Origin of the sequence: Amnibacterium setariae (assembly GCF_003581425.1) — a bacterium.
GTDB classification, from domain to species: Bacteria; Actinomycetota; Actinomycetes; order Actinomycetales; family Microbacteriaceae; genus Amnibacterium; species Amnibacterium setariae.
The window spans coordinates 554621-662582 of the sequence record NZ_QXTG01000001.1 but is presented as its reverse complement, the minus strand read 5'-3'; the positions used below and the strand labels follow the sequence as shown (position 1 = coordinate 662582).

122 protein-coding genes, 1 tRNA gene, 3 pseudogenes and 2 riboswitches (2 of these 128 cut by a window edge) are annotated in these 107962 nt (G+C 74.3%); of the genes and pseudogenes, 56 read left to right on the top strand and 70 right to left on the bottom strand.

Annotation, left to right across the window (positions count from 1 at the left end; all coding sequences use genetic code 11):
* On the top strand, positions 1-25 hold the 3' end of the coding sequence (locus D1781_RS03475) for a hypothetical protein (RefSeq protein WP_119480859.1). Its footprint begins 587 nt before the window's first position; the window shows 25 of its 612 coding nt (coding positions 588-612); the start codon falls outside the window, past its left edge; its stop codon occupies positions 23-25.
* 126 nt (positions 26-151) lie between these two features.
* Here the strand turns inward: D1781_RS03475 and D1781_RS03470 are convergent, their stop codons facing one another.
* Entirely contained in the window at positions 152-850 is a 699-nt protein-coding gene (locus D1781_RS03470) for a response regulator transcription factor (protein WP_119480858.1), read from the bottom strand.
* Entirely contained in the window at positions 847-2013 is a 1167-nt protein-coding gene (locus D1781_RS03465; RefSeq protein ID WP_119480857.1) for a sensor histidine kinase, read from the bottom strand. The genes D1781_RS03470 and D1781_RS03465 overlap by 4 nt, the downstream gene beginning before the upstream one ends.
* A gap of 148 nt (positions 2014-2161) precedes the next feature.
* Between D1781_RS03465 and phoU the strand changes: the two genes are divergently transcribed.
* Complete coding sequence (phoU, locus tag D1781_RS03460) at positions 2162-2815, top strand: phosphate signaling complex protein PhoU (RefSeq protein WP_119480856.1); 654 nt, start codon at positions 2162-2164, stop codon at positions 2813-2815.
* 112 nt (positions 2816-2927) lie between these two features.
* On the opposite strand, the gene D1781_RS03455 is transcribed toward phoU, so the two are convergent.
* A complete protein-coding gene (locus D1781_RS03455; protein ID WP_119480855.1) occupies positions 2928-3683 on the bottom strand; it encodes a phosphoglyceromutase in 756 nt (251 codons plus the stop codon).
* A 54-nt stretch (positions 3684-3737) separates the two neighbouring features.
* On the opposite strand from D1781_RS03455, the gene D1781_RS03450 reads away from it, so the two are divergent.
* A complete protein-coding gene (locus D1781_RS03450) occupies positions 3738-4514 on the top strand; it encodes a class I SAM-dependent methyltransferase (protein WP_119480854.1) in 777 nt (258 codons plus the stop codon).
* A 4-nt stretch (positions 4515-4518) separates the two neighbouring features.
* Here the strand turns inward: D1781_RS03450 and D1781_RS03445 are convergent, their stop codons facing one another.
* Both D1781_RS03445 and ygfZ read right to left on the bottom strand, forming a co-directional pair.
* A complete protein-coding gene (locus D1781_RS03445; RefSeq protein WP_147392024.1) occupies positions 4519-5613 on the bottom strand; it encodes an FUSC family protein in 1095 nt (364 codons plus the stop codon).
* Positions 5614-5615: 2 nt separating this feature from the next.
* Entirely contained in the window at positions 5616-6719 is a 1104-nt protein-coding gene (gene ygfZ / locus D1781_RS03440; protein ID WP_119480852.1) for a CAF17-like 4Fe-4S cluster assembly/insertion protein YgfZ, read from the bottom strand.
* Between the two features lie 87 nt (positions 6720-6806).
* Here ygfZ and D1781_RS03435 point away from each other — a divergent pair, with 87 nt between their 5' ends.
* Positions 6807-7289: a VOC family protein gene (locus tag D1781_RS03435; RefSeq protein WP_199706363.1), complete on the top strand. Its 483-nt coding sequence runs from the start codon at positions 6807-6809 to the stop codon at positions 7287-7289.
* Between the two features lies 1 nt (position 7290).
* Here D1781_RS03435 and D1781_RS03430 read toward each other — a convergent pair whose 3' ends face one another.
* Both D1781_RS03430 and D1781_RS17415 read right to left on the bottom strand, forming a co-directional pair.
* Positions 7291-7911 carry an FABP family protein gene (locus tag D1781_RS03430; RefSeq protein ID WP_119480851.1) on the bottom strand — a complete coding sequence of 207 codons (621 nt, stop codon included), beginning with the start codon at positions 7909-7911 and terminating at the stop codon, positions 7291-7293.
* A 285-nt stretch (positions 7912-8196) separates the two neighbouring features.
* Positions 8197-8451, bottom strand: a complete 255-nt coding sequence (locus D1781_RS17415; RefSeq protein ID WP_158589978.1) for a hypothetical protein — start codon at positions 8449-8451, stop codon at positions 8197-8199.
* 121 nt (positions 8452-8572) lie between these two features.
* On the opposite strand from D1781_RS17415, the gene D1781_RS03420 reads away from it, so the two are divergent.
* The 8 genes from D1781_RS03420 to pstB all read left to right on the top strand — a co-directional run bounded on the left by D1781_RS03420 (position 8573) and on the right by pstB (position 17387).
* Entirely contained in the window at positions 8573-9262 is a 690-nt protein-coding gene (locus D1781_RS03420; RefSeq protein ID WP_119480850.1) for a winged helix-turn-helix domain-containing protein, read from the top strand.
* A 109-nt stretch (positions 9263-9371) separates the two neighbouring features.
* The gene (locus D1781_RS03415; RefSeq protein ID WP_119480849.1) at positions 9372-9893 is read left to right on the top strand and encodes a hypothetical protein; all 522 of its coding nucleotides are present in this window, start codon (positions 9372-9374) and stop codon (positions 9891-9893) included.
* Between the two features lie 50 nt (positions 9894-9943).
* Positions 9944-12112 (top strand): RNA degradosome polyphosphate kinase, encoded by a 2169-nt coding sequence (locus tag D1781_RS03410; protein ID WP_119480848.1) that lies wholly within the window; start codon positions 9944-9946, stop codon positions 12110-12112.
* A complete protein-coding gene (locus tag D1781_RS03405) occupies positions 12109-13059 on the top strand; it encodes an NUDIX hydrolase (protein WP_119480847.1) in 951 nt (316 codons plus the stop codon). Before D1781_RS03410 ends, D1781_RS03405 begins: the two co-directional genes overlap by 4 nt.
* 294 nt (positions 13060-13353) lie before the next feature.
* Positions 13354-14466, top strand: coding sequence for a phosphate ABC transporter substrate-binding protein PstS (pstS, locus tag D1781_RS03400; protein WP_233550952.1), 1113 nt, complete (start codon positions 13354-13356; stop codon positions 14464-14466).
* A gap of 88 nt (positions 14467-14554) precedes the next feature.
* Positions 14555-15499, top strand: coding sequence for a phosphate ABC transporter permease subunit PstC (gene pstC, locus D1781_RS03395; protein WP_119480846.1), 945 nt, complete (start codon positions 14555-14557; stop codon positions 15497-15499).
* The gene (gene pstA, locus D1781_RS03390; protein WP_119480845.1) at positions 15499-16575 is read left to right on the top strand and encodes a phosphate ABC transporter permease PstA; all 1077 of its coding nucleotides are present in this window, start codon (positions 15499-15501) and stop codon (positions 16573-16575) included. The genes pstC and pstA overlap by 1 nt, the downstream gene beginning before the upstream one ends.
* 32 nt (positions 16576-16607) lie before the next feature.
* Positions 16608-17387: a phosphate ABC transporter ATP-binding protein PstB gene (gene pstB, locus D1781_RS03385; RefSeq protein ID WP_119480844.1), complete on the top strand. Its 780-nt coding sequence runs from the start codon at positions 16608-16610 to the stop codon at positions 17385-17387.
* A gap of 105 nt (positions 17388-17492) precedes the next feature.
* On the opposite strand, the gene D1781_RS03380 is transcribed toward pstB, so the two are convergent.
* The 3 genes from D1781_RS03380 to D1781_RS03370 all read right to left on the bottom strand — a co-directional run bounded on the left by D1781_RS03380 (position 17493) and on the right by D1781_RS03370 (position 19755).
* Entirely contained in the window at positions 17493-18299 is an 807-nt protein-coding gene (locus D1781_RS03380) for an anti-sigma factor (protein ID WP_119480843.1), read from the bottom strand.
* Positions 18296-18889, bottom strand: coding sequence for an ECF RNA polymerase sigma factor SigK (sigK, locus tag D1781_RS03375; protein ID WP_119480842.1), 594 nt, complete (start codon positions 18887-18889; stop codon positions 18296-18298). The genes D1781_RS03380 and sigK overlap by 4 nt, the downstream gene beginning before the upstream one ends.
* Before the next feature lie 239 nt (positions 18890-19128).
* A complete protein-coding gene (locus D1781_RS03370) occupies positions 19129-19755 on the bottom strand; it encodes a DNA-directed RNA polymerase subunit beta (RefSeq protein ID WP_325048780.1) in 627 nt (208 codons plus the stop codon).
* Between the two features lie 84 nt (positions 19756-19839).
* On the opposite strand from D1781_RS03370, the gene D1781_RS17730 reads away from it, so the two are divergent.
* From D1781_RS17730 to D1781_RS03360, 3 genes are all read left to right on the top strand, one after another.
* Positions 19840-19989: a hypothetical protein gene (locus D1781_RS17730; RefSeq protein WP_199706361.1), complete on the top strand. Its 150-nt coding sequence runs from the start codon at positions 19840-19842 to the stop codon at positions 19987-19989.
* Between the two features lie 36 nt (positions 19990-20025).
* Positions 20026-20098, top strand: a tRNA-Lys gene (locus D1781_RS03365).
* A 117-nt stretch (positions 20099-20215) separates the two neighbouring features.
* Positions 20216-20533, top strand: coding sequence for a hypothetical protein (locus tag D1781_RS03360; protein WP_119480841.1), 318 nt, complete (start codon positions 20216-20218; stop codon positions 20531-20533).
* A 339-nt stretch (positions 20534-20872) separates the two neighbouring features.
* On the opposite strand, the gene D1781_RS03355 is transcribed toward D1781_RS03360, so the two are convergent.
* Positions 20873-21961, bottom strand: a complete 1089-nt coding sequence (locus D1781_RS03355) for a GAF domain-containing protein (RefSeq protein WP_147392023.1) — start codon at positions 21959-21961, stop codon at positions 20873-20875.
* Positions 21962-22106: 145 nt separating this feature from the next.
* On the opposite strand from D1781_RS03355, the gene D1781_RS03350 reads away from it, so the two are divergent.
* The 6 genes from D1781_RS03350 (at position 22107) to D1781_RS03325 (ending at position 27438) form a co-directional block, all read left to right on the top strand.
* Entirely contained in the window at positions 22107-22946 is an 840-nt protein-coding gene (locus tag D1781_RS03350) for a COG4705 family protein (protein WP_233550949.1), read from the top strand.
* 248 nt (positions 22947-23194) lie between these two features.
* The gene (locus D1781_RS03345; RefSeq protein ID WP_147392022.1) at positions 23195-23446 is read left to right on the top strand and encodes a hypothetical protein; all 252 of its coding nucleotides are present in this window, start codon (positions 23195-23197) and stop codon (positions 23444-23446) included.
* A 150-nt stretch (positions 23447-23596) separates the two neighbouring features.
* The gene (locus D1781_RS03340) at positions 23597-24502 is read left to right on the top strand and encodes a LacI family DNA-binding transcriptional regulator (protein ID WP_119480837.1); all 906 of its coding nucleotides are present in this window, start codon (positions 23597-23599) and stop codon (positions 24500-24502) included.
* 111 nt (positions 24503-24613) lie between these two features.
* Entirely contained in the window at positions 24614-25255 is a 642-nt protein-coding gene (locus tag D1781_RS03335) for a TetR family transcriptional regulator C-terminal domain-containing protein (RefSeq protein ID WP_119480836.1), read from the top strand.
* A 123-nt stretch (positions 25256-25378) separates the two neighbouring features.
* Entirely contained in the window at positions 25379-26665 is a 1287-nt protein-coding gene (locus D1781_RS03330; protein WP_158589977.1) for a glycosyltransferase, read from the top strand.
* Positions 26666-26985: 320 nt separating this feature from the next.
* Complete coding sequence (locus tag D1781_RS03325; RefSeq protein WP_119480834.1) at positions 26986-27438, top strand: MarR family winged helix-turn-helix transcriptional regulator; 453 nt, start codon at positions 26986-26988, stop codon at positions 27436-27438.
* 58 nt (positions 27439-27496) lie between these two features.
* Here D1781_RS03325 and D1781_RS03320 read toward each other — a convergent pair whose 3' ends face one another.
* From D1781_RS03320 to D1781_RS03300, 5 genes are all read right to left on the bottom strand, one after another.
* The gene (locus tag D1781_RS03320) at positions 27497-27916 is read right to left on the bottom strand and encodes a hypothetical protein (RefSeq protein ID WP_119480833.1); all 420 of its coding nucleotides are present in this window, start codon (positions 27914-27916) and stop codon (positions 27497-27499) included.
* Positions 27913-28506: a hypothetical protein gene (locus tag D1781_RS03315; protein WP_119480832.1), complete on the bottom strand. Its 594-nt coding sequence runs from the start codon at positions 28504-28506 to the stop codon at positions 27913-27915. Before D1781_RS03315 ends, D1781_RS03320 begins: the two co-directional genes overlap by 4 nt.
* A 52-nt stretch (positions 28507-28558) precedes the next feature.
* On the bottom strand, positions 28559-29347 hold the full coding sequence (locus D1781_RS03310) for an aquaporin (RefSeq protein WP_119480831.1): 789 nt from the start codon (positions 29345-29347) through the stop codon (positions 28559-28561).
* Between the two features lie 32 nt (positions 29348-29379).
* Positions 29380-29565 (bottom strand): hypothetical protein, encoded by a 186-nt coding sequence (locus tag D1781_RS03305; RefSeq protein ID WP_119480830.1) that lies wholly within the window; start codon positions 29563-29565, stop codon positions 29380-29382.
* A gap of 125 nt (positions 29566-29690) precedes the next feature.
* Entirely contained in the window at positions 29691-29993 is a 303-nt protein-coding gene (locus D1781_RS03300) for a hypothetical protein (protein ID WP_119480829.1), read from the bottom strand.
* A 301-nt stretch (positions 29994-30294) separates the two neighbouring features.
* Between D1781_RS03300 and D1781_RS03295 the strand changes: the two genes are divergently transcribed.
* The 5 genes from D1781_RS03295 to D1781_RS03275 all read left to right on the top strand — a co-directional run bounded on the left by D1781_RS03295 (position 30295) and on the right by D1781_RS03275 (position 35354).
* On the top strand, positions 30295-31671 hold the full coding sequence (locus D1781_RS03295) for an HNH endonuclease signature motif containing protein (RefSeq protein ID WP_119480828.1): 1377 nt from the start codon (positions 30295-30297) through the stop codon (positions 31669-31671).
* A gap of 217 nt (positions 31672-31888) precedes the next feature.
* Positions 31889-33109, top strand: a complete 1221-nt coding sequence (chrA, locus tag D1781_RS03290; RefSeq protein ID WP_119480827.1) for a chromate efflux transporter — start codon at positions 31889-31891, stop codon at positions 33107-33109.
* 117 nt (positions 33110-33226) lie between these two features.
* On the top strand, positions 33227-33454 hold the full coding sequence (locus D1781_RS03285) for a hypothetical protein (protein WP_147392021.1): 228 nt from the start codon (positions 33227-33229) through the stop codon (positions 33452-33454).
* A gap of 161 nt (positions 33455-33615) precedes the next feature.
* Positions 33616-34320, top strand: a complete 705-nt coding sequence (locus D1781_RS03280) for a hypothetical protein (protein WP_233550948.1) — start codon at positions 33616-33618, stop codon at positions 34318-34320.
* Complete coding sequence (locus D1781_RS03275; protein WP_119480825.1) at positions 34320-35354, top strand: zinc-dependent alcohol dehydrogenase; 1035 nt, start codon at positions 34320-34322, stop codon at positions 35352-35354. The genes D1781_RS03280 and D1781_RS03275 overlap by 1 nt, the downstream gene beginning before the upstream one ends.
* A gap of 4 nt (positions 35355-35358) precedes the next feature.
* Here D1781_RS03275 and D1781_RS03270 read toward each other — a convergent pair whose 3' ends face one another.
* From D1781_RS03270 to D1781_RS03255, 4 genes are all read right to left on the bottom strand, one after another.
* Positions 35359-36120 carry an ABC transporter permease gene (locus D1781_RS03270; protein WP_119480824.1) on the bottom strand — a complete coding sequence of 254 codons (762 nt, stop codon included), beginning with the start codon at positions 36118-36120 and terminating at the stop codon, positions 35359-35361.
* Positions 36117-36923 (bottom strand): ABC transporter ATP-binding protein, encoded by an 807-nt coding sequence (locus D1781_RS03265; RefSeq protein WP_119480823.1) that lies wholly within the window; start codon positions 36921-36923, stop codon positions 36117-36119. The genes D1781_RS03270 and D1781_RS03265 overlap by 4 nt, the downstream gene beginning before the upstream one ends.
* 14 nt (positions 36924-36937) lie before the next feature.
* Positions 36938-37786, bottom strand: coding sequence for a DUF4097 family beta strand repeat-containing protein (locus D1781_RS03260; protein WP_119480822.1), 849 nt, complete (start codon positions 37784-37786; stop codon positions 36938-36940).
* A gap of 97 nt (positions 37787-37883) precedes the next feature.
* A complete protein-coding gene (locus tag D1781_RS03255) occupies positions 37884-38378 on the bottom strand; it encodes a histidine kinase (RefSeq protein WP_119480821.1) in 495 nt (164 codons plus the stop codon).
* A 151-nt stretch (positions 38379-38529) separates the two neighbouring features.
* Between D1781_RS03255 and D1781_RS03250 the strand changes: the two genes are divergently transcribed.
* Positions 38530-38754 carry a hypothetical protein gene (locus tag D1781_RS03250; RefSeq protein ID WP_147392020.1) on the top strand — a complete coding sequence of 75 codons (225 nt, stop codon included), beginning with the start codon at positions 38530-38532 and terminating at the stop codon, positions 38752-38754.
* A 10-nt stretch (positions 38755-38764) separates the two neighbouring features.
* On the opposite strand, the gene D1781_RS03245 is transcribed toward D1781_RS03250, so the two are convergent.
* Positions 38765-39298 (bottom strand): TetR/AcrR family transcriptional regulator, encoded by a 534-nt coding sequence (locus D1781_RS03245; RefSeq protein ID WP_158589976.1) that lies wholly within the window; start codon positions 39296-39298, stop codon positions 38765-38767.
* A gap of 65 nt (positions 39299-39363) precedes the next feature.
* Between D1781_RS03245 and D1781_RS03240 the strand changes: the two genes are divergently transcribed.
* Positions 39364-40221, top strand: coding sequence for an alpha/beta hydrolase family esterase (locus tag D1781_RS03240; protein WP_119480818.1), 858 nt, complete (start codon positions 39364-39366; stop codon positions 40219-40221).
* A 4-nt stretch (positions 40222-40225) separates the two neighbouring features.
* The gene (locus D1781_RS03235; RefSeq protein ID WP_119480817.1) at positions 40226-41143 is read left to right on the top strand and encodes a transposase; all 918 of its coding nucleotides are present in this window, start codon (positions 40226-40228) and stop codon (positions 41141-41143) included.
* Positions 41144-41159: 16 nt separating this feature from the next.
* Here D1781_RS03235 and D1781_RS03230 read toward each other — a convergent pair whose 3' ends face one another.
* Positions 41160-41582 (bottom strand): hypothetical protein, encoded by a 423-nt coding sequence (locus D1781_RS03230; protein WP_119480816.1) that lies wholly within the window; start codon positions 41580-41582, stop codon positions 41160-41162.
* A 15-nt stretch (positions 41583-41597) separates the two neighbouring features.
* Positions 41598-42077: a MarR family winged helix-turn-helix transcriptional regulator gene (locus tag D1781_RS03225; RefSeq protein ID WP_119480815.1), complete on the bottom strand. Its 480-nt coding sequence runs from the start codon at positions 42075-42077 to the stop codon at positions 41598-41600.
* Positions 42078-42115: 38 nt separating this feature from the next.
* Here D1781_RS03225 and D1781_RS03220 point away from each other — a divergent pair, with 38 nt between their 5' ends.
* From D1781_RS03220 to D1781_RS03210, 3 genes are all read left to right on the top strand, one after another.
* Positions 42116-42331 carry a hypothetical protein gene (locus D1781_RS03220; RefSeq protein ID WP_119480814.1) on the top strand — a complete coding sequence of 72 codons (216 nt, stop codon included), beginning with the start codon at positions 42116-42118 and terminating at the stop codon, positions 42329-42331.
* 82 nt (positions 42332-42413) lie between these two features.
* On the top strand, positions 42414-42917 hold the full coding sequence (locus D1781_RS03215; protein ID WP_119481710.1) for a bifunctional nuclease family protein: 504 nt from the start codon (positions 42414-42416) through the stop codon (positions 42915-42917).
* Between the two features lie 96 nt (positions 42918-43013).
* A complete protein-coding gene (locus D1781_RS03210) occupies positions 43014-44387 on the top strand; it encodes a protein kinase domain-containing protein (protein ID WP_119480813.1) in 1374 nt (457 codons plus the stop codon).
* Between the two features lie 4 nt (positions 44388-44391).
* Here D1781_RS03210 and D1781_RS03205 read toward each other — a convergent pair whose 3' ends face one another.
* Positions 44392-45009 (bottom strand): cation transporter, encoded by a 618-nt coding sequence (locus D1781_RS03205; protein WP_119480812.1) that lies wholly within the window; start codon positions 45007-45009, stop codon positions 44392-44394.
* A gap of 49 nt (positions 45010-45058) precedes the next feature.
* Here D1781_RS03205 and D1781_RS03200 point away from each other — a divergent pair, with 49 nt between their 5' ends.
* Complete coding sequence (locus D1781_RS03200; RefSeq protein WP_119480811.1) at positions 45059-45664, top strand: FMN-binding negative transcriptional regulator; 606 nt, start codon at positions 45059-45061, stop codon at positions 45662-45664.
* 362 nt (positions 45665-46026) lie between these two features.
* Here the strand turns inward: D1781_RS03200 and D1781_RS03195 are convergent, their stop codons facing one another.
* A complete protein-coding gene (locus D1781_RS03195) occupies positions 46027-46326 on the bottom strand; it encodes a Dabb family protein (RefSeq protein ID WP_158589975.1) in 300 nt (99 codons plus the stop codon).
* A gap of 117 nt (positions 46327-46443) precedes the next feature.
* Here D1781_RS03195 and D1781_RS03190 point away from each other — a divergent pair, with 117 nt between their 5' ends.
* The 4 genes from D1781_RS03190 (at position 46444) to D1781_RS03175 (ending at position 50872) form a co-directional block, all read left to right on the top strand.
* Positions 46444-47520, top strand: a complete 1077-nt coding sequence (locus D1781_RS03190; protein WP_147392019.1) for a GAF domain-containing protein — start codon at positions 46444-46446, stop codon at positions 47518-47520.
* Positions 47521-47628: 108 nt separating this feature from the next.
* Positions 47629-48975: an MFS transporter gene (locus tag D1781_RS03185; protein WP_119480808.1), complete on the top strand. Its 1347-nt coding sequence runs from the start codon at positions 47629-47631 to the stop codon at positions 48973-48975.
* 167 nt (positions 48976-49142) lie between these two features.
* Positions 49143-50291 carry a zinc-dependent alcohol dehydrogenase gene (locus tag D1781_RS03180; protein ID WP_119480807.1) on the top strand — a complete coding sequence of 383 codons (1149 nt, stop codon included), beginning with the start codon at positions 49143-49145 and terminating at the stop codon, positions 50289-50291.
* A gap of 11 nt (positions 50292-50302) precedes the next feature.
* On the top strand, positions 50303-50872 hold the full coding sequence (locus D1781_RS03175) for a hypothetical protein (protein ID WP_119480806.1): 570 nt from the start codon (positions 50303-50305) through the stop codon (positions 50870-50872).
* 65 nt (positions 50873-50937) lie between these two features.
* Here D1781_RS03175 and D1781_RS03170 read toward each other — a convergent pair whose 3' ends face one another.
* From D1781_RS03170 to D1781_RS03160, 3 genes are read right to left on the bottom strand one after another with little or no spacing between them, the layout of a single operon-like run.
* Entirely contained in the window at positions 50938-51507 is a 570-nt protein-coding gene (locus tag D1781_RS03170; RefSeq protein WP_119480805.1) for a DUF3618 domain-containing protein, read from the bottom strand.
* A complete protein-coding gene (locus D1781_RS03165; protein ID WP_119480804.1) occupies positions 51504-51911 on the bottom strand; it encodes a phage holin family protein in 408 nt (135 codons plus the stop codon). The genes D1781_RS03170 and D1781_RS03165 overlap by 4 nt, the downstream gene beginning before the upstream one ends.
* Positions 51908-52588, bottom strand: a complete 681-nt coding sequence (locus tag D1781_RS03160) for a hypothetical protein (protein WP_119480803.1) — start codon at positions 52586-52588, stop codon at positions 51908-51910. The genes D1781_RS03165 and D1781_RS03160 overlap by 4 nt, the downstream gene beginning before the upstream one ends.
* A 270-nt stretch (positions 52589-52858) precedes the next feature.
* Here D1781_RS03160 and D1781_RS03155 point away from each other — a divergent pair, with 270 nt between their 5' ends.
* A complete protein-coding gene (locus D1781_RS03155; RefSeq protein ID WP_119481709.1) occupies positions 52859-53209 on the top strand; it encodes a DUF7882 family protein in 351 nt (116 codons plus the stop codon).
* Between the two features lie 39 nt (positions 53210-53248).
* On the opposite strand, the gene D1781_RS03150 is transcribed toward D1781_RS03155, so the two are convergent.
* The 4 genes from D1781_RS03150 to D1781_RS03135 form a co-directional block, all read right to left on the bottom strand.
* Positions 53249-55489 (bottom strand): glycoside hydrolase family 3 N-terminal domain-containing protein, encoded by a 2241-nt coding sequence (locus tag D1781_RS03150; RefSeq protein ID WP_119480802.1) that lies wholly within the window; start codon positions 55487-55489, stop codon positions 53249-53251.
* Positions 55486-56733: an MFS transporter gene (locus D1781_RS03145; RefSeq protein ID WP_119480801.1), complete on the bottom strand. Its 1248-nt coding sequence runs from the start codon at positions 56731-56733 to the stop codon at positions 55486-55488. The genes D1781_RS03150 and D1781_RS03145 overlap by 4 nt, the downstream gene beginning before the upstream one ends.
* 150 nt (positions 56734-56883) lie before the next feature.
* A complete protein-coding gene (locus D1781_RS03140) occupies positions 56884-57477 on the bottom strand; it encodes a TetR/AcrR family transcriptional regulator (RefSeq protein WP_119480800.1) in 594 nt (197 codons plus the stop codon).
* Entirely contained in the window at positions 57477-58205 is a 729-nt protein-coding gene (locus D1781_RS03135; RefSeq protein WP_119480799.1) for an SDR family oxidoreductase, read from the bottom strand. Before D1781_RS03135 ends, D1781_RS03140 begins: the two co-directional genes overlap by 1 nt.
* 59 nt (positions 58206-58264) lie before the next feature.
* On the opposite strand from D1781_RS03135, the gene D1781_RS03130 reads away from it, so the two are divergent.
* On the top strand, positions 58265-59056 hold the full coding sequence (locus D1781_RS03130) for an SDR family NAD(P)-dependent oxidoreductase (RefSeq protein ID WP_119480798.1): 792 nt from the start codon (positions 58265-58267) through the stop codon (positions 59054-59056).
* A gap of 21 nt (positions 59057-59077) precedes the next feature.
* Here the strand turns inward: D1781_RS03130 and D1781_RS03125 are convergent, their stop codons facing one another.
* The 8 genes from D1781_RS03125 to D1781_RS03090 are packed head-to-tail and all read right to left on the bottom strand — an operon-like array spanning position 59078 to position 67069.
* Positions 59078-59872 carry an SDR family NAD(P)-dependent oxidoreductase gene (locus D1781_RS03125; RefSeq protein ID WP_119480797.1) on the bottom strand — a complete coding sequence of 265 codons (795 nt, stop codon included), beginning with the start codon at positions 59870-59872 and terminating at the stop codon, positions 59078-59080.
* A gap of 32 nt (positions 59873-59904) precedes the next feature.
* Complete coding sequence (locus tag D1781_RS03120; RefSeq protein ID WP_119481708.1) at positions 59905-60642, bottom strand: ABC transporter ATP-binding protein; 738 nt, start codon at positions 60640-60642, stop codon at positions 59905-59907.
* A 38-nt stretch (positions 60643-60680) separates the two neighbouring features.
* Positions 60681-61472 (bottom strand): ABC transporter ATP-binding protein, encoded by a 792-nt coding sequence (locus D1781_RS03115; RefSeq protein WP_119480796.1) that lies wholly within the window; start codon positions 61470-61472, stop codon positions 60681-60683.
* Positions 61469-62323, bottom strand: a complete 855-nt coding sequence (locus D1781_RS03110) for an ABC transporter permease (RefSeq protein ID WP_119480795.1) — start codon at positions 62321-62323, stop codon at positions 61469-61471. Before D1781_RS03110 ends, D1781_RS03115 begins: the two co-directional genes overlap by 4 nt.
* Positions 62320-63270, bottom strand: a complete 951-nt coding sequence (locus tag D1781_RS03105) for an ABC transporter permease (protein WP_119480794.1) — start codon at positions 63268-63270, stop codon at positions 62320-62322. Before D1781_RS03105 ends, D1781_RS03110 begins: the two co-directional genes overlap by 4 nt.
* Before the next feature lie 15 nt (positions 63271-63285).
* Complete coding sequence (locus tag D1781_RS03100) at positions 63286-64788, bottom strand: ABC transporter substrate-binding protein (RefSeq protein WP_119480793.1); 1503 nt, start codon at positions 64786-64788, stop codon at positions 63286-63288.
* Positions 64789-64824: 36 nt separating this feature from the next.
* Positions 64825-66132 carry an O-acetylhomoserine aminocarboxypropyltransferase/cysteine synthase family protein gene (locus D1781_RS03095; protein ID WP_119480792.1) on the bottom strand — a complete coding sequence of 436 codons (1308 nt, stop codon included), beginning with the start codon at positions 66130-66132 and terminating at the stop codon, positions 64825-64827.
* A gap of 55 nt (positions 66133-66187) precedes the next feature.
* Positions 66188-67069, bottom strand: coding sequence for an alpha/beta fold hydrolase (locus D1781_RS03090; RefSeq protein ID WP_119480791.1), 882 nt, complete (start codon positions 67067-67069; stop codon positions 66188-66190).
* A 50-nt stretch (positions 67070-67119) separates the two neighbouring features.
* Here D1781_RS03090 and D1781_RS03085 point away from each other — a divergent pair, with 50 nt between their 5' ends.
* Both D1781_RS03085 and D1781_RS03080 read left to right on the top strand, forming a co-directional pair.
* On the top strand, positions 67120-67527 hold the full coding sequence (locus D1781_RS03085) for an SRPBCC family protein (RefSeq protein ID WP_199706359.1): 408 nt from the start codon (positions 67120-67122) through the stop codon (positions 67525-67527).
* 381 nt (positions 67528-67908) lie between these two features.
* The gene (locus D1781_RS03080; protein WP_233550947.1) at positions 67909-68322 is read left to right on the top strand and encodes a hypothetical protein; all 414 of its coding nucleotides are present in this window, start codon (positions 67909-67911) and stop codon (positions 68320-68322) included.
* A 9-nt stretch (positions 68323-68331) separates the two neighbouring features.
* Here D1781_RS03080 and D1781_RS03075 read toward each other — a convergent pair whose 3' ends face one another.
* Genes D1781_RS03075 through D1781_RS03060 form a run of 4 tightly spaced genes read right to left on the bottom strand, consistent with a single transcriptional unit; the run spans position 68332 to position 72650 of the window.
* Entirely contained in the window at positions 68332-69078 is a 747-nt protein-coding gene (locus D1781_RS03075) for an ABC transporter permease (protein ID WP_119480790.1), read from the bottom strand.
* 26 nt (positions 69079-69104) lie between these two features.
* Positions 69105-70226, bottom strand: coding sequence for a bifunctional 2-methylcitrate synthase/citrate synthase (locus tag D1781_RS03070; RefSeq protein ID WP_119480789.1), 1122 nt, complete (start codon positions 70224-70226; stop codon positions 69105-69107).
* A 16-nt stretch (positions 70227-70242) separates the two neighbouring features.
* A complete protein-coding gene (prpB, locus tag D1781_RS03065; RefSeq protein ID WP_119480788.1) occupies positions 70243-71154 on the bottom strand; it encodes a methylisocitrate lyase in 912 nt (303 codons plus the stop codon).
* Positions 71154-72650, bottom strand: coding sequence for an MmgE/PrpD family protein (locus D1781_RS03060; protein WP_119481705.1), 1497 nt, complete (start codon positions 72648-72650; stop codon positions 71154-71156). Before D1781_RS03060 ends, prpB begins: the two co-directional genes overlap by 1 nt.
* A 74-nt stretch (positions 72651-72724) precedes the next feature.
* Between D1781_RS03060 and D1781_RS03055 the strand changes: the two genes are divergently transcribed.
* The gene (locus D1781_RS03055; RefSeq protein WP_147392018.1) at positions 72725-72979 is read left to right on the top strand and encodes a hypothetical protein; all 255 of its coding nucleotides are present in this window, start codon (positions 72725-72727) and stop codon (positions 72977-72979) included.
* A gap of 89 nt (positions 72980-73068) precedes the next feature.
* On the opposite strand, the gene D1781_RS03050 is transcribed toward D1781_RS03055, so the two are convergent.
* The 3 genes from D1781_RS03050 to D1781_RS03040 form a co-directional block, all read right to left on the bottom strand.
* On the bottom strand, positions 73069-73338 hold the full coding sequence (locus tag D1781_RS03050; RefSeq protein WP_147392017.1) for a hypothetical protein: 270 nt from the start codon (positions 73336-73338) through the stop codon (positions 73069-73071).
* Positions 73302-74312, bottom strand: coding sequence for a hypothetical protein (locus tag D1781_RS03045; protein ID WP_119480785.1), 1011 nt, complete (start codon positions 74310-74312; stop codon positions 73302-73304). The genes D1781_RS03050 and D1781_RS03045 overlap by 37 nt, the downstream gene beginning before the upstream one ends.
* A gap of 64 nt (positions 74313-74376) precedes the next feature.
* Entirely contained in the window at positions 74377-75564 is a 1188-nt protein-coding gene (locus D1781_RS03040) for a DUF6716 putative glycosyltransferase (protein ID WP_119480784.1), read from the bottom strand.
* 75 nt (positions 75565-75639) lie between these two features.
* On the opposite strand from D1781_RS03040, the gene D1781_RS03035 reads away from it, so the two are divergent.
* From D1781_RS03035 to D1781_RS03020, 4 genes are read left to right on the top strand one after another with little or no spacing between them, the layout of a single operon-like run.
* Entirely contained in the window at positions 75640-76299 is a 660-nt protein-coding gene (locus D1781_RS03035) for a hypothetical protein (RefSeq protein WP_119480783.1), read from the top strand.
* On the top strand, positions 76296-76703 hold the full coding sequence (locus tag D1781_RS03030) for a hypothetical protein (protein ID WP_119480782.1): 408 nt from the start codon (positions 76296-76298) through the stop codon (positions 76701-76703). Before D1781_RS03035 ends, D1781_RS03030 begins: the two co-directional genes overlap by 4 nt.
* Positions 76700-77881 carry an acylneuraminate cytidylyltransferase gene (locus D1781_RS03025; protein ID WP_233550946.1) on the top strand — a complete coding sequence of 394 codons (1182 nt, stop codon included), beginning with the start codon at positions 76700-76702 and terminating at the stop codon, positions 77879-77881. Before D1781_RS03030 ends, D1781_RS03025 begins: the two co-directional genes overlap by 4 nt.
* Positions 77878-78753, top strand: coding sequence for an N-acetylneuraminate synthase family protein (locus D1781_RS03020; RefSeq protein WP_119480781.1), 876 nt, complete (start codon positions 77878-77880; stop codon positions 78751-78753). The genes D1781_RS03025 and D1781_RS03020 overlap by 4 nt, the downstream gene beginning before the upstream one ends.
* Before the next feature lie 105 nt (positions 78754-78858).
* On the opposite strand, the gene D1781_RS03015 is transcribed toward D1781_RS03020, so the two are convergent.
* Together D1781_RS03015 and D1781_RS03010 are read right to left on the bottom strand one after the other, a co-directional pair.
* Entirely contained in the window at positions 78859-79074 is a 216-nt protein-coding gene (locus D1781_RS03015) for a hypothetical protein (RefSeq protein WP_233550945.1), read from the bottom strand.
* Complete coding sequence (locus D1781_RS03010) at positions 79071-80228, bottom strand: inorganic phosphate transporter (RefSeq protein WP_119480780.1); 1158 nt, start codon at positions 80226-80228, stop codon at positions 79071-79073. Before D1781_RS03010 ends, D1781_RS03015 begins: the two co-directional genes overlap by 4 nt.
* A 96-nt stretch (positions 80229-80324) precedes the next feature.
* On the opposite strand from D1781_RS03010, the gene D1781_RS03005 reads away from it, so the two are divergent.
* A complete protein-coding gene (locus tag D1781_RS03005) occupies positions 80325-80735 on the top strand; it encodes a DUF3054 domain-containing protein (protein ID WP_119480779.1) in 411 nt (136 codons plus the stop codon).
* A 76-nt stretch (positions 80736-80811) separates the two neighbouring features.
* Here the strand turns inward: D1781_RS03005 and D1781_RS03000 are convergent, their stop codons facing one another.
* The gene (locus D1781_RS03000) at positions 80812-81732 is read right to left on the bottom strand and encodes an aldose 1-epimerase family protein (RefSeq protein ID WP_119480778.1); all 921 of its coding nucleotides are present in this window, start codon (positions 81730-81732) and stop codon (positions 80812-80814) included.
* A gap of 77 nt (positions 81733-81809) precedes the next feature.
* A riboswitch (ZMP/ZTP riboswitch) is annotated at positions 81810-81886 on the top strand.
* Positions 81887-81908: 22 nt separating this feature from the next.
* On the opposite strand from D1781_RS03000, the gene D1781_RS02995 reads away from it, so the two are divergent.
* Positions 81909-82745 (top strand): bifunctional 5,10-methylenetetrahydrofolate dehydrogenase/5,10-methenyltetrahydrofolate cyclohydrolase, encoded by an 837-nt coding sequence (locus tag D1781_RS02995; protein WP_119480777.1) that lies wholly within the window; start codon positions 81909-81911, stop codon positions 82743-82745.
* A 182-nt stretch (positions 82746-82927) separates the two neighbouring features.
* On the opposite strand, the gene glyA is transcribed toward D1781_RS02995, so the two are convergent.
* A complete protein-coding gene (glyA, locus tag D1781_RS02990) occupies positions 82928-84223 on the bottom strand; it encodes a serine hydroxymethyltransferase (RefSeq protein WP_119480776.1) in 1296 nt (431 codons plus the stop codon).
* A gap of 52 nt (positions 84224-84275) precedes the next feature.
* Positions 84276-84356: riboswitch (ZMP/ZTP riboswitch) on the bottom strand.
* A 557-nt stretch (positions 84357-84913) separates the two neighbouring features.
* Here glyA and D1781_RS18045 point away from each other — a divergent pair.
* Positions 84914-85048: a hypothetical protein gene (locus D1781_RS18045; RefSeq protein WP_267899783.1), complete on the top strand. Its 135-nt coding sequence runs from the start codon at positions 84914-84916 to the stop codon at positions 85046-85048.
* On the opposite strand, the pseudogene D1781_RS18160 reads toward D1781_RS18045, so the two are convergent.
* Positions 84994-85305, bottom strand: a pseudogene (locus D1781_RS18160) (transglutaminase-like domain-containing protein); the annotation flags it as partial. The gene D1781_RS18045 and the pseudogene D1781_RS18160 overlap by 55 nt on opposite strands.
* Here D1781_RS18160 and D1781_RS18040 point away from each other — a divergent pair.
* Complete coding sequence (locus D1781_RS18040) at positions 85220-85420, top strand: hypothetical protein (RefSeq protein ID WP_267899782.1); 201 nt, start codon at positions 85220-85222, stop codon at positions 85418-85420. The pseudogene D1781_RS18160 and the gene D1781_RS18040 overlap by 86 nt on opposite strands.
* A 29-nt stretch (positions 85421-85449) precedes the next feature.
* On the opposite strand, the pseudogene D1781_RS18155 reads toward D1781_RS18040, so the two are convergent.
* From D1781_RS18155 to D1781_RS02975, 3 genes and pseudogenes are all read right to left on the bottom strand, one after another.
* A pseudogene (locus D1781_RS18155) lies at positions 85450-86493 on the bottom strand (transglutaminaseTgpA domain-containing protein); the annotation flags it as partial.
* Complete coding sequence (locus D1781_RS02980) at positions 86486-87649, bottom strand: DUF58 domain-containing protein (protein WP_119480774.1); 1164 nt, start codon at positions 87647-87649, stop codon at positions 86486-86488. The gene D1781_RS02980 and the pseudogene D1781_RS18155, both read right to left, overlap by 8 nt.
* Positions 87650-88633, bottom strand: a complete 984-nt coding sequence (locus D1781_RS02975; protein ID WP_119480773.1) for an AAA family ATPase — start codon at positions 88631-88633, stop codon at positions 87650-87652.
* A 133-nt stretch (positions 88634-88766) separates the two neighbouring features.
* Between D1781_RS02975 and purU the strand changes: the two genes are divergently transcribed.
* Entirely contained in the window at positions 88767-89627 is an 861-nt protein-coding gene (purU, locus tag D1781_RS02970; protein ID WP_119480772.1) for a formyltetrahydrofolate deformylase, read from the top strand.
* 199 nt (positions 89628-89826) lie between these two features.
* The gene (locus D1781_RS02965; RefSeq protein ID WP_119480771.1) at positions 89827-90252 is read left to right on the top strand and encodes an Hsp20/alpha crystallin family protein; all 426 of its coding nucleotides are present in this window, start codon (positions 89827-89829) and stop codon (positions 90250-90252) included.
* 60 nt (positions 90253-90312) lie between these two features.
* Here D1781_RS02965 and D1781_RS02960 read toward each other — a convergent pair whose 3' ends face one another.
* The 3 genes from D1781_RS02960 to D1781_RS02950 are packed head-to-tail and all read right to left on the bottom strand — an operon-like array spanning position 90313 to position 92181.
* Positions 90313-90648, bottom strand: a complete 336-nt coding sequence (locus D1781_RS02960; protein WP_119480770.1) for a hypothetical protein — start codon at positions 90646-90648, stop codon at positions 90313-90315.
* Between the two features lie 3 nt (positions 90649-90651).
* Positions 90652-90957, bottom strand: coding sequence for a DUF7882 family protein (locus D1781_RS02955; protein ID WP_119480769.1), 306 nt, complete (start codon positions 90955-90957; stop codon positions 90652-90654).
* 6 nt (positions 90958-90963) lie between these two features.
* The gene (locus tag D1781_RS02950; protein WP_119480768.1) at positions 90964-92181 is read right to left on the bottom strand and encodes an NADP-dependent isocitrate dehydrogenase; all 1218 of its coding nucleotides are present in this window, start codon (positions 92179-92181) and stop codon (positions 90964-90966) included.
* Positions 92182-92292: 111 nt separating this feature from the next.
* Between D1781_RS02950 and D1781_RS02945 the strand changes: the two genes are divergently transcribed.
* Together D1781_RS02945 and D1781_RS02940 are read left to right on the top strand one after the other, a co-directional pair.
* On the top strand, positions 92293-92745 hold the full coding sequence (locus D1781_RS02945; protein WP_119480767.1) for a GNAT family N-acetyltransferase: 453 nt from the start codon (positions 92293-92295) through the stop codon (positions 92743-92745).
* A 25-nt stretch (positions 92746-92770) separates the two neighbouring features.
* On the top strand, positions 92771-93145 hold the full coding sequence (locus D1781_RS02940) for an MGMT family protein (RefSeq protein ID WP_233550943.1): 375 nt from the start codon (positions 92771-92773) through the stop codon (positions 93143-93145).
* Between the two features lie 22 nt (positions 93146-93167).
* Here the strand turns inward: D1781_RS02940 and D1781_RS02935 are convergent, their stop codons facing one another.
* Complete coding sequence (locus D1781_RS02935) at positions 93168-93755, bottom strand: TetR/AcrR family transcriptional regulator (protein ID WP_119480766.1); 588 nt, start codon at positions 93753-93755, stop codon at positions 93168-93170.
* Between the two features lie 86 nt (positions 93756-93841).
* On the opposite strand from D1781_RS02935, the gene D1781_RS02930 reads away from it, so the two are divergent.
* Positions 93842-95254, top strand: coding sequence for a DHA2 family efflux MFS transporter permease subunit (locus D1781_RS02930; protein ID WP_119480765.1), 1413 nt, complete (start codon positions 93842-93844; stop codon positions 95252-95254).
* A 113-nt stretch (positions 95255-95367) separates the two neighbouring features.
* Here D1781_RS02930 and D1781_RS02925 read toward each other — a convergent pair whose 3' ends face one another.
* From D1781_RS02925 to sucC, 9 genes and pseudogenes are all read right to left on the bottom strand, one after another.
* Entirely contained in the window at positions 95368-97179 is a 1812-nt protein-coding gene (locus D1781_RS02925; protein WP_119480764.1) for an ABC transporter ATP-binding protein, read from the bottom strand.
* A complete protein-coding gene (locus tag D1781_RS02920) occupies positions 97176-98960 on the bottom strand; it encodes an ABC transporter ATP-binding protein (protein WP_119480763.1) in 1785 nt (594 codons plus the stop codon). Before D1781_RS02920 ends, D1781_RS02925 begins: the two co-directional genes overlap by 4 nt.
* A gap of 400 nt (positions 98961-99360) precedes the next feature.
* Positions 99361-99867: pseudogene (locus tag D1781_RS02915) on the bottom strand (AAA family ATPase); the annotation flags it as partial.
* Positions 99868-99900: 33 nt separating this feature from the next.
* Entirely contained in the window at positions 99901-100464 is a 564-nt protein-coding gene (locus tag D1781_RS02910; RefSeq protein WP_119480761.1) for a dihydrofolate reductase family protein, read from the bottom strand.
* Positions 100465-100596: 132 nt separating this feature from the next.
* A complete protein-coding gene (gene purH / locus D1781_RS02905; RefSeq protein WP_119480760.1) occupies positions 100597-102174 on the bottom strand; it encodes a bifunctional phosphoribosylaminoimidazolecarboxamide formyltransferase/IMP cyclohydrolase in 1578 nt (525 codons plus the stop codon).
* Positions 102171-102758 (bottom strand): phosphoribosylglycinamide formyltransferase, encoded by a 588-nt coding sequence (purN, locus tag D1781_RS02900; RefSeq protein ID WP_119480759.1) that lies wholly within the window; start codon positions 102756-102758, stop codon positions 102171-102173. Before purN ends, purH begins: the two co-directional genes overlap by 4 nt.
* Before the next feature lie 10 nt (positions 102759-102768).
* A complete protein-coding gene (locus D1781_RS02895) occupies positions 102769-103878 on the bottom strand; it encodes a cell division protein PerM (protein ID WP_119480758.1) in 1110 nt (369 codons plus the stop codon).
* A 194-nt stretch (positions 103879-104072) separates the two neighbouring features.
* On the bottom strand, positions 104073-104963 hold the full coding sequence (gene sucD, locus D1781_RS02890; protein ID WP_119480757.1) for a succinate--CoA ligase subunit alpha: 891 nt from the start codon (positions 104961-104963) through the stop codon (positions 104073-104075).
* Positions 104964-104976: 13 nt separating this feature from the next.
* Complete coding sequence (gene sucC / locus D1781_RS02885; protein WP_119480756.1) at positions 104977-106143, bottom strand: ADP-forming succinate--CoA ligase subunit beta; 1167 nt, start codon at positions 106141-106143, stop codon at positions 104977-104979.
* A gap of 127 nt (positions 106144-106270) precedes the next feature.
* Between sucC and D1781_RS02880 the strand changes: the two genes are divergently transcribed.
* The gene (locus tag D1781_RS02880) at positions 106271-106771 is read left to right on the top strand and encodes a MarR family winged helix-turn-helix transcriptional regulator (RefSeq protein WP_119480755.1); all 501 of its coding nucleotides are present in this window, start codon (positions 106271-106273) and stop codon (positions 106769-106771) included.
* Positions 106772-106836: 65 nt separating this feature from the next.
* Here D1781_RS02880 and D1781_RS02875 read toward each other — a convergent pair whose 3' ends face one another.
* Both D1781_RS02875 and D1781_RS02870 read right to left on the bottom strand, forming a co-directional pair.
* The gene (locus tag D1781_RS02875) at positions 106837-107286 is read right to left on the bottom strand and encodes a GNAT family acetyltransferase (protein WP_119480754.1); all 450 of its coding nucleotides are present in this window, start codon (positions 107284-107286) and stop codon (positions 106837-106839) included.
* Positions 107283-107962: the end of an ATP-dependent helicase gene (locus tag D1781_RS02870; protein WP_119480753.1), read on the bottom strand. It continues 1630 nt past the right edge of the window; 680 of the gene's 2310 nt are visible here — the last part of the coding sequence; its start codon lies beyond the right edge, outside the window — the gene reads right to left on this strand; its stop codon occupies positions 107283-107285. Before D1781_RS02870 ends, D1781_RS02875 begins: the two co-directional genes overlap by 4 nt.

The following is a 107962-nucleotide window of genomic DNA, read 5'->3' as shown; positions in this document are numbered from 1 at the left end:
CCCGACGGACACGCTCGCCGGCTGACGCCCCCGCCTGCCTCGGGGCCCGCTGCGCTCGTACCTCGAACAACGAGGAAGGGCGAGCGTCGCGCATCGAGCGTGCGCTCGCGCCTCCGCGAGGAGACGCGAGCGCAGCGCGCGTCCGATCGGGTCAGGCCTCCACGGCGAGGTCCTCGAAGCGGTAGCCGAGGCCGCGCACGGTGAGCAGGAGGCGCGGCTCGGCCGGCTCCTCCTCGATCTTCGCCCGGATGCGCTTGACGTGGACGTCGAGCGTCTTGGTGTCCCCGAAGTAGTCGGAGCCCCAGATGCGGTCGATCAGCTGGCCGCGGGTCAGCACGCGTCCGGCGTTGCGGAGCAGCAGCTCGAGCAGCTCGAACTCCTTCAGCGGCATGGCCGTCTCGCGCCCGTGCACGAAGACCGCGTGCCGGTCGGCGTCGAGGCGGATCGGGCCCGACTCGAGCACGTCGGGGCCGGCCGCGTCCGCGGGCTCCACGCGCCGCCGGAGCACCGCGCGCACGCGAGCGAGCAGCTCGCGGCTCGAGTACGGCTTCGTCACGTAGTCGTCGGCGCCGAGCTCGAGGCCGAGCACGATGTCGATCTCGGCGTCCTTCGCCGTCAGCATGATGATCGGCACGTCGGACACGGCGCGGATGCGCTTCGCGACCTCGGTGCCGGGCAGGACCGGCAGCATCAGGTCGAGCAGCACCAGGTCCACGTCGCCGCGGCCGAAGCGGGCGACGGCCTCGCCGCCGTCCGCGACGGCGGCGACCTCGTAGCCCTCGCGCTGCAGCAGGTAGCCGAGGGGCTCGGCGATCGCCGGTTCGTCCTCGACGAGCAGGATCGTCGTCATGCGCGCTCCTTCTCCCGGCGCGGGGTGCGCGCCGATGCGGGCGCCGGGATCTCCGGCAGCCGGATGGTGAACGTCGAACCGCGGCCGAGCCGGGACCAGACCCGCGCCTCGCCGCCGTGGTTCTCCGCGATGTGCTTCACGATGCTGAGGCCCAGCCCCGTGCCGCCGGTCGAGCGGGACCGCGCCTGGTCCGTGCGGTAGAACCGCTCGAACACGCGGTCGAGGTCGTCCTCGGCGATGCCGATGCCCTGGTCGGACACCGCGATCTCCACGATCCCGTCGCGCGATCGGAGCCCGACGCCGACGTGCCCACCGGCGGACGAGAACGCGATCGCGTTCGCGACGAGGTTCTGCACGGCGGTGGTGAGCATGGCCCGGTCGCCGAGCGTCCAGAGGTGGGACTTCTTGCCGATCACGACGCCGACGCCCTTGGACTCTGCGCCGACCCGCGTGTGCTCGACGGCCGCGCGGACGACCTCGTCGAGCGGCACCGCCTCGGCCTCCTCGAGGGGGTCGGCGCCTTGCACGCGGGAGAACTCGATGATCTGCTGCACGAGCGTCGCGAGGCGGCTCGCCTCGGCGCTCAGCCGGGCTGCGAAGCGCCGCACCTGGTCGGGATCGTCCGCGGCGCTGTCGAGCGCCTCGGCGAGCAGCGACACGGCGCCGATCGGCGTCTTCAGCTCGTGGCTCGTGTTCGCCACGAAGTCGCGGCGGACCGCGTCGAGGCGCACCGCGTCCGACCGGTCGTCGACCACGAGCAGGACCCGCGCCGCGTCGACGGGCGCGGCCCTGGCGGTGAGGACGAGCGTCCTGGCGCCCGCGGCCGAGCGGGGCAGGCTGAGGTCGGCGCTCTGCGGCCGGCACTCGCGCCGCGCCTCGTCGAGCAGGCGCTGCAGCTCGGGGTGGCGGAGGGAGCGGCCGTCCGTGAGGCCGAGCGCCACCGCCTCCGGCGTCGCGAGCAGCACCTCGTTCGACCCGTCGACCACGAGCGCGGGCTCGCGGAGCGCGGAGATGACCGCGGTCGCCCCGTCGGGCAGCGCCGTCGACTGCGCGTCGAGCACCGCGGAGCCCCGGTCGAAGGCCGCTCTGATCAGCACCGCGAACAGCACGCCGACGGCGAGTCCGAAGACGATGCCGAGCACCACGATGGACGCCGCGCTCATGCAGGTTACGATAAGGGACTGTTCAGAGGGGCCTTTCCATCGGAGGCGGTGGGCCGCGGAATTGGCCCGGCGTTCGCCGGGACGGCACCTGCTGTTCACCCGGAGGGCCGATGTTGGCCGTCCCGGGACCGACCGAGAGGGGTGCGCCGTGCGCGAGGTCTTCCAGCAGGAGCTGGCCGAGGTCCAGGAGCGACTGGTCCGCATCAGCGGCCTCGTCGCCACCTCCATCGAGCGCGCGACGACCGCGTTCAACTCGTCCGACGTGACCCTGGCCGAGTCGGTCATCGCCGACGACCACGAGATCGACGAGCTCGCCGCGAGTCTCGACGAGCTCGCGATCGACATCCTCGCCCGGCAGCAGCCGGTCGCCCGCGACCTGCGGATCGTGGTCTCCGCGCTGCGGATCAGCGCCTCCCTCGAGCGGATGGGCGACCTGGCGGAGCACATCGCGCAGCTCGCGCGCACGCGCTTCCCGGAGAAGGTCGTGCCGAAGGACCTGCGGCCGACGTTCAAGGAGCTCGGCCGGCTCGACGTGCTGATCGCGCAGAAGCTGACGCGCCTGCTCGAGAGCGAGTCCACCGAGCTGGCGGCGGAGATCCGCGACGACGACGACCTCGTCGACGACCTGCACCTCAGCGTCTTCGACAAGGTGCTCGGCGAGACCTGGAAGGGCGCGGCGAGCGACATCGTCGACGCGACCCTGGCGAGCCGCTACCACGAGCGCTTCGCGGACCACGCGGTGTCCATCGCGAAGAAGGTCCAGTACCTGCAGACCGGCGACTGGGTGGCCGTCGCGCACTGACGCGGTTGCGCACTGACGCCGTCGCGCACTGACGCGGGCGCGTCCGACGCCGCGCGTCGAACGACGAAGGGGATCCGACCCGTGGGCCGGATCCCCTTCGTCGTGCTCGGGGCTAGGCGCCCGCCTTGCCGCCCTGCGCGGCCACGGCGGCGGCGCCGGCCGCGGCGGCCTCCGGGTCGAGGTACTCGCCGCCCGTGACGATCGGGCGCAGCCGCTCGTCGAGGCGGTAGTGCAGCGGGATGCCGGTCGGGATGTTCAGCTCGGCGATGTCGTCGTCGGAGATGCCGTCGAGGTGCTTCACGAGGGCCCGCAGCGAGTTGCCGTGGGCGACGACGATCACGCGCTCCCCCGCCTGCAGGCGGGGTGCGATGTCGCTCTCGAAGTACGGGACCATCCGCGCGACGACGTCCTTCAGGCACTCGGTGCGCGGCACGTCGATGCCCGCGTAGCGCGGGTCGGACTCCTGCGAGAACTCGCTGCCCGGCTCGATCGGGGGCGGCGGCACGTCGTAGCTGCGGCGCCAGGTCTTGAACTGCTCGGGCCCGTACTCGGCGAGCGTCTGCGCCTTGTCCTTGCCCTGCAGGGCGCCGTAGTGGCGCTCGTTCAGCCGCCAGTCGCGCACGACCGGTAGCCAGGCGCGGTCGGCGGCGAGCAGCGCCTCGTCCGCGGTCTGGATCGCGCGGGTCAGCAGCGACGTGAACACGACGTCGGGGAGCAGGCCGGCCTCGCGCAGGAGCCGGCCCGCGTTGCGCCCCTCCTCGATGCCGCGCGCCGTGAGGCGCACGTCGACCCAGCCGGTGAAGAGGTTCTTCTCGTTCCACTCGCTGTAGCCGTGGCGCAGGAGGACGAGGGAGTGTTCGGTCGGCACGCCACGAGTGTAGGGCGGGCGCTCGGCGCGCTCCCGGGTCGGTAGCGTCGGGGCATGCCCGTCGGTCGCGTCACCCGCGGCACCACGGGCGTGAACCGGCTCCGACGGGTGGACCGGTACCTCGCGGCGCTCCCGCAGCTGCGGGCCGTCGCGTCGCCGCTCGTCGTGGACCTCGGATACGGCGCCCGGCCGTGGACCACGCTCGAGCTCGCGGACCGCCTCCGGTCCGTCGCCCCGCGGGTGCGGGTGCTCGGGCTGGAGATCGACCCGGAGCGGGTGGCGGAGGCGCTGCCCTCGGCCGCTTCGGGCGTCGACTTCGCCCTCGGCGGGTTCGAAGTGCCGACGCCGGGCGGCGAGCGCCCCCTGCTGATCCGGGCCATGAACGTGCTGCGGCAGTACGAGGAGGCGGAGGTGCCGGCGGCGTGGACGCGGACCGCCTCCCGCCTCGCACCGGACGGGCTGCTCGTCGACGGGACGTGCGACGAGCTCGGCCGGATCTGCTCCTGGGTGGACGTGGCGCCGGACGGCTCCCCCGTCCGGTTCACGATCTCCCTCCGCCTCGCGGGCCTCGAGTCGCCCTCGGTGGTCGCGGAGCGACTGCCGAAGGCGCTCATCCACCGCAACGTGCCGGGCGAGCGCGTCCACGACCTGCTCGCGGCCCTCGAGACCGCGTGGGTGCGCGCCGCACCGCTCTCCGTCTACGGCCCGGTGCAGCGGTTCACGGCCGCGGTCGACGCGATCCGCGCGCAGGGCGTGCCGGTGCAGGGCGGCCGCGCGCGCTGGCGGCTCGGCGAGCTGACCGTGCCGTGGTCGGTGGTCGCTCCCGCCTGAGGGCTCAGCCGAGGGCGGGCAGCTCGCCGCGGATCCGCTCGGCCGGCACGCCCGCGGCGACCGCGAGATCGACCACGACGGGTCGGACGAGCACGGTGATCATCGACGCGGTCACGGTCGCCTCCGGGGTGATGAGGCGCGGGTCGAGCCGGCGGGCGATGAGCCGGAGGTCCTCCGCGGCGGGCGCGAGCGCGCCGGGGTCGCGGACCGAGCGGCCGAGCAGCGCCGTCGCCGACCCGACGGCCTGCAGCAGCTCGCCGAGCTCGGGCCGGGGCGTGCCGTCGGCCGTGAGCGCCTCGGCACGCCGCGCGATGGTGCGCATGGACCGCACCGCGAGGTCCACGCCGTCGAGCAGCCGCCGCTGCGCGAGCAGCTCGGGCAGGCGGCGCCGGAGGAACGGGGAGACGCGCGCGATCGCGACCGCCGAGTCGAGCGTCGTCGTCCAGTCGACGAGCAGGGGCTGGAGCTCGCGGAGCGCCGCGAGCGCCGCCGTCGCGGTCGTTCGGTCGGCCGTGCGGAGGGCCCGGGCCGTGTCGTCGACGCCGCGCCGGAGGCCGGCGAACACGCGCTCGGCGTCGCGGACGGCGGCCCGGCGCGGGTCGCGCGGCAGCAGCGCGGTGGCGAGCAGCGCGACGCCGCCGCCGATGAACCCGTCGAGGCTGCGCGCCCACGGCCCGCCCGCGGGCAGCTGGATGAGCAGCACGATCGCGGACTGCGCCGTCGCCGCGACGGCGACCGCGGGTGAGGCGTTCAGCAGCCGCGCGACGAGGAGCGTCACGAACAGCGCGACGAGGATCTGCCAGACGCCGCGGCCGGCGACGAGCAGCATCACCTCGGCGAGCGCGACGCCGATCGCCAGGCCGAGCGCCGTCTCGAGCACCCGCCGCGGGCGGGCGTCCCGGACGAACCCGAGGCTGCTGAGGCACACCGTGATCGCGAGCAGCGGCACGGCGTGGCCGACGACGAAGTGCGCGAAGGCGTAGGACGCGGTCGCCGCGATCGCGAGCTGGGCGGCCGCGGGCACCGCCTCCCCCGCCCGGCGCAGCGCGGCGCGCGGGTGCACCGGCGCGGGGATGCGCCCGCCTCGACGGGCCGGCACGCTCAGCGGCGCTGCACGGCGCCGAGCCGCGGCAGCCGCGGCACGGCGACGGCGGGCCCGGAGCCGGCCGGCACGACCACCCGCTGCGCGGCGGCCACGTCGCCGTCCGGGGTCCGGACCAGGAGCGGCGCGTCCTCGGCCAGCGAGCGCTTGACGACGGCGAGCGCGATCGGCCCGTCCTCGTGGTGGCGCGCGCTGGACGTGACCCGGCCCACCTCGTCGTCGCCGGCGAGCACCGGGGAGCCGGGCGCGGGCAGCACGGCGTCCGACCCGTCGAGGTCGAGCTGCACGAGCCGCCGCGGCGGTCGACCGAGGTTGTGCACCTTCGCGACGGTCTCCTGGCCGCGGTAGCAGCCCTTGTCGAGGTGCACGGCGCTGCGCAGCCAGTCGAGCTCGTGCGGGATCGAGCGGGCGTCGATCTCCTGCGCGGCCCGTGGCCGCCACGCGGCGATGCGGAGGGCCTCCAGCGCGTCGACGCCGGCGAGCTCGACGCGGCCGTCGGCGGCCTCCGCGGCCAGGGTGCGGAGGCGGTCCCGCGGCACGAGCGCGAGACGGAGGGGCAGGTCCTCCCCCGGGTGCGCGGCCGCGGCCGCGCGGGTGACCCCGCCGTCGGCGCCGGTCGCCCAGGGGTCGGTCCAGACGAGCGGGGCGCCGTCCGGCCCCGGCTCGTCGAGCCCGCGCAGCGCCGCGAGCACGGCCGTGTCCGCGGTGCGGTCTGCGAGCTCGACCTGCTTCCAGAACCGCATCCTGGTGAGGAAGGCGAGCAGCGGCTCGGCGCTCGCGGCCTCGACGACCAGCCAGGTCGCCACGCCGTCGTCGACCACGTCCATCGCGTGCTCGATGCGTCCGCTCGGGTCGAGGAGCAGCGACTCCGCCGACTCCCCCGGCTGCAGCCCGACCAGGCGCTGGCTGGTCAGCGAGTCGAGCCAGGGCAGCCGGTCCGGGCCCTCGAGCCGCAGCACGCCGCGCGAGGACAGGTCGACGAGGGCCCGCCCCGCCGCGAGCGCGCGCTGCTCCTGCGCCGGTCGCCCGTAGTGCGCGGCGACCCCGGCGTCGGGGCCGGTGGCCGCGACCGCGCCGGGTACGTCGAGGAGCGGGCTCTGCACGCAGAAAGGCTAGGCGCTCGCCGGAGGGGTCGGTACCGTGGAGCGACCCGGCCGCACGACCCCGGGACGACGGCGAGGGAGCCGCTCATGACCGTGCTGCGCTTCGCGACGCACCTCTGGTTCGACCACGAGGCGGTCGAGGCCGCCGAGTTCTACGCGGACCTCGTCCCCGACTCGCACGTGGACCGCGTCGTCGCCGCTCCGCCCGGCGTGCCGGGCGCGGCGCCGGGCGCCCCCTTCTTCGTCGACCTGACGCTGAACGGTCAGCAGTACACGTTCCTGAACGGCGGCCCCCTCTTCCCCTTCGACTCGCAGGTCTCGCTGCTGCTGCTCGTCGACACCCAGGCGGAGGTCGACCGCTACTGGTCCGCCCTCGTCGCGGACGGCGGGAAGGAGGTGCAGTGCGGCTGGCTGACGGACCGGTTCGGGCTGTCGTGGCAGGTCGTGCCGGAGGCGCTGGAGCGCCTCATGGCCGACGAGGACCCGGCCGTGCGGGAGCGGGTCGCGAAGGAGATGCTCGGCCAGGTGAAGTTCGACGTCGCCGCCCTGGAGCGCGCCGCGCGGGGCTGAGTCAGTCGCGGCGGCGCAGGCGGCCGGAGGCGTGCGTCCGCAGCTCCTGCCCGAGCGCCGCGATGTCCCACGCCCAGAGCAGGTCGCCCTCCACCAGGCCGTACAGCCGCGTCGCCGCCGAGTACTCCTTCGCGCTCTCCGTGCGCATGACCGCGTCGGTCGCGAGGTCGACCCGCGGCCCCTTGACGCGGCCGAGGTAGAGCTCGGTGACCCCGGTCGGGTGCACCAGCGACACCTCGACGTCGAACCCGTCAGACGCGTTGCGCAGCGTCTCGACGCTCGCCGCGGTGCCGAACGGCCGCGGACCGGTGCCGGGCAGCATGCCGGGCCCGGGGTCGCCCTCGGTCGGCGGCCGGCTGAGCCGCCAGTAGCCGGTCTCCGTCACGAGCGGGACCGTCGGCCCCTCGTCGGGCGTGCCCCGGCCCTCCCCGAACAGCCACGTGAACGAGCTGTAGTTGAGGAACGGCAGCCCGTCGTGGCTGAAGCTCACCCGCTGCCCGAACTCGTGACGGCGCACCTCGTCGCCGACCTCGTACTCGACGAGGCCGGTGCCCTCCCACACGCCGATCAGCCAGGAGAGCGGCACGAGCTCGGCGGGCAGGCCGCTCGGGATGTCGATCATCCTCGAATCCTCGCAGGAGGAGTCAGCGCTGACCCTTGAAGAGCTTGGCGACGACGACGACGGAGACGAACGCGATGGCGAGGGACGCGAGGCCGAGCAGCCCCAGGTAGAACAGTTCGATCGCCAGCTGCACGGGCTCGATCCTATGCGCCGGGCGGGCGGGGTGATCTCGAGGCTCGCTGCGCTGGCACCTCGATCAGCGGAGCGGCCGGCTGCGCTCGCACCTCGATCAGCGGAGCGGCCGGCTGCGCTCCCACCTCGATCGACGGAGCGCCGGCGGCTGTGTCAGGAGAGGGCGGCGACCAGCGCGGCGACGCAGACGAGGACGAACGAGCCGCTCGCGGTCGCCGCCAGGCGCAGGACGAAGCCGCGCTGCTCGGCGACCGCCAGCTGGGCCACGATGCCCGCGACGATCGCGAGCGGCAGCGCGAGGGCGAGCCACGACAGGGTGTGCGGATCCGGCACGGACACGTCGATCAGCACGACGCCGACCAGGGTGAGCGCCCACACGGCGACGACGGCGACGCGAGCGGGAGTCACGCCCGGCATCCTCCCATCCCCGCCCGACCGCGCTCAGGCGGTTCGGAGCGGCCCCGGGTAGACGGACCGTTCCGCGCGGGTTCGATACGATGACGCCCACGGACTTGCCGGAAGGACCTCCATGGCACAGCTGTTGATCCTGACTCCTCAGGTCGACGGCGACGTGCTGCCCGCCCTCAGCCTGCTCTCCCACAAGGTCCGATCGATCCCCGCCGAGCCGGCGCAGCTGATCAGCGCGCCGCCGTCCGACGTGATCCTGATCGACGCGCGGTTCGACCTCGCCAGCGCGAAGTCGCTCTGCAAGATCCTCACGACGACCGGCATCACGGTGCCGATGATCCTGATCCTCACGGAGGGCGGCCTCACCGCCGTCTCGGCCGACTGGGGCGCGAACGACGTCGTGCTCGAGACCGCAGGGCCCGCGGAGGTGGACGCCCGCATCCGGCTCGTCATCGGCCGGATGGCCCAGGCGGACAGCGCGTCGAAGATCCAGGCGTCCGGCGTCGTCATCGACGAGGCGAGCTACTCGGCGCGCGTGCACGGCCGCCCGCTCGACCTCACCTTCAAGGAGTTCGAGCTGCTCCGCTTCTTCGCGACGCACCCGTCGCGGGTGTTCACGCGCGAGCAGCTGCTCAGCGAGGTCTGGGGCTACGACTACTTCGGCGGCACCCGCACGGTCGACGTCCACGTGCGGCGCCTGCGCGCGAAGCTCGGCGACCTCGAGAGCCTGATCGGCACGGTGCGCAACGTCGGCTACCGCTTCAACGTGTACGAGGACGAGGGCGAGCGCCTCGCGAGCGTCCGCCGCTAGACCGTCCTGCGCCAGCCCTTTCCTGAGAGTCGGCCGACAGACCTCCGACCGGTGCCTGGAGGTTCACTAGGGTCTCGTCGTCCGTGACCCAGCGGACGGGAAGGCATCCATGTCGACGTTCGACTCCTCCACCACCACCTCCACCGCCGGCAGCACGGCGCCCGCGGCCCCCGGCTCCGTCGCCTGGTCGTACCGGCTCTACCTGATCGGCGCGATCCTCGGCCTGGTCGGCATCGTGCTGAGCCTGGTCCTCCTGCCCGCCACGATCGACGCCGCCGTGCAGCGCGCGACGGGCCAGCTGCAGGGACGGAGCACGCAGGGCCTCGACGTCGAGGCGATCACCCGCGGCTCGGCCATCGCCGGCGCCGTGATCGGCGTCGCGATCGCGGTCGTCTTCAGCGTCCTCACGATCGTCTTCGCCCGCAAGCTGCGCCAGGGCCGCAACTGGGCCCGCATCGTGCTGGTCGTCTTCGCGGCGCTGCAGGTGTTCGGCATCCTCAGCGTCTTCGGCCTCGGCGCGCTGCAGTTCCTCGTGGTCGCCGCCGCGGCCGTGCTCAGCTTCCTGCCGGCCTCGAACGCCTGGTTCCGGGAGCAGAAGGCGCTGCGCACGGGGCCCGCGTCGACCGTCTGATCCGGGGCCCGTTCACCTGCGGGCAACCTGCGCGGTGGGAGGATCGGGAGATGGACGAGGAGAGCACGACCCACGCGGTCGTCGTCACCGAGGACGCCCCCGCCCCCCTCCCGCCGCGGCCGCGCCTGGCGCCGCTGCCGAAGGACCGGTACATCGACCGCGAGCTGTCGTGGCTCGCGTTCAACCGGCGGGTCCTGGACCTGGCGGAGGACGCGTCGCTGCCGATCCTGGAACGCACGAACTTCCTCGCGATCTTCGCGTCGAACCTCGACGAGTTCTTCATGGTCCGCGTCGCCGGCCTCAAGCGGCGGATCCTGACCGGGCTCGCCGTGCCGACGAACATCGGCAGGGCGCCGCGCGCCGTGCTCGCGGACATCAACGCCGCGGCGCACGTGCTGCAGGTGCAGCACGCCGAGGTGTTCCGCGAGCAGGTGCTGCCCGAGCTCGAGCGCGCCGGCATCCGCATCGTCGGGGTGGACGACCTGCCCGAGAGCGAGCGCAACCGGCTCGCCGACGTGTTCTCGAACCAGATCTTCCCCGTGCTCATGCCCCTCGCGGTGGACCCGGCGCACCCGTTCCCCTACATCAGCGGCCTGTCGCTCAACCTCGCGGTCCGCGTGCGGAACCCGCGCACGGACCGGGTCGACTTCGCGCGGCTCAAGGTGCCGACGGGCGTGCTGCCGCGCCTCGTCGCGACCTCCTCGCACGCCGGCGCGACGGCGACCTTCGTGCTGCTCGAGGACCTGATCGCGCACCACCTGGCCGAGCTGTTCCCGGGCATGGAGGTGCTCGAGCACCACGTGTTCCGGCTCACGCGCAACGAGGACCTCGAGGTCGACGAGGACGAGAGCGAGAACCTGCTGCAGGCGCTCGAGAAGGAGCTGCTGCGCCGCCGGTTCGGCCCGCCGATCCGCCTCGAGATCACCGAGGACATGGACGCGACGACGCTCGAGCTGCTCACCTCCGAGCTCGACGTCACCCGTGACGAGGTCTACCGGCTCCCCGGCCCCCTCGACCTGGCCGGGCTGTTCGAGCTGAACAAGCTCGACCGGCCGCAGCTGCACTACCCGACGGCGGTGCCGGCGACGGCGCCCGCGTTCGTGCCGGGCGAGCCGAACGAGAAGCCCGACCTGTTCACGGCGATCGCGAAACGCGACGTCCTCGTGCACCACCCGTACGAGTCGTTCGCGACGAGCGTGCAGGCCTTCCTCGAGCAGGCGGCGGCCGACCCGGACGTGCTCGCGATCAAGCAGACCCTGTACCGCACGAGCGGCGACAGCCCGATCGTCGAGTCGCTGATCGACGCCGCCGAGGCGGGCAAGCAGGTGCTCGCCCTCGTCGAGATCAAGGCGCGGTTCGACGAGCAGAACAACATCGACTGGGCCCGGAAGCTCGAGCGCGCGGGCGTGCACGTCGTCTACGGCCTCGTGGGCCTCAAGACCCACTGCAAGCTCGCGCTCGTCGTCCGCCGCGAGCCCGACGGCAACCTCAAGAACTACTGCCACATCGGCACGGGCAACTACAACCCGAAGACGAGCCGCATCTACGAGGACCTCGGCCTCTTCACCACCGACGACCAGGTGGCGAAGGACCTCACGCGCCTGTTCAACCAGCTCTCCGGCTACGCGATCGAGAAGAAGTTCCACCGCCTGCTCGTCGCGCCCCTGCACCTCCGGAAGGGCCTGCTGAAGCGGATCAACGCGGAGCGGATGCACGCCGAGGCGGGCAAGCCCGCGCGGATCCGGATCAAGGTCAACTCGATGGTCGACGAGGCGATCATCGACGCGCTCTACCGGGCGAGCCAGGCCGGCGTCGAGGTGCAGGTCTGGGTGCGTGGCATCTGCGCCATCAAGCCGGGGATCCCCGGCGTGAGCGAGAACATCGTCGTCCGCTCGATCCTCGGGCGCTACCTCGAGCACTCGCGGATCTTCTCGTTCCTGAACGACGGCGACCCGGTCACCTTCATCGGCAGCGCGGACATGATGCACCGCAACCTCGACCGCCGCGTCGAGGCGCTGGTCCGCCTGAAGCGGCAGGAGCACGTCGACGAGCTCGACCGGCTGTTCGACCTCGCGATGAGCGACGACACGGCGAGCTGGCACCTCGACGAGATCGGCGTGTGGGAGCGGCACGCCGTCAGCGACGAGGGCGAGCCGCACGTCGACCTGCAGGTCGCGACCCAGCAGGCGCTGAGCACGAGGAAGCGCACGAACCGATGACCGACGCCGGGGCGGCGCCCGTGCTCGCGGCGGGCGCCGTCTGCTGGCGACGGCGGGCGAAGAGCGTCGAGGTGCTGCTCGTGCTGCGGGAGCGGCACGGCGACGTGAGCCTCCCGAAGGGGAAGACGGACCCGAAGGAGTCCCTGCCCCAGACGGCGGTGCGGGAGGTCTTCGAGGAGACCGGGTACCACGTGCACCTCGGCATCCCGATCGGCACCACCGCGTACACGCTGCCGAACGGCCGCGACAAGACGGTCGCCTACTGGGCGGCCGAGGTGCCGAAGGGGCAGCTGGAGAAGGGGGTGTTCACCCCGAACGACGAGGTGAACGCGCTGGAGTGGGTGCCGCTCGCGAAGGTCGGCAAGCGCCTCACCTACGAGCGGGACGTCGAGCTGCTCCGGCGCTTCGCGGAGCTCGCGGTGACCGGCGACCTGGAAAGTTTCGCGCTCATCGCCCTCCGGCACGCGAAGGCCGCCTTCGACTCCCCGTCCGGCGCGGACGCGGACCGCCGCCTGACGCCGCGCGGGCAGGCGCAGGCCCGCGCCGTCGTGCCCGCGCTCGCCGCGTGGGGCCCGACCCGGATCGTGAGCAGCACCGCGGCCCGGTGCCTCGCGACCGTCGCCCCGCTCGCGAAGGCGACGGGCATCGAGGTGAAGCGCGCGCCGCAGCTCAGCCAGGACGGCTGGGAGATGCAGCACCACGACCCGGCCGGCGTGCGCGAGGTCGTCGCGCGGCGCATCGACAAGGGCCGCACGACCGTGCTCTGCAGCCACGCGCCCGTGCTGCCCGAGATCCTCGAGCAGATCGCGGAGGCGACGGGCAGCCCGAACGGCGCCCGGATGACCCGGGCCGGCATCCTGGGCACCGCCGAGTTCGCGGTGGTGCACCTCGCGGCGAAGGCGCCGCACAAGATCCTCGCGATCGAGACGCACGCCGCTCCGGAGTAGCGCCGGGGTGGTCTCGAGGCTCGCTGCGCTCGCGCCTCGACCAGCGGGGACCGGCTGCTGCGCTCCCACCTCGATCCGCGGGGACGGGGCGCGCCGTGCAACACGCCGGAAATGCCTGGTCCGCTCGTCGATCCGTGCAGCACCGTGACAGCACCGAGACGTCCGGTTCACCTCCCGTTCACCGTCGGGAGGGGATCGCGCTACCGGACCTCCCTACTTTCGGGGACGCCCGTGCGGGAAGAGGCACGACCTCCGTCACGGGCTCCTGCACCCGGACCCCGAAGGGATCACCTCTTGAAGCACCTGCGCGCGGGCCTCGCCATCGGCACGGCCCTCACCGCCATGATCGCGCTCTCCTCGTGCGCGTCGAACGAAGGCCCCGCGTCCAGCGGCGGCAGCGCCTCGAGCGGCTCCAGCGCCTCCTCGGCCAGCCTCAGCGGCACCCTGAACGGCGTCGGCTCGTCCGCCCAGGCCAACGCGCAGACCGCGTGGACCAAGGGGTTCCAGACGACCAACAGCGGCGTCACCGTGAACTACAACCCGTCGGGCTCCGGCGCCGGCCGCACCGCGTTCGAGAACGGCGGCGCGGACTTCGCGGGCAGCGACGCGGCCCTGCCGGCCGACGAGCTCTCCGGCTCGTTCAAGGACTGCAAGGCGGGCACCAAGGGCATCGACATCCCGGTGTACGTCTCGTCGGTCGCGCTCGTCTACAACCTGGACGGCGTGAAGGACCTGCAGCTCGACGCCCCGACGATCGCGAAGATCTTCAGCGGCAAGATCACGAAGTGGAACGACAGCGCGATCAAGGCGCTGAACTCCGGTGCGAACCTGCCGAGCTCGAACATCACGCCGGTCTACCGCTCCGACAAGTCGGGCACGACCAACAACTTCACCGACTACCTGCACCAGACCGCGGGCTCGATCTGGACGGCCGAGGCCGCCGACGCGTTCCCGTTCAAGACCGGTGAAGGCGCGGCCAAGGGCTCCGGCGTCGTCGCCGCCGTGACCGGCGGCAAGGGCACCATCGGCTACGTCGACTTCTCGTCGGTCGGCACCCTGTCCTACGCCAAGGTCAAGGTCGGCTCCTCCTACGTCGCGCCGTCCACCGACGCCGCGTCGAAGACCGCCGAGACCTCGCCGCTCGACACGAGCCGCGAGAGCAACGACGTCGTCGTCAAGGTGAACCGCACCACGACCGACTCGAGCGAGTACCCGATCACGCTGGTCAGCTACCTCATCGCCTGCCAGTCCTACAACGACAGCGCCAAGGCCGCGCTCGTCAAGGGCTACGCGCAGTACATCACGAGCGACGAGGGCCAGCAGGCCGCCGCGTCCTCCGCGAAGTCGGCGCCGATGACCGGCGCGCTCTCGACGAAGGCCCAGGCCGCCGCCGCGGCCATCGGCTGATCGTCCCCGCTAGCCGCCTCGGGCCGGAAGGTCCGAGGCGGCTAGCATCACGTCGTCCCGACACCCCCACGTCGATGAACAGGACCCGATGACCGCCTCGACGGCCCCCGCTCCCCGCTCGGTCAGACGCCTCGGCGACCGCGTCTTCTCCGGCGCCGCCCTCACCGGCGGACTGATCATCCTGGTCGCGCTCGCGGCCGTCGCGATCTTCCTCGTCGCCCAGAGCATCCCCGCGATCGGCGCCTCGTCGACGGACATCGAGTCCTCCGGCGCCTACCCGAACTTCTGGGCCTACGTCGGGCCCCTCGTGTTCGGCACGATCTGGGCCGCGCTGCTCGCCCTGCTGTTCGCGGTGCCGTTCTCGATCGCGATCGCCCTCTTCATCTCGCACTACGCGCCGCGCCGGATCGCGCGCGCCCTCGGTGCGGTCATCGACCTGCTCGCCGCGATCCCGAGCGTCGTCTACGGCGCCTGGGGCATCTTCGTCTTCGCCCCCTTCGTCCAGCCGTTCTATGCCTTCCTCGGCAGCACGCTCGGGTGGTTCCCCCTCTTCGCCGGCCCCGTCTCGCCGACCGGGCGCACGATCCTCACCGCCGCGCTCGTCCTCGCCGTCATGGTGATCCCGATCGTCACCTCGCTGTCACGCGAGATCTTCCTGCAGACGCCCCGCCTGAACGAGGAGGCGGCGCTCGCCCTCGGCGCGACGCGCTGGGAGATGATCCGCATGGCCGTGCTGCCGTTCGGCCGCTCCGGCATCGTCGCCGCCTCGATGCTCGGCCTCGGGCGGGCGCTGGGCGAAACCTTCGCCGTCGCGCTCGTGCTCTCGCCGAGCGTGATCGTCTCCGCGTTCCTGCTGAAGAGCGAGAACCCGACGACGATCGCGGCGAACATCGCGCTCCAGTTCCCCGACTCCTACGGGCTGAGCGTGAACGTCCTCATCGCGACGGGCCTGATCCTGTTCGTGATCACCTTCGTCGTGAACGCCGCGTCTCGCGCGATCGTCGGCCGCCGCGGCGGCGGGAAGGGCATCTGATGGCCACGACCACCGCCGTCTCCAGCAACATCCGGGCGGGGCAGCTGCCGCGCTACTCCCCCGTCGGCCTGCTGATCCTGAGCCTGATCGTCACGGGCGGGCTGTTCCTCGTCTTCCTGCTCGCGGGCATGACGGCGGCCTACAACGTCACCGGCGCGATCTTCTTCGGCCTGGTGCTCTGGGTCGTCGTCACGTACGTCGCGTCGTTCCTCGTCGAGGGCTCGCGGCGCGCGAAGGACCGCCTCGTCACGGCGCTCGTCTGCACGGCGTTCGGCGTCGCCCTGATCCCGCTCCTCAGCCTCCTCGTCACGGTGATCGCCCGCGGCGCAGAGCGGTTCGACGGCTCCTTCTTCAGCGAGTCGATGCGCAACGTGACCGGTGTCGGCGGCGGCGCGATCCACGCGATCGTCGGCACCGTGGAGATCACCCTCGCGGCCACCGTCATCTCGGTGCCGATCGGCCTGCTCGCCGCGATCTACCTCGTGGAGTACGGCCGCGGCGCGATCGCCCGCGGCATCACCTTCCTCGTCGACGTCATGACGGGCATCCCGTCGATCGTCGCCGGTCTGTTCGCCTACGCGCTGTTCATCCTCCTGACGGGCAACGCGGCGTACCGGTCCGGCTTCGGCGGCGCGGTCGCCCTCAGCCTGCTGATGATCCCGATCGTGGTCCGCTCCAGCGAGGAGATGCTGAAGCTGGTGCCGATGGAGCTGCGCGAGGCGTCCTACGCCCTCGGCGTGCCCCGATGGCTCACCATCGGGAAGGTGGTGCTGCCGACCGCGCTCGCCGGCATCGTCACGGGCATCATGCTCGGCATCGCCCGCATCATCGGCGAGACGGCCCCCCTGCTGCTCATCGCCGGGTTCACCGACAGCATGAACTACAACCTCTTCAACCAGCAGATGATGTCGCTGCCGGTCTACGCCTACACGCAGCTGACGAACCCCGGCACGCCCACCGACCCGTTCTTCGACCGCGCGTGGACCGCAGCCCTCGTGCTGATCGCGATCGTGCTGCTGCTGAACCTGATCGCCCGCCTCGTGGCGCGATTCTTCGCCCCCAAGCTGCCCCGCTGACGCGGCACCCGAACCCCTCAGAAAGGCATCCCGTGTCGAAGCGCATCGCCGTCAACGACCTCAACGTCTACTACGGCAAGTTCCGCGCCGTCGAAGGCGTCTCCCTCACCATCGAGCCCCGCAGCGTGACCGCCTTCATCGGCCCGTCCGGCTGCGGCAAGTCGACCTTCCTCCGCACGCTGAACCGCATGCACGAGGTGATCCCGGGCGCCTACGTCGAGGGCGAGGTCCTCGTCGACGGCAGCAACCTCTACGGTCCGGGCGTCGACCCCGTGCTCGTCCGCCGCCAGGTGGGCATGGTCTTCCAGCGCCCCAACCCGTTCCCGACGATGTCGATCCGCGACAACGTGCTCGCCGGCGTGAAGCTGAACAACAAGCGCATGTCGAAGTCCGACGCCGACGACCTCGTCGAGAAGTCGCTGCAGGGCGCGAACCTCTGGAACGAGGTCAAGGACCGGCTGAACCTGCCGGGCAACGGCCTCTCCGGCGGCCAGCAGCAGCGCCTCTGCATCGCCCGCGCGATCGCGGTCTCGCCCGACGTGCTGCTGATGGACGAGCCCTGCTCGGCGCTCGACCCGATCTCGACCCTCGCCATCGAGGACCTGATCGAGGAGCTGAAGCAGGACTACACGATCGTGATCGTGACCCACAACATGCAGCAGGCGTCGCGCGTCTCGGACAGGACGGCGTTCTTCAACATCGCCGGCACCGGCAAGCCGGGCAAGCTCATCGAGTACGACGACACCCGCGTGATGTTCTCGAACCCGTCGGTCAAGGCGACCGAGGACTACGTCTCCGGCCGCTTCGGCTGATCAACGCGCGGCTCCGCAGCGGCGGGAGGGACCGGACCGGTCCCTCCCGCCGCTGTCGTTCCGGGCCACCGCACTCGCCTTCCGGCCGGAGCAGGACGGAGCGGGTCAGGCGTCGAGGCGGACCTGGACGATCGGCCGAGTGGTCGGCTGGGTCGAGCCGCCGTCGGGCTCCACGGAGACCGCGAGCACCTCGCCGGAGCTCGGCGTGCCGGCGATGAGCGCGTACCGCTGGCCGCCGTCGTAGAGGCCGGCACTGGTGATCGTGTCGCCGCGGACGCTCCACAGCTGCAGGACCTTGCCGGACGGCGGGGTCACCCCGGTCAGCTCGACGGCGGTGCGGTGCTCGCTCGGCGACCACGTCACGGTCGCGACGCCACCGCCGGCTACGGACCCCACGACCTTCTGCCGATCCGAAGCGGTCACGACCGACGTGTACTCGCGCTGCGGCTCGAGCAGGGTCCGCTGGACGAGGAACCCTCCGCTGAACAGCACGACGGCGGCCGCGACGAGCGCGAGCGCCGCCATCGGGCGACGCCGGCGACGGCGACGCGAAGCGAGGTGGTCGCCGGCGGGCACCGCCGCGACGACGGTCTCCGCGGGAGCGACGACGTCGAGGCGCGGCGCATCGACCGACGCGGGCTCGACGGCGTCGAGGGACCCGGCGGGCTCCTCCGCGGGCTGCTGCGGCAGCGCGTCGATTGCGTCGAGCAGGCGGGCCCGCAGCGCGGCGGGCGGGGCGATCGGGGCGATGCCGAGACCGAGCGCGACCGCGGTGTCGGACAGGCCGACGACCTCGCTGCGCAGCTCCTCGGACTGCACCATGGCGGCCTCGACGAGCGCCGCCTCCTCCGCCGTCACCGCGTCGAGGGCGTAGGCGCCGCTCAACAGGTGGACGTCCTCCCGCTTGGTCATGCCGTCACCCCCATCGCATCGCGGAGCCGGATCATGCCGTCCCGGATCCTGGTCTTGATCGTGCCCACCGGCACGTGCAGCTGCGCGGCGATCTCGGTGTGCGTCAGCCCGCCGAAGTAGGCGAGCTCGACCGCCTGCCGCTGCAGCTCGGTCAACCCCTCGAGCGCCCGCTTGACCCGCGCGCCCTCCATCGTGATCTCCACGTGCTCGGCGACCTGGTCGTACTCGCGGTCGTAGTCGCGGATGCCGATCCGGGAGTCCCGGTCGCGGCTCGCCTGCGAGGCGCGCACCCGGTCCACGGCGCGGCGGTGCGCCATCGTGAGCATCCAGGAGACCGCGCTCCCCCGTTCCGGCTTGTACCGCGACGCGGTCTGCCAGATCTCGAGGTACACCTCCTGCGTGACCTCCTCGGCCTGGGCCGGGTCGATCAGGAGGCGCCGGATGAGCCCGTAGAGACGGGCCGACGTCGCGTCGTACAGCTCCGCGAACGCCCGCCGGTCGCCCTCGGCGATCCGGGCCAGGCGATGTTCGGGGGTGTCCCGCATGCCGGAGAGCGCATCACCGACGTCGGGGTCCATGACGACCAGCATGCAGCACCTCCTCCTGCTCCGCGCGTGAAGCGTCCGACTCCCGTTCGGGCCGGCGGCTTCATCCGTCGCATCCAGGGTTCGGACCGGCCGCTCCCTCGGATTGCGCGGAAGATCGCAGAGGCCCGAATGCGAGGGCAGGAGTGCCGGACCGCAGAAACGCCTCTCGGCGCGAGGCCGCTCGGAGCGGCTGAAAATGGAGCCCGGGGTTACTGCGGCCCGGCGTGGCCCGAGGGCCGTGCCTAGTCTAAAGCGCCGTCCCGCTGCAGCCTGGCAGACGCCGACAGGTCGTCGGCGAGCTGCGCCAGCCGCGAAGCGCGGCGCGTCAGCACCTCGGCCCGCGCCGGCTCGGTCGGGTCCGCGTCGTCCGCGAGGTCGAGCGACCCGTCCGCCGTCACCCGGCAGAACGCGGCGGCCCGGTCGAGCGCGAGGGCGAGGTCGCCGGCGAAGACGCCGCGGAGGATCTCGTCGGCGAGCGCGAGCAGCTCCTCGGGGCCGGCGGGCGACGGCGCCCCCGCCACCACGACGCTGATCCCGGCGAGCCGCTCGACGCCGCGCGCGTAGGCGAGGCTGACCTGGTCGGCGTCGCGCCGGACCATCTCGCGGAGCAGGTAGAGCCGCCAGAGCGCTCCCGGCAGGCTGAGCGCGGCGGCTCGCGACCACAGCTCGGCGACCGCGTCGATGCCCTCCCGCTCCGCGAACGCGACGAGGCGGGCGACGACCTCGGGGTCGGGGTCCGCCCGCACGCGGCTGACGAGCGCCTGCGCGGTCTCGTGCGCGGAGCGGACGAGCACGGCGGGGTCCTCGCCGCCCTTCACGAAGTCGAAGTGCTCGGACGGCATCCGCACCGGACGGGGGAAATCGGCCACCGCCCCAGGGTACGAGCGGAGGCCGCATCCGCGCGCCGGCCCGCGTTCGGCCGCCTCTCGGGAAGTGCCGCCTACATTCCCAGCATGCTCGGACTGATCATCACGCTGCTCGTGATCTGGCTGATCCTCGCGATCGTCGGCTTCACCATCAAGGGCCTGATCTGGCTCGCGATCATCGGCCTGATCCTCTTCGTGATCACGGGCGTCGTCGGCTTCATCCGTCGCCGCGTCTGACCGCCCCGCCGACGGCGCGGATATCCTCGACCCCACGGGCCTCTAGCTCAGTCGGTAGAGCATCGGACTTTTAATCCGCGGGTCGTGGGTTCGAGCCCCACGGGGCCCACCTTCGCGAACGTGCCAGGACGAGCCCGCGGGACGTCGCACTCCCCTGGCCGCGAGACGTCTCTCCCCTCCCGGCGGGACGAGCAGCCGGGGTCGGAGCGAGGGGCGTGATTCCCAGGTGATGCTGGTCGCGGAGCTCATCGAGGCGGTGCAGCCCGCACTCCGCGAGATCCTGACACCCGAGGAGCTCGCGGAGACGACGACGACGGTGACATGGGCGCCCGACTTCACAGCCGGCCTCGGGCGCAGGCAGGCGATGAGCGACGACGAGCCGCTCCGCCCCGAGGCGATGCTCGAGGTCCGGACGCTCGGCGAGCACCGGGGCATCTGGGTCGATGGGGACGAGACCTCGTCCGAGGTGTACGCGCGAGTACGGAGCGAGCTTCAGGACTTCGTCGCTGAGAGCGGGTTCGGCTGGGGTCAGCTCCGCCCGTAGCCGTCCCGAGCCCGTGTCCGATGCCCCCTCATGGGACGGCCCTCGGCCCCGGCCCGCATGCGACTCGACGGACCGGCCGATGGAGGACGGCGCGGACGTCCGGTCGACGCGGCCTCCCGGACCGCGTGGCTCGCGCCCGGCGGGACGTGCGTGGTGCGCGACGTGGTGTGCCGGAGAAGCACGGCGACTCTCGCGCGGAAGCACGGCCCGCCGAGGGGACCGACGATCGAGGGGAGGAGGCGAGCGGATGTCGACGACCCTGGTGATCGGATCGATGCAGGTCCGGGTCGACCCCGACGTGGCGACCGCGGTCCGTCTCCCGCAGGCCGGTGGCCGGGTTCACCCCATCAGGAGGCCGAGCTCGGCCTCCGCGAGCTGCGCGAGCTCGCGGAGCGCATCGCCGTCGGCGGCGTCCACCTCGTGCGGCACCAGGTCGAACACGCACAGGGCGCCCACCCGGTACCCGTCGGGCGACTCGATCGGGTGCGCGGCGTAGAAGCGGACCGGCTCGGCGGCGCCCCGCACGTGCGGGTTGCCGTCGAACCGGCGGTCGAGCCAGGTGTCCGCCACGACCAGCGGCCCCGAGCCGCGGATCGCGATCCCGCACAGCGGCTCCGCCACCTCGACGCCGGAGGGGCTCCCCACCGCCGCGAGCACGCGGGCCCGGCCGTGGTCCACGAGGTTGACCTGCGCGAACGGCACGTCGAACGTGTTCCGTGCGAGGAGGACGACCCGCTCGAGATGCCCCGCACCGGACGACGCGATCGCGCGGACCCGGTCGACGGCGTCCTGACGGTCCTGCTCCGGCTGCGGCACGGCTCGACGCTCCTCGGCCGTCCGGGCGAGCCCTTCGACCGCCGCGGCAGCGGACGCGGCCAGGGTCGCCGCGATCGGCGCCGCGATCCGGGGCGCGTGCTCCAGCACCGCCTCCGACAGGCCGCCGTCGGCGGGCACCATCACGGTCGGGAGGTCGAACGCAGTCCGCAGGCGGGCGTCGAGCTCGGCGTCCGGCTCGCCGTCGATCCGGAAGCGGACGAGCAGCAGCCGGCTCGCGGAAGCGAGCTCCGACACCAAGCCGTCGGCCGCCTTCGCGGCTCGTGCGAGCCGGTGCCGCGTCCACGTGCCGAAGTGCTCCGGCAGCAGGGCGGCGACCGCCTCGTACCGCCAGAGCCGCCAGGCGTCCCGCGCGCCGCCGACGGCGCGGACCGCCGGTGCGAGGTCCCAGAGCACGTCGAGGTCGAGACCCCGTCCGGTGCGCAGCACGATCTCGTCCGCGATGCGATCGACCAGACGGTGGCCGACCGCGTGCTCCGGCCCGTCGACGAAGGAGTGGTCGCCGATGACGAGGACGCTCTGCGGGGCGGGACCGCTGCGGTGGATCCGGCTGATGTCGAAGCGCCCGCCGCCGACCCTGCTCGCCTCGTGCATCGGCACCCCCTCCAGGACGGGACGACGATGCCAGGCGACGCTCCGCATCGTCTGCGGGCGCCGCGGATCGCGAGGAGCGACCGAGGGATCCGGCGCTCGCGCCCGTCTTGGCGCTTTCTTGATGCGGCTCCCCGAAGATCCGGGCGTGCGATCGAGAGCGGGGCGTGCCGCGACCGCGCCGACCCGTCGGGTGCCGGAGCCGGACGCGGCGTTCTGGGTCGTGAAGATCCTCACCACCGGGATGGGCGAGACGACGTCGGACTTCCTCGTGCAGCGGTTCGCGCCGGAGCTCGTGGTGCCCGCGGCGTTCGTGGTGCTGGTGGCGGCCCTGCTGCTGCAGCTCCGGATGCAGGCCTACCGGCCGGCGGTCTACTGGACGACCGCCCTCATGGTGAGCGTGTTCGGAACGATGGCCGCCGACGTGCTGCACGTCGGGCTCGGGGTCCCCTACCTGCTCTCCGCGGCCCTGTTCGCGATCGCGCTCGTGATCGTGTTCGCGCTGTGGCGGCGCGAGGGCACGCTGTCGGTGCACGGGATCACGACGGGCCGCCGCGAGCGCTTCTACTGGGCCGCGGCCGTGTGCACGTTCGCGCTCGGCACCGCCGCCGGCGACCTGACGGCGACCTCGTTCGGGCTCGGCTACCTGGGCTCCGGCGTCCTGTTCCTGGTGCTCTTCGCCGCCCCGGGCCTCTTCTTCGTCGTCACCCGGCGCGCGGCCGTGGCGACGTTCTGGACCGCGTACGTGCTCACGCGGCCCTTGGGCGCGTCCTTCGCCGACTGGTTCGCGGTGCCGCGCGACCGCGGCGGCGTGGACCTCGGACCGGGACCGGTCAGCGCGGTCCTCCTGGTCGTGTTCGTCGTGGTCGTGACGGTGCTCGCCGTCCGGGCGCGGAGCGCCAGCGGCCGGACGGCGGCGGCCGTCCCGTCCTCGACGCGGTCTTCAACGGCGCGAGCAGCGCGGCCTTCGCCACCGAGCAGTCGATGACGGCCGGGCCGGGCAGCACCGCGTACACGGTCGCGACCGTCACGAGCAGGTCGACGGCGTACGGGTGCACCGAGCGGCTCGCGGCGAGGCGAGTGCGAGATCCACGACCCGGACGCTAGGAGCGGCCCCGCCCGCGCACGAGGCCGCGCTTCTCCTGGCAGCCGTGGTCCTGACAGCGCCACTACCAGGATCGCGAGGCGCACGGCACCCGGTTGCGGACGAAGGCGACGCGTGGCTTGCTGGACCACGTGAGGCTGGTGATGCTGACCGTCTACGTGCTGATGTCGGTCTGGCTGCTGGTGTCCGCGGCGCTGCGGATCGACATCCAGCTCTCGAGCGGGCTGCCGCTCGACCCGCTGCCCTTCATCAGCGGCGGCATCGGCCTGCTCGCGCTGGTCCTGCTGCTGCCGACGCTCGACGAGTGGCGGAACGCGCGGCAGAACCCGCCCGAGCCGCCGACCGCGCCGGGTGCGCTCCCGGACCGCGAGCGCCGCGGCTAGCACGCGCCTCCGTCCAGGCGCCCGAGCGGGCCGGAGGAGCGACGCGACGCGCGTGCCCCCGCGACGCCTCCGGGTCAGGGCGGCGTCATCGTGCGACGATTCGTCCGCCGCGCAGAGTCGCGCGGGCCGAGCGCATCCGGAGGAGCACTGATGGCGATCGTGAGCGTGCCGGTCCCCTACGCCGGCAAGTGGTACTTCGAGTCCCTGCTGCGCGGCCTCCGAGCCGGTGCCGCCGCCCACGGGCACGAGCTCGAGGTCTGGGTGGAACCGCCCGGGCCGGCGGCGCGGCAGCACGTGGCCGCCCGGCTGGAGGCGCAGCTCGCCCGGCCCGAGTACGTCGGCGCGGTCGCGGTGCACTTCCGGCTGCAGGGCGAGCAGGTGGAGCGCGTGACGCGGCCCGGCAAGCCCGTCGTGCTGATCGGCGGCCGGTCCGACGGGCTGCCGACGGTCCGGCTGGACGACGCCGCCATCGCCCGCGACGCGACGCAGCACCTGATCGACCTGGGCCACCGGCAGATCGCCCACCTCGCCGGGCTCGTCACCGCGCCCGACGACATCACCATCCGCGCCGACCGGGTCCGCGGCTACAGCGAGGCGATGAGCGCGGCCGGGCTGGAGATGCAGGCGGCGGTGCGGGCGAGCTCGTTCGAGCTGGCGGACGCGACGGCCGCGGCCATGAGCCTCCTCTCCGGCGACGACCGGCCCACGGCCGTCTTCGCCGTGGTCGACGAGGTCGCCTACGGCGTGCTCGAGGCGGCGAGACGGCTCGGGCTGGCCGTCCCGCGCGACGTGAGCGTCATCGGCGTCGACGACCACGAGGCGGCCGCGGCGGCCGGGCTCACGACGATGCGGCAGGATCCGGCGGCGGTCGGCCGCGCCGCCGCCGCGCGGCTGCTCGGCGAGACGGCCGACGACGACCAGGTGGTCCCCGCCGAGCTCGTGCTGCGGACCAGCACCGCTCCGCCGCGGAACGGGTCGGGCGGCCGGGATCGCCCCGGGCTGCTGGGGCGGCTCCTCCGCCGCGTCGCGGTCGAGCGGAGCACCGCACGCACGTGAAGCCGTGCAGCGGCGGGAGGAGGCGGTGCATCCCGTCACCCGGTCGGGGCGGAGCGCTCCACCGCCTCCAGCGGTGACAATGGCCCCTCCTCGGCATCGCGGGAGAAGAGCATGGGCTGGCGTCGGCGCACCGCCGCGGGAACGACCACGACGAGCACGGACGCGTCCGTCTCGGACGAGCAGGTCGTCGACGCGATCAAGGAGATCCTCCCGCGGGACGGCGTCTTCGCCGTCACCGCCGAGTCGGTCGCTGCAGCGACGGGGTCGACGCCGCAGACGATCGCGGCGACCGTCGACCTCCCCGCCCGCATCGCCGAGGCCTACCGTTCGCTGGCCACCGCCGAGGTCGCGCAGGTGCGCCGGTCGATCCTCGCGGACCCGTCCGCCGCGGCGCAGATGCGCGCGCTGCTGAACTGGCTCGCGGCGCCGCCGGAGGAGAGCGACGCGCTGCGGCTCGAGGTGTGGGCGCTGACCCGTCGCGACCCCGCGCTGCGCGCCGCGGTGCGCGAGCACGAGGAGGCATGGCACGGACTCGTCAGCTCGGTGATCCGACGCGGGGCGCGCGGCGGCGACTTCCCGCAGGCGGACGCGGACGAGATCGCGGCCCACCTCATCTCCCTCGTCGACGGCGCGAACAACTACGAGCTGATCGGCTACCGGACGCAGACGGACCGGCTGCGGCTGCTGACCCGCGTGGTACGTGCCGAGCTCGGCCTCGTCTGGGGCGCCGACCTCGAGGCCGCGGTCGACTGACCTCCGGCACGGCGCCCGTCCGCGCGCGCCCGAGTGCACTCCGGGGCCCGTTCCCGGTGCACCTCGGGCCCGGCCCGGCGCGGCCCGGGGGCGCTCGGGTGCGCCGACGCGGAGGATCGGCCCGTGTCCGCCGTCCTGCTGTCGACGCTCGCGGGGCTCGGCGCCGCGGAGCACGCCGTCCCGCTCGCCGAGGCGCTGCGCAGCCGCGGCCACCGCGTCGCCGTGGTGTCGTCCGCGGCGGGCGTCGAGGCCTACCGCCGCCACGGGTTCGCGGTGCACGTGGTGCCGGAGCCGCCGATGCCGGCGCAGCTGCCCGCGCTGCCGCCCGTCGCGCGGCGGGCGTGGCAGCTCTACACGCGGGTGCAGCGCAACATCATCGACCCCGTCCCCGAGCAGTGGGCCGTCGTCGAGCGCGTGATCGCCGAGGAGCGGATCGACGCGGTCGTCACGGACGGCCTGTTCGTCGGAGCGGCGATGCTCGCCGCCCGGCCCTCGGGGGAACGTCCGCCCGTGATCATGCTGGGGTTCTCCGCGCCCTGGATCCCCGACCCGCTCGTGCCGCCCTACGGCATGGGCTTCGCACCCGGCGACGACGGGGCGGACCGCCTGCGCGCCGGCACCTTCGAGCTGCTCGCCTCGCGGGCGATGGCGCGGCTGTCGCGGTCGTTCAACGCGCAGATCGAGTCGACGTTCCAGGTGCGGGTGCACGGCGACCTCCGGTCGACGCCGGCGCTCGGCGACGCGTGGGCGCAGCTGACCGTGCCGCGGTTCGAGTACCCGCGGCGCGCGCTGCCGACGAACTTCCGATTCGTCGGCCCGCTGCACCCGCAGGAGGACCCGGTGCTGCCCGAGTGGTGGGACCCGCGCACCGAGCCCCCCGTGATCGCGGTCCGGGCGGGGTCGGGCTCGGAGGTCGGCGGGCTCGTCGACCCGACGATCCGCGCGTTCGGCGACTCGGACAGCACGGTGATCGTGGTCGGGGCCGCCCGTGCCGCCGTGGCGGCGGCGCAGGACGGCCCGCTGCCGGCGAACGTGCACTTCGAGGACCGCATGCCCTGGTCCCGGCTGGTCCCGCGGCGCACGGTCGTCGTCTCGGACGGCGACTACCTGCACACGCAGCACGCGCTGCGCCGCGGCATCCCCCTCGTCGTGGCCGGCACGCTCGAGACCGACGTCGAGACGGCGGCGCGGGTCGCCTGGACCGGGGCCGGGATCGACCTGCGCACGGGCACCCCCTCCGCGGCGGTCCTGCGCACCGCCGTCGACCGGGTCCGGGGGGACGAGGGGTTCCGCGTGGCCGCGGCCCGGATCGCGGCGCAGATCGCGGGCACGGACGCGGAGTCCGCGATCTGCGACCTCGTCGAGCACACCGTCGCCCGGTGGCCGGAGGAGGCGCCGGCGGAGCGCTGACGCCGGCGGGCCGCCGCGCGCGGGTCGCTCGCGCTCAGTCGATCAGGACCCAGGTCGCGTCGCAGACTTCGCAGTGCGCGGTCCAGCGCGCACCGGTCCGCTCGGCCTCGTGGTCCCACGGCCTGCTCGCGTCCCGGACGATCTGCACCCCGGACGAGGCCCCGCACCTCGGGCACCCGACCATCCGCACCCCTCCCGCACGCACCGTGGAAGTTGACCTCGGGCAAGTCTTGCACGGATGCAACACGGCGCACCGGTCCGCGCCGCTCCCTGCGCATCGGTCGCGCCTACGCTCGGAACCCGGCCGAGGGAGGGAGACCATGGACGAGAGCAGTCGGGCCGCCCTCCGGGCGTCGCGCGCGATGCTCGGCATCGTCGCGCGCAGCGTCGCGCCCGCGCTGGAGCAGGTGACCCTGCCGCAGTTCCGCGTGCTCGTGCTGCTCGAGACCGCCGGCCCGATGCGCGTCGGCGCCCTGGCGGAACGGCTCGGCGTCGTGGTGTCCACCTTCAGCCGCTCGCTCGACCGGCTCGAGGCCGGCGGCTGGCTGGAGCGCAGCCCGAGCGAGGACAGCCGACGAGGCGTCCTCATCACGATCACCGACGCCGGGAGCCGGCTCGTCCGCGAGGTGAGCGCGCAGCGCACCCGCGAGCTGGCCGCGGTCCTCGACCGCGTCGCCACCGAGGACCGCGCCGTGCTGACCCGGGCGTTCGAGTCCTTCGCGGACGAGGCGGGCGAGCCGACGCTGCGCGACCTCCTGGTGCTCGGCATCTGACGCCTCCCGCCGCCGGCGCAGCTCGTGCGTCGTCCGCGCGGGGCGTCGGTCTCGCGGCTCAGCGCTGCAGCGCCTGCTGCACGAGCCCGACGATGAACGGCACGACGTCCTGCACCTGGTCGACCCCGGCCAGGGCGACCGCGACGAGCGGCCACACCGACACCAGCAGGGTCGAGACCACCGCGCCGACGCCGAGCACCCACGCGAGCGGCCCGTTGCGCACCGAGATGCAGAGCGCGAGCAGCACCAGCGCGAGCAGGTAGCCGATCGCCACGGCGAGCACGATCCCGACGACGGGCACGCGCAGCGTGCCCGCGGTGAAGCCGACCGCGGCGCCGATCAGGCCGAGGACCGGCAGCAGCACCCCGGCCACGACGACGACCGACACGGCGGCCGAGGTGATGAAGGCGGCCCACACGGCGCGGGGGCGCCGGCGCTCCGCCGTCGAGGGTCGACGGCCGCGGAGGAGCGCGGTCACGGGCGACCGCTCCCCTCCGGCAGCACGTCGTCGGCACCGGTGCCGTCGGCGCGGACCGGGGCGGGCTCGGCCTCCGCGGCGGGCCGGGGGGCGGGTTCGGCCGCGGGCCGGGGCGCCGGCTCGGCCGCCGACTCGAGCTGCCGCGCGGTCTCGGCGGCCGCCGCACCGACGCGGTCGCCCTCGACCGCCGCCGCCTCCGCCGTGCGGTCCGCGGCGTCGCCGACGACCTCGTCCACGCGGTCGTCCCGGTCGTACGGGCCGTGCACGTCGGCGACGACCACGTCGACGCGGGTCCCGGGGTCGAGCTCGGCGGCGACGCGCGAGCGGACCCGGTCGGCGAGCGCCACGACGTCGACCGGGTACTCGGCCACGACCACGACCCGCGCCGCCGGAGCCTGCGGGAACCGCGTGATCCGGACGCCCGACACCGTCTCGGCGCCGGGCGCCGACGCGGCCGACCGGACGCGGTCGACGGCGCGGCCGACCGGGGTGCCGACGCGGTGCACGCCGTCGACGCCGAGTGCGGCGTCGGCCACGCGCTGGGCGGTGGTGCGCTCGGTGGAGGGGCTGGCGGGACTGGTCGTGCTCATGCGGGACTCCTTCTGATGGGTCGCGGCCGGTGGTGGTGGTGGAGCGAGCGGGTCAGCGGAGGCGCTCGGCGCGGAGCACCGCCGCACGGTGGACCGCACCGGCGATCACGGCGCCGACGACCGGGGCGAGCACGAAGGCCCACACCTGGGCGAGCGCGCCCGGGCCGCCGTAGATCGCCGTCGCGACGGATCGCGCCGGGTTCACGGACGTGTTGCTGATCGGGATGCTGACGAGGTGGATCGCCGTGAGGGTGAGCCCGATCGCGAACGGGGCGATCGCCGCGAGCTCCGGCCGGGCGGTGACGGCGAGGATCAGCCCGACGAACACCGCGGTGAGCACCACCTCCGTGAGCAGCACGGCCGGGAGGCCGAACCCGCCGGGCGAGCGCGCGCCCCAGCCGTTCGAGGCGAATCCGGTGCTCCGGGCGGCGGCGAGGAAGCCGGCGGGCCCGCCCGCCGCGACGAGGACGAGCACGCTGGTGCCGAGCGCGCCGCCGACCAGCTGGGCGACGACGTAGCCGGGCACTGCGCGCCACGGCGTGCGGTCCGCGACGGCGAGGCCGACGGTGACCGCGGGGTTGAAGTGGCCGCCGGAGACGCGGCCGACGGTGAGGACGCCCGCGGCGAGCGCGAGCCCGAAGGCCAGCGCGACGCCGAGGTGGCCGACGCCGAGCGCGTTGTCCTGCGCCGACGGGAACGCGGCGGCGAAGACCGCGGTGCCGACGCCGCCGAGGACCAGCAGGAACGTGCCGAACACCTCGGCGGCGAGGACGGCGCCGACGCGAGGGGCCGCGTCGGCGCGGGATCCGACCCGAGCGTCCGGGAGGGTCGAGGAGGCCATGGGAGCAGCGCCTTCTTCTCGCCGGCGGACGCTCAGCGGCCCGCGCGCCGTGCCGTGTGCTTGATGCGGCGACGCGCCTTCACGACGCGGGGGTCGGTCCAGAGCAGCGCCGCACGCTGGTACGGCGTGTAGTGCGTGTCCGACGGCCGCTGCGCGCGCTGTCCGAGGACGTAGGCGGCGCCGCCGACGACGGCGAGCAGGAGCACGGACTTGCGCATGAAGGACCTCGGTTCAGTGCAGTCGGGCGATGTACCCGTTCACTGAATGACGAGTGCGGTCGGCGCGCTGTCGTCACACGCTGCAGCGCTTCCCCAGCATCCGCCCAGGTCGCGCGGCCCGGTCGTCAGCGCGGCTCGATCCTCTCGACGGCCCCCGCCCAGACCCACGCCTCCTGCTGCCGGTCGTACGAGTCGGTCCAGAGCACGCAGACCGCGCGTCGCGTCCAGGCGATGGCGGAGCCGAGCACCTGCGCGGATGCGTTGCCGTAGTCGATCCAGGCCTTCACCGGGACGGGTTCGCCGCGCACGACCGAGTCGGGGCCGCGCTCGATCTCGCTCAGGCTGCGCGGCACGAGCGCATGCGACTCGGCGTCGCGATTGAACCGCTTGCGCTGCAGCCCGTCCGCGTACCGCCGGTTCGCCCCCATCGAGACCGATCGTAGATCGCTTCGTACACATGTTCGAAACCTGTGGACAACGGCGCGTCGCCCGCTCCGCCATCGCCGACCCCTTGGTCGAGCTGCGAGCGCAGCGAGCGTGGAGACCCTCGAAGTTGCTCCGGATTCGTGCCGCTCCGACGTCGGCGAAGCGGCAGGAATCCGGAGCAAGTCGGTCTGTTCCGGCCGCACTTGTCCGTTTTCGCCGCACCAGGACACGCCGTTCCACTGAACGGAAAAGTGCTGGCCGAGATCCGGATGCAGTGTCGGTGCCCCGTGCTCGAATACGGGCATGAACCGGAACGCGGAGGCCCTGCTCGAGCAGGCGTCCGCCTACGCGCACGGCTTCGACCGCGTCTCCGCGAGCGGCAGGTTCGACGACGCGTCGTCGGACGGCCCGGTCCGGCTGCTGACCGACCAGGAGCTGCTCCAGTCGACCGCCGCGGCGAGCCGCGCGATCCGCCTCCTGACGGCGGAGCGGACGAAGCTCGCCGGCGAGATCGCCCGCCGCAGCGAGGTCCGCGACGAGTCGAACCTCGCCCGCACGATGGGTGCCGCGAGCCCCGCCGCACTGCTCGCTCAGGTCGCGGGCGTTCCCCGCGAGGAGGCGGGGACGATCACCGCCCTCGCGACGGCGGTCCGGCCCCGGGAGGCGATCGACGGAACACCGCTCCCGGCCAAGCGCGCGCACGTCGCGGCGGCGCTGAACGAGGGCTGCCTCGACGTCTCCGTCGCAGCGGCGCTCGTCCGGACTTTGAAGAAGGTCGAGAACGGCCGCACCCCGCTCGAGCTGGAGGAGCTCGAACGCCAGCTGGTGGAGCGGTCGCAGGAGGGCTACACCGCCGACGAGCTGCTGGAGCACTTCCGCCTGGTGCCCGCGTACGCGCACCCGGAGGGCAACGGGCCGCGTGACGGCGAGCTGGCAGGCCAGGCGGCCGTGTCGAAGCGGAAGCTCGACAACGGACTCACCCGGTGGGTGCTCGACCTGGACCCGCTGACGGCGGGCTTCTTCGAGACCGCGCTCGACGCCAACACCTCGCAGCGGCGGTTCCAGCTCGTGCTCGACGATGCGCCGAAGCTGGATGACAAGGACCTGCGCCCACTCAACAAGCGGCGCGTGGACGGCGTGCAGCGCATCGCGAAGAAGGTGCTCAAGATCGACGACGGCCACGTCGCCGGCACCGCGGTGACGATGCTCGTGACCATCAGCGAGGAAGCACTGCGCAGCGGGATCGGCCACGCCCTGCTGCCCGGGTGCATGGAGACGATCTCCGCCGCGACCGCGCGCATGCTCGCGGCCGAGGCGGAGATCATCCCCGTCGTGCTCGGTGGCGAGAGCCAGCCCCTGGACCTCGGCACCGGGCGTCGGTTCTTCTCCGAAGCCCAACGGCGAGCGATGGCCGTCCGGGATCAGGGCTGCGCGGGCCCGAACTGCGACGCACCCTTGTCCTGGTGCGATGCCGCGCACATCGACCCCGCCGGGTACGGATCCACCTCGATCGAGAACGGGATCCTCCTCTGCTGGCGATGCCACCGACTCCACGACGAGCACGGATGGCAGGTGCAACGCGAAGACGGCAGGTGGTGGTGGACACCGCCACCCCACGTCGATCCACGAGGCAGGCGCAGGCCCGGCGGCCCCGTGCCGCCGGTGAACCTCTCCGCCTGACCGAGCTCGAAGGTGCGTGCTGGTCTCGAGGCTCGCTGCGCTCGCACCTCGACCAACGGGACACGGTGGTTGAGCCGGGCGCTCCGCGCCCGTGCCGAAACCATCCCGCGTGCGGTGGTCTCGAGGCTCGCTGCGCTCGCACCTCGACCAACGGGGGGCGCTTCGGGATGGACGACGCGCTGCTCCTCCGTTCACCTTCGCCCGGCACCGTTGCGGGGTGGACGTCACCGCGGAGTCGCAGCCGGTCGCCCGGCATCCCGGGAGGCCGCTGTCGGTCCTCCTCGTGTTCCTCCGCCTCGGCCTCACGTCCTTCGGCGGGCCCGTGGCGCACATCGGGTACTTCCACACCGAGTTCGTGCAGCGGCGACGATGGCTCGGCGAGCGCGCCTACGCGGACGTCGTGGCGCTGGCGCAGTTCCTGCCCGGGCCCGCGTCGAGCCAGGTCGGGATGGCGATCGGGCTCCAGCGGGCCGGGTTCCTCGGGCTGCTCGCCGCATGGGCGGCCTTCACGCTGCCGTCCGCGGTGCTGCTCGTCGCGGTCGCGCTCGTGCTCTCCCGCTTCGCCGGGCTCGCGGACGGCGGCTGGGTTCGCGGCCTGCAGGCGGCGGCCGTCGGCGTCGTCGCGCTGGCGGTGCTCACGACGGCGAAGTCGCTCGCACCGGATCGTCGTCGTGCGGCGATCGCGGCGGCGGCCACCGTCGCCGCACTGCTCGTGCCGACCGGAGCCCTGCAGATCGCCGTGATCGCCGCAGCAGGCCTCGCCGTCCTGCTCGCGCTCCGCGGGGAGGCGCCCGTGCCGGACCCCGGCGACGGCTTCACGGTCCACGTGCCCCGCGCGGTCTCGATCGCCTGCCTCGCGGCCTACGGGGTGCTGCTGGCGGGTCTCCCGCTCGCCGTCGCGGCGACGCAGAACGGCGGGCTGCGGCTGTTCGGCGCGTTCTACCGAGCCGGGGCGCTCGTGTTCGGCGGCGGCCACGTCGTGCTGCCGCTGCTGGAACCGCTCACGGTCGACGCCGGGCTCGTCGACCGAGCGGACTTCCTCGCCGGCTACGGCGCCGCGCAGGCGGTACCGGGGCCGCTGTTCACGTTCTCCGCCTTCCTCGGCGCCGTGAGCTCCGGCACTCCCACCGGCTGGACCGGCGCCGCGGTCGCCCTGGTCGGGATCTTCCTGCCCGGCGCGCTCGTGCTCGTCGGCGCGCTGCCCTTCTGGGTCGCCCTTCGCCGGCTCCCCCGCGTGCGGCACGCGATCGACGGCGTCAACGCGGGCGTCGTCGGTCTGCTCGCAGCTGCGCTCTACGACCCCGTGTTCACGAGCGGGATCACGTCGCCGCTGTCGCTCGCGATCGCCGTCGCCGCGTTCGTCGCGCTCGGGCGGCTCGGCGCGCCGCCGTGGGCGGTCGTCGTCGGCGCGGCCCTGCTGGGGGCCGTGCTGCTCTGACCACCGCCATGCCGGCGCGGAACGGCCGTCGACGTGGCGATGACGGCTCCGTGAACACCTCGCGCGGCCGTGCGGAGCGGCCCCGCCGAGCGACCGGCGGCGGCCATGCTGAGCCCCATGAGCACGGACATCGCGGAGGCGCGGCGGACGCTCGGCACCGCGATCGACGCGGCCCTGCGCGCCGGCGCGTCGGGCCCGGACCTGGTCGAGCTGCTGATCAGCACGGGATGGCAGCGGAGGCCCGAGCCCGACGCCCGCAGCGACTTCCTCGAGGGCGTGCTCGACAGCGGACGGCGGGTCCCCATCGAGATCCGGCACGGCTCCCCCGCCGGAGCGCGCCGGTGATCCGGCACCTCCGCTCGGACCTCGCGCTCCTCCTGCTCGCGGCCGCGGCGAACGCCGTCGTCCTCGGCGCCGTGCTGCTGCTGCACGGGCTCGTCGGCGAGGTCGCGGTCGGCTGAGCCCGCGCACGGCGCCGCCGCCGCGGTGCCGTGCAGGATGGGCCGATGACGATCGAGGACGACGCCGCGCGCGGGCTCGGCCGCGTGCTCGCGGCCGCCATCGGGGTGATCGGCGCCGTGCGCGGGCCGCGTCCGATCCACACGACGGGCCTGCTGCTGCAGGGCCGCCTGCAGCGGCTGCCGCACGCGACGCGCGCCGGGATCGCCTGGATCGACGAGCCCGGTACGAGCGCCGGCGAGGCCGCGCTCGTCGAAGCGCGGCTCTCCCGCGGCGCCGCGCTGCCCGCCTCGCTCCCCGACGTGATCGGGCTCGCGCTGCGGGTCGACGGCGGCGACCTGCTGCTCTCCTCCACCGGCATCGGCGTGCCGGGCCGCTTCCTGCTGCAGCCGCGGTGGTCGGCGGGGCAGGCGGTCCTCTCGACGCTCATGCCGTACCGCGGGGAGCACGGCCCGGTCCTCGTCGCCGCGCGCTCCCGCCGCCCGCGACCGCTGCCGGCCCGGATGGAGGACGTCCGCGCGGCCCTGGCGGCGGAGCCGTGGGCCCTCGAGCTGCTGTTCGCGCCGGCGACCGAGCGGTGGCACCGCTTCGCGACGGTCGACCTCGCCCCGGTCGACGGCGCGCTCGACGGCCCGGAGCCCCGGTTCGACCCCGTGCTCCGACCGCCGCGCGGCGCGGGCACCTACGGCTGGACCCGCGCCCTCCGCGAGCCGTCCTACGCGGTCGCCCGGCGCCGCGGCACGACCCGCTGATGCGCGCGCTCGTCGTCGACGCGCCCCGCGCGGCCGCCGTTCGGGAGGTGCCGGACCCGGTCGCCGGTCCGGGCGAGCTGCTCGTCGAGGTCGAGCGCGCCGGGATCTGCGGCACGGACGTCGAGCTGTGGAGCGGCGAGATGGCCTACATCCAGCAGGGCGTCACGCGCTTCCCCCTCCGGCTCGGGCACGAGTGGGTCGGCCGGGTGCTCGCCGCCGGCTCCTCCGAGGACGGCGACTGGGCGGGCCGGCGCGTGACCGGCGACACGATGATCGGCTGCGGCCGCTGCGCCGCCTGCACGGCCGGCCGCCACCACGTCTGCCCGGACCGGGAGGAGGTGGGCATCCGCGGCGACCGGCCGGGCGCCCTCGCCGAGCGGCTGGTCCTGCCGACCCGGGTCGCGCACCGCATCCCGGAGCACGTGGGGCTCACGGCCGCCGCCCTGGTCGAGCCGGGCGGGAACGCGCTGCGCGCCGTGCACGGCGCGGCCGTCGGCCCCGGCTCGCGGCTGCTCGTGCTCGGGTCCGGCACCATCGGGCTCCTCGTCGCGCTGTTCGCGCTCGCGGGGGGCGCGGAGGTGCACGTCGCCGGCGTCGACGCGACGACGCTCGCGCTCGCCCGGGACCTCGGCGCGCACGCGACGCATCGCGTCGAGGAGCTCGCTGCGGGCCCGCAGGACCGCTTCGACGCCGTCGTGGACGCCACGAACGACGCGGGTGCGCCCGCGCTGGCCCTGCGGCTCGTCCGGCCAGCGGGCCGGGTCGTGCTGATCGGCCTCTCCTCCGCTCCGAGCCCGATCGACACCCGCGACGCGGTGCTCCAGGACGTGACGCTCGTCGGCGTCCTGTCCGCCTCCCCCGCCCTCGAGGCGACAATCGCCGCCTACGCGTCGGGCGCGGTCGTGCCCGACGCGGTCGTCGGCGAGCTGATCGCGCTCGAGGAGGTGCCGCTCCGGTTCTCGGGACGGCGCGGACCGGGGGCGGGGCGCGGGCCGAAGATCCACATCGACCCGCGCCGCCGCCCCCGGTCCTGACCCGTCAGACCGCCCGGCGCCGGAAGAGCGCCGTCGCGATCGCGAAGGCGATGAGGAGGATCCCGACGGTCCACGCCAGCGCGATCCCGAGCTCGCCGTCGGCGGCCCGCCCGGCGAGCAGGTCGCGGAGGGCGTTCACGATCGGGGTCACCGGCTGGTGCTCCGCGAACCACCGCACCGGGCCCGGCATCGACGCCGTCGGGACGAAGGCGGAGCTGATGAACGGCAGCAGCACGAGCGGGTACGAGAAGGCGCTCGCGCCGTCCGGCGTCGTCGCGAGCAGGCCGGGGATCACCGCGAGCCAGGTCAGCGCGAGCGTCACGAGCAGCACGATCCCGGCCGCGGCCAGCCAGGCGAGCGGCCCGGCGGGCGACCGGAACCCGATCAGCAGCGCCACTGCGAGCACGACGACGAGCGACACGGCGTTCGCGACGAGCGACGTGAGCACGTGGGCCCAGAGCACGGACGACCGCGCGATCGGCAGCGAGCGGAACCGCTCGAAGATGCCGTTCTGCTTGTCCTGGAACAGGCGGTACGCCGTGAACGAGACCCCGGTCGCGACCGGGATCAGCAGGATGCCGGGCAGCAGGTAGTCGACGTAGGCCTCGCGGCCCGTGTCGATCGCGCCGCCGAAGACGAAGACGAACAGCAGCAGGAACGCGATCGGCATCACCGCGGTGGTGATGACGGTGTCGAGGCTGCGGGTCACGTGCTTCAGCGAGCGCCCGGTGAGCGCGGCGGTGTCGCCGACGAGGTGCGCGGTCATCGTCCCTCCTCCTTCTCCTGCTGCTCCCGGCCGGCGACCGCCGGCGTCCGGGTCCCGACGAGCGCGAGGAAGACGTCCTCGAGCGTCGGCTTCTGCTCCACGGTGCGCACCTCCGCCGGCGGCAGGAGCGCCTGCAGCTCGGCGAGCGTGCCGGAGACGAGCACGCGGCCCTCGTGGAGGATCGCGATGCGGTCCGCGAGCTGCTCCGCCTCCTCGAGGTGCTGGGTGGTGAGCAGCACGGTCGTGCCGCTGGCGGCGAGCGCCCGCACGGCGTCCCAGACCTCGATCCGCGCCTCCGGGTCGAGCCCGGTCGTCGGCTCGTCGAGGAGCACGACGGGCGGCTCCCCGATCAGGCTCATGGCGATGTCGAGCCGGCGGCGCATGCCGCCGGACCAGGTCGCGACGCGGCGCCCGCCGGCCTCGACGAGGGAGAACCGCGCGAGCAGGTCGTCCGCGACCGCGCCGGGGTCCGGCTGGTGCCGGAGGCGGGCGCCGAGCACGAGGTTCTCGCGGCCGGTCAGGACCTCGTCGACGGCGGCGGACTGGCCGGTCAGGCTCAGCGACTCGCGGACGGCGGCGGCCGCGCGGCGCACGTCGTGCCCGGCGACCTCCGCGGTCCCGCCGTCGGCGGCGAGGAGGGTGGTGAGGATGCGGATGAGCGTGGTCTTGCCCGCGCCGTTCGAGCCGAGCAGCGCGAGCACGGTGCCGGGCGCGACGTCGAGGTCGACGCCGCGGAGCACCCGCAGGTCCCCGTAGGACTTCTCGAGGCCGTGCACCCGCACGGCCGGGGCGGTGAGCGTCATGGCCGCTGCTCCGTTCAGGCGAAGACGGTCGCGCGGCGGATGACGACGTCGGCCCAGGAGCTCGACAGGTGCAGCTCCACGGTGCGCTCGGCGGGCCCTGCCTCGCCGCCCGCGGTGAGCTCGTTGCGCACGGCGCCGTGCGCGGCGGAGGCGTCGACCCAGGCGGCGGTGCCCTCGGGGACGCCGACCTCGACCTCCGCGTACCCGTTCTCGAGCCGGACGACGCCCGACGTCGCGGCGCCGACGCGGAGCACGCCGTGCGCGCTGCGGGCGGTGACGTCGGTCAGCGCGGTCTCGATGGTGAGCGCGCCGGAGGTGCGGGCGTCGACGGGGCCCCGGGCGACGCCGATGTCGACTGAGCCGTGGGCGGCGCGGATGCGGGCCTCGCCGCCGACGCTGCCGATGCGCGCCCGGCCGTGGCCGGCCTCGAGATCCAGGCGGCCCGTGACGTCGCGGACGTCGACCTCGCCGTACGGCGCGACGAGCTCGAGGTCGGCGGCGCGGTCCACCGCGACGGTGCCGTACTTCGCCCGCACGCGGGTGCGGCCGAGCGGCCCGCGGAGGCGGACGGCGCCGTACGCGCTGTCGATCTCGACGTCGGAGCCGCTCGGCACCGCGATGCGGATGTCGACCGAGTCGCTGCGGCCGAACAGGTTCAGGCGACGCGGGACGACGACGGAGAGGCGGCCGGCGTCGAACGCGACGACGGCCTCCTCGGCCATCGAGCGGTCGCCGGCCTTCCGCGGATTGGTCGGCACCACCTCGACGGCGGCGTCGGTGCGGTCCTCGGCGAGCACCTCGACGTGGCCGACGGCGACGTCGACGACGAGCTCGACCGGACCGGTGGACGGGTATCCGGGCATGACGGTTCCTCCCTCTCTGCCCTCCTCGCGGGCAGGGGCGATCGGTCCCGCCGGCGGCGGGACCCGTGGACGGTGCTGGGGAAGCGGCGGGCTGCGGTCAGCGCACCCAGCCGGTGAAGCGGTCGCCGGTCCGCGGTGCGGGCCGGCGCTGGTCGGTGCCGAGGGCGGCGGCGACCGCGCGGACGAGCCACGTGTTCACCGAGACGCCCTGGGCGGAGGCGGCCTGCTCGACGCGGGTCTTCAGCCGGTCGGGCAGCCGCAGCGTGGTGCGGAAGGTCGCGGGCTCGTCGTCGCCGACCACCGGCTCGGGCTCGGCCGGGGTCGATGCCGGAGCCGCCGGGGCGGCCTCCATCGGGCGGGCCACGACGAGCTCCGGGTCCCGGCCGCGGAGGCGGACGTCGACCGACCCGGGGGCGAGGTCGCGGCTGATCTCCCCGGCGGCCTCGGTCAGCAGCTCGAGGAGCGCGAGCCGCAGCGCCGGTTCGAGCGCGGTGCTCATCCGCTCCGCCAGGGCCCGCTGGTCCTCCGACCCGGTGTCGGCGACGGCGGCGAGCTGCCCCCGCAGGCGGTCGGCGTAGCGATCGAGCTCCATGACGCCATGGTGACACCATCACGACACCACGTCAAGGACCGTGTGACACCAGTTCGACGCAGGGCGACACCACGCGCCTCCGCCCGACGGGTCCCGGCGCCGCCCCGCACGCGGGGTTGCCGCACTGGCGGCCGTCCCGCATGCTGTGCGGATGAGCACGACACCGTTGTCGGCGAAGCACCACCTGGCTTCCGAGATCACGTCCGCGCTCGGCGAAGGGGCTTCGGCTCAGGACATCGTCGAGCTGATCGTCCGGTGCGGCTGGCAGCCGCGCCCAGTCCCCGACCCGAACTCCGAGTACCTCGAGGGCGTGCTGGAGGACGGCACCCGCGTGCCGATCGAGATCCGGCACGCCTCGCTGACGCGCGCGGGCTGACCGGCTCGGCTCAGCGCAGCACGCCGTCGAGCAGCGCGTCCCGGTACGCGGCCGCACGGTCGGGGCGGAGCCGGACCGAGTGGGCGAGGCCGCACAGCAGGACCAGGAGGTCGGCGGCGGTCAGGCCCGGCTCGAGCCGGCTCGCCGCGGCGTCGACCAGCAGGCGGACGGCGTCCATGAGCTCCGCCCGAGCGGCCTCGGTCTCCGCGCGCACGGGCGCGCCGACCACCGACGCCGCGGCGAAGTCGGGGTCGCCGGCGTAGACGCGCAGCGCCTCCCCGAGGAAGCGGCGCAGCGCCTCGTCGGCCGGGTGGCCCTCCGCGACGGCTCGTGCCGACTCGGCCAGCTCGCCGAACCGGTGCTCGACGAGTCCCTCGGCGAGCGCCTCCGGCGACGCGAAGTGCCGGTACACGGTGCCGACGCCGACCTCGGCGCGGCGCGCGACCGCGTTCAGCTGCAGCGGCTCCCCCGCCGCCCGCAGCGCCGCCGCGGCGGCGAGGATCCGATCGCGGTTCCGCGCGACGTCGCGACGGAGCACGGCCATGCGTCGAGGATACCGGATGGAAGATCCGAGCGGATGGATCATCCGTTTCGGGTAGCGTCGGCCCCATGAGCCGCATCTCCCGCGAGACCGTCGTCGTCGGCGACCGCCGGCGCACCCTCCTCCGCGTGCGCCCCTCCGCCCCCTCCCCGGCCGCGCCCCTGCTCCTCGGCCTGCACGGCACCGGGCAGACCGGCGCCGCGTTCCGCCGCTTCGGCGGCCGCACGCTCGACGCCCTGGCCGAGCGGACCGGCGCCGACCTCGTGCTCCTCGACGGCCACCGGCGGGCGTGGAACGACGCCCGCCGGCGCCGCACGTCCGCGGCGCAGCGGCAGGACGTCGACGACGTCGGCTTCGTGCGGCAGGTCGCGCGGGCGGCGGGTCGGCCGGTGCTCGCGATCGGCTACTCGAACGGCGGGCAGCTGCTGCACCGGGTGCTGCGGGAGGAGCACGGCCTGCTCGCCGGAGCCGTGCTCGTGGCGGCGGGCCTGCCCGTCGACGAGGACTTCACGCTCGTCGGGGTCGAGCCGGACCGCGTCCCGATGCTGCTGCTCCACGGCACGGCCGACCCGATCGTGCCGTTCGACGGCGGGACCACCCGCGTGCTCGGGCGCTCGAAGGGCGTCGTCCGGTCCGCCGCGGCGACCGCGGCGGCCTACGCCCCCGAGGATCCGCCCGCGGTGACGCACGACGGCGCGATCGAGCGGCGCGACTGGGGCGTCGTGCGGCTCGTCGTGCAGGAGGGCGTCGGGCACGTCGTCCCGAACCGGCGGACCTCGCCGCTGCCGTTCGTCGTCGGGCCGTCGCACCACGATCTCGACCTCGGCGAGGAGGTCCAGGACTTCTTCGCGGCGCAGCCCGACCCCCTCCTGTCCCCTCGGGCCGGAGCCGCCGGGGCCGCCGGGAGCCGCTCCGCGCGAGGATGAGCCCGTGGCGCAGGACGACGACTTCCTCCAGGCGGCCGAGGCGCTCTACGCCCTGCCGGCCGCGGAGTTCGTCGCCGGGCGCTCCGCCCGGGCGAAGCAGGCGCGCGCGGACGGCGATCGCGACCTGGCCGCGCGGATCAGCGCCCTGCAGAAGCCGTCCGCGGCCGCCGCGCTCGTCAACCGGCTCGTGCACGAGGGAGGCGACCTGCTCGACCGCGTCGAGGACCTCGGCGCGGCGCTGCGGCAGGCGCAGGACGAGGGCGACCCGAAGCGGCTGCGGGAGCTCGGCGCGGACCGGCGGCGCCTGCTGACCGACGCCGTGGACCGGGCGGCCGAGCTCGCGGGCTCCCGTCCCGGTGCGGCCGTGATCGAGGACCTGCAGCAGACCCTGCAGGCGGCGCTCGCGAGCGAGGACACGGCGGCCGCGGTCGCGACCGGGCGGCTCGTCACCGCACTGAGCGCGGACGGCCTCGATCCCGTCGACCTCACGAACGCGGTCGGCGGCCCGGGCCGCGTCGCCCCGCGGCACCGCCGGCCGGCGCCGTCGCGATCGGCCGGCGCCTCCGGCGACGCCGCTGCGGACCGGGAGGCGGCGGAGCAGCGCGCCGCGGCCCGGCGGGAGGCGGAGCAGCGCGCGGACGCGGCAGAGGCGCGGGCCGCGGAGGCGGAGCAGGCCGCGACCTCGGCCGGGACGGAGGCGGACGCCGCCGAGGAGCGCCGGGCGGAGCAGGAGCGGGCGGTCGCCCGGCTGCGGGACCGCATCGCGCGGCTGCAGGAGGAGCTCGAGGGCGCCGAGACGGACCTGCAGGGAGCGGAGGACGCGGCCGCGTCCGCGCGGTCCAGCGCGGACGACGCGGCCCGCGACGCCGAGGACGCCCGCACCGAGGCCGACGAGGCCCGCGCCGCGGTCCCCGAGGACTGACGGCGGGCTCCGCCGCTCAGTCCTCCCGGCGCAGCACCGGCCGCAGCAGGTCCTCCGCGGTCTCGAAGCCCATCGCGGCGACGAAGAGGTCCTGCACGCCGTCCCGCCGGCCGCGGACCGGCGCCGCCCACGCGGCGATGTCGGCCGCGGCGAGCGCGGCGAACGCCGCGTCGACGCGGTCGCCGTCGAGCCGGGCGAGCGGCACCCAGAAGAGCGCGTCGATGCCGTTGCCGCGGCCGAACGGCGGCAGCTGCGCCGCCCGGCCGAGCTGCAGCTGGTCGTCGGCGGCGAGCGGCGCCTCGTAGGAGGAGGCGGACCGGTCGCGCCACGGCGTGCGCGGCGGCGGCGCCGCGTCGCGCCGGGTGAACCCGAGCACCGCGGCCGCGGCGGTGCGCCACAGGCCGGCCGTCCGCCGCCCCGCGCGGCGCCGCCGCGTCACCGCTCCCCCATGCCCCTAGCCAACCCCGGCCGGCTGGGCGCTCCTCCCCTGCTCGCGCCCCATCGCCTCCTGGGAGGCGCGGACGAGCACGTCGAGCGTGCGCCGCGCCTCCTCCAGCACGGCGACGGGTAGGCCGAGCCGCTCCGCGACCCGGACCGGCACCTCGAGCGCCCGCTCCCGCAGGGCGCGGCCGGTCTCGGTGAGCTCGACGCCGAGCTCCCGCTCGTCCGCCGGGTTCCGGCGCCGCTCCAGGTAGCCGACCGCCTCCAGCCGCTTCAGCAGCGGCGTCAGGGTGGGCGGCTCGAGCAGCAGCGCGTCGGCGATGTCACGCAGCGAACGGGGGCTGCGCTCCCAGAGCGCGAGCATGACGAGGTACTGCGGATGGGTGAGCCCGAGCGGCTCGAGCACGGGCCGGTACAGCTTGATGACGCTGCGGCTCGCGGTGGCGAGCGCGAAGCAGACCTGGCGCTCGAGCGCGAGCGGGTCGTCCTCCATCGGCACTCCATTCGTGTACGAAGGATTAGACTACTCACGTGGCAAAGTTCGGACGGTTCGCGCGACGGCTCGACCGCGGGCTGCTGCCCTTCATGGGCCCCGCGCAGATCGGCGCAGGGCACCCGGAGGAGCCGTACCAGCGCCCCGCCGACGCGGCCTGCCCCGTCTGCCACCGGCCCATGACGGCGCACCGCATCGAGCGGAACCCGGACCCGGCCCGCGCGACCCGGCTCGTCTGCCCGACGGACGACTGACTCCCACCGGGGTCCGATCGGACGCCCGGGCGGCCTGCCTACCCTGACCCCGGGCCCGCCGGAGGCCCGCTTGGAGGTCGTCGTGGTCCCCGTGCGCGTGCTCGGCCTCGCGGTCGACGGGCAGATGCAGCCCGTGATCCTGCTCACCCCGCTGGACCCGGCCGACGGCCCGCGCACGCTGGTGCCGATCTGGGTCGGCGCGCAGGAGGCGGCGTCGATCTCGGTGGCGCTGAGCGGCGAGGAGCCGCCGCGGCCCCTCTCCCACGACCTCATGCAGCGCCTGATCGGCGCGGTCGGCGCGAGCGTCGACCGGGTCGACGTCACCCGGATCGACGAGGGCACGTTCTACGCGGAGCTGACACTGACGACCCCGCGCGGCCCGCTCGTGCTCGACAGCCGGCCCTCCGACGCGATCGCCCTCGCCTCCCGCACGGGCGCGCCGCTGTTCGTCGCCGAGTCGGTGCTCGCCGACGCCGGCGTCGAGGAGGAGGACGAGGGCGACGACGACGGCGCGGGCGAGGAGGAGAAGGTCGAGGAGTTCCGCCGGTTCCTCGACGACGTGGACCCCGAGGACTTTCAGGGCTGACGGGGGCGTCGAATCGCGCAACCCGTTTCGCGGAACCTGCGCGGACTGCGATCATTGGAGCGTGCCGAGAACCTCTGGGATCGAGACATCCACCCGATGACCGATGCACCCCCCACCGCTCCCAGCACCGTCGCCGGGCGGTACGAGATCGGCGAGCCGATCGGTCGCGGAGCCCGTGCCTACGTCTACGAGGCGGTCGACCGGCTGCTCGAGCGGCCGGTCGCGATCAAGCTGTTCCACGCCTCGTCGGTCGACATCGAGGAGCTCCGCGCGCAGGAGGTCGAGGCCCGTCTGCTCGGCCGGCTCAACCACTACGCGCTGACCACGCTCTTCGACGCCGGCATCGACGAGTCGGACCCGGAGAACCCGCGCTTCTTCCTCGTGATGGAGCGGATCCCGGGCGTCGACCTGAAGCGCTGGATCCGCAGGGAGGGCGCGCTGACCCCGGCCCAGGTCGCCTACCTGGGCTTCGACCTCGCCGAGGGCCTGCAGTACGTGCACGAGGCCGGCTTCCTGCACCGGGACATCAAGCCGGCGAACGTCCTCATCGCCGACCGCCGCAGCACGACGCGGATCCGCGGCAAGCTGGCCGACTTCGGGATCGCGAGCATCATCGGGCGGCTCGGCAGCAGCGGCACCGCCGACGGCACGGCCGCCTACCTGAGCCCCGAGCAGGTCGACGGGCAGGAGCCGACGCAGGCGTCGGACGTCTACGCGCTCGGCCTGGTCCTGCTCGAGTGCCTCACCGGCGAGCCGGCCTTCCCCGGGTCGAAGACCGAGACCGCGGCCGCGCGGCTGGAGCGGGACCCGCACATCCCGGCCTCCGTCCCCGGCCCGTCGCGCGAGCTGCTGCGGAGCATGACCGCGCTGCTCCCGCAGGACCGGCCGTCGCTCGACGAGGTGGCGCTCGCCTTCCAGACCGCCTCGTTGCGGGACCTCGTCCAGACCGGTCGCGTCGATCCCGCGACGCTCAGCACGGAGGAGGAGCGGCGGATGGCCCTCGTCCGGCGCTACAACATCCTCGACACCCCGCCGGACGACGCGTTCGACCGGATCAGCCACCTCGCCCGCCGCCTGCTCGACGTGCCGATCGCGCTGGTCGCGATCCTCGACGCGGACCGCGAGTGGTTCAAGTCGCGCAACGGCATCGAGATCGAGGAGATCGATCGGGACGTCGCGCTCTGCGCGATCACGGTGCAGACGAACCGGCCCCTGGCGATCACGGACGTGCAGGCCGACGAGACGTTCAGGAGGAACCCGATCGTCGCCGCGGACCCGTCGCTGCACGCATTCCTCGCGGTGCCGCTGCTCACCTCCGGCGGCCACGCGATCGGCACGTTGTGCGTGTTCGACCGACAGGTCCGGGTGTTCACGGACCAGGAGATCGACGACCTGTCGCAGCTCGCCGCGATGGCGATGCGGGAGCTGGACCTGCGGCTCGCGAGCCGTCGGGCGGTGTTCGACCGCTGAACGGTCAGGCGTGCTCCTCCACGAGCTCGCCCTCCCACGCTTCGCGGCCCTCGAGCACCGCGAACGCGGCGATGACGAATCCGGCGACGGGGTCGAGCCAGGTCCATCCCAGCAGCGCGAAGGCGAGCAGACCCGCGAAGGTCGAGACGGAGAGCAGCGCGCACAGACGCGTCTCCGCGGCGTCGGCGACGACGAGGGCCGACCCGAGCCGCAGGCCGACCCGGCGCTTCGCCGCGGCGAGGAGCGGCATCACCACGATCGACAGCGCGGTCAGCACGATGCCGACGACCGACGTGTCCGGCCGCTCCGCGGAGACGAGTGCGACGACCCCGTCGACGAGCAGGTAGGCGGCCAGCGCGAAGAACGTGCCGGCGATGAGACGCAGCGCGATCCGCTCCGCGCGCTCGTCGGGCTCCCGCCCGCGGAGGTCGGCCAGCAGACGGACGAGCACGACGGCGGCGGAGGCGACCTCGATGCCCGAGTCGAGCCCGAACCCGACGAGCGAGACCGCTCCCGCCGCCGCTCCAGCGACGAGGGCGACGACGCCCTCCACGACGTTGTACGCGATCGTGAAGATCGAGAGGGTGACGGCGGCCCGAGCCGGGGCCGCGGAGGCGGGCATGCGACGACCCTAGGGAGGCGCGCGCCCCGACCCGCGCGAGACTGGTGCGATGCGCCACACGCCGCACTTCCTCATGACCGATCCGGCCGAGGTCGCTCGCCTGGTGCGCGGCAACCCGTGGTCGACGTTCGTGTCCTCGACCGCCGCGGGGCTCGTCGCCTCGCACTATCCGACGCTCGTCGACGAGGACGCGGAGGAGCTGACGATCCTCAGCCACTTCGGCCGGCCGGACGAGGAGCTGCACGAGCTCGGGCGGCACGAGATGCTCGTGATCGTCCAGGGCCCGCACGACTACGTCTCGTCGAGCTGGTACGCCGAGGGCGACGACATCCCGACCTGGAACCACGTGACCGCGCACCTGTACGGCGTGCCGGAGATCCTCTCGCCCGAGGAGAACTACGCCGTCCTGTCGCGGCTCACCGACCACTTCGAGGGCGGGTTCGAGCACGGCCGCTCCCTCGCGCTCGACGAGGAGCGCTCCCGCCGGGCCGCGAAGGGGACGGTCGGCCTGCGGATGCGCGTGACGCGCTTCGACGCCCGCGCGAAGCTGAGCCAGAACAAGGCCCCGGAGGTCGCCGAGCGCATCACCGCCGAGCTCGACGCCCGCAACCCCGCCCTGGCCGACGAGATGCGGCGGGCCCGCGCAGCGCAGTAGCGCCGCGGGATGGTTCCGGCACGGGCGCGGAGCGCCCGGCTGACCACCGCACCCCCTCCCGTTGGTCGAGGTGCGAGCGCAGCGAGCCTCGAGACCACCCCGCCCCCGCTGGCCCGTATTCGAGCACCGGGCACCGACACTGCATCCCCTCGAGAACCAGGCTTTTTCCGCTCAGCGAAACGGCGTGTCCTGGTGCGGGGAGAACGGACAGGTGCGGTTCAAACGGACCGACTTGCTCCGGATTCCTGCCGCTTCGACGGCCGCAAAGCGGCACGAATCCGGAGCAACTTCGAGGGTCTCGAGGCTCGCTGCGCTCGCACCTCGACCAGCGGGGCGCGGGGGCGGGGCGGGGCGCCCGGGCGTCAGGAGGCGACGTCGAAGACCACCACGCGGGCCGAGTTGTCGCCCAGGTAGCGGCCGACGACCACGTGGTCGGGGTGCGGGAGGTAGGCGGCCACGGCGTCGGCGCTCTCGAACCGGATCACGAGCGCCCAGTCGAAGCCGCTCTCGAGCCCTTCCGTGCTCACGCTCGGGCCGCGGTCGACCGACAGCACGCCGGGGATCCCGCGGAGGTGCTGGTCGACCAGCCCCTCGGCCTCCTCGGCGGCTCCGTCCCGGCCCTCGGCCCACTCCACCAGCACCACGTGCACGACCTGCGTCATGGGCCACATCCTCGCGCCCCGCACCTCACGGAGGTTCGAGAGCCCCGTGGTGCCGCCCCACCCGACCTCCTTCGAGGGTTCGAGTGCGAGGATGCCCGCTCACCCGAGGAGCGCGTCGTGGTCCCATTGCTCGCGTCCGGCGGCGGCCGAGTCGGCGGCGGCCGGCTGCACCGCAGCGGCCGCGACCCGCAGCGGGTGCTGCTCGTGGCCGACCGCGCGCGCATCGACGACGGCGGGGCGCTGACGGAGCGGCTCGCCGACGCGGTCGCCGCGCGGACGCGGCGCGGGCTGGACCTCGACGTCGCGTGGGACGTCGCGCCGGTGCTGGAGGCCGTCGAGACGTCGACCGAGGCCTGGCGGCTCTGGCGCTACGAGGCCGTCGTGCTGCTCGTCCGGGGCGCGGACCTGGAGGCGGCGAGCCGCTGGTGGGGCGGCCGGGTCCGCCGGGTCGCGCAGCGCGTGCTGCCCGAGCTCGCGGAGTCGAGCGCCGTGCTCGTCGTGCGGCTCGACGACCGCGACCGCGGCGGCACGACGATGGAGGCGCACCTCGCGGCCGAGCCCGCGGTGCGATCGGCCGCAGCGCGGCTCGACGCGGACGGACGCCTCGGCGACCCGGCCCAGGCGGACGCGATCGCGGACGAGATCGCCGCGCTGCTCGTCGCCAGCGCCCGCCGCGCCGCCCGCGGACGCGGACGGACCGCCGTCGAGCGCCGCGCCGAACCGCAGCCGGAGGCGGACCGGCAGCGCGCGGTCGACGCGGTGACCGAGGGGCTCGGCGGGGTGAACCCCCACCTCGAGCGCGTCGTCCTCCTCGCCCGCAACACGTTCGACGTGCCGTTCGCGCAGGTGAACCTGCTGGACCACGGGCGCATCCGCACGCTCGCCTTCGTGGGCGCTCCGGGCGACGAGGCGGTGCAGCCCATCTGCACCATCACGGTGCGCGGGTCGGGGCCGACGATCATCGCGGACACCTGGCAGGACCCGCGGCTCGACGACAACCCGCACGTGCACGGCGCGGAGCACCCGGTGCGCTTCTACGCGGCGCACCCGATCGAGTCGACGGACGGCTACCGCGTCGGCACGCTCTGCGTCTTCGACATGAAGCCCCACGACCTCCGGGACGTGGACCCCGCCGTGCTCCGAGACCTCGCGCTGCTCGCGGAGGCGGAGATCAGCACGCTGCCGGAGGCGTGACCGGGAGTAGCCCGTTCGTTGCCTTCAGTCAACCCCTCCGGCTCCCAGGCGGATCGAGCATCGTCGCCCGGCTGCGCCCCGCTGCCCGGGGCCGGGAAGGCCCCACCCATGACCACCGCCCCCACGTCCGCCGACCGCCCGAGGACCGGGCTCGTCCGCCGCTTGAACTTCGCCGCCGCCTGGGGCGAGGGGCTCGACGGCTTCGACCTCGGCGTCATCAGCGTCGCGCTCCCCTTCATCACGAAGGCGCTCGGCCTCACCCCGGTCGAGGCGGGGCTCATCGGCGCCTCCTCCCTGATCGGCATCTTCGTCGGGGCACCGCTCGCCGGCTTCCTCACCGACCGGTACGGCCGCCGGCTGCTGTTCCTCGTCGACGTGATCGCCTTCATCGTCCTCGGGCTCGCCCAGGGGATCGTGACCGACGGGATCCAGCTGTTCGTGATCCGCGTGCTCCTCGGCGTCGCGATCGGCGCCGAGTACTCGATCGGCGCGGCGATGCTGTCCGAGTTCGCCCCGGCGAAGGGGCGCGGCCGACGCCTGTCCGGGCTGCTCGTCGGCTGGTACGGCGGCTACCTGATCGCGGTCGTCGTCGCCTACGTGCTGATCGACGGGCTCGGGATCAGCTGGCGCTGGGCCCTCGCCTGCAGCGCGCTCCCCGCCCTCGTGACCGCGCTCGTCCGCATCGGCTTCCCGGAGTCGCCCCGCTGGCTGCTCACCCACGGGCGGGGCCAGGAGGGGCGCGCGATCGTCGACCGCTACCTCGGCGGCGACCGGTACTTCGAGCAGGAGAACTTCGGGTCGGAGGAGGAGCGCCGCACCGCGTCCCTGTTCCGCGGGGAGAACCTGAAGCGGCTCGTCTTCCTGTCCGTCTTCTGGGCCTGCAACGTCGCGCCCTACTTCGCGATCTTCACGTTCGCCCCGACGGTGCTGAAGACCCTGCAGCTGTCCGACCCCGCGGTCGGCACGATCTTCGTGAACGCCCTCGCCGCCATCGGTGCCGTCGTCGGCATGCTCAGCATCGAGCGGATCGGGCGGCGCAAGCAGGCGGTGCCCCCGTGGTGGATCATGGCCGGCGCCCTCGCCGTCATCGGCCTGTGGGCCGGCGCTCCCGGCTGGGTGATCGTGCTCTGCTTCGCCGTCTTCTCGTTCCTGAACGCGCTGTCCGGCAACCTCACCGCGGTCTACCCGATCGAGATCCTGCCGACGCCGGTGCGCTCGAGCGGGGTCGGCGTCGCGGCGGCGGTCAGCCGCGTCGGCGCCGCGATCGGCACGTTCCTGCTCCCCGTCGGCATCGACACCATCGGCACCGGCGCCTGCATGCTGATCGCCGCGGCCGTCTGCGTGGTGGGCGGCGTCGTCTCCCAGCTCATGGCGCCGGAGACGACGAACCGAGACCTCGTCGACACGAGCTCGAGCCCCCTCCGCGCCGCCCCGGAGCCCGCCGCGACGCGCTGACCCGCGAAGTGCTCACGCTTCTGGACGCCGGATCGAGGAGTCGGCGTCCAGAAGCGTGAGCACTTCCCGCCTTGCACGCACCGCGCCGTGAGGCAACCCCCTCTTCCGATTCAGGTTCGCCGCGAACGATCGAGGGGCGGCCTCCCGGCTGCGACGGAGGAGGACGCATGCACGCGATGGTCTACCGAGGGCCCTACAAGATCCGGGTCGAGGAGAAGGACCGGCCGCGGATCGAGCACCCGAACGACGCGATCGTGCGCGTGACGCTCGCGGCGATCTGCGGGTCGGACCTGCACCTGTACCACGGGATGATGCCGGACACCCGGGTCGGGACGACGTTCGGCCACGAGTTCATCGGCGTGGTCGACGAGGTCGGCTCGTCCGTCCAGAACCTGAAGGTCGGGGACCGCGTCATGGTCCCCTTCAACGTCTACTGCGGGTCCTGCTTCTTCTGCGCCCGCGGCCTGTACTCGAACTGCCACAACGTGAACCCGAACGCGACCGCGGTCGGCGGGATCTACGGCTACTCGCACACGACCGGCGGCTACGACGGCGGCCAGGCGCAGTACGTGCGCGTCCCCTTCGCGGACGTCGGCCCGCAGGTCATCCTGGACTGGATGGCCGACGAGGACGCCGTGCTCCTGACGGACGCGGTCGCCACCGGCTACTTCGGGGCGCAGCTCGGCGACATCGTCGAGGGCGACACCGTGGTGGTGCTCGGTGCGGGCCCCGTCGGGCTCTACGCCGCCCGCTCGGCCTGGCTCATGGGCGCCGGCCGCGTGATCGTGATCGACCACCTGCAGTACCGGCTCGACAAGGCCGCGGAGTTCGCCTACGCGGAGACGCTCAACTTCACCGAGGTCGACGACGTCGTGCTCTGGATGAAGCAGACCACCGACTGGCTCGGCGCCGACGTCGTGATCGACGCGGTCGGGGCGGAGGCGGACGGCAGCGTCGTGCAGCAGATCACGAGCTCGAAGCTGAAGCTGCAGGGCGGCTCCCCCGTCGCCCTCAACTGGGCGATCGACGGCGTGCGGAAGGGCGGCACGGTCGCCGTGGCGGGCGCGTACGGGCCCGTGTTCAGCGCCGTGAAGTTCGGCGACGCGATGAACAAGGGCCTCACGATCCGCGCGAACCAGACGCCGGTGAAGCGGCAGTGGCCGCGCCTGTTCGAGCACATCCGCAACGGCCACCTGAAGCCGTCCGAGATCGTCACCCACCGGGTGCCGCTCGAGCACATCGCCGAGGGGTACCACCTGTTCTCCGCCAAGCTCGACGACTGCATCAAGGTGCTCGTCGAGCCCGGCGCCGCGTGAGGAGCACCGAGATGACCGACGTCCCCCGTCCCTACGTCGCCGACGCACCGGCGAAGCGCCCGACCAGCGAGGAGCTGCGCGCCCGCATCCCCGGCTGGGGCGCCGACCTGGACCCGAAGGACCGCCCCTCGTACCCGAAGGAGCGCTTCGACCCGGGCGCGACCGGAGCCCACTGGGACTTCCCGGAGCGCCAGGAGGAGTTCTACACCCGCGAGAAGTCCATCGAGCACGGCATCCTGCCGCCGGTCTACGGCACGGTCGCGCCGCTGCACGGCGTCTCCGGGCTGATCCGCCGGACCGCGTACGCGAAGTTCAGCGAGGCGCGGCTCGCGCACTGGCTGCTGCTGATCGCCGGTGACCGCGTGGACGCGTTCGGCGCGCACGCGAAGTCGATCCTCGCGGGGAAGCCGGACAACCCGGTCACGGAGACCGGCCTGCCGGCCGAGCGCGCGGGCAGCCGCGGCGGCGACCGCGCCGACCGCAGCCACACCTGGATCGACCCGATCCTCGTCGCCGGGCCGTGGCTGGTCGCGGGCTGGCTCGGCCTGCGCGCGATCCGCGGGATCCTCGGCAGCCGCTGAACGACGAAGGGCCCCGGGTCCGCTCCCGAGGGGGCGGGCCCGGGGCCCTTCGTGCGTGCTGCGGGTCAGCCGCCCTGGGCGGCGCCGCGGACGTCGTCCTTCGCGTCGGCGGCGGTGCCCTTGACGTCGGAGGCGGCCGACCGGCCCTCCTGCTTCACGGTGCTCGCCGCGTCCGTCGCGGTCTCCTTCACGTGGGCCGCGGCCTGCTGCGCGGGCTCCTTCAGCTGCTGCGCCGCGTCCTTCGCCTGGTCGACGAGGGGCGCCGCCTTCTCCTTCGCGGTCGACGCGAGCTGCCGCTCGGCCGGCGCGGTCGGGATCAGGGAGGAGAGCAGCCAGCCGGCGCCGAAGGCGACGAGGCCGACGACGAGCGGGTGGCCCTTCGCGGTCTCGACGGCCGAGCCGGCCGCGTCGCTCGCGTTCGAGCCGACGTCGCCGGGGCTCGGCACCTTGTCGGTGGCCGTGTGCACGGCGCCCATGAAGGACTCGCGCACGGACCGGGCCCGGCTCTTGACCTTCTCCTTCTGGCGGTCGGCGATGCTCGACGGGCTCACCTTGTCGGCGAGCGCGTCGACGTCGTAGCTCAGGTCGGAACGGGTCGCCTCGATGTCGCGGCGGATGGTGTCGGGGTCGCTCATCGGGTGCCTCCGGGCTTCACGGTTTCGGGGATCTTCTTCAGGGAGTCGACCGTGCGGGGCGCGCCGCGGACGGTCTTCAGCTTCGCGCGGCCGCGGGCGAACAGGATCGCGGCCACGATCGCGTAGACGACGGTGATGATCAGCGCGGACCAGGCGTTCCCGATCGCGTAGCCGATCGCCCACCAGATCGTGATGGTGAGGAACAGCAGGGCGAACAGCCCGGCGACGGCGGCGCCGCCGAACATGCCCGCGCCCTTGCCCGCCTGCTTCGCGGACTCGGTGAGCTCCGCCTTCGCGAGCTCGACCTCCTGCCGGAAGAGCGTGGAGAGGTCGCGGGTGACGCCGGAGAGCAGCTCGCCCAGGCCGGTGGTCGCCGCCCGCTCCTCAGGACCGGGACTGCTCATCGCAGACCCTCCGCGGTCGGCTCCGCGTCGTCCTTCGCCTCGGCGACGAGCGCCTTCGTGAGGCGCGCCGCCACGATGCCGGTGCCCGCGGCGAGCGCGATGAACAGGCCGGGCCGACGGGCCGCGAACTGCTTCACCTCGTCGAGGACCTCCTCGGGGCTGTGCTGCTCGAGCCAGTCGCCGATGCCGCGGGCGCGGGTCTCGAGGTTCTGGACGAGCTCGGAGGCGAGGCCGCTGTCGGGCTGCTGCCCCTGGCCCATCTTGCCGAGGTCCTCCGCGAACGTGCGGATCGTGCCCGCCGCGCGCTGCTGCTGCGTGCCCGCCTGCTCGGAGAGCTGCGAGGTCGCCTGGCCGTACAACTCGCGGGCCTGGCCGAGCGCGTCCTTCGCGACCCGCGACGCCTGCTCCGTGCCGGTCGACGCCACGCGGGCGCCGGCGTCCTTCGCGGTGCCGGCGACGTCGGAGGCCGCGTCCTTCGCGGCTCCGGTCGCCTGCTTCGCGCGGTCCTTCGCCTCCTGCGCGGCGCCGCCGGAGCCCTGGCCCTGCTGCGCGTCGAGGTCGAGGTCCTCCTCGAACACGGGCGGCGGGACCCGGAGGTCGCTGTAGGTGGGTGCCGCCGCCGTCTCGTCGTAGAGCGGCGTGGCCGGGGTCCCGTCCTCGGGTGGGGTGATGCTCATGGTCGTCCTTCCATCGTCGGATGCCGTTGCGGCGTGCGATGCCGGTACGAGGGCAACATCCTTCGCCTGGGAGCCGTCAGGGGCTGGACAGGGAGCGGGCTGGGGCGTAGAACGCGGCGCGCGAGCCGGTTCTGACCGGTCGGTGCGGATCCGGTGGGAGGGCGCTGAGCCTCCGGTGGCGGTCGGGCGCTCCGAGGGAGACTGCTTCGACGGGCCGTGCTCCGGTCGACGGTCGACCGTGCCGACCCGCGGCAGGAGAGGGGCCGCGACATGGGCGTCATGCGCTACGACGGGACGCAGGTCGAGTTCGGCGACCGTCTCCTCACCCACGTCCAGGTCGTGGTGATCCACGAGTTCCGCCGCGGCGAGGCGTTCCCGATGTCCTGGCTCAAGTCGACCGCGGTCGGCAGCGGGCGCAGCTCGGTGTGGCTCGCGCCGCAGCTGCCGGTGCACTTCGACTTCGTCGGGTCCCGCGTCCCCGAGCTCAACCGCGACTGGATCGACCGGATGATCGAGTCCGCGAGCAGCACCCGCGGCCTCATCGTGACGAACGAGGACGGATCGCTCGCCCACTCGGGCCCGGAGGACCACCGCGCGTCCCTTCGCCGCGTCCCCGCCTGAGCCCGACCGGGGCGCGTTCGCCCCGGCCGAGCCCCCGGATCAGCGGACCGTGAAGGTCGTGCCGAGCGAGGCGGCGGCGTCGCCGCCGACCCACACGTCGAACACGGACGGGTCGAGCACCCGGTCGCGCGCCGCGGCGTTCCAGTAGCGGCGCTCGTCCGGCCCGACGCGGAACACGACGCGGCGCTCCTGCCCCGCAGGGATCGCGACGCGCTGGAAGCCCTTCAGCTCGCGGACGGGCCGCGCCGCGGTGCCGGAGCGCTGGTGCAGGTAGAGCTGCACGACCTCCTCGCCGTCGTGCGCGGCGGTGTTGCGCACGGTCACCGCGACCTCGACGACGCCGTTCAGCCCGACCTCCTCCGCGTCGACCGCGAGGTCCGCGTAGGCGAACCGGGCGTAGCTGAGGCCGTGTCCGAAGGGGAAGAGCGGCGTGCTCGCCTCGTCCCAGTAGCGGCGGCCCTGGTTCTCCGGCTCGTGCGACGTCAGGTGCGAGTAGACCATCGGCACCTGGCCGACGGTGCGGGGCCAGGTGAAGGGCAGCTTCCCGCCCGGCACCGCGTCCCCGACGAGCAGGTCCGCGACGGCGGCGCCGCCCTGCGAGCCCGGGTACCAGACGTCGAGGATCGCGGGCACGTGCTCGGCAGCCCACCGCAGGTCGAGCGGCCGCCCGTTCATCACGAGCAGCACGGTCGGCGTGCCCGTGGCGACGACGGCCTGCAGCAGCTCGAGCTGCCGCCCCGGCAGCTCGAGCGAGGAGCGGGAGGCCGCCTCGCCGATCATGTTCTGCCACTCGCCGAGCACGACGACGGCGACGTCCGCCTCCTCCGCGGTCCGCACGGCGCGCGCGAGCTCGGCCTCGGGGTCGAAGCCCTCGGGGTCGGAGGGGGCGTTGCCGCCGAACATGTCGAACATGGAGGGGAAGGTGCGCTGCCCGACCGGGACGCCCGGCGCGAAGTCGACGCGGACGCCGTCGCCGAGACGGGCGCGGAGGCCCTCGAGCACGGTGACGGTCTCGTCCAGGTCGAAGTCGAACACCCAGGGGCCCAGGGTGTCGCGCTTCGAGCCCGCGAGCGGGCCGAGCACGGCGACGCGCGACAGCGCGGCGGGGTCGAGCGGCAGCAGGTCGCCCTCGTTCTTCAGCAGCACGGCGGAGCGCCGGGCCGCCTCCCGCGCGACCTCGCGGTGCGCGGGGTCGGCGAGCACGGCGCGGGCGCGCTCCTCGTCGACGTACGGGTCCTCGAGCAGGCCGAGCCGCAGCTTCACCTCGAGCACGCGGCGCACCGCCGCGTCGAGCGCCTCCGCCGACACCTCGCCGTCGGCGAGCGCGGCCGGCAGCCGGTCGAAGGCGGGATCGGTGATCGCCATCTCCATGTCGAGCCCGGCCTCGAGCGAGCGCGTCGCCGCGGCGCGCAGATCCGGCGCGAACCCGTGCGTCACGAGGTTGCGGGCCGCGTTCGCGTCGCTGACGGTGAAGCCCTCGAACCCGAGCGCGTCGCGGAGCACGTCGGTGAGCAGCCAGCGGTTCCCCGTCGCGGGGATGCCGTTCAGCCCCATGTACGCGGTCATCACGTTGCCGGCGCCGGCCTCGATCGCGGCGGCGAACGGCGGCAGGACGACGTTCCAGAGGTCGGCGTCCGACAGCGACGCCTCGTCGTAGTCGCGGCCGCCGAGGGCGTAGCCGTAGCCCGCGAAGTGCTTCGGCCCCGCGACGACGCGGTCCTCCGCCCCGAGCCGGTCGCCCTGGAAGCCGCGCACCTGCGCGGCCGCGACCGCGGCGCCGAGGTACGGGTCCTCGCCCGCGCCCTCCACGATGCGGCCCCAGCGCGGGTCGCGGGCGATGTCGACCATCGGCGCGAACGCCCAGTGGATGCCGACCGCGCGGGCCTCCGCGGCCGCCACCGCCTGGCCGGCCTCGATCGTCGCGGGATCCCAGGACGCGGCGAGCGCGATCGGGACGGGGAGGATCGTGCGGAACCCGTGGATCACGTCGAAGCCGAACAGCGCGGGGATCCCGTGCCGGTTGCCCTCCACGGTCAGGCGCTGCAGCCGGTTGATCTCGGCGGGGTCGGTCACGAAGAGCAGCGAGCCGACGCCGCCGCGCGCGAGCGCCGCCTCCACGGCCCGCGGCTGGGCCGCGACGTCGAGGCCGATGGCGGGGTTGTCCTCCGCCTCGGGCGGCAGCGAGAAGTAGAAGTACTGGGTCAGCTGCCCGGCCTTCTCCTCGGGGGTCATCGCCGCGAGGAGCGCGTCGATGCGCTCGCGGACGTCGTCGTCGGTCATGCGGTCTCCCGGTCGTCGAGCGCGGATGGGGCGGAGGGGGTCGGGGTGGCGGCGCGCCCGGACTTCGCGACCGAGCCGGACGCGGCGAAGGCGGCGGCCATGAGCGCGACGATCAGCCAGAAGGCGCCGAGCAGGCCCGTGCGCTCGGCGATCCAGCCGATCGCCGGCGGTCCCGCGAGGCTCGCGAAGTAGCCGATGGAGGCGACGACGCTCACGCGCGCCGCCGGGTTCGGGCCGCTCTCCGCCGCGGCGGACATCCCGAGCGGGAAGCCCATCGAGACGCCGACGGCCCACAGCAGCACGCCGAGCAGCACGAGCCACCAGGTGCCGCCGAGGATGAAGAGCACGAGCCCGACGACGCCGATCGCGGTCGTGATCCGCATGGTGGGTACGCGCCCGATGCGGTCGACGACGGGGCCGGCGAGCACGCGGGCGGCCGCCTCCCCGATCGCGAAGGCGGTGAAGAACAGGGCGGCGATCGCGGCGGTCTGCCCGTGCTCGCGCTGCACGCCGAGCGTCAGCCAGGTGTTCGCGGAGCCCTCGCCGAGCTCGACGCCGAGCAGGACGATCCCGATCAGCAGCAGCCGCACGTCGAGCCAGCCGCGCAGCCAGCCGCGGATCGCGGCGCCCGCGCGCCGCTGGTCGGCGGGCAGGTCCTCGGCGGCGTGGGCGGGGAGGTGGCGGCGCACGACGACGGCGACGACGGCGATCAGGACCGCCTCCCCGCCGAACTGCTGCGACGGCGTGACGCCGAGCGCCGCGCACGCGGCGCCGATGCCGGACCCGACGGCGACCCCGACCGACCAGGCCGCGTGCATGAGCGGCATCAGCGTGCGGGCGGCGGCCCGCTCGACCGCGGAGCCCTCGACGTTCAGCAGCACGTCGACGAGCCCGATGCCGAACCCGACGATCGCGAACGCGATGGCGAGGAGCGGGATCGCGCGCAGCCCGATCCCGGCCGACAGCAGGCCCATGCCGGCGGCGATCACGAGCAGCGCGAGCGGCACGCCGTTCCGGGTGCCGAGCCGCGCCGCGATCGGGGTGGCCGCGAGCAGGCCGCCGATCGAGCCGATCGTGATGAACGCGAGGACCGTGCCGATGACGCCGGTGCTCGCCTGCAGCTCCTCGGTGAGCGCGGGCAGCCGGGTGCCCCAGGCGGAGACGGTGATCCCGCCGGTCGCGAAGCCCGCGATGATCGCGTTCCGCCAGCCGGTCACGCGGACGGGCGCGACGAGTTCCGTCATGGCATGCGCCTCCCCGGCGCGCACGATCCGGACGATCCCCGACCGAGGGGATCGCGACGCCTCGACGAGTCGGAACCTGCCACTGGAAGGTTCCCGGTCAGCGTACGCGCCGCGGGCGCGGCGGGACAAGGCGGCACGGGCGTGTCCCGATCAGGGCGCGTCGGGCAGGAGGCGGCGCAGCAGCTCGAGCGAGCGGCGCACGTCGACCGCGTCCGGGTCGAGCAGCCACTGCACCTGCAGGCCGTCGGAGGCGGCGATGAGCAGCGCCGCCGCGTCGACCGGGTCGACGTCGGCGGCGACCTCCCCGGCGGCCTGCGCGGCCTCGATCCGCACCGCGATGAGGCGCCGCAGCTCGGCGAAGCGCTCCCGCACGAACGCGGTGGTGGCCGGGTGCTGCTCCTGCAGCGCGTCCGTGCTGAGCGTGGCGTAGAGCCGCACGAGGCCCGGCACCGACCGGTTCCGGTCCGCGGTCTCGGCCATCGCGCCGACGACCCCGCGCGGCACGGCGGCCTGCGCGTCGTCGCGCGCCTCGTGCTCCCGGTACACGGCGATCAGCAGCTCGTCGCGCGACGGGAAGTAGTGCCGCAGCGCGGTGTGCGACACGCCGATCTCGTCGGCGAGCGTGCGGAGGGAGGCGCCCTCCACCCCGCGCTCGGCGACGAGCTCGATCGCCCGGTCGAGGATCTGCTGCCGCCGCCGCTCCCCCTTCGCGGACCGCTCGGGCCCGGCGGCCTCCTCCGGCATCAGGCCTGCGCCAGCGGCGAGAGCACGAGCTCGTCGATGCGGACGTGGGCCGGCGCGTCGAGCACGTGCAGGATGCTCCGCGCCACGTCGTCCGGCGTGAGCATGCGGGCCCGCGCGGCCTCGTCCGGCACCTGCGGCCGGTGCTGCAGGAAGTCGGTGGCGACGTCGCCCGGGCAGAGGTGGGTGGCGCGGACGCCGTGCGCCGCCTCCTCGGCGTTGAGCGAGCGCACGACGGCCGCGAGCGCCGACTTGCTCGCGCTGTAGCCGACGCCGGACCCGGCGTTGAACTCCCAGGCCGCGCGGGACGACACGACGACGACGGTGCCGCCGCGCTCGCGCAGCGCCGGCAGGGCGGCGGCGATCGCGTGCACGGCCGCCAGGAGGTTCACGGTCACGACCGCGTCGAAGCCCGCCGTCGTCTGGTCGGCCCAGTGCCGCTCCCGCAGGTTGAGCCCCGCGGCGACGACGACCTCGTCGAGCGCGCCGAACGCGTCCTGCACCGCCGCGGCCGTCGCGGCCGCCCAGCCGGGATCCGCCGCGTCGCCCGGCAGCACGAGGGCCTCCCCGCCCCCGGCCCGGATCCGCTCGGCCAGCTCCGTCAGCCGCTCCTCGCGCCGGGCGCTCAGCACGACGCGGCGCCCGGTGCGCACCGCCGCCAGCGCCGCCGCCTCCCCGATGCCGCTCGACGCCCCGACCACCCAGGTGACCCGCTGCTCAGCCGCTCCCATGCCGCCTCCTCGTGACCGTGCCTAGTCTGGCCGCCGGACGGGGACGCGAGGAGGCGCCGATGCTGCTGGACCTTCGGGACCGGGTCGTGATCGTGACGGGCGCGGCGCGCGGGATCGGCCGCGGGCTCGCGGACCGGTTCGTCGCCGAGGGGGCGCGGGTCGCCGCGATCGACCTCCGGTTCCCCGACGGATCGCCCGACGACCGCCTCGCGGTCGAGTGCGACGTGACCGACGAGGCGAGCGTGCAGGCGGCCGTCGACGCGGTCGTCGAGCGCTGGGGCACCGTCGACGTGCTCGTGAACAACGCGGGGATCAACGCGGAGGGCCAGGTCGCCGACCTCGACCCGGCGGTGTTCCGGGCGGCCATGGAGGTGAACGTCGTCGGCGTCTTCCTCGCCTGCCGCGCGGTGATCCCGGTGATGCGCCGCGCGGGCCGCGGCCGGATCGTCAACGCGGCGTCGTTCGCCGCCATCGTGCCGAGCGTCGCCTCGGCCGCCTACGCCGCGTCGAAGGCCGCGGTCGTGCAGCTCACGCGGGTGCTCGCGAGCGAGCTCGGGCCGTGGGGCATCACCGTCAACGCGTACGCGCCCGGCATGGTGCCGACCGCGCTGAACGGCTTCGCCGAGATGCCGCAGGCGGACCAGGACCGGCTGCTCGACACCCTGTCGCTGCGCCGGTGGGAGACGCCGGACGACGTCGCGGACGCGGTCGTGTTCCTCGCGAGCGACGCCGCGGGCTACGTCACCGGCACGCTGCTCGACGTGAGCGGCGGCAAGCTCGCGACGCAGATCCCGGCGAAGGCGTACGAGGCGGCGCGGTCCGCGCCCGAGCCGCCCGCACCGCTCGGCTGACGGGGCTCGGCCGACCGGGCGCTAGATGACGGCGGTCATCCCGCCGTCGACGCGGAGCACCTGGCCGTTCACGAACCGCGCCTCGTCCGAGCAGAGCCAGAGCGCCGGGCCGACGACGTCGTCGACCGCGCCCCAGCGCCGCGCCGGCGTGCGGCCGGTGATCCACGACGAGAACGCCTCGTCGGCGACGAGCGCGGCGTTCAGCTCGGTGTCGATGTAGCCGGGCGCGAGGCCGTTCGCGCGGAGCCCGAGCGGCGCCCACTCCGCGCACATCGAGCGCGTCAGCCCGACGAGCCCGGTCTTCGCGGCCGCGTAGTTGCCGGTCGTCGGCCGCACGATGCTGCTCTGCACCGAGCAGATGTTGAGGATCACACCGGCACCGGCCTCGATCATCGGGCGGGCCGCCGACCTGGCCACGAGGAACGCGGAGACGAGGTCGACCTCGATCACCCCGCGGAAGTCCTCCGCGGTCATGTCGACGAGCGGCGCCCGGCGCTGCACGCCCGCGTTGTTGACGACCGCGTCGAACGCGCCGAGCTCCTCGTGCAGCGCCGCGAGCGCGGCGTCGACCGCGTCGGCGTCCGCCACGTCGAAGGCGGCGACCCGGACCCGATCGGCCGGCGCGCCCTCGGCGACGAGCCGGTCGGCGGCGGCGCGGACGCCGTCCTCGCTGCGGCCGTTCAGCACGACCAGGGCGCCCTCCCGGAGGAACCCGGCGGCGATGCCGGCGCCGATCCCCCGCGTCGACCCGGTGACGAGCACCCGCCGCCCGCTGAACCGGGCCCCGCCGCTGCTCGTCCCGTCCGCTGCGCCCACGGCGAGACCGTACCGCCGGCCGGAGCCCCGGCTCAGGGCAGGCGCGGAGCGGCGGCCAGCAGGGCGCGCGTGTACGGGTGCTGCGGCGCGGCGAGCATGGCGGCCGTGGCGCCCTGCTCGACGATCGCCCCCTCCTGCATCACGACGACCCGGTCCGCGACGTGCTGCACGAGCCCGAGGTCGTGGGAGACGAGCACGATCGTCAGGCCGCGGTCCGCCCGCAGCCGCCGCAGGAGCTCGAGGACCTGCGCGCGGACGGTCACGTCGAGCGCGGAGAGGGGCTCGTCGCCGACGAGCAGGCGCGGCCCGTGGACGATCGCGCGGGCGATGGCGACCCGCTGGCGCTGGCCGCCGGACAGCTCGTGCGGGTACCGCGCGGCGAACGCGGGGTCGAGCCCGACGTCGCGCAGGCCGGCCGCGACGAGCGCGCGGTGGTCGCCGTCGACGCCCTGGGCCCGGAGGGGCTCCGCGATCGTGCGGCCGACCGTCATCCGGGGGTCGAGGGAGGAGGAGGGGTCCTGCAGGACGACGCCCGTCGCGCGGCGCAGCCAGCGGGTACCGGCGGCGGAGCCCGGCTCCACCGGGCGGCCGTCGAACCGGACCGTGCCGGCCGTCGGCGCGTCGAGGCCGAGCAGCAGGCGGACGAGCGTCGACTTGCCCGAGCCGGACTCGCCGATGATCGCGAGGGTCTCGCCCTCCACGACGTCGAGGTCGACGCCGCGCAGCGCGTGCCGGACCGGGCGGGGACCGAGCAGGGCCGTCCGGGGCATGCGGTGGTCGCGGACGAGGCCGCGCGCCTCGATCAGGGTCACGCCTCCCCCTCCGCCGGCGTCCAGCTCGTCGCCCGGGCCGCCGCGACGAGGGCCGCGGTGACGAGGTGCTGCGGTGCCGCGAGGAGGCGCTCCACCGACCCGGTCTCCACGGCACGGCCGTCCGCGAGCACGAGCACGTCGGTGCAGACGCGGGCGAGCACCGCGAGATCGTGGGTCACGAACACCAGCGAGGCGCCGGTCTCCGCGACCAGGCGGTCGAAGAGGTCGAGGACCTCCGCCTGGATCGTCACGTCGAGGGCCGTCGTGGGCTCGTCCGCGAGCAGCAGCCCGGGCGACGCGGCGAGCGCCGCCCCGATGCCGACCCGCTGCCGCTGACCGCCGGAGAGCTGGTGCGGGTACAGGCGGACCGCCTGCTCGGGCTCCGGCAGCCGCACGAGCGCGGCGAGGCGCAGCGCCTCCGCCCGGGCCTCCCGCCGCGAGGCGAGCCCGTGCAGCCGGAGCGGCTCGGCGAGCTGGTCGCCGACGGTGCGGAGGGGGTCGAGGCTCGTCAGCGGGTCCTGGAACACCGCGCCGATCCGGCGGCCGCGGATCCGGGCGAGGCGCCGCTCGGGCAGGCCGAGCAGCTCCTCGCCGTCGAGCCGGACGCTGCCCGTCGCCTCCGCCCTGTCGGGCAGCAGGCCGAGCACCGCGAGCGTCGTCAGCGACTTGCCGCTGCCGGACTCGCCGACGATGCCGAGGCGCGCGCCGTCGGGCACCGAGAAGGTCAGGCGGTCGACGACGACGCGGTCGCCGAACCGGATCGTCAGCTCCGTCACGTCGAGGGTCATCGCGTGCGCTCCGACCGCGACCGGACGAGCCGGGGATCGGTCGCCTCCCGCAGCGCGTCGCCGAACAGGTTGAAGGCGAGCACGGTGACCGTGATGGCGAGGCCGGGCCAGATCACGGTGAGCGGGTAGAGCGTCACGTAGTCCTGCAGATCGTTCAGCAGCCGCCCCCAGGACGGCGTCGACGGGGGCGCCCCGTAGCCGAGGAACGAGAGCCCCGCCTCCGCGAGCACGGCGACGGCCGCGGACAGGGAGAGCTGCACGATGAGGACCGGCGCCGTGTTCGGCAGGACGTGGTCCGTGAGCGTGCGCACCGGGCCCAGCCCGGCCGCGCGCGCCGCGAGCACGTACCCGGTGCGGGCGACCCGCCGGATCTCGCCGCGGCTGACCCGCGCGATGTTGACGCCGAACCCGATGCCGGTGGCGATCACGACCACGCCGAGCGACGGCCCGAGGACGGCGCTCAGCATGATCGCGATGAGGAGCACCGGGAAGGCGATCAGCACGTCGATCAGCACGGCGAGGGGCTCGCGCAGCCGGCGCGGACCGAGCGCGCCGAGCGCGGCGAGGACCACGCCGACGACGGCGGCCACCGCGGCGGACAGCACGGCGACGAGCACCGTCGTCCGGGTGCCCGCGAAGACGTAGCTGAGGATGTCGCGACCGGTGCCGTCCGTGCCGAAGGGGTGCGCCGCGGTCGGCCCCTGCCACCGGTGGAAGGGGTCGGTCGCGAACGGGTCCTGCGGCGTCCAGACCAGCGAGACGAGCGCGCAGAGCACCAGCAGGACGAGGACGGCGGCCCCGAACGCGCCGGCGGGGCGCCGCAGCAGCTCCCGCAGCCAGGTCGCGCTCACGCGGCCTCCCGCTCCCGCGGGTCGACGAGGCGGTGCACCACGTCGACGACCGCGCCGACGACGAGGATCAGGCCGGTCAGCACGAGGAGCTCGCTCTGCACCTTGACGAGGTCGCGGTTCCCCACGTCGGCGACCAGCATCCGGCCGACGCCGGGCAGCTGGAACAGCTGCTCGACCACGACCGCGCCGACGAGCAGCGCGGCGATCTCGAGCCCGATCACCGAGACGACGGAGAGGAGGACGCCCGGCAGGCCGTGCACGACGAGCGCCCGGTTCAGCGTCATCCCCCGCGCCGCGGCGGCGCGGACGTGGTCCTGCCCGAGCGCCTCGAGGGTCGCCGACCGGGTGAAGCGGAGGACGACGGCGCCCTCCACGACGCCGATCGTGAGCGCGGGCAGGATCAGGGAGGCGAACGCCCGGCCGGGCTGCCGCCAGCCGTCGAGGGGGAAGCCCTGCACGGGCAGCAGGTGCAGCCAGCTGCCGAGCAGCAGGATCAGCAGCACGCCGGCGAAGACGACGGGGACCGCGGCCAGCAGCTGCGCCGCCGCGGCGATGAGGAAGCCGCCGGCGCGCCGGTGCAGCACCGCGGAGAGCACCCCGAGCGGGAGGCCGAGGCCGAGGCCGAACAGCAGGGAGAGGCCGGCCAGCGGCAGCGTCACCTCGAGCTTCTGCCCGAGCTCCGCAGCGACCGGGCTGCCGGTGACGAGCGAGCGGCCGAGGTCGAGCCGTGCGACGCCGCCGATCCAGTCGAGGAACTGCAGGACCACGGGCCGGTCGAGGCCGAGCTCGGAGCGGATCCTGGCGACCTGCGCCGCCGAGGCCTGCGTGCCGCCGACCACCTGCGCGACGTCGCCGGGCAGCACCCGCAGGACCGCGAAGATCAGCACGGCGGCGACGAGCAGGCCGAGCAGCAGCAGCGCGACCCGGGTCGCGAGGAAGCGCAGCACGGACGCGGCCGCCTGCTAGCCGGCCACGGCGAGGTCGCTCAGGTTCAGCCGGTTGCTCGTGAAGTCCGCCGGGAAGCCGGTGACGCCGTCGCGGATCGCGGTCTCGTTGATGGCGGTGTAAAGCCACACGGCGGGCACGTCCTTCGCGACGATCTCGGCCGCCTCCGCCAGCTTGGCGTCCGCGTCCGACGCGGTCAGCGCCGTGGAGGCCTCGCCGTAGAGCGCGTTCACCTTCCCGTTCGAGTAGTCGAAGTAGTACCCCGGCGTGACCCAGTTGGCGAAGTCGTGCGCCTCCGCGTGGTCGACGAAGCTCAGCTCGTAGTCCTTGTTCGTGTAGACCTTCGTCAGCCAGGTCGTGAAGTCGACGCTGTTCACCTTGAGGGTGACGCCGACGGCCTTGAGCTCGCTCGTGAGCACGTCCGTCACGGCGGTGCCGTACACGTTCGGGATCGTGAGGGTCAGCGTCGTCCCGGCGACGCCGGCCTTCTGCAGCGCCGCCTTCGCCGCGGCGGGGTCGTAGGGGTTCAGCGCTGTGAGGTCCCGGTAGCCGGGGTCGCCCTTCGGGATCGGACCGCCCTGCGCGACGCCGTCGCCGCCGATCGCCGCGATGATCGCCTTCGGGTCGATCGCCTGCTTCAACGCCCGCCGCACCTCGAGCCGGTTCAGCGGCGCCTTCTTCGAGTTGAGGACGAGCGTGTACTTGTCGGTGGAGATGCCCTTCTTCAGGGCGAAGTCCTGGTTGCCGGCGAACTTCGCCTTCAACGTCGGGTCGACGGTCGTGAGGACCTGGATGTCGCCGTTCAGGGCCGCGTTCACCGCAGCGCCGCGGTCGGAGAAGTAGCGGAAGACGACCGAGGCGACCTTCGCCTTCGTCCCCCAGTACTTCGCGTTGCGGGTCAGCGTGATGCTGTCGCCCTGCTTCCACGCCTTCAGCAGGTAGGGCCCGCTGCCGACCGCGGTGGTCTTCAGGTCGTTCGTCGCCTCCTCGTCGAGCACGAGGCCCGCGCGGCCGGCGAGGGAGTAGAGCAGCTCGGAGTCGGGCTTCGACAGCGTGAGCCGGACCGACGTCGCGGACGGCGCCGTGATCGACCGCACGGCCGCGAGGTCGCCGTTGCCGACGTCCGTCTTCGTGTCCTTCACCTGCTTCAGGCTCCAGACCACGTCGGCCGAGTCGAGCTCGTGGCCGTTGCTGAAGGTCGTGCCGGGCTTCAGCGCGAAGTCGTAGGTGAGGCCGTCGGCGGAGACGGTGTGGGTCTTCGCCAGCACGTCGTGGATCCGGCCGCTGCCGTCGAGGCCGACGAGCCCCTGGTAGACGTTGTCGATCAGCACCTGGTCGAGCGCGACGCCCGACGTGGTCCGGACGTCCAGATCGGTCGGCTCGAGGTAGAGCCCGACGCCGACCGTCGCGTCGCGGTCGGTCGCGCCGCCCGTCGACGAGGTGCCCGGCGAGCAGGCCGCCAGCGCGACCGCGAGGCCGATGCCGATGCCTGCGGCGAGCAGGGACCTGGTGGTGCGCATGTCAGTCATTCTCCCGTTCCACGAGCAGTGGACGGGTCAACCACTCTGCGCGGCGAGGAATGCCCGGTCGAGGTCGCGGATCAGGTCGGCCGGGTCCTCGATGCCGACGGACAGCCGGATGAGGCCCGGCCCGATGCCGGCGGCGGCCAGCTGCTCGGTCGGCTGGCTCGAGTTCGTGGTCGACGCCGGGTGGATGACCAGGCTGCGGACGTCGCCGACGTTGGCGAGGTGGCTGAACAGCCGGACGCCGTCGACGAACCGGCGCCCCGCGTCCAGGCCGCCGTCGATGTCGAAGGAGACGATCGCGCCGCCGCCGCGCGGCAGCAGCCGCTGCGCGACCTCCGCGAACGGCGTGCCGGGGACGGACGGGTGGTGGACCGAGAGCACCTGCGGGTGGGAGCGCAGGTGCGCGACGACCGCCTCCGCGTTCGCGACGTGCTGGCGCATCCGCAGGCTCAGGGTCTCGAGCCCCTGGATGAGCATGAAGCTGTTGAAGGGCGACGGCGCGGGCCCGTAGTCGCGCAGCACCGTGCTGCGGAGCCGTCGGCTGTACGCCTGCCGCTGCGGTGAGAATCGGGCCCAGTACCCCTCGGTGCCGTGCCCCGCGTCGGGCACGTGAAAGCCGGGCCAGCGCTCGGGCTCCGCGCCGAAGTCGAAGGTGGCGCCGTCGACGACCACGCCGCCGATGACGGTGCCGTGGCCGGAGAGGAACTTCGTCGTCGAGTGGACGACGACGTCCGCTCCGTGCTCGAGCGGCCGCAGGAGGTACGGGGTCGCGAGGGTGTTGTCGACGACGAGCGGCACCCGCGCCTCGTCGTGCGCGACCGCCGCGAGCGCGGGCAGGTCGGCGACGGCGCCCGTCGGGTTGCCGATGCTCTCGACGAAGAACGCGCGCGTGCTCGGCCGGACGGCGGCCCGCCAGGCGTCGAGGTCGCCGACCGGCACCGCCGTCGTCGTGATCCCGATCTCGGCGAACCGCTGGACGAGCAGGTTCGTGGTGCCGCCGTAGATCTGGCTGGCCATGACGATGTGGTCGCCGCTGCGCAGCAGGTTGAGCAGGGCGAGCGCCGTCGCGGACTGGCCGCTCGCCGTCGCCACCGCATCCGCGCCGCCCTCGAGCGCGGCGATCCGCCGCTCCGCCACCGCGGTCGTGGGGTTGCCCATGCGCGTGTAGCCGAACCCCTCGACGTCGTCGAGCAGGAACTGCGCGGCCGCCTGCTCGGCGCTGTCGTACACGAAGCTCGAGGTCGCGAAGATCGGGGTCGCCCGGGCCCGGGTGCCCGGATCGGGCGCGGCCCCCGCGTGCACCTGCGCGGTGTCGAAGCCCCAGTCCTCGTCGCTCATCCGACGGACGCTAGCGGCGCACGGCGGCACCCGCAGGGCGCCGCGTAACACGGCGTCAGCGTTCGGGCGCCGCGAGGGCGCGGATCGCGGCGGCGAGCCCGGCCGGGTCCTGCTCCTGCACGTTGTGCCCGGTCTCGAGCTCGACCACCGTCGCGCGGGGCACCCGCTCGCGGAACTCGGCGACGACGTCGTCCGGCAGGTAGCCGTGCGCGGCGCGCACGAGCAGCACCGGCACGTCCGTGCCCGTGAGCGCCGACCACGGCGTCGTGATGTCGGGCAGGCCCGGCACGTCCTTCGGCGGATACGCGAGGTGGTGCTTCCACACGACCTTCCCGTCGTCGCGGACGCGGGTGTTGTGCGCGACGCCGCGCGTGATCCTGGCGCGGTCGGACCCGATGCCGGCGGCGATCGCGTTGTCGACGATCTGCTCGCGGGAGTCGAAGACCTGGTCGCCGGCGAGGAACTCCGTCACCTGCCGGGCGTCCCCGACGCGGAGGCCGGGGCTCGCGTCCACGACGACGAGGGCCCGGACGAGGTCCGGCCGCTCCGCCGCGAGCGCGACCGCGGTGAGGCCGCCGAGCGACTGCCCGACCACGACCTGCGGCCCGGTCCCGAGCGCGTCGAGCAGGCCCGCGACCGCGTGCGCGTTCGTCACGGGCCGGTAGTCGAAGTCGTCGCGCCACGCGGAGTCGCCGTGGCCGGGCAGGTCGACGGCGAGCGCCTCCTCCCCCAGCGCCAGCAGCGTCGCATCCCAGGTGTGCGCGTTCAGCCCCGCACCGTGCAGCAGCGTCACCCCGGGGCGGGCACCCCACCGCAGCGCGCTGACGAGGCGACCGTCGACCTCGACGCCGACCCGTTCGACGCGGGGCAGGGGGCCGTCGACGCCGAGCTCGGCGGCGTCGGCGGCGAGGGACGTGGTCTCGTCGAGGTCGGTCACGCCCCGATCCTCCTCCCCGGCAGGACGACGCCCGGCCTATCGTGCGGTTCATGACGAGCAGGCACATCAGCACCGTGATCCGCGCCCCGCGGGACCGGGTCGTCGGGATCGCCCGCGACCCCGACCTGCTGCCGCGGTGGGCGGGCGGCCTGGCGCAGGGCGAGGTGCAGCAGGAGGGCGACGGCGCCTTCGCCGTCGACTCCCCGATGGGCCGCGTGAGGGTCGTCTTCGCGGCCCCGAACCCGTACGGCGTGCTCGACCACGACGTGACGCTGCCGGACGGCTCCGTGACGCGGAACCCGTTCCGGATCCTCGAGCACCCCGACGGCGCGGAGGCGGTCTTCACCCTCCGCCAGGGCGTCGCCTCCGACGCCGACTTCGAGCGCGACGCGGCCGCCGTGACGGCCGACCTCGCCCGCCTGAAGTCCCTCGCGGAGCGCCGACCTCCCCGCACGTGAGGTGGTTTCGGCACGGGCGCGGAGCGCCCGGCTCAACCACCGTGCTCCGCTGGTCGAGGTGCGAGCGCAGCGAGCCTTGACCACGGGTTCCCGTTTGTCGAGGTGCGAGCGCAGCGAGCCTCGAGACCACCCCGCACTGCATCCCGCTTTGAGCCAGGTGTTTCCGTTCATCGGGATGGCGTGTCTTCGTGCGGCGGAAACGGGCGGATGCAGTTGAAACGGGCCGACTTGCTCCGGATTCGTGCCGCTTCACCGGCGTCGGAGCGGCACGGATCCGGAGCGAGTTCGAGGCTGTGGTCTCGAGGCTCGCTCCACTCGCACCTCGACCAGCGGGGCGGGAGAGCGCGAAGCGGATGCGAGCCCAGGGCGAAGGATGGGGGCGTGGACACGCGGCGCTTCGGCAACCTGGTGAACGGGTCGACGGCACTCGGGGTGCTGCTCGCCCGGCTCGGGAGGGCGCGGATTCGCCGGGGACCCCACGGCCTGCTGATCGCCGACGGTGTCCGGCTGCCGCTGCGGGGCGCCGGCGCGATGACCGTCGGGAACGTCGTCCTCGTACCCGGATCCGCCGGGGCGCTCGTGGGCGCGCTGCCGCGCGTCCTCGAGCACGAGTCGCGGCACGCGTCGCAGTGGCTGCGCTGGGGCGGCCTCCCCTTCCTGCCGGCCTACCTCCTCGGCGCGGCCTGGTCGCTGGTGGTGTCCGGCGACCGCGCGGCGCACAACCCGTTCGAGCGGGCCGCCGGTCTCGCCGACGGCGGTTACCAGGACGTCCCGCGTCGCCGGCTGCGCCGCTGACGCGCCGCCTCAGCCGCGGACGGGCCGCCGCTCGACCGAACCGAGCAGCCGGACCACGAGCACGGCGGCGAGCGAGCCCGCCGCGAGGATCGCGGCGAGGACGACGATCTGGAACCGGCCCGCCTCGAAGGGCGGCAGGCCGCCGAAGACCGCCCCGACGAAGGCGCCCGGCAGGGTCACGAGCCCGGTGGTCTTCGTCTGGTCCACGGAGGGGACCAGCGCGGTGCGCACGGCGCCGCGGGCGAGGTCGCGGGTCGCCTCCCGCGGCTGCGCCCCGAGGGCGAGCCAGCCCTCCACCTCGTCCCAGTGCTCGTCGACGGCCTCGAGGAAGCGGCGCGCGGTCAGGGTCGTGATCGCCATCGCGTTGCCGACGACGATCCCGCCGATCGCGAGCAGGTAGCGCGGGGTCGGCGCGAGCGCGCCGCTCGCGAACACGACGGCGAGCGCGAGCGCCGTGCCCGCGCCGATCGCGGCGAGGACGACCCCGAGGTGCCGCCGGCTCCGGCCGAGCCGCCGCGTGGACGTCGCGACCGCGACGCCGAGCATGACGAGCAGCGCGACCCCGACCCAGACGGGGCTCGTGATCACGCCGGTGAGGATCAGGCTGATGACCGCGAGCTGCACCGCCGCCCGGAGGACGGCGAGGGTCGGGCCGAACCGCTCGGGCACGCCGGCGAGCGCGAGCACCGCGACGGTGGCGCCGCACAGCAGGGCGACGCCGACGAGGGTCGGCACGATCGCGGCGACGCTCGGCACGGGCCCATCCTGGCCCGGCCCGCGCGTCAGACGCCCGCGGGCACCTCCCGCTCGTCCGGGCCGACGTACGCCGACAGCGGGCGGATCAGCGCGTTCGCGGCCCGCTGCTCCATCACGTGGGCGGTCCAGCCGGTCACCCGCGCGGCGACGAAGAGCGGCGTGAACTGCGCGGTGTCGAAGCCGAGGAGGCGGTACGCCGGCCCGCTCGGGTAGTCGAGGTTCGGCTGTATGCCCTTCGCGGCATCCATCGCGCGCTGCAGCGCGTCGTACAGCGCCTCGAGGTCCTGCGCGCCGTGCTCGGCGACGAGGCGGCGCATGGCGGCCTCCATCGTCGGGACGCGGGAGTCGCCGTGCTTGTAGACGCGGTGGCCGAAGCCCATGATCTTCCGCTTCGCGGCGAGCGCGTCCTGCAACCAGGCCTCGGCGCGGTCGGCCGAGCCGATCTCGTCGAAGGCGACCATGACGGCCTCGTTCGCGCCGCCGTGCAGCGGACCCTTGAGCGCGCCGATCGCCGCGGTCACCGCCGAGTGCAGGTCGGAGAGCGTCGAGGTCACGACCCGGGCCGTGAACGTGGAGGCGTTGAACGAGTGCTCGGCGTAGAGCACCGCCGAGATCCGGAACACGTCGGCGGCGACCTCGGTCGGCTCCTCGCCGAAGGTCGTCCAGAGGAAGTTCCGGGACCAGTCGAGGTCCTCACGGGGCTCGACGGGCTCGAGCCCGCGGCGGCGGCGCTGGTCGTAGGCGACGATCCCCGGGATCGCGGCGAGCAGCCGCTCCGCCTTCGCGAGCTCCGCCGCCCGCGACGCGTCCTCCGCCTGCGCGTCGAGCGCGCCGAGCAGGCTCACCGCGGTGCGGACGACGTCCATCGGGTGCGCGTCGTGCGGCGTCGCGTCGATCACGGCACGCACCCGCGGGTCGAGCGCCCGGCCGGCGCGCTCCCGCGCCTCGAACGCGGCGAGCTCGTCCGGCGTCGGCAGCTCGCCGTGCCAGAGCAGCCACGCGACCTGCTCGAACGAGCAGCGCGCGGCGAGCTGCTGCACCGGGTAGCCCCGGTAGAGCAGCGAGTTGGTCTCGGGGTTGACCTTCGAGATCGCCGTCGTGTCGACGACGACCCCGGCGAGCCCCTTCTTGATCTCCTGGTCGGGCACGGCGCTCCTTCGCGGCTCAGGCGGACCGGTTGTTCGCGAGGTCGAACGAGGCGACCCCGTCGTCGAACGCCGAGTAGGCGGCGTAGTCGACGAGCTCGTAGAGGCGGGCCCGCGTCTGCATCCCCGGCACCTCGGCCTGGAGCGACCCCGACGCGGCGAGCTCGTCGAGCCCGCGCTCGATCGCGCCCATGGCGATGCGGAGCAGGGAGACGGGGAAGATGACGAGGTCCACGCCGACGTCGCGCAGCTGGTCGACCGTGAAGAGCTCGCTCTTCCCGAACTCGGTCATGTTGGCGAGGATCGGCACGTCGACGGCGGCTCGCATCGCGGCGAACTCCTCGAGCGACGCCATCGCCTCCGGGAAGACCGCGTCGGCACCCGCGTCGACGAGGGCCTTCGCCCGGTCGACCGCGGCGGCCATCCCCTCGACGCCGCGCACGTCGGTGCGCGCCATGATCACGAGGCCCGGGTCGCGCCGCCCCTGCACGGCCGCGCGGATCCGCTGCAGCGCGGTCCGCTCGTCGACGACCTCCTTGCCGTCGAGGTGGCCGCACCGCTTCGGGTTGACCTGGTCCTCGATGTGCAGCCCGGCGACGCCCGCGTCCTCGAGCGCCTGCACGGTCCGCGCGACGTTCATCGGCTCGCCGAACCCGGTGTCCGCGTCGACGAGCACCGGCAGGTCGGTGGCGGAGGCGACCTGCGCGGCTCGCGTCGCCACCTCCGTCAGCGTGGTCAGGCCGATGTCGGGCAGGCCGAGCTCGTTCGCCATCACCGCGCCGGAGAGGTAGACGCCCTCGAACCCCTTCTCCTGGATCAGGCGGGTGGAGAGCGGGCTGAAGGCGCCGGGCATCCGCACGATGCCGTCGGCGGCGAGCAGCTCGCGGAAGCGACGGCGCTTCTCGGCGGCCGGGACGGTGGAGGAGAGCATCAGAACAGTCCCTTCGGCGCGGCCGGCAGCCCGGTCGCGGTGAACGTGAGGCCGGCGAGCTCGTCGGGCGCGAGCTCCGGCAGCCGCTGCGCGACGGCGAGGAAGCGCTCGATCTCCTCCGGCTCGACGACGCCGGCGGCGAGGGTCCGGAACTTCGCGACGTAGTCGGCGCGGGCGAAGGGGCGCGCGCCGAGCGGGTGCGCGTCGGCGACGGCGATCTCCGCCGTGATCGTGCGCCCGTCCGCGAGGTCGATCTCCGCGCGGCCGCCGAACGCCTGCTCCGCCGGGTCCGTCGAGTGGTAGCGACGCGTCCACTCCGGGTCCTCGGCCGTCGTGATCGAGCGCCAGAGCGCCACGGTGTCCGGACGAGCCGCGCGCTCGGGGGCGTAGGAGGCGGCGTGGTCCCAGACGCCGTCCTGCAGCGCGACGGCGACGATGTACGGGATCGAGTGGTCGAGCGTCTCCCGGCTCGCGGTCGGGTCGTACTTCTGCGGGTCGTTCGCGCCGGAGCCGATCACGAAGTGGGTGTGGTGCGAGGTGTGCAGCACGATCCGCCGCACGGCGCCCGGCTCGAGGATCTCGGGGTGCTCGGCGCGCAGGCGGCGGGCGAGGTCGATCCACGCCTGCGCCTGGTACTCGGCGGAGTGCTCCTTCGTGAAGGAGGCGAGGATCGCGCGCTTCGGCTCCCCCGGGCCCGGCAGCGGCACCTCGTACCGCGCGTCCGGCCCGTCGAGCAGCTGGGCGATGACGCCGTCCTCGCCCTCCCAGATCGGCGCGGGGCTCGTCTGCCCGCGCATCGCGCGGTCGACCGCCTCGATGGCGGCCTTCCCGGCGAAGGCGGGGGCGGACGCCTTCCACGTCGAGATCTCGCCCTTGCGCGACTGCCGCGTCGCGGTGGTCGTGTGGAGCGCCTGGCCGATGGCCTGGTAGATCGTCTCGACGGGCAGCCCGAGCAGGGCGCCGATGCCGGCCGCGGCGCTCGGGCCGAGGTGCGCGACGTGGTCGATCTTGTGGGCGTGGAGGCTGATCGCTCGGGCGAGGTCGATCTGCACCTCGTACCCGGTGACGATGCCGCGCAGCAGGGCGGCGCCGTCGGCGCCCGCGTGCTGCGCGACGGCGAGGACCGGCGGGATGTTGTCGCCCGGGTGCGAGTACTCCGCGGCGAGGAACGTATCGTGGAAGTCGAGCTCCCGCACCGCGGTCCCGTTCGCCCACGCCGCCCACTCCGGCGAGAACCGGCCCGGGATCCCGAACACGGTGGCACCCGGTGCGGCGGGGTGCGCCTCCGCCTGCCCGCGGGCGGCGACGACGGGCGCGCGGCGGACGGAGGCGGCGGCGACGGCCGCGTTGTCGATCACCCGGTTCACGACCATCTCGGCCACGTCGTCGTCGACCGGCACGGGGTCGGCGGCGACCTCCGCGATCCGCCACGCGAGGTGCTCCTCGCGGGGGAAGACCTCCTCGCTGCGGTGCGGGCGGACGGTCGAGGTCTGCATGCTGAGCACAGTAATCACCGGACTCCCGGTGCGCGCTCGGCGCGTCACGAGGGCGCTCCGGCTACCCTCGTGCCGTGGCGGGACGGCATGTGAAGCGCGAGGCTCCGGAGCCCGGCGACGAGGTCGTCGTCGAGTTCGTGGACGCCCCGGTGCCCGACACCCGCGAGATCATGGTCATCCCCTCCGCCGGCCTGCCGCTCAGGCTCGAGCGCGACGGCGTCGAGTACGCGCTGACCGAGGGCCACGAGGGCGACCCGGTCCGCTACGACTACTCGAGCGCCGCGGCCGAGGAGGCCGCACCGCGCCGCCGCCGGCGCCTCTTCTCCTAGCCCCGCCACCCGCTGCCCCGCGCGGTGCTCCTGCCCCCGCGCGGTCGGCATGCGGACCGCGCGACGCCACGGCGACCGCGCGACGCGCGTCAGCTCGCGCGCTCGACCGGGACCGCGAGCAGCGCCTGCGCCCGCGACGGGAACGCGACCGCACGGGCCACCCGCCACAGGTCCGCCTCGTCCACCTCGCCGCCGGACGCGGAGATCGCCGCGCTGAGCAGCAGGTAGGTCAGCTCGACCTGCTCGTTGCCCCAGGTGCGCAGCACCACGTCGTCGACGACGACGCCGTACACCTCGGTCAGGTGCTCGTCGACCGAGCGGATCAGGCCGCGCTCGTCCCCCGCTTCGACGTCGCCCACGCGCGCCACTGTAGCCCCGCGGGTCGCCTCCCGGCCCGCTCCCGTTCCCCGTCCATCCCGGGCGCGTCGTTCCGCTCGGCCCACGCGGCGGCGGACGCGCGCTCGAGCGCACCCTCCCGCGCGCGTCGCCGCAGCGCCGGCCAGGCGAGCCAGAGGCGGACGTGGAGGCGGACCGCGTCGGCCGGCAGCGCGCCGGGCGCGGCGCGGCGCGGCCGCTCGCCCAGCACGGCGAGGAGCTCCGCCTGCTCCTGCGCCGCCGCGCGGTGCCGGAGGCGGACGAGGGCGCGCAGCTGGCGGGCGAGACCGCCGGCGAGCACCCGCGAGCGGGCGGCGACCGGCTCGTGCAGGAGCGCGATGCGGACGCGCTCCGCGGCGGTCGCCGTCCTGGCGGGCCCGGGCGCGCGGAGGGCGGCCGGGCGGAACCCGGCCGCGTCGGCGCGGAGCACGAGGTCGGCGAGCGCGAGCCCCCCGGCCTCCGGCAGCGCGGAGCCGACCGCGCGCAGCGCGTCGAACGGGAGCACGGCGGCCCACCACGCGCGCGGCGACGCGTCCGCGGACGACGGGTCGACCAGGCCCACGACGTCGCCGGCGGCGGACCCGACGGAGCGGACCGCGGCCGCGACGAGCGCCTCCGGGTCGAGGACGGCCCGGTCCTCGACCACGAGCACGGCGCGCGCGGCCGCTTCCGTCAGCGCGGCCGCGAGCACGGCGGCGAGCGCCGCCGGGGCGTCCGCACCGGGTCGCCGCACGACGCGGAGCAGCCCGTCGGGCAGCCCGGCGCCCGCGGGGCGGGACGCGGCGGTCAGCGGGCGCGGGTCGAGCACGACGACGCGGGTCGCGAGCGCGAGCAGCTCCGGCGCCGCCTCGATCCGCTGCAGGGCCGTGCGCAGCACGTCGCCGCTGGTCCGGAGCACGGCGAGCACGAGGCCGTCCGGCTCCAGGGCCTGCGGACGGAGCGCGACCTGGGGCTGCATGGTCCGCGCGACGGTACGGGCCGCGGACGTCGTGCCGGGAAGCGCGGGATGACCGGGAGGTGAACTACCGCTCGACCAGGCGGAGCGCGCGCCGCAGCACCCCCGCGGCGACCCGCCGGGGCGTCCATCGACTCGTCGCCGGGGCGGCGAGCGCCGCGTCGGTCGCGCGCCGGCCGGCGTGGAACGACGAGTCCCACAGCGCCTGGTGCACCCGCGGTGCGTCCCCGGCGGCGACCGCGAGGAGGCGGGCCGCGAAGCGCTCGGCCGGCGACGGCCCCTCCGCCGCGGGGAACACGTCCTCGATCCAGGTCGGGTCGGGGCTGCCGAGCCGGTCCGCGTCGATGTCGTCGAACCGGCGCAGCAGCCCCGACGGCAGCAGGCGGGGGTTGAGCGCGGCGTCGTTCACCCAGTCGGCGACGAACGCGACGCGCGTGCCGGCGGCGATCGCCTCGAGCGCGGCCGTCGAGGACACCGTCACGAGCAGGTCGCTCTCGGGGATGAGGCCGTCGATCGGGGCGTGCTCGATGACGAGGTTCGACGGCAGGGTCCGCGTCGCCGCCCACGCCACGGGCGAGTGCTCCATCGTGTGGAACGTGTCCTCGCCGGGCCGGTGCCGGGGGCGGAGGAGCACGCGCCGGTCCGGGTGCTGCTGCGCGTAGCCGAGCACCCGGTCCCAGAGGTGGACGCGGTCGGCCGCGCGTCGCGGGACGGTCGGCTGGTCCGCGAACAGCATCGTGCGGATCGGCCCGTCCCGCAGGGGCTGCGGGGTCGCGGGCAGCAGGGCGAGGCCGGCGAGCAGGAGGTTCTCCTCGGGCAGGCCGAGCCCGCGGGCGGCGCCCCGGAACTCGGCGAGGTCCGTGCGCGAGTTCACGGCGAGCACGTCGGCGAGCGATCGGGAGAGGTAGCCGCCGACCACGTCGTAGAGCACCATGCCGACGTAGCCCGTCCCGACGACGGGCATCCGGTCGCCCGCCGCCGCGTGCACCTCCCGGATGAACCGCTCGACCGTCGGGCCCTCGAAGACCGGCACGACGGCGTCGGCCTCCGCGGCGGCGCGGACGAGGGCCGGCCACGGCTCGTACCGCACGGGCCGCCGGGTCGCCGCGGCGACCTGCTCCGCGCCGAGCCGGTGGGGCACGACGGTCGTGGGGATCCGGATGTCCGGCTCCGCGCCGAGCGCGGCGACCGCGTCGGCGACCCGGCCCGCGTACTTGAGGCCCGAGTCGAAGTTCGCCAGCAGCAGGACGCGCATCGGCCACCTCCTCTTTCCCGTCGGCGGCGGAGGATAGGGGAAGCCGGTTACCGGCCGTGGTTACCATCCGGCCCCGTGCTGCCCCCTCCCGCGCCCCAGCAGACGCAGATCCTGCGGCGGCTGCTGCTTCCCCGCACCGACGGCAGGCTGCCGCGCACGGTCGCGGTGGTCGGCAACGCGCCCCTCGGGCCGTCCGCCGAGCGCGCCGCCGCGATCGACGGCGCCGACCTGGTCGTGCGGATGACGACGTTCGCGGTGGACGCGGCGGTGCCGGCGATCGGCACCCGCACCGACGTCGTCGTGGTGCACCGCGCGCTGAAGCCGGGGCCGGACACCTTCCGGGACCACGGCAGCCGCCTCTACCTGCTCGCGGAGCCGGGGCGTCGGTTCTGGGAGCAGGAGCCGCTGCCCGCGTGGTGGCCGACCGATCTCGAGCTGATCCCGATCTCGAACCGCGAGTTCACCTCCCGGACACGCGGGGCGCTGCGGCTCGGGCGTGTCGCGGTCGCGTGGCCCACGACGGGGACACTCGCCGTTCACCTGGTGCACCGACTGTTCCCGCATGCACGCATCCTGCTCGCCGGCTCGAGCATGCTCCCCGGCCGGCCCGCACGGCGCGCCCTCGACCACCACTGGGGCGGCGCCGTGGCGCTGACCCCCGAGCACCGCCTGTCCCGGGAGGCCCGTGCGCTGCGCGCGTGGACCCGGGCGGGCTGGCTGGAGCCGCTCCTGTGAGGCGGCTCCTGCAGCGGTTCGGGCCGGCCTGGCGCGTGCAGCGGCAGCGGCACCCCCGCGCGGCCGAGCGGATCGAGACCGCGGCGATCGCCGTGCGCGGCGGCCTCCCCGGCGAGGTCCGCGCGCTGCGGAACCGCGTCGCGGAGCTGGAGCGCGACCACCTGCTGCTCGCGGCGCACGTCGCGACGCTGACCGAGCAGGTCGGGTCCGGCGCGCACGCGGCGCCGACCGACCTCGAGGCGGAGGCCGCGCGCCAGCGCGCCCGCCTGGCCGCGATCGCCTTCTACGAGGAGCGCATCGGTCGCCTCGAGGAGCAGGTCGGCCGCCGCGGACACGCCCGATCCGCCCGCACCCGGGCGACGGATGCGCGAATCCCCGGTGAACGGCAGGGGACGGCCTCGTGAGCGCGTTCCGCGCCGAGCAGGTGGTCGCCGTGATCCCGGCCCGCGGGGGCTCGAAGGGCGTCCCCGGCAAGAACGTCGCGCCGGTGGGCGGCGTCCCGCTCGTCGCCCGAGCGGTGCGCGCGGCCCTCGCGGCCGGCATCGCCGACGTCCGCGTCAGCACCGACGACGCCGCGATCGCCGCCGCGGCGGAGGCCGCCGGCGCCCGGCTGATCGAGCGGCCCGCGGCGATCGCCGGCGACACGGCGTCGAGCGAGTCCGCCCTCCTCCACGCCCTCGACGTGCTGGCCGCCGAGGGGGTGGAGCCGACCGTGCTCGCCTTCCTCCAGGCGACCAGCCCGTTCATCGAGCCGGCGCCCCTCGCCCGCGCCGTGCGGCGCGCGCTCGACGGCGAGGCCGACAGCGTGCTGTCCGCCTTCGAGACCTACGCCTTCCTCTGGCGCCGGGGCGAGGACGGCGCGGCCGGCGTGAACCACGACGCCTCCTTCCGCCCGCGCCGCCAGGAGCGGGAGCCGCACTTCCAGGAGACGGGCGCCTTCTACGTGCTCCGCACCGCCGGGTTCCGGGAGGCGGGCTTCCGCTTCTTCGGCCGCGTCGCGATCGAGGAGGTCTCGGCGACGAGGGCCGTCGAGATCGACGACGCCCACGAGCTGGGGCTCGCCCGCGCGCTCGCGCCGCTGCTCGACGAGGCGCCGAGGACCCTGCCGGTCGATGCGCTCGTCACGGACTTCGACGGCGTGCACACGGACGACGCCGCGCTCGTGGACGCGGACGGTCGCGAATCGGTGCGGGTCAGCCGCGCGGACGGCATGGGCGTGGAGCGGCTGCGCGCTGCGGGCGTGCCCGTGCTGATCCTCTCGAAGGAGCGGAACGGCGTCGTCGGCGCCCGCGCGGCCAAGCTCCGCGTCGAGGTGCTGCAGGCGGTCGACGACAAGGCCGCCGCGCTCACCGCGTGGCTCGCGGACCGCGGCGTGGACCCGGCGCGCTGCGCCTACGTCGGCAACGACGTCAACGATCTCGGCGCCATGGCGCTCGTGGGCTGGCCGGTCGCGGTCGCCGACGCGCACCCGGCGGTGCAGGCAGCAGCACGGCTCGTGCTGCGGAGACGGGGCGGCCACGGCGCCGTCCGTGAGGCGGCGGAGCTCGTGCTCGCCGCCAGGAACGGAGAGGGAGAAGCATGACGGACGAGGTCCGCATCGGCCGGTACACGGTCGGCGAGGGGAACCCGGTCTACGTGATCGGCGAGATCGGGCTCAACCACAACGGCGACGTCGAGATCGCCAAGAAGCTGGTCGACGTGGCGGCGCTCGCCGGCGCCCAGGCCGTGAAGTTCCAGAAGCGCACGCCGGCCATCTCGACGCCGGAGCACATGAAGGACGTCCCCCGCGAGACCCCGTGGGGCACGATGACGTACCTCGAGTACCGGTACCGGGTCGAGTTCGACCGCGACCAGTACCTCGAGGTCGGCGAGTACGCCGACAGCAAGGGCCTCGACTGGTTCGCGTCCCCGTGGGACGAGCCGGCGGTCGACTTCCTCGAGGACCTCGACGTCGTCGCGCACAAGGTCGCGTCCGCGTCGGTGACGGACCTCGGCCTGCTGCGCCGCCTCCGCGACACCGGCAAGCCGATCATCCTGTCGACCGGCATGTCGACGCTCGAGCAGATCGACCGCGCGGTCGAGGTGCTCGGCACCGAGAAGCTGGTGATGCTCCACGCGACGAGCACCTACCCGCTGCCGCCCGAGGAGGCGAACCTCCTCATGATCGACACCCTGCGGCAGCGCTACGGCGTGCCGATCGGCTACTCGGGCCACGAGCCCGGGCTGCAGATCTCGCTCGCCGCCGTCGCGATGGGCGCGGTCGCCGTCGAGCGGCACATCACGCTCGACCGCGCGATGTGGGGCAGCGACCACGCCGCCTCCCTCGAGCCGCACGGCCTGATGAGCCTCGTGCGCGACATCCGCATCATCGGCACCGCGAAGGGCGACGGCGTCAAGCGCGTCTTCCCGGGCGAGCTCGCCCCGCTGTCGAAGCTCCGCCGCGTCGACGCGTAGCCCGTGTAGGAACGCGAAGCGGCCGTAGGCCCCGATCGTCGATCGGTTCCTACGGCCGCTTCGCCGTCCTACGCCCCGCTCACGGCGGGGCGCGGAAGACCGCCCTCAGTGGAACTGCGGGACGATCACCCAGAGGCCGAACAGCACGGCGGCGACGCAGACCGCGAAGCACGCGTACGCGCCGATCCGGGCGGCCGTGCTCGTGGCGCCGGCGGTCTCGAGCAGCCGCACGCCGCCCGAGTAGAACGCGGTGAGCACCACGCTCGCGAGCAGCACCACGCCCGCGACGACCGCGAACTTCGACCAGTCGATCTCGATCACGCGGCGGCTCCCTGCAGCTGCGGCGACGCCTCCGGCGCCCCCTCGTTGACGTTGCCCGCGTTCACGGGCTTCTTCGACGCGAGTCGGAAGATGACGGCGACCCCGGCGACGGCGACCACCGCGACGGCGACGAGGCCGATCGTGCTGCTGCTCGCCGCCCACGCGGCGATCGCGCCGACCACCGCGGCCGCCGGCAGGGTGAACAGCCAGCCCAGCCCGATGCGGCCCGCGACGTCCCAGTGCACCGCCGCGAGGCGCTTGCCGAGGCCGACGCCCACGATCGAGCCCGACACGACCTGGGTCGTGGAGAGCGGGAAGCCGAGGTGGGACGAAGCGAGGATCGTCGCGGCCGACGCGGTCTCGGCCGCGAAGCCCTGCGGCGACTCGACGGGCGTGATCTTCACGCCGACCGTGCGCATGATGCGGAAGCCGCCGATGGCTGTGCCGAGGCCGATCGCGAGCCCGCAGGCGAGGATCACCCAGAACTGCGGCCCGCTGTCCGCCGGCTGCACATTCGCGGCGATCAGCGTCAGCGTGATCACGCCCATCGTCTTCTGCGCGTCCGAGGTGCCGTGCGCCAGCGCGACGAGGGAGGCGGACACGGTCTGCGCGACCCGGAACGCCGGCTTGGCGTGCGGCACGGTCGCCTGCCTCGTCGTCCGGTAGACGATCACGGTGCCGATCAGCGCCGCGACGCCCGCGACGATCGGCGCGAGCAGGGCCGGGATCAGGATGCTCGTGATCACGCCGCTCCAGCTGATCGCTCCGACCCCCGCGCCGAGGATCGCGGCCCCGATGAGGCCGCCGAAGAGGGCGTGGGAGGAGCTCGACGGCAGCCCGAAGTACCAGGTCACGAGGTTCCAGACGATGGCCCCGACGAGCCCCGCGAAGATCAGGGCCGGCGTGATCATCTCGTCGCCCGACGAGTCGGTCTTGATGATCCCCGAGCTGATGGTGTTCGCGACCTCGGTCGAGAGGAAGGCGCCGACGAGGTTCAGGACGCCCGCGATGACCACGGCCGTCCTGGGCTTCAGCGCGCCCGTCGCGACGGACGTGGCCATCGCGTTGGCGGTGTCGTGGAACCCGTTCGTGAAGTCGAACACGAGGGCGAACACGACCACCAGGACGACGGTGACGAGCAGGGTGGTGTCCACGGGCGCGACGGTAGGCAGCGGCGGTGAACAGCCGGGAACGCGCACCTGCGAGTCCGCCGGGACGCCGCGCGCGCCCCGCGCTGGGAGGATCGGGGCATGGACCTCCGCCTCCGCGCCGCCGTCGCCCTGGTGATCGACCTGGCGCTCGTCGGCCTGTTCGTCGTGATCGGGCGGGCGAGCCACCGCGAGGACCAGTCCGCCTTCCTCGTCACGTACTGGCCGTTCGCCGTCGGGCTGCTCGTCGGCTGGGCGGGCGCGCGCGGCTGGCGGCGGCCGTTCTCCGTCTCCCGCACCGGCGTGCTCGCCTGGGTCGGCACCGTGCTGGTCGGGATGCTGCTGCGCTGGGCGAGCGACCAGGGCGTGCAGGTCGCGTTCGTGGTCGTCGCGTCGATCGTCGTCGGCGCGCTGCTGATCGGCTGGCGCGTGCTGCTCGCGGCGATCGACCGGTCGGCGAGCCGCGGCCGCGACACCCCGGGCCCGGTCGGCTTCTTCCTCCGCCGCCGCTGACGGGCTCCGAACCCCGACTTCGCTCACGCTTCTGGGCGCCGGATCGCGGTTCCGGCGTCCAGAAGCGTGAGCACTGCTAGGGGGTGAGGAGGGAGAGCCGCCAGCCCGCGACCCACTGCTCCCCCGGCTCGAGCCGGATCAGGCCCTCCCCGGAGTTCAGCGCGTCGGGCGGGCAGGTCATCGGCTCGATCGCGACCGCGTCGATGCGCCCGTCGTCGGTGTCGTAGACGTCGTTCGTGAAGACCTGCGTCCACGCGAACACCGGGTCCGCGGCGAGCTCGACGGCGCGGCCGTCGGGCGCGGTGAGCCGGTGGCGCACGGCGCCGTCGACGACCTCGAGCCCGGTGTAGGCGGTGTCGAGGTCCAGGTCGCGCAGCGCCGCGCCGGCGCGCAGGTCGCGCTCGGGCGTGACCGGCACCTCCCGCACGGGCAGGCTGCGCTCGTCGGTCTCGAGCATCCGCATGCCGGACACCGTCACGACGAGGTCGCGCATCGGGGTGTCGCCCACGCGGAGGTAGGGGTGGCAGCCGACGCCGAACGGCGCCGTGCCGGTGCCGACGTTGTGCACGCCGTGCGTGATCGCGATGCCCGTCGGCGTGAGCTCGTACCGCACGGAGGTGTCGAGGTGGAAGGGCCACCCGTGCTGCGGGAACACCGTCGCCGACAGGGTGATCGCCGACTCCGAGCGGTCGGTGACGCGGTAGCCCGTGTTGCGGAGCAGCCCGTGGCTCGCGTTGCCCTTCGACGGCTCCGTGAGGTCGAGCTGCTGCGGCTTCCCGTCGAGGGTCCAGCGCCCGTCGCGCACGCGGTTCGGCCAGGGCACGAGCACGATGCCGGAGGCTCCGGACGGCAGCGCGTCGGCGCCGTAGTCCTGCACGATGTCGGTCCCGTCGACCACGACGCGGCGCAGGCTGGCCGCGAGCTCCGCGACCACGCCGACCACCTCGCGGCCGTCCGCCTCCAGCCGCAGCACGTGCTGCTCCCCCGTCGCGGGCATCGCGTCCCCTCCTGCCGTGGTTCCTCCCGCGATTCTCGCCCCGCCGCCGGACCGCGCGCTGAGCGGGCGAGCCGGTACCGTGGAGGCACGACCGGCGCAGGTGGACCACCACCAGGGAGTACCGGCGGTGGCGTCGACCGCCTGGGCGCCTCCGCATGACAGCCCAGGAGGCCCCCATGCCCGCTCGCCTCATCGACGGCACGAAGCTCGCCGCCGAGACCCTCGACCGCATCGCGGAGGAGGTGCGGGCCGGCGTCGAGCAGGGGCTGCGCCCGCCCTGCATCGCGACCGTCCTCGTCGGCGGCGACCCCGCCTCGCACACCTACGTCCGCATGAAGGTGCGGCGCGCGCAGGCCGCCGGCCTCGCCACCCGGCGGGTCGACCTGCCCGCCACGACCACGACCGAGCGGCTGCTCACGACGATCGAGGCGCTCTCCGCGGACCCGGAGATCGACGGCATCCTGCTGCAGCACCCGGTGCCGCCGCAGGTCGACGAGCGCGCCGCGTTCGAGGCGATCGCGGCGGACAAGGACGTCGACGGCGTCACCCTCACCTCCTTCGCCCGGATGGCGGAGGGGTCGGGCGGCTTCTCGTCCGCGACCCCCGGCGGCATCCTCCGGCTCCTCGCGGAGTACGACGTCGACCTCGAGGGCATCGAGGCGGTCGTGGTCGGCCAGGGCCCGATCCTCGGGCGCCCGCTGTCGGCGCTGCTCACGGCGCACGGCGCGACGACGACGTCGTGCCACGTGCTGACGAAGGATCTCCGCTCGCACGTCGAGCGCGCCGAGCTGCTGGTCTCCGCCGTCGGCCTGCCCGGGCTGATCCCCGGCGAGTGGATCCGGCCGGGCGCGGTCGTGATCGACGCGGGCTACTCCCACGGGAAGGGCGACGTCGACTTCGACGGCGCGGTGGAGCGCGCGGCGCTGATCACGCCGGTGCCGGGCGGCGTGGGCCCGATGACGATCGCGACGCTGCTCGACCAGACCGTGCAGGCCTGGCGCACCCACGTCTGATCCGCCCTCGCCGGTCGACGTGCGAGCGCAGCGGGACTCGAGACCACCCCGTGGTTCCGGCACGGGCGCGAGGCGCCGGCTCGACCAGCGAGCACGGGCACTCCGCGCCCGTGCCGTCCGATTCCGTTTTGAAGGAGTTCCAGCACCGATCGCGCAGGAACTCCTTCAAAACGGAATCGGGACTACCAGCCCTCGAGGCCCTGGTACAGCGGGAAGCGGCCGGCGAGCTCGCCGACCTCGGCGCGCAGCGCCGCGACGTCGGCGCCCGGCTTCAGGGTGCGGGCGATGATGTCGGCGACCTGACGGAACTCGTCCGGGCCGAAGCCGCGGGTGGCGAGCGCCGGCGTGCCGATCCGGATGCCGGAGGTGCGCATCGGCGGGCGCGGGTCGAACGGCACCGAGTTGCGGTTCACCGTGATGCCGGCGGCGTGCAGCAGGTCCTCCGCCTCGCGGCCGTCGATCGGCGACTCGCGGAGGTCGGCGAGCACGAGGTGCACGTCGGTGCCGCCGGTGAGCACGTCGACCCCGGCCTCGCGGGCGTCGGGCGCCGTGAGCCGCTCGGCGAGCGCCTGCGCGCCCGCGATCGTGCGGCGCTGCCGGTCGCGGAACTCCTCCGACGCGGCGATCTTGAACGCGGTCGCCTTCGCGGCGATCACGTGCATGAGCGGGCCGCCCTGCTGGCCGGGGAACACCGCGGAGTTCAGCTTCTTCGCGTAGGTCTCGTCCCGCGAGAGGATGAGGCCGGAGCGCGGGCCGCCGAGCGTCTTGTGCACGGTGGTCGACACGACGTCGGCGAAGGGCACCGGGTTCGGGTGCAGCCCGGCGGCGACGAGGCCGGCGAAGTGCGCCATGTCGACCCAGAGCTTCGCGCCGACCTCGTCCGCGATCGCGCGGAACGCGGCGAAGTCGAGCTGGCGCGGGTAGGCGGACCAGCCGGCGATGATCACCGCGGGCCGGTGCTCGAGCGCGGCGTCGCGGACCCGGTCCATGTCGATGCGGAACGTCTGCGGGTCGACGCCGTACGCGACCGCGTCGTAGAGCTTCCCCGAGAAGTTCAGCTTCATGCCGTGCGTGAGGTGGCCGCCGTGCGCGAGCTCGAGGCCGAGGATCGTGTCGCCCGGCTGCGCGAGCGCCGCGAGCACGGCCGCGTTCGCGGTGGCGCCGGAGTGCGGCTGCACGTTCGCGAAGCCGGCGTCGAACAGCGACTTCGCGCGCGCGATCGCCAGCTCCTCGGCGACGTCGACGACCTCGCACCCGCCGTAGTAGCGGCGGCCGGGGTACCCCTCGGCGTACTTGTTCGTCAGCACGCTGCCGGTCGCGGTGAGCACGGAGCGGGGCACGAAGTTCTCGCTCGCGATCATCTCGAGCGTGGTGCGCTGCCGCTCCAGCTCGTCGTGCAGCACGGCGGCGATCTCGGGGTCCACCTCCTCGATCGGCGCGGAGAAGGACGAGGCGGTGGAGGTGGCGGTGTCGGTCACGAGGGACTCCCGGCGTCGGAGGGGATGCGCGGAGCGCGCGGCTGGTGAGGGCGATCAGCGCCCAGGCGAGCGGCGCCTCTCCATCAGCCGCTCCCCGGTGGTGACCACCTGAACGCCAGTCGCGGCGGGATCAGTGTAGCGACGAGGGACCGCGGCGCCAGGGCGGCGCCGATGCGCGCACCGGGCGCGGCCTGGTCGCGCAGGGCGCCGATCACCTCGTCGACGTCGTGCCGCGTCGCGTCCGCCGCGGACCGCGAGTAGGCCTGCCGCTCGTAGGCGGCCCGCAGCCGGGCGAGGGCGGCGCGCGGTCCGGGCGCCGGTCCGACGCGGTCGGCGAGCACCGCCTCCACGCCGCGGGGGCTCCGCCCGCGACCGCTCGGCAGCCCGAGGTCCGTCGCGGTGTCGAGCACCTCCCGCCAGGCACCGGCCGGACCCTCCCGGTCGAGCCGCGAGAGCCGACGACGACGGAGGCCGCGCCGCAGCAGGCCGGGCAGCGCGAGCAGCGCCGCGACGAGCAGGACGACGCCCGAGCCCTGCAGCAGCGGGCCGAGCGCGACGCCGCCGGAGCGGTCGCCGCCGCCGGCAGCGGCGTCCGACGCCTCGGGCGTCGGCGTCGCCGCGGCCGCGCTGGACGGGGTGGCGGACGGACTGTCGGTCACGTTCGCGGAGGGCAGCGGCGCGTAGGAGGGGATGGCGCCGCGCCCCGGCGTCGGCTCGAAGCGCACCCAGCCGATGCCGTCGAAGTACAGCTCCGGCCAGGCGTGCAGGTCGTCGCTCGTCACGCTGCGCGCCGTCGTGCCGGCGAGCGTCTCGCCCGGCTGGTAGCCGACGACGATGCGGGAGGGGATGCCCTCGATCCGGGCCATCACCGCCATGGTCGACGCGAAGTGGATGCAGTACCCGGCCTTCACCTCGAGGAACTTCGCGATGACGCCGACGCCGTCGCCGTCGTAGCCCTGCTCCGCCGGCGTCTCCTCGTCGTAGGAGAAGGCGCCGTTGCGCAGCTGGTTCTGGATCGCGAGCGCGATGCCGTACGGGGTGGTGGCCGAGCGGGTCCAGCGGTCGGCCGTGGACCGGATCACCGCAGGCACGTCGTCGGGCAGGCTGAGCGACTGCGCGTCGCCGGGCGGCTCGGAGACGGAGGCGGCGCGCAGGTCCGCGGCGCTGGCCTCCACCTCGGCGGAGCGCACCGTGTAGGTGCCGACCGAGCCGCCGCCGAAGCGCGCGAGCGTGAGGCCCTTCTCCTCCCACCGGAACCGGCCGCCGACCCCGGTGACGGAGACGGCCGGGTACGGCAGCGGCAGCCGGTCGCCGATCGCGGTCTCCGACGCCGGCGTGATGGTCGTGGTGACGGCGTCCTGGTCCGCGGACTCCGGCAGGCCCGCCGCCTGCGGCACGGTGCCGAACCCGAGGCCGGCGCCGTCCGGCGCGTTCGGCGCCCACGTCCGCCCCGTGAAGTCCTCGAGCACGGCGAGGCGGAGGTAGGCGGGCTGGCGGTCGGAGGTCGTGTAGCGCAGCACCGGCGAGGTCGCGCCGCGCCGCAGGTCCTGCCCGAGGCGGAGGAGCGGGTTCGCGCCGCTGTCGATCAGCGGGGCGCCGCCCGCGGTGGCGGCGGAGACGAAGGGCGTGGGCAGCACCACCTGCACGAGCAGCGCCACGACGACGGCCGCGGCGCCGGCGATCGCGAGCCCGGCGACCCGGGGCGCGCGGCCCCGCCGGCGCCGGTCGACCGCGACGAGCGCGAGGGCCGCGGCGGCGACGGCGACGAGCAGCAGGCCGTTCGTCCCCGTGGCGAAGGCCTTCCCGGGGACGATGGCGACCGCGACGACCACGAGCGTCGCGGCGATCGGCGCGCGGAGGCCGACCGCGACGAAGTCCGCGACGACGGCGACCGCACCGGCCCCGGCGGCGATGAGCAGGGCGAGCTCGGCGGTGCCCTGCGCGGGGACCGAGTCGAGGTAGATCTGCCGGAAGGCGGTGGTGAACGCGTCCACGACCGCCCCCGCGGCGCCGCCGCCCTGCGCGGACGAGCCCGAGACGATCAGCGCCAGCACGACCGGGATCGCGGAGAGCCCGATCAGCGCGGCCGCCGCGGACGGCAGGCCGACGCGCCGGGACCCCGCGACCGCGGCGAGCGCGATCACGACGACGACGCAGGACTCGAGCCACCAGAGGCCGCCGCGCACCACCGGCAGCAGCGAGAGCGCGGCGACCAGCACCGCGACGCCGACGACCGCGGTGACGGCGCCGGTGCTCCGCTCCTCACGCATCGTGCACCGCCCCGACGGCTCGTCCCGGGTCGCGCTGCGCGACCTGCCAGCCGAGCGGCGGCTCGAGCCGGACCGGTCGCCGCGCGACGACGGACACCATCCCGAGGGCGCCGGTCGGCAGCCCGGGCAGGCGAGCCGCGTCCCGGCCGCCCGCGCCGGTCAGCACGTGGACGACCTGCACGTCGGCGGTGGCGAGGGCGGGCAGCAGCGCCTCCGGCGCGGGCGAGCCCGCCGCGGTGCGCACGGTGGCGAGCGCCACGAGGCCGGCGAGCGCGTCGGTCGTCGTCCTGCCGCCGAGGGCGAGGCGGACGGGCGAGTGCGGCTCGTCGAGGGCCGCGATCAGGGAGGCCGCGTAGTCGACCGCCCACTCGAAGGCGGCGGACTCGGGCCACGACTCGGGCCGCAGGTCGAGCAGCAGGCCGGTCGCCGCGGTGGTGGCCGCCGCCTCGGTGCGCACCATCAGCTCGCCGAGCCGTGCGGTGGCCCGCCAGTCGACGGTGCGGAGCGGATCGCCGCTGCGGTAGGTGCGGGCGACGATGTCGAGCTGGTCGCCGACCGCGCCGAAGACGGTGCTGGCACCCGTGTCCGGGTCGTTCCGCCGCACGGCGAGGGGCAGCTCGACGGGGTGGATGCGCGGCAGCACGACGACGTGGTCGACGCCGCCGACGCGGCGCCGCGTGGTGGCGAGGCCGAGCGGGTCGGTGCGGGAGACGCGCAGCGGACCGATCGGGACCGATCCGCGCTCGCGCGCCGCGAACTCGTAGTCGATGAGCTGCGACGGGCGGTCCGGTCGCAGCGCGGGCAGGACCCCCTCCGCGCGGCCGGTGACGACGACCGACCGGGGCAGGTCCTCCGCCCACTCGAGCGCGCCCGGCGCCTGCCCGCGCACGCTCACGCGGACCCGGATGGGCCGGCGCTGCTCCGCGATCGGCGGGTCGATGCGGCGCTCGATCGCGAGCGCGACCGGGGCGACCAGGACGGCGCACACCGCCGCGACGACGGCGCCGAACAGGAACAGGGCGACGCCGAGCAGCGCGGGCCAGCCGGTCGCGTAGGCGACGATGAGGCCGACGAAGGCGACGCCGAGGAACACGCCTCCCCTGCCGGTGAGGCGGATCGTCCTGAGCCCGGCCGCGAGCTCCGCGCGCCCGGCCACCTACTGCAGCGGGACGGGGGTCGCGGCGACGATCTGGCGCACGATGCGGGCGGACGCGACCGCCTGCCCCTCGCGCACGTCGACGCCGGAGCGGCGGAGCACCAGGCGGTGGGCGAGCACGTCGACCGCGAGGGCGTCGACGTCGTCGGGGAGCACGAAGTCGCGGCCGTCGATCAGCGCCGTCGCCTTCGCCGCCCGCAGCAGCTGGAGGCTCGCGCGGGGGCTGGCACCGAGACGGACCTCGGAGTGCGACCGGGTGCCGCCGACGATCCGGAGCACGTACGTCTCGACGGCGGGCGAGACGTAGACGTCGCGGGCCTGCGCGGCGAGCGACGCGAGGCCCCCGGCCGGCAGCACTGTCTCGAGCCGGTCGATCGGGTCGACCCGGCCGTGCGAGCGGAGCATCTCGCGCTCCGCGTCCTCGTCCGGGTAGCCCATGGAGATGCGGGCCATGAAGCGGTCCCGCTGCGCCTCGGGGAGCACGTAGGTGCCCTCCATGTCCACCGGGTTCTGCGTCGCGACGACGAGGAAGGGGTCCGGCAGGGGCCAGCTCGCCCCGTCGACCGTGACCTGCCCCTCCTCCATGCACTCGAGGAGCGCGGCCTGGGTCTTCGGCGACGCGCGGTTGATCTCGTCGCCGATCACGACGTTCGCGAACACGGCGCCCGGCTTGAACTCGAACCGCCCGGCGGACTGGTCGAAGACGGAGGCGCCGGTGACGTCGGAGGGCAGCAGGTCGGGCGTGAACTGGATCCGGCTGATCGTGCCGCCCGTGGCGCGGGCGAGCGCCTTCGCGAGCATCGTCTTGCCGACGCCCGGCACGTCCTCGATGAGGAGGTGGCCGCCCGCGAGCATCACCGCGAGCGCCGAGCGGATGACCTGGTCCTTGCCGTCGATGACGGTCGACACGGCGGCGACCACCTGCTCGGTCGCGTCGCGGACGGCCTCCGCGCCGCGGGAGTCCAGGGTGATGCCGTCGGTCATGTCGCCTTCCGTCCCTCAGGATCCGGCGATCACCATAAGCGAGACCGCCGCGCGCACTGCGCGGGATCGGTGTATCAGCGTTACCTCGCCGTGACCATCGAGGGGCCTCATCGCGCTCACTAGGCTGGCGGCCGTGCCGGACGCCCCCGCCGCCCACTGGGTCCTGACCTTCGTCTGCGCCGACCGGCCCGGCATCGTGCACGCGCTCTCCGGCGCGATCGTCGCGGCGGGCGGCAACATCACGGAGAGCCAGCAGTTCTCGAGCGAGGACACCGGGCGCTTCTTCCTCCGCCTGCAGGTGGAGTCGCCGTCGACGGAGCAGCAGTTCGCGGCGCACCTCGCGCCGGTCGCCGCGACGTTCGACGCGGAGTGGCGCCTCGACCGCGTGGGGCGGCCCGTCCGCACGCTCGTGCTCGTGTCCACCGCCGGGCACTGCCTGAACGACCTGCTGTTCCGGCAGCACTCCGGGCAGCTGCCGATCGAGGTCCCGCTGGTGCTCGGCAACCACGCGACCCTCGAGGGCCTCGCGGGCTTCTACGGGGTGCCGTTCGAGCACCGCGCCGTGACCTCCCCCGAGACGAAGGCGGCCTTCGAGGAGCGCGTCGTCGCCGCCGTCGAGGAGCACGACATCGAGCTCGTCGTCCTCGCGCGGTACATGCAGATCCTGTCGCCCGCGCTCTGCGAGCGGCTGGCCGGCCGCGCGATCAACATCCACCACTCCTTCCTGCCCGGGTTCAAGGGCGCGAACCCGTATCGGCAGGCCCACGCCCGCGGCGTGAAGCTGATCGGCGCCACCGCGCACTTCGTGACGGCCGACCTCGACGAGGGGCCGATCATCGAGCAGAACGTCCTCCGCGTGGACCACACGGCGGGGCCGGCCGAGCTCGTCCGCATCGGGCAGGACGAGGAGAGCCGCACCCTCACGCAGGCCGTGCGCTGGTTCGCCGAGCACCGGGTGCTGCTCGACGGGCGCCGCACCATCGTCTTCCGCTGAGCCCGCCCTCGGTGTCCCGGCGCGCGCCGGGCGCCCGTTCAGCGCGCCCTGCGGTTCGAATCCGCCACCAAGCGAGTTCCGAGCCGACGCGCAGGCACGCGCTTGGCACTCGTCCGTCCAGAGTGCTAATTTCTGTCGCGTTGAGCCGAAGGGGCTCAACTTCAGAACCTCCTCCATCTTCGAGCGGAAGGACGACACCATGGCGATGAACTTCGACCCGTTCCGGGAGCTGGACCGGATGGCCGCAGCCCTCGCGGACCGGCAGGGGCCCCGGCTGATGCCGATGGACCTCTACCGCGACGGCGACCACTACGTGCTGGCCGCCGACCTGCCGGGCATCGACCCGGGTTCGGTCGACATCGACGTCGACGGGCAGCTGCTCACGATCCGGGCCGAGCGCACCCTCGCGAGCGCGAACGGCGTGAAGTGGCTGGCGCAGGAGCGCCGCGGGGGCTCGTTCCTCCGCCAGCTCAACCTGGGCCAGGGCGTCGACACCGAGCGGATCGCGGCGACCTACGAGCAGGGCGTGCTCACGGTCACCATCCCGGTGAGCGAGCGGGCCAAGCCGCGCAAGATCGAGGTCAGCACGGCCTCCGGCTCGGAGCAGCCGGCCGTCGCCGCCTGATCCGGGCGCATCGATCGAGCGGGAGCCCCCGGCGCAGCGCGCCGGGGGCTCCCCCCGGTCTCAGGCGAGGTCGTCGAAGTCGTCGATCGCCTCGGGGCCGAGCCCCTCGGTCGAGTCGCCGATGTTCGAGGAGAAGCGCCGGATGCGGCGCTCGAGGTCCGCGATCGCCGCGGACGCGTCGGAGCCGAACGCTTCCGCGTCGGACCGGGCGGTGATCTGGCTCGCGGGCCCGATCAGCAGCGCGACCTCCTCGACCTCCCCGGTGCCGAACCTGCCGGGGATCGTGACGGTGTCGGCGGAGTTCGAGCGGGCGAGCAGGGCCGCGTACTCGAGCACCAGGTCCGCGAGGCGGTCGTCGGTGCCGAACTCCCGCTCCGCGTAGCGGATGCGCTTCACGCCTCAGCCCTTCGCGTCCGGCTCCGGCACGAGCCGGAGCCCGGTCGGCTGGTTCGCGAGCTCGCGCAGCACGCGCAGCCACTCGCGGTTCACCGACGGGTCGCGGCTGCCCGCGTACTTGAACTGGATGGGCACGCCGGGCGAGATCCACAGCGAGCCGTGCCCGTCACCGACGCCGGGCTCGTCCCGCCACGTGAAGGCGAACGACTCGTGCGCCCGCAGCTTCGCGTAGACCACGAGCTGCAGGTGCGCCAGCGCACGGTCCTCGACCGGGATCGTGGTGCTGCCGCCGTAGATGAACGCGCCCATCGTCGTTCAGCCGAGCCGGGCCCGGAGGTTGTCGGCGATCGTGGCCAGGAACTCCTCGGTCGTCTGCCACTGCTGGTCGGGGCCGACGAGCAGCGCGAGGTCCTTCGTCATCGCGCCGCCCTCGACCGTCTTCACGACGACGTCCTCGAGGGTGTTCGCGAAGTCGATGAGGGCCTGGTTGCCGTCGAGCACGCCGCGGTGGTTCAGGCCGCGGGTCCACGCGTAGATGGACGCGATCGGGTTCGTCGACGTCGGCTTGCCCTGCTGGTGCTGGCGGTAGTGCCGGGTCACCGTGCCGTGGGCGGCCTCCGCCTCGACGATCTTCCCGTCCGGCGTCGTCAGCACGCTCGTCATGAGGCCGAGGGAGCCGAAGCCCTGCGCGACGGTGTCGGACTGCACGTCGCCGTCGTAGTTCTTCGTGGCCCAGACGTAGCCGCCCTCCCACTTCAGCGCCGACGCGACCATGTCGTCGATCAGGCGGTGCTCGTAGGTGAGGCCGGCGGCGTCGAAGCGCTCCTTGAACTCGGTCTCGTAGATCTCCTGGAACAGGTCCTTGAAGCGGCCGTCGTAGGCCTTGAGGATCGTGTTCTTCGTGGAGAGGTAGACCGGGTAGTTGCGCGCGAGGCCGTAGTTGAGGCTCGCGCGGGCGAAGTCGCGGATCGACGCGTCGAGGTTGTACATCGCCATCGCGACGCCGCCGCCCGGGGCCTGGAAGACCTCGAAGGACTGGGCCTCCCCGCCGTCCTGCGGCTGGAAGCTGATGGTGAGCGTGCCGGGGCCGTCGAAGACGAAGTCGGTGGCGCGGTACTGGTCGCCGAAGGCGTGGCGGCCGACGATGATCGGCTTGTTCCAGCCCGGGACCAGCCGCGGGATGTTCGAGATGATGATCGGCTCGCGGAAGATCACGCCGCCGAGGATGTTGCGGATCGTCCCGTTCGGGCTCCGCCACATCTTCTTCAGGCCGAACTCGGCGACGCGCGCCTCGTCGGGCGTGATCGTCGCGCACTTGACGCCGACGCCGTGCTTCTTGATCGCATTCGCGGCGTCGATGGTGATCTGGTCGTCGGTCTCGTCGCGCTTCTCGATGCCGAGGTCGTAGTACTCGAGGTCCACGTCGAGGTAGGGGTGGATCAGCGTGTCCTTGATGGACTGCCAGATGATCCTGGTCATCTCGTCGCCGTCGAGCTCGACGACCGTGCCCTCGACCTTGATCTTCTCCGCCATCGCCGCTCCTGCCTGTCGAACCACCGTCGGACCGCATCGTGCGCCGTGCGCACGCCGCCGATCACCTTATCGAGGCTCTCCTCGACGCCCTCTGCTCGCTACTGTGACCCCGTGGCGGACCTCGAGCTCCAACCGCTGTCGGCGGCGACGGCGGTCGCGGCGAACTCCCTGACGCTCAAACCGGGTCAGGAGCAGTACGCCGTGCCGATCTCCCACGCCGAGGCGGAGCAGACCGTCGATCCGGAGGCCGCCTGGCCGCGTGTGGTCGTGGAGGACGGCGTGGTCGTCGGCTTCATCAAGGGCAGCTTCGACCCGCACGAGACGCGGCCCGAGTTCCGCTGCTGCATCTGGTCGATCAACGTCCGCGCGGACGCGCAGGGACGCGGCGTCGGCCGGTTCGCGGTGCACGGCCTCGCGGACGAGGCCCGCTCGCGCGGCTTCTCGCGGCTCACCGTCATCTGGGAGCGTGGCGACCAGGGCCCCGAGGACTTCTTCCTCCGCGTCGGCTTCCGCCCGGAGGGCGAGACGCGCTTCGGCGAGGTCATCGGCGCGCTCGACCTGTGACCCGGGTCCCGGGCGCCTCCGGACGATGCGGGCTGCCGCGGACGCCCGGCACGTCCGATCCCGCCCGGCGACGCTGATGGCCGTGTTCGACGCCGCGGGCGACTACACCGAGGCGGTCGTCGCGGTCGTCGCGACGATCCCGCCCGGCCGCGTCATGACCTACGGCGACGTCGCCTGGACCTTCGGCCGCGCCGGGGCCAGGGCCGTCGGGATGGTCCTGCGGTACCACGGCTCGGGACTGCCCTGGTGGCGCGTGATCCGCGCCGGCGGGCACCCGCCGCGCGGCCTCGAGGCGGAGGCGCGGGCGCACTACGACGAGGAGGGCACGCCCCTCCTCCCCGCGGACACCCCCGCCGGCTACCGGGTCGACCTGCGGGCCGCCGGGTGGTCGCCGGCCTGACGACCAGACCGGCGTCCCCGGATCAGCGGCCGCGGATGAGCGGCAGCCAGAGGTCGTCGACGATCTCGAGCAGCCGCCGCTCCGGCACGCGGGCGAGCGTCATCGTCAGGTCGTGCCGGAACAGGTCGTACGGCATCGAGACCAGGCCCGGCGAGCGGGGCACGTCGGGCACCTCGCCGCGCCGCACGGCCCGCTCGAGCAGCACCTGCCCGCCCGTGGTCCGCTCGCCGAGGAGGCGGACCCGCAGATCAGCGGGCGACAGCCCGTCGTCCGAGGCGATGTTGGCCATGTAGAGCCCGATCGCGGTGATGAAGCCCGCGCGGGACTCGTTGAAGTTCCGGAGCGCGCTCAGCACGTCCTCGCGGAGCGAGCCGGTGTCGGGCAGCTCGCGCTGGTCGAACAGGCCCGCGCGCCGCATCGCCGCCAGCACCAGGTCCGACTTCGCGGGCCAGCGGCGGTAGAGCACGGGCTTGCTCGTGCCGGCGCGCGCCGCGACGGCGTCGTAGGTCAGCCCGGCATACCCCGCCGCCTGCAGCTCGGCCCACGCGGCGTCGAGCAGGGCGCCCTCGAGCTCGTCGCCGCGACGTCGGCGGGCGGGCGCGTCGCTCATCGCCCGCTCCTCAACAAGGTCCACTTGCGTATCTTATCGTGCAGGTCTACGGTCCTCAAGAAACGCCCCCGTATCTAAGGCAGGTCATGGACCGATCCCTCTCCCGTCTCGCCGTCGCGCTCGTCGTCGGCGCGATGGCCCCGCTCTTCGACTCCACCATCGTCAGCGTCGCGCTGCACAGCCTCGCGCACGAGCTGCACGCCTCCGTCGACACGATCCAGTGGGTCTCGACGGCCTACCTCCTCGCGATGGGCGTCACCGTGCCCGTCGTCGGCTGGCTGCAGCGCCGGGTCGGCGGGCGCCGGCTCTGGTCGGCCGCGCTCGTCCTCTTCCTCGTCGGTTCGCTCCTCTGCTCGATCGCCTGGAGCGCGGGCAGCCTCATCGCGTTCCGGGTCGTGCAGGGCGCGGGCGCCGGCGTCATGCTGCCGCTGCTGACGACGCTGCTCATGCAGGCCGCCGGCGGGCGCGCGCTCGGCCGCGTGATGGCGGTCGTGTCGCTGCCGACGGCGCTCGGCCCGATCCTCGGCCCGGTCGTCGGCGGGCTGCTGCTCGGCGCGGGCGACTGGCGCTGGCTGTTCTGGGTGAACGTGCCGTTCGTCGTGGTCGGCCTCGTGCTCGCGCGGCTCCTCATGCCGGCGGACGGCCCGACGGTCCGCGCGCGGCTCGACGCGGTCGGCCTCCTGCTGCTCTCCCCCGCGGTCGTCGCCCTGCTCTACGGCCTGAGCCGCGTCACGGCGCCCGGCGGGTTCGGCCGCGTCGACGTCTGGGCGCCGCTCGCCGGCGGCGTCGTGCTGCTCGCGGCCTTCGTCGCCTGGGCGCTCCGGCGCCGGGACGCCGCGCTCGTGGACCTGCGCCTGCTGCGGCACCGCCCGCTGGCCGCGGCCTCCGCGCTGATGTTCCTGACCGGCGCCTCGCTCTACGGCGCGATGCTGCTGCTCCCCCTGTCGTTCCAGGAGCTCCGCGGGACGGACGCGCTCGGCGCCGGCCTGCTCCTCATCCCCCAGGGCGTCGGGTCGCTGCTGAGCCGGTCCCTCGCCGGCCGGCTGACCGACCGGATCGGCGCCCGCGCCGTGGCCCTCGTCTCATTCGCGGTGATCGGGCTCGCGACGGTGCCGTTCGCCTTCGCGGGGCCGTCGACGCCCGAGTGGGTGCTGCTCGTCGCGCTGCTCGTCCGCGGCGTCGGGCTCGGCGCCGCCTTCATCCCGCTGATGGCCGTCGGCTTCGTCGGCCTGGACCGGGAGGAGGTGCCGCACGCGAGCATCGTGACCCGCATCGCGCAGCAGCTCGGCGGCGGCGCCGGCACCGCGGTGCTCGCCGTCGTCCTGCAGGGCGCGGTCGCCACCCTCGGCCCGGTCGACGCGTTCCGCACCGCGTTCTGGTGGGCGGTCGGCTTCACCGCGGCCGGCGTCGTGCTCGCCGTCCTCCTCCCCGGCAGGCCCGCGCCCCAGCCGGTCGCCGAGGCACCGGCCGAGGAGCGCCTCGAGGAGGCGACCGCCTGACGGGAGGACTCGCGGATCCGCAGTTCCTCCGCGGATCCGCAGTTCCCGCCCGACACGCCGGACCCGGGGCACCCGAGCCCGGCGTGTCGAGGAAGAACTGCGGATCCGCGAGCTCAGACCAGGGAGTCGCGCCAGGCCGCGTGGAGGGCGGCGAAGCGCCCGGTCCCCGCGATGAGGTCCGCGGGCGTCCCGTCCTCCACGATCCGGCCGTGCTCCATCACGAGCACGCGATCCGCGATCGCGACCGTCGAGAGGCGGTGCGCGATGATCAGGGCCGTCCGGTCGGCGAGCAGGGTCTGCAGCGCCTCCTGCACGAGCCGCTCGCTCGGGATGTCGAGCGACGCGGTCGCCTCGTCGAGGATCAGCACCTCGGGGTCGGCCAGGAACGCGCGCGCGAACGAGATCAGCTGCCGCTGCCCCGCGGAGACGCGGCCGCCGCGCTTGTTCACGTCCGTGTCGTAGCCGTCCGGCAGCGACCGGATGAAGGCGTCGGCACCGACCGCCCGCGCGGCCGCCTCGATCTCCTCCCGGGTCGCACCGGGGCGCCCGAGCTCGATGTTGTCGGCCACGGACCCGGAGAACAGGTACGCCTCCTGCGTCACCATGACGACGGCGCGGTGCAGGTCCTGGTTCGTCAGGTCGCGCAGGTCGACGTCGTCGAGCGTGATGCGCCCGTCGGAGGGGTCGTAGAAGCGCGCGATGAGCTTCGCCAGCGTCGACTTCCCGGCCCCGGTGGAGCCGACGAGCGCGATCGTCTGCCCGGCCGGCACGTCGAGGTCGAAGTGCGGCAGGATCTCGCGGTCGGCGCGGTAGGCGAAGCGGACCCCCTCGAACCGCACGCGGCCGGTGACCCCGGTGCCGAGCGGCTTCGGCTGCACCGGCTCGGGTACGGTCGGGCTCTCCTCGAGCACGCCGGAGATCTTCTCGAGCGCCGCCTCGGCCGACTGGTACGCGTTGTAGAAGGTCGCGATGTCCTCCATCGGGTCGAAGAACCGCCGCGTGTAGAGCACTGCCGCGAGCAGCACGCCGATCGCGAGGTCCCCGTTCAGGACGCGGTAGGCGCCGAACAGCAGCACGGCCGCGGTCGTGAGGTTGCCGATCAGCGTCAGCCCGGGCTCCAGCACGGCGAACAGGCGGATGGCGCGGGCGTTGATCGAGCGGTAGTCCTCGGTCAGCTCGCCGTAGTCGCGCGCGTTCCGCGGCTCCTTGCGGAACGCCTGCACGGCGCGGATGCCCGTCATCGTCTCCACGAAGAAGACGATGAGCTTCGCCGAGAACACCCGCGACTCCCGGAACGTCGCTTCGCTGCGCCGCTGGAACCAGCGGATGAGGAACCAGAGCGGCACGAACGAGCAGAACAGGACGAGCCCGCTCCAGCCGTCCAGCAGCACGAGCGCGACCGCGGTGAAGAGCATGTAGAGCACGCTCTGCACGAGCTCGTTGATGCCGCCGTCGAGCAGCTCCCGGATCGAGTCGAGGTCGCTCGTCTGGCGGGAGATGATGCGGCCGGACGTGTACTGCTCGTGGAACTCGAGGCTGAGCCGCTGCGTCTGCACGAAGACCCGCTCGCGCAGGTCGATGAGCATCGCCTGGCTGATCCGCGCGGTCTGCACGGTGTACGCCGCGATGAGCACCCCGGAGAGCACGCCGGCCACCAGGTAGACGACGACGGAGCCGGCGAGCGGCACCGCCCGCCCGCGGAGGAGCTCCGGCAGCCCGGTGTCGATGCCGTAGGCGATGATCGCCGGCCCGATGACCTGCAGGGCCGTGCTGACCACGACGACCAGCGCCGTGAGCAGGATGCTCCGCTTCAGCGGCGCGAGCAGGCTGCCGAGCAGGGAGAGGGAGCGACGGCGCAGCACGCGGCGCTCCGCCTTGTCGAAGTCGCGGCGCTCCTCGCCCGCGACACCGGTGATCGAGCTCATGCGTCCACCTCCTCGTAGGTCTGCTCGTCCTCGAGGCTCGAGATGACGAAGCGGTACCGCTCGCTGGTGGCGAGCAGCTCGGTGTGGGTGCCGACCGCGATGATGCGGCCGCCCTCGAGCAGCGCGACGCGGTCGGCGAGCTGCACGGTGGAGGGCCGGTGGGCGACGATCAGCGCCGTGGTGCGGGTGAGCACCTGGCGCAGCGCCGCCTCCACGAGCGCCTCGGTGTCGACGTCCAGCGCCGACAGCGGGTCGTCGAGCACGAGCACGGCCGGGTTCGCCGCGACCGCGCGGGCGAGCGCCAGGCGCTGCCGCTGGCCGCCGGACAGGCTGAGCCCCTCTTCGCCGATGACGGTGTCGAGACCCTCGGGGAGGTCGTGCACGAACGCGGCCTGCGCGATGTCGAGGGCCTCCTGCAGCACGTCGTCGCCGGCGTCGGGTCGCCCGAGGAGCACGTTGTCGCGGACCGACGCGGAGAAGAGGGTCGCCTCCTCGAAGGCCATGGCGATGTGCGTGCGCAGCTCGACGCGGGTCAGGTCGCGGATGTCGACGCCGTCGAGCAGGATCCGACCGCTCGTGACGTCGTACAGGCGCCCGGCGACCTCCACCGCGGTCGTCTTCCCCGACCCGGTGAGCCCGACGAGGGCCATGGTCTCCCCGGGCTCGATCGCGAGGTCCATGCCGTCCAGCAGGTCCGGGGCGCCCTCGGGCGCGTCCGGGTAGTGGAAGTGGACGTCCTGGAACTCGAGCCGGCCGCGCGCCTCGGCGATGTGCTTCGGGTGCTCCGGGTCCCGGATCGTGTTCTCCTCGTCGAACACCTCGAACAGGCGGTCCGTCGCCGTCCGGGTGTCGTACATCATCGACAGCAGGAAGCCGATCGACTCGAGCGGGAACCGCAGGACGGTCGCGGTGGCGAAGAACGCGACGAGGCCGCCGACGCTGAGGTTGCCGAGGCTCGCCTGCCAGACGCCGACGAGCAGGCACAGCGCGAACGCGACGTCGGGGACGAGCAGCAGCCACAGCCAGATCTGCGCGACCGCCTTCGCCTTCTCGATCTCGGTGCCCCGCAGCTCCTCCGCGCGCTGCAGGAAGCCCTGCAGCTTCGTGCGACCGCGGCCGAACGCCTTGAGCACGCGGATGCCGTGCACCGACTCCTCCACGAGGGTCGCGAGGTCGCCCTGCTGGTCCTGGCTCCGGCGCGCCACCACGTGGTAGCGGCGCTCGAACCGGAAGCCGTTGATCCAGAGCGGCACCGAGCACAGGGTGAACACCACGGCGAGCAGCGGGTTCAGGAACGCGAGCACCACCACGCCGACCGCGATCGTGATGACGTTCACGACGAGGTAGATGAACCCGAACGCGATGAAGCGCCGGATCAGGCTGAGGTCGCTCATCGAGCGCGACAGCAGCTGCCCGCTGGGCCAGCGGTCGTGGAAGGCGACGGGCAGGTCCTGCAGCTTCGCGAACAGGGCGCGGCGGAGGTTCGCCTCGACGCCGGTCGCCGGCCCGACGATGTAGAGGCGTCGCGCGAAGTACAGCGCGGCCTCGAGCACCCCGAGCACGGCGATGAGCGCCACGGCGGGAGGGATCTGCGCCGGGTCCTTCGACGCGAGCGGGCCGTCGACGATGCGCTGCAGCACCTGGGGCACGGCGAGGGAGACGAGCGAGGCGGCGAGCGCCATCGCCATGGCGATGATGATGCTGCGGCGCACCGGGCGCACGAAGGGGTCCAGGCGGCGCAGGGCCTGCAGCGTCGACGGTTGCCGGACGGGTTCGGTCATGGTGTTCCTTCCCGCAGCCGAGCGCAGGGCGCAGCGGGGTGCGGAGACGTCGGAGGCGCCGTCGTCGGCGCTGGACGGGTTCAACCGCGCGGGGGCGCGGCCGGGGATGTGGTGCGGAGGAGGGGCGGGAGTCAGGCCCGAGCGCGGAGCGCGGGGATGACGGCGACGAGCTCGACGGTGATCGCGGACATGTCGGCCTCCTGCCCTTCGTCGACCGGCGCACGACGGCGCCCGGCCGGCCTCCGCGCTCTCCCCGCCAGATGGAGGTGTGGACGAGCCGCGGCAGCCCTCCAGCATATGGAATCACAAGCATCCGCACAACGGTCTGTGCGCCCGCGAGATGCGCACTCGCGGTGCGCGTCCCGCAGATCGAGGTGCGATCGCAGCGGGCCCCGAGATCTCAGCCGGTCGACGGTCGGCCGCCGAGGACCCGGTCGACCACGTCCTGCACGGACGCCTCCGGACCGATGCGCTGCTCGGCCACGAACGGGAGCGGGTCCCAGCCGCGGTACCACTCCCGCAGCTCGTCCGCCCCGAAGTGCGCGGGCTGCGGCCGCGTCGCGTGACGCCGCACCGTCTCCTCCAGCGTCAGGTCGTCGGCGAGGAAGCGCGCGTCGTCGGCCGCGCCCGCCAGCCGCTCGAGCATCGCCGCGTACCGGGACGCGGCGAGGATCCCCTCGATCACGACGTGCCGCCCCGCCGCGAGCAGGTGCTCCGCCGCGAGCTCGAGCAGCGCGGCGTGCTCCATGCCGTCGGGGTGCGACTCCCCCGTCCGCTCGTTGAACACGACGCGGCGGAAGTGGTCCTGCCCGAGTACCGCGGCGGGCCGGCCGAGCTCGCGCTGCAGCGCCGCTGCGGCGGTCGACTCGCCCGACCCCGCGCCGCCCCGCAGCACCACCAGCACCCGGCGAGCCGACGGATCGGCACGCGGCGCCCGGCGTCAGCGCACGACGCGGAGGACCTGCTTCTGCACGCCGTTGCCGTAGGCCTCGTGCTCCTCGAGCCGCAGGTGCGTCATGTCGTGCGACGTCCCGCTGAACAGGCGCTTCCCGGCGCCGAGCAGCACGGGGAAGACGAGCAGGTGGTAGCGGTCGACGAGTCCCGCGTCGGTGAGCGAGGCGCCGAGCCGGGCGCTGCCGTGCACGAGCAGCGGGCCGCCGTCCTCCTCCTTGAGCGCCGCGACCTCGTCGAGGGTGCGCACGATCGTGGCCGGCCACCGCTCGTCGTCGGCCTGCAGCGTGCGCGACACGACGTAGCGGGGCAGGGCGTTGTAGCGGGCGAACTCCGGCATGCCGCCCCAGACGGGCGCGAACGCCTCGTAGCTGACGCGGCCGACGAGCAGGGCCCCGGCCTCCTCCTGCTCGCGGCCCTTCAGCTCGTAGGCGGCGGGGTCGAACTCGATCCCCTGGAACGTCCATCCGCTGTTGCGGTACCCGGGCTCGCCGCCCGGCGCCTCCATGACGCCGTCGACCGACACGAACGCGGTGATGATGAGCTCTCGCATGTCCGTGATCCTCTCGTCGGAAGGACGTCGAACGGCGGCACCGGAGATCGACATCGCGGAGCGACGATCTCCCGGGTACGGCGGCCCTGACCGGTCGAGTACGCCGGCACCCGCGGGACGGCTCCCGTGGGCTCAGTGGAAGAAGTGGCGCTCGCCCGTGAAGTACATCGAGACACCGGCGGCCTCCGCCGCGGCGATCACCTCGGCGTCGCGCATGGACCCGCCGGGCTGCACGATCGCGCGGACGCCGGCCTCCAGCAGCACCTCCGCGCCGTCGGCGAAGGGGAAGAAGGCGTCGGAGGCCGCGACGGAGCCGGCCGCGCGCTCCCCCGCCCGCTTGACGGCGAGGTGGCAGGAGTCGACGCGGTTGACCTGGCCCATGCCGATGCCGACCGAGGCGCCGCCGGAGGCGAGCAGGATCGCGTTCGACTTCACCGACCGCACCGCGCGCCAGGCGAAGGCGAGGTCGGCCAGGGTCGCGTCGTCGGCCGCGGGCCCGGCCGCGAGGGTCCAGGAGCGGGGGTCGACGACGCCGTAGCGGTCGGGGTCCTGCACGAGCACGCCGCCGGACACCTGCTTGAACTCGCGCTCCGGCAGCGCGAAGCCCTCGGGCAGCTGGAGGATGCGGATGTTCTTCTTCTGCTGGAGCACCGTCAGCGCAGCGGGCTCGTAGCCCGGCGCGACGACGACCTCCGTGAAGATCCCGGCGACGGTCTCCGCCATGTCGAGCGTGATCGTGCGGTTCGCGGCGATCACGCCGCCGAAGGCCGACACCGGGTCGCAGTCGTTCGCTAGCCGGTGAGCGGCGGCGATCGGGTCGACGGCGTGCGCGGGCGCGACCGCGATGCCGCACGGGTTCGCGTGCTTCATCACCGCGACGGCGGGCTCGTCGAAGTCGAGGACCGCGCGGACGGCCGCGTCCGCGTCGACCATGTTGTTGTAGCTGAGCTCCTTGCCGTGCAGCTGCGCCGCCTGCGCGAGCCCGCGGCCGGCGGGGTCGCGCCACAGCGCCGCGGTCTGGTGCGCGTTCTCGCCGTAGCGGAGCGGCGACTCGACGAAGCGGTAGCTCCCGGAGCGCACGGAGGCGTCGGCACCGTCCGCGAACCAGTCGGCGATGGCCCGATCGTAGGCCGCGATGCGCTCGAAGGCGGCGGCCGCGAGGCGGCGCCGCAGCTCCAGGGAGGTGCCACCCGCGGCGATCCCCTCGAGCACGACCGGGTAGGCGTCGGTGCCGGTCACGACCGCGACGTTCGCGAAGTTCTTCGCCGCCGCGCGGACCATCGCCGGCCCGCCGATGTCGATCTGCTCGACGATCGCGGCGTCGTCCGCGCCGGAGGCGACGGTCTGCTCGAACGGGTACAGGCTCGAGACGAGCAGCTCGAAGGGCCGGATGCCGAGCGCGGTCAGCTCGGCGGCGTGCTGCTCGAGCCGCAGGTCGGCGAGGAGGCCGCCGTGCACCGCGGGGTGCAGCGTCTTCACGCGCCCGTCGAGCGACTCCGGGAACCCCGTGACCTCGGACACCTCGGTCACGGCGAGGCCGGCGTCGCGCAGCGTCGACGCCGTCGACCCGGTCGACACGAGCTCGACGCCCGCGCCGACGAGGGCCGCACCGAGCTCCACCAGCCCGGTCTTGTCGCTCACGGAGAGCAGCGCGCGGCGGACGGGGACGACGTCGGCGTCGCCCGGGGCGACGGTGCGGGCGGTGGTCATGCTGCGGCCTCCAGTTCGATGCGCCCCTCCGCGATCCCCTGGATCACGTCGGCGAGCAGGCGCCGTTCGACGGGCTTGATGCGGTCGTGCAGGGTCGCCTCGGAGTCGTCCGGCAGCACCGGGACCCGCTCGCGGGCGAGGATCGGGCCGCTGTCCGTGCCGTGGTCGACGACGATGACGCTCGCGCCGGTCTCGGTCGCGCCGGCCTCGAGGGCGTCCCGCACGGCGTGGGCGCCCGGGAACTCCGGCAGGTAGGCGGGGTGGGTGTTGATCAGCCCGGGGCGCAGCGCGTCGACGGCGGCGGGCGGCAGCAGGCGCATCAGGCCGGAGAGGATCACGACGTCCGGCGCCCACACCCGAACGGCCTCGACGAGGGCCTCGCCCCACGCCTCGCGCGTCTCGTACTGCGGGAACGGCACGAGGAACGAGGGCACCCCGAACTCGTCGGCGTGCACGAGGCCGCCGGCGTCGCGGTCGGCGCCCACGGCCACGACGTGCGCGGGGAAGTCGGCGTCGTCGCAGCGCTCGAGGAGGGCGCGGAGGTTGCTGCCGCCGCCGGAGATGAGCACGACGAGCCGCAGCACGACGGCGAGCCTACTGGGGGCCGTCGTCCTCGCTCGAACCGGGGAGGGCGGAGCGCGCGGGGGCGACGACGGCCGCGCCGAGCACGGCGGGCAGGCCGACGAGGACCGCGGTCGCGGCGGCGACGAGCAGCGCGTCGGGCCCGACGGCCGCGAGCCGGCCGGGGCCGACCGCACCGGCGGTCGCGGCGGACAGCAGGCCGAGCGCGACGCCGGCGACGGCGCCGGCGAGCAGGCCGAGCGGGAGCGCGCGCGTGGTCGCGCCGCTCCGACGCGCGAGGACCGCGGCGGCGAAGCCGGCGAGGACGGGTACGAGGAGGACCGCGGCCGCCCACGCGGGCGGGTCGACGGGGACGGCGCCGAGCACCGGCAGCGCCGGCAGCGGACCGGCCTGGCCGACGAACGGGCTCGTCGCCGAGCCGACACCGAGCGCGACCCCCGGACCGACGAGCCACGCGGCGGCCCAGACGACGAGCGCCGGGACGGCGAGCAGCTGGGCGCACGTCAGCACGAACCCGCCGACGGGCCCGGCGTCGAGCGACTCCTGCAGCGCGACGACGTCGGCGAAGCGCCCGAGCAGCAGCACGGCGAGCGCGACGGCCGCCGCGGCGAGCACGAGGAGGAGGGCGCCGAGCCCGGTGCGGACGCCGTCCGGCAGCGCGGCGCCGGGCCGGGCGGAGCGCGCGCCGACCAGTCCCGCGACGGCGACGAGCGCGACGGGGACCAGCACGCCCTGCCAGGCGGAGGGCGCGGCCGCCGCGGAGGTGCCGACGCCGACGAGGACCGCGGCGAGCACGGCCGTGACGATGACCTGGGCGGCCCAGGCGAGCGCGGGGGCATCCGTCGCGACCGCCCGCCTGCCGCCGCGGACGGCCGCGAGCGCGGTGACGAGGGCCGGTCCCAGCGCGGCGGCGCTGACGGTGAAGGCGGCGCCGCCGGCCGTGAAGCGGACGTCGACGCCGTGGCCGATCAGCCAGGCGTCCGCCGCGGCGGAGACGGAGGGCGTCCACGCCTCGGCCCGGCCGAGGCCGGCCCACGCGAGCACGCCGAGCGCGGCGAGCACCGCGAACGGCAGCGCGACGCCGAGCAGCCCGTCGACGGCGCCCACGACGACGGCGCCCACCCGGCGGCGGGGCGCCCGGGTCGGCCGGTCGGAGGCGACGTCGGGTGCGTCGTCGAGGACGGAGCTGCTGATCCCTCGAGGCTATGGACGCGGAGCACCCCGGGGCGCAGGCGCCCCGGGGTGTTCCGTTTCTCCGCGCATCCGGGGAACCGGACGCCGAGCGCACGGTTCCCCGGATGTACGGAGGAGAAGCCTCAGGCGGAGGCGGTGAGGACCTCGCGCATCAGCGCGGCGGTCTCGGAGGGCGTCTTGCCGACCTTCACGCCCGCGGCCTCGAGGGCCTCCTTCTTCGCCTGCGCGGTGCCGGCGGAGCCGGACACGATCGCGCCGGCGTGGCCCATCGTCTTGCCCTCGGGAGCGGTGAAGCCCGCGACGTAGCCGACGACCGGCTTCGTCACGTTGGCCTTGATGAAGTCTGCCGCGCGCTCCTCGGCGTCGCCGCCGATCTCGCCGATCATCACGATCGCCTTCGTCTCCGGGTCCGCCTCGAACGCGGCGAGCGCGTCGATGTGGGTGGTCCCGATGATCGGGTCGCCGCCGATGCCGATCGCGGTCGAGAACCCGAGGTCCCGCAGCTCGTACATCATCTGGTAGGTCAGCGTGCCGGACTTCGAGACGAGCCCGATCGGCCCCTTGCCCGTGATCGTCGCCGGGGTGATCCCGACGAGGGACTCGCCCGGCGTGATGATGCCGGGGCAGTTCGGGCCGATGATCCGGGTCTTCCCGCCGGTCGCCTTCGCGTGGGCCCACGCCTCCGCGGCGTCCTGCACCGGGATGCCCTCGGTGATGACGACGAGCAGCGGGATCTCGGCGTCGATGGCCTCGATCATCGCGTCCTTCGCGAACGCGGGCGGCACGAACGCGATGGAGACGTCGGCGCCGGTCTCGGCGATCGCCTCCTTCACGGTGCCGAACACGGGCAGCTCGACGTCGCCGTGGGTGACGGTCGTGCCGGCCTTGCGCGCGTTGACGCCGCCGACGACCTGCGTGCCGGCCTTCAGCATGAGCGCGGTGTGCTTGGTGCCCTCACCGCCGGTGATCCCCTGGACGATCACCTTCGAGTCCTTGTTCAGGAAGATCGACATCGTTCCCGTCCTCTCAGTTCGCAGCGGCCAGCTCGGCGGCCTTGTCGGCGCCGTCGTCCATCGTGAGCGCGAGCGTCACGAGCGGGTGCGCGGCCTCCTGCAGGATCCGGCGGCCCTCCTCGACGTTGTTGCCGTCGAGCCGCACGACGAGCGGTTTCGTGGCGGTGTCGCCGAGCATGCCGAGCGCCTGCACGATGCCGTTCGCGACCGCGTCGCAGGCGGTGATGCCGCCGAAGACGTTCACGAACACGCTCTTCACCTGCGGGTCGCCGAGGATCACGTCGAGCCCCGCCGCCATGACGGAGGCGGACGCGCCGCCGCCGATGTCGAGGAAGTTCGCCGGCTTCACGCCGCCGTGGCGCTCGCCCGCGTAGGCGACGACGTCGAGCGTCGACATGACGAGGCCCGCGCCGTTGCCGATCACGCCGACCTCGCCGTCGAGCTTCACGTAGTTGAGGTGCGAGGCCTTCGCCTTCGCCTCGAGCGGGTCGGCGGACGCCTTGTCCTCGAGCTCCGCGTGACGCGGGTGGCGGAAGTCGGCGTTGTCGTCGAGCGACACCTTGCCGTCGAGCGCGACGATGTCGCCGCCGCCCGTCAGCACGAGCGGGTTGACCTCGACGAGCGTCGCGTCCTCGCCGGTGTAGACCTCGTAGAGCTTCACGAAGACCGGCGCGACCGTGTCGACGAGCTCGGCCGGGAACTTCGCGGCCCGGGCGATCGCGGCCGCCTTCTCGAGGGTGACGCCCTCGCCGGGGTCCACCTCGATGCGGGCGAGCGCCTCGGGCCGGGTGACGGCGAGCTCCTCGATCTCCATGCCGCCCTCGAAGCTGGAGAGCGAGAGGTAGGAGCGGTTCGCGCGGTCGAGCAGGACGGAGAAGTAGTACTCCTCCTTGATGTCCGCGCCCGCGGCGACCATCACCCGGTTCACCGTGTGGCCCTTGATGTCCATCCCGAGGATGGCCCTCGCGGCGGCCTCGGCGTCGTCGGGCGTCTTCGCCACCTTCACGCCGCCGGCCTTGCCGCGGCCGCCGACCTTCACCTGCGCCTTGACGACGGTCACGCCGCCGAGGCGCTCCGCCGCGGCCCGCGCCTGCTCCGGCGTGTCCGCGACGATGCCGGCGAGCACCGGCACCCCGTACTGCTCGAACAGGTCACGTGCCTGGTACTCGAAGAGGTCCATCGGACGACCACGTCTCCTCACCGGTTGACAACCGGGCAACCCTACCCGGCGGCCGCCGAGCGCCTCATGGAGGGTCCCGAGGGCGTCGACGTTGCCACGTCAACCCTGCGCGGGATACGGTGCCGGGATGGCCGTGGAGCTCACGAGCGGAGAGGCGTCGACCTGGCGCCTGATCCAGCGGCTGTCCGACCTCGCGACCGGTGTCGTCGAGCTGCAGATCCGCTCCGCCGCGGACCTCTCCTCGGCGGAGTTCGAGGTGCTGCGCTGCCTCGTGGACGCGCCGGACCGGCAGCTGCGGCAGAACGAGCTCGCGGCGCTGCTCGGCTGGGACAAGAGCCGGCTCTCCCACCAGCTCACGCGCATGCAGCACCGCGAGCTGATCGACCGGCAGAAGTCGGGCCGCGTGCACGCCGTCGCGGTGACCCGCACCGGGGTGCAGAAGTTCGAGCTGGCGGACAACGCGCACGTCGCGGCCGTCCGCTCGCTGCTGCGGGAGCACCTCTCGGTCGCGGAGCGCGAGGCGCTCGAGCGCACGGCCGCCCAGGCCGTCGCCGCGGCGGACGCCGAGGAGGACGCGACGCCGTCGCGCCCGGCGTCGACCCCGCGGCTGCGGGCCCGCACCACCTGAGCCGGCCGGTCGGACCGCCGGGCTCAGGCGTCGGGGCTCAGGGGTCCGGGCTCGGGCGTCGGGGTTCAGATGTCGGGGACGAGCCGCTTGCCGAGCCCGGTCGCACCGTCGGGCGTGTAGCCGAGCCGGTCGTAGAAGGCGCCGACCGCCTCGTTGCCGGCGCGGATCTGCACGTTCACCTTCGGGCAGCCGAGCGCCAGCAGCCGCGCCTCGGCCTCCATCATCAGCAGCCGGCCGAGGCCGGTCCCCCGCCGGTCCGGTGCGACCGCGAGGTAGTGGACCCAGCCGCGGTGCCCGTCGTACCCGGCCATCGCGCTGCCGACGATCCCGCCCGTGCCTCGTCCCGAGGCGCCTGACGCGTCCTCCGCGACGAGGAAGAGCTCGCGCTGGACCTGCTTCTTCCGCTCGATGTCGCGGTGCGGGTCGTTCCAGGGCCGGGTGAGGCCGGCCGCCTCCCACAGCGCGACGACCGCGTCCTCGTCCGCGTCGGCGAACGGGCGGAGGTGGACCGTCACAGCTTCACGATCGGCGCGACCTTGACGAGCAGCCGCTTCCTGCCCGCCGTGTCGAACTGCACCTCCGCGATCCGCTTCGCCGCCGTGCCGGTGATGGCCTGCACGCGGCCCTCGCCGAAGTCGTCGTGCCGCACCCGGTCGCCGATCGCGAGCTCGAGGTCGCCGTTGTCGCGCACCTTGCCCGTGACGCGGTTGGTCCACTCGGTCTTCGGCTTCGCCTGGCCCGCGCCCGCGCCGACGCCGCCGCTGCTCCAGCCGAGGCTGCCCGCCGCACGGCCGCCCGCACCCGGGCCGGTCATGCCGGGCGACTGCCGCCAGTCGATGAGCTCGCCCGGGATCTCGGCGAGGAACCGGCTGGGCGCCGAGACGCTCGTCTCCCCGTAGCTGTTCCTCGTCATCGCGAGGGACAGGTACAGCCGCTCCCGCGCCCGGGTGATGCCGACGTAGAACAGCCGGCGCTCCTCCGAGGGGCCGCCCGGCTCGTTCACGCTCATCCGGTGCGGGAGGAGGTCCTCCTCGATGCCGGTGAGGAACACCGCGCGGAACTCGAGGCCCTTCGCGGTGTGCAGGGTCATGAGCGAGACGGTGCCGGACGTGTCGTCGAGCTCGTCCGCGGCCGCGACGAGCGCCGTCTCGGTGAGGAAGTCGATCAGCAGCCCGTCGGGGTTGTTCCGCT

Bases quoted from the DNA above. Each gene is read 5' to 3' on its own strand.
- D1781_RS17730 (WP_199706361.1), top strand. From the start codon at position 19,840: ATGCTCGGACTGATCATCACGCTGCTCGTGATCTGGCTGATCCTCGCG.
- D1781_RS03310 (WP_119480831.1), bottom strand. From the start codon at position 29,347: ATGGCCTCCTCGACCCTCCCGGACGCTCGGGTCGGATCCCGCGCCGAC.
- D1781_RS03285 (WP_147392021.1), top strand. From the start codon at position 33,227: ATGAGCACGGACATCGCGGAGGCGCGGCGGACGCTCGGCACCGCGATC.
- D1781_RS03145 (WP_119480801.1), bottom strand. From the start codon at position 56,733: ATGACGGAACTCGTCGCGCCCGTCCGCGTGACCGGCTGGCGGAACGCG.
- D1781_RS02925 (WP_119480764.1), bottom strand. From the start codon at position 97,179: ATGAGCTCGATCACCGGTGTCGCGGGCGAGGAGCGCCGCGACTTCGAC.
- D1781_RS03355 (WP_147392023.1), bottom strand. From the start codon at position 21,961: ATGCACGAGGCGAGCAGGGTCGGCGGCGGGCGCTTCGACATCAGCCGG.
- D1781_RS03405 (WP_119480847.1), top strand. From the start codon at position 12,109: ATGACCGACGCCGGGGCGGCGCCCGTGCTCGCGGCGGGCGCCGTCTGC.
- sucD (WP_119480757.1), bottom strand. From the start codon at position 104,963: ATGTCGATCTTCCTGAACAAGGACTCGAAGGTGATCGTCCAGGGGATC.
- D1781_RS18045 (WP_267899783.1), top strand. From the start codon at position 84,914: ATGGCGCCGCGCCCCGGCGTCGGCTCGAAGCGCACCCAGCCGATGCCG.
- D1781_RS02935 (WP_119480766.1), bottom strand. From the start codon at position 93,755: ATGAGCGACGCGCCCGCCCGCCGACGTCGCGGCGACGAGCTCGAGGGC.
- D1781_RS03335 (WP_119480836.1), top strand. From the start codon at position 24,614: ATGGGCTGGCGTCGGCGCACCGCCGCGGGAACGACCACGACGAGCACG.
- D1781_RS03435 (WP_199706363.1), top strand. From the start codon at position 6,807: ATGACCGTGCTGCGCTTCGCGACGCACCTCTGGTTCGACCACGAGGCG.
- sucC (WP_119480756.1), bottom strand. From the start codon at position 106,143: ATGGACCTCTTCGAGTACCAGGCACGTGACCTGTTCGAGCAGTACGGG.
- D1781_RS03040 (WP_119480784.1), bottom strand. From the start codon at position 75,564: ATGCGCGTCCTGCTGCTGGCGAACTTCGACTCGGGCCTCAAGTACGCG.
- D1781_RS03180 (WP_119480807.1), top strand. From the start codon at position 49,143: ATGCACGCGATGGTCTACCGAGGGCCCTACAAGATCCGGGTCGAGGAG.
- D1781_RS02975 (WP_119480773.1), bottom strand. From the start codon at position 88,633: ATGACCGACGGCATCACCCTGGACTCCCGCGGCGCGGAGGCCGTCCGC.
- D1781_RS03170 (WP_119480805.1), bottom strand. From the start codon at position 51,507: ATGAGCGACCCCGACACCATCCGCCGCGACATCGAGGCGACCCGTTCC.
- D1781_RS03135 (WP_119480799.1), bottom strand. From the start codon at position 58,205: ATGGGAGCGGCTGAGCAGCGGGTCACCTGGGTGGTCGGGGCGTCGAGC.
- pstC (WP_119480846.1), top strand. From the start codon at position 14,555: ATGACCGCCTCGACGGCCCCCGCTCCCCGCTCGGTCAGACGCCTCGGC.
- D1781_RS03450 (WP_119480854.1), top strand. From the start codon at position 3,738: ATGCCCGTCGGTCGCGTCACCCGCGGCACCACGGGCGTGAACCGGCTC.
- D1781_RS03245 (WP_158589976.1), bottom strand. From the start codon at position 39,298: ATGGCCGTGCTCCGTCGCGACGTCGCGCGGAACCGCGATCGGATCCTC.
- D1781_RS03160 (WP_119480803.1), bottom strand. From the start codon at position 52,588: ATGAGCATCACCCCACCCGAGGACGGGACCCCGGCCACGCCGCTCTAC.
- D1781_RS03150 (WP_119480802.1), bottom strand. From the start codon at position 55,489: ATGACCGACGACGACGTCCGCGAGCGCATCGACGCGCTCCTCGCGGCG.
- D1781_RS03165 (WP_119480804.1), bottom strand. From the start codon at position 51,911: ATGAGCAGTCCCGGTCCTGAGGAGCGGGCGGCGACCACCGGCCTGGGC.
- D1781_RS03200 (WP_119480811.1), top strand. From the start codon at position 45,059: ATGCGCCACACGCCGCACTTCCTCATGACCGATCCGGCCGAGGTCGCT.
- D1781_RS03260 (WP_119480822.1), bottom strand. From the start codon at position 37,786: ATGCCCGGATACCCGTCCACCGGTCCGGTCGAGCTCGTCGTCGACGTC.
- D1781_RS03255 (WP_119480821.1), bottom strand. From the start codon at position 38,378: ATGGAGCTCGATCGCTACGCCGACCGCCTGCGGGGGCAGCTCGCCGCC.
- D1781_RS03470 (WP_119480858.1), bottom strand. From the start codon at position 850: ATGACGACGATCCTGCTCGTCGAGGACGAACCGGCGATCGCCGAGCCC.
- D1781_RS02950 (WP_119480768.1), bottom strand. From the start codon at position 92,181: ATGGCGGAGAAGATCAAGGTCGAGGGCACGGTCGTCGAGCTCGACGGC.
- D1781_RS03205 (WP_119480812.1), bottom strand. From the start codon at position 45,009: ATGCCCGCCTCCGCGGCCCCGGCTCGGGCCGCCGTCACCCTCTCGATC.
- D1781_RS03275 (WP_119480825.1), top strand. From the start codon at position 34,320: ATGCGCGCGCTCGTCGTCGACGCGCCCCGCGCGGCCGCCGTTCGGGAG.
- D1781_RS03130 (WP_119480798.1), top strand. From the start codon at position 58,265: ATGCTGCTGGACCTTCGGGACCGGGTCGTGATCGTGACGGGCGCGGCG.
- D1781_RS03430 (WP_119480851.1), bottom strand. From the start codon at position 7,911: ATGATCGACATCCCGAGCGGCCTGCCCGCCGAGCTCGTGCCGCTCTCC.
- D1781_RS03380 (WP_119480843.1), bottom strand. From the start codon at position 18,299: ATGACCAAGCGGGAGGACGTCCACCTGTTGAGCGGCGCCTACGCCCTC.
- D1781_RS03265 (WP_119480823.1), bottom strand. From the start codon at position 36,923: ATGACGCTCACCGCCCCGGCCGTGCGGGTGCACGGCCTCGAGAAGTCC.
- D1781_RS03280 (WP_233550948.1), top strand. From the start codon at position 33,616: ATGACGATCGAGGACGACGCCGCGCGCGGGCTCGGCCGCGTGCTCGCG.
- D1781_RS03175 (WP_119480806.1), top strand. From the start codon at position 50,303: ATGACCGACGTCCCCCGTCCCTACGTCGCCGACGCACCGGCGAAGCGC.
- D1781_RS03100 (WP_119480793.1), bottom strand. From the start codon at position 64,788: ATGCGCACCACCAGGTCCCTGCTCGCCGCAGGCATCGGCATCGGCCTC.
- D1781_RS03295 (WP_119480828.1), top strand. From the start codon at position 30,295: ATGAACCGGAACGCGGAGGCCCTGCTCGAGCAGGCGTCCGCCTACGCG.
- D1781_RS03420 (WP_119480850.1), top strand. From the start codon at position 8,573: ATGGCACAGCTGTTGATCCTGACTCCTCAGGTCGACGGCGACGTGCTG.
- D1781_RS03095 (WP_119480792.1), bottom strand. From the start codon at position 66,132: ATGAGCGACGAGGACTGGGGCTTCGACACCGCGCAGGTGCACGCGGGG.
- D1781_RS03300 (WP_119480829.1), bottom strand. From the start codon at position 29,993: ATGGGGGCGAACCGGCGGTACGCGGACGGGCTGCAGCGCAAGCGGTTC.
- D1781_RS03045 (WP_119480785.1), bottom strand. From the start codon at position 74,312: ATGCAGCCCCAGGTCGCGCTCCGTCCGCAGGCCCTGGAGCCGGACGGC.
- pstA (WP_119480845.1), top strand. From the start codon at position 15,499: ATGGCCACGACCACCGCCGTCTCCAGCAACATCCGGGCGGGGCAGCTG.
- D1781_RS03115 (WP_119480796.1), bottom strand. From the start codon at position 61,472: ATGACCCTCGACGTGACGGAGCTGACGATCCGGTTCGGCGACCGCGTC.
- D1781_RS02995 (WP_119480777.1), top strand. From the start codon at position 81,909: ATGCCCGCTCGCCTCATCGACGGCACGAAGCTCGCCGCCGAGACCCTC.
- D1781_RS03020 (WP_119480781.1), top strand. From the start codon at position 77,878: ATGACGGACGAGGTCCGCATCGGCCGGTACACGGTCGGCGAGGGGAAC.
- D1781_RS03140 (WP_119480800.1), bottom strand. From the start codon at position 57,477: ATGCCGGAGGAGGCCGCCGGGCCCGAGCGGTCCGCGAAGGGGGAGCGG.
- D1781_RS03120 (WP_119481708.1), bottom strand. From the start codon at position 60,642: ATGCCCCGGACGGCCCTGCTCGGTCCCCGCCCGGTCCGGCACGCGCTG.
- D1781_RS03185 (WP_119480808.1), top strand. From the start codon at position 47,629: ATGACCACCGCCCCCACGTCCGCCGACCGCCCGAGGACCGGGCTCGTC.
- purH (WP_119480760.1), bottom strand. From the start codon at position 102,174: ATGACCACCGCCCGCACCGTCGCCCCGGGCGACGCCGACGTCGTCCCC.
- D1781_RS03240 (WP_119480818.1), top strand. From the start codon at position 39,364: ATGAGCCGCATCTCCCGCGAGACCGTCGTCGTCGGCGACCGCCGGCGC.
- D1781_RS02880 (WP_119480755.1), top strand. From the start codon at position 106,271: ATGGCCGTGGAGCTCACGAGCGGAGAGGCGTCGACCTGGCGCCTGATC.
- D1781_RS02930 (WP_119480765.1), top strand. From the start codon at position 93,842: ATGGACCGATCCCTCTCCCGTCTCGCCGTCGCGCTCGTCGTCGGCGCG.
- D1781_RS03465 (WP_119480857.1), bottom strand. From the start codon at position 2,013: ATGAGCGCGGCGTCCATCGTGGTGCTCGGCATCGTCTTCGGACTCGCC.
- D1781_RS03155 (WP_119481709.1), top strand. From the start codon at position 52,859: ATGGGCGTCATGCGCTACGACGGGACGCAGGTCGAGTTCGGCGACCGT.
- D1781_RS02940 (WP_233550943.1), top strand. From the start codon at position 92,771: ATGCGGGCTGCCGCGGACGCCCGGCACGTCCGATCCCGCCCGGCGACG.
- D1781_RS03325 (WP_119480834.1), top strand. From the start codon at position 26,986: ATGGACGAGAGCAGTCGGGCCGCCCTCCGGGCGTCGCGCGCGATGCTC.
- D1781_RS03210 (WP_119480813.1), top strand. From the start codon at position 43,014: ATGACCGATGCACCCCCCACCGCTCCCAGCACCGTCGCCGGGCGGTAC.
- D1781_RS03415 (WP_119480849.1), top strand. From the start codon at position 9,372: ATGTCGACGTTCGACTCCTCCACCACCACCTCCACCGCCGGCAGCACG.
- D1781_RS02965 (WP_119480771.1), top strand. From the start codon at position 89,827: ATGGCGATGAACTTCGACCCGTTCCGGGAGCTGGACCGGATGGCCGCA.
- D1781_RS03195 (WP_158589975.1), bottom strand. From the start codon at position 46,326: ATGACGCAGGTCGTGCACGTGGTGCTGGTGGAGTGGGCCGAGGGCCGG.
- D1781_RS03000 (WP_119480778.1), bottom strand. From the start codon at position 81,732: ATGCCCGCGACGGGGGAGCAGCACGTGCTGCGGCTGGAGGCGGACGGC.
- D1781_RS03250 (WP_147392020.1), top strand. From the start codon at position 38,530: ATGAGCACGACACCGTTGTCGGCGAAGCACCACCTGGCTTCCGAGATC.
- D1781_RS03340 (WP_119480837.1), top strand. From the start codon at position 23,597: ATGGCGATCGTGAGCGTGCCGGTCCCCTACGCCGGCAAGTGGTACTTC.
- D1781_RS02910 (WP_119480761.1), bottom strand. From the start codon at position 100,464: ATGCGAGAGCTCATCATCACCGCGTTCGTGTCGGTCGACGGCGTCATG.
- prpB (WP_119480788.1), bottom strand. From the start codon at position 71,154: ATGCTCTCCTCCACCGTCCCGGCCGCCGAGAAGCGCCGTCGCTTCCGC.
- D1781_RS03060 (WP_119481705.1), bottom strand. From the start codon at position 72,650: ATGCAGACCTCGACCGTCCGCCCGCACCGCAGCGAGGAGGTCTTCCCC.
- sigK (WP_119480842.1), bottom strand. From the start codon at position 18,889: ATGCTGGTCGTCATGGACCCCGACGTCGGTGATGCGCTCTCCGGCATG.
- D1781_RS03305 (WP_119480830.1), bottom strand. From the start codon at position 29,565: ATGCGCAAGTCCGTGCTCCTGCTCGCCGTCGTCGGCGGCGCCGCCTAC.
- D1781_RS03225 (WP_119480815.1), bottom strand. From the start codon at position 42,077: ATGGAGGACGACCCGCTCGCGCTCGAGCGCCAGGTCTGCTTCGCGCTC.
- D1781_RS03270 (WP_119480824.1), bottom strand. From the start codon at position 36,120: ATGACCGCGCACCTCGTCGGCGACACCGCCGCGCTCACCGGGCGCTCG.
- D1781_RS02955 (WP_119480769.1), bottom strand. From the start codon at position 90,957: ATGGGCGCGTTCATCTACGGCGGCAGCACCACGATCCCGGTCGAGGAC.
- D1781_RS03085 (WP_199706359.1), top strand. From the start codon at position 67,120: ATGACGAGCAGGCACATCAGCACCGTGATCCGCGCCCCGCGGGACCGG.
- D1781_RS02920 (WP_119480763.1), bottom strand. From the start codon at position 98,960: ATGACCGAACCCGTCCGGCAACCGTCGACGCTGCAGGCCCTGCGCCGC.
- D1781_RS03005 (WP_119480779.1), top strand. From the start codon at position 80,325: ATGGACCTCCGCCTCCGCGCCGCCGTCGCCCTGGTGATCGACCTGGCG.
- D1781_RS03315 (WP_119480832.1), bottom strand. From the start codon at position 28,506: ATGAGCACGACCAGTCCCGCCAGCCCCTCCACCGAGCGCACCACCGCC.
- D1781_RS03410 (WP_119480848.1), top strand. From the start codon at position 9,944: ATGGACGAGGAGAGCACGACCCACGCGGTCGTCGTCACCGAGGACGCC.